This is a genomic window from Rhodocyclus gracilis, from assembly GCF_009617575.1.
GTDB classification, from domain to species: Bacteria; Pseudomonadota; Gammaproteobacteria; order Burkholderiales; family Rhodocyclaceae; genus Rhodocyclus; species Rhodocyclus gracilis.
The window spans coordinates 57,672-171,815 of sequence record NZ_WIXJ01000004.1; the positions used below are offsets into that span (position 1 = coordinate 57,672).

The 114,144-nt window shown below is 64.0% G+C and carries 107 protein-coding genes, 1 tRNA gene and 1 pseudogene (2 of these 109 running past the window's edge); 40 read left to right on the plus strand and 69 right to left on the minus strand.

The genetic code is table 11. The features are described 5' to 3' along the window. The 10 genes in view from flgJ to GHK24_RS07490 are tightly spaced (at most 40 nt apart) and all read right to left on the minus strand, a layout consistent with a single transcriptional unit that may run on beyond the window. Positions 1 to 892, minus strand: the 5' portion of a protein-coding gene (flgJ, locus tag GHK24_RS07445) for a flagellar assembly peptidoglycan hydrolase FlgJ (protein WP_153471458.1). 62 nt of this gene lie to the left of the window's left edge; the window shows 892 of its 954 coding nt (coding positions 1-892); its start codon is at positions 890 to 892; the stop codon falls past the left edge of the window. Positions 893 to 932: 40 nt separating this feature from the next. Continuing rightward, a complete protein-coding gene (locus tag GHK24_RS07450) occupies positions 933 to 2,066 on the minus strand; it encodes a flagellar basal body P-ring protein FlgI (protein WP_153471461.1) in 1,134 nt (377 codons plus the stop codon). A 24-nt stretch (positions 2,067 to 2,090) separates the two neighbouring features. Beyond that, complete coding sequence (locus GHK24_RS07455; RefSeq protein ID WP_153471464.1) at positions 2,091 to 2,753, minus strand: flagellar basal body L-ring protein FlgH; 663 nt, start codon at positions 2,751 to 2,753, stop codon at positions 2,091 to 2,093. A 10-nt stretch (positions 2,754 to 2,763) separates the two neighbouring features. Continuing rightward, on the minus strand, positions 2,764 to 3,546 hold the full coding sequence (flgG, locus tag GHK24_RS07460; RefSeq protein ID WP_153471467.1) for a flagellar basal-body rod protein FlgG: 783 nt from the start codon (positions 3,544 to 3,546) through the stop codon (positions 2,764 to 2,766). A 20-nt stretch (positions 3,547 to 3,566) separates the two neighbouring features. Then, on the minus strand, positions 3,567 to 4,310 hold the full coding sequence (flgF, locus tag GHK24_RS07465; protein WP_153471470.1) for a flagellar basal-body rod protein FlgF: 744 nt from the start codon (positions 4,308 to 4,310) through the stop codon (positions 3,567 to 3,569). Positions 4,311 to 4,347: 37 nt separating this feature from the next. Next, positions 4,348 to 5,607: a flagellar hook protein FlgE gene (flgE, locus tag GHK24_RS07470; RefSeq protein ID WP_153471473.1), complete on the minus strand. Its 1,260-nt coding sequence runs from the start codon at positions 5,605 to 5,607 to the stop codon at positions 4,348 to 4,350. Positions 5,608 to 5,621: 14 nt separating this feature from the next. Further along, the gene (flgD, locus tag GHK24_RS07475) at positions 5,622 to 6,302 is read right to left on the minus strand and encodes a flagellar hook assembly protein FlgD (protein ID WP_153471476.1); all 681 of its coding nucleotides are present in this window, start codon (positions 6,300 to 6,302) and stop codon (positions 5,622 to 5,624) included. 23 nt (positions 6,303 to 6,325) lie between these two features. After that, positions 6,326 to 6,730: a flagellar basal body rod protein FlgC gene (gene flgC, locus GHK24_RS07480; protein WP_153471479.1), complete on the minus strand. Its 405-nt coding sequence runs from the start codon at positions 6,728 to 6,730 to the stop codon at positions 6,326 to 6,328. Between the two features lie 3 nt (positions 6,731 to 6,733). After that, positions 6,734 to 7,138, minus strand: coding sequence for a flagellar basal body rod protein FlgB (gene flgB, locus GHK24_RS07485; protein WP_153471482.1), 405 nt, complete (start codon positions 7,136 to 7,138; stop codon positions 6,734 to 6,736). Continuing rightward, the gene (locus GHK24_RS07490; RefSeq protein ID WP_153471485.1) at positions 7,135 to 7,347 is read right to left on the minus strand and encodes a hypothetical protein; all 213 of its coding nucleotides are present in this window, start codon (positions 7,345 to 7,347) and stop codon (positions 7,135 to 7,137) included. The genes flgB and GHK24_RS07490 overlap by 4 nt, the downstream gene beginning before the upstream one ends. 452 nt (positions 7,348 to 7,799) lie before the next feature. Here GHK24_RS07490 and flgA point away from each other — a divergent pair, with 452 nt between their 5' ends. The 3 genes from flgA to GHK24_RS07505 all read left to right on the plus strand — a co-directional run bounded on the left by flgA (position 7,800) and on the right by GHK24_RS07505 (position 9,404). Then, positions 7,800 to 8,501 carry a flagellar basal body P-ring formation chaperone FlgA gene (flgA, locus tag GHK24_RS07495; RefSeq protein ID WP_153471488.1) on the plus strand — a complete coding sequence of 234 codons (702 nt, stop codon included), beginning with the start codon at positions 7,800 to 7,802 and terminating at the stop codon, positions 8,499 to 8,501. 112 nt (positions 8,502 to 8,613) lie between these two features. Next, positions 8,614 to 8,916: a flagellar biosynthesis anti-sigma factor FlgM gene (gene flgM / locus GHK24_RS07500; RefSeq protein ID WP_167681559.1), complete on the plus strand. Its 303-nt coding sequence runs from the start codon at positions 8,614 to 8,616 to the stop codon at positions 8,914 to 8,916. Positions 8,917 to 8,930: 14 nt separating this feature from the next. Further along, positions 8,931 to 9,404 (plus strand): flagella synthesis protein FlgN, encoded by a 474-nt coding sequence (locus GHK24_RS07505; protein WP_153471494.1) that lies wholly within the window; start codon positions 8,931 to 8,933, stop codon positions 9,402 to 9,404. A gap of 124 nt (positions 9,405 to 9,528) precedes the next feature. Here GHK24_RS07505 and motD read toward each other — a convergent pair whose 3' ends face one another. The 19 genes from motD to GHK24_RS07600 all read right to left on the minus strand — a co-directional run bounded on the left by motD (position 9,529) and on the right by GHK24_RS07600 (position 30,659). After that, the gene (gene motD, locus GHK24_RS07510) at positions 9,529 to 10,398 is read right to left on the minus strand and encodes a flagellar motor protein MotD (protein WP_153471497.1); all 870 of its coding nucleotides are present in this window, start codon (positions 10,396 to 10,398) and stop codon (positions 9,529 to 9,531) included. Positions 10,399 to 10,400: 2 nt separating this feature from the next. Beyond that, on the minus strand, positions 10,401 to 11,141 hold the full coding sequence (locus GHK24_RS07515; RefSeq protein WP_167681555.1) for a flagellar motor protein: 741 nt from the start codon (positions 11,139 to 11,141) through the stop codon (positions 10,401 to 10,403). Further along, entirely contained in the window at positions 11,134 to 11,889 is a 756-nt protein-coding gene (locus tag GHK24_RS07520; RefSeq protein ID WP_153471500.1) for an RNA polymerase sigma factor FliA, read from the minus strand. The genes GHK24_RS07515 and GHK24_RS07520 overlap by 8 nt, the downstream gene beginning before the upstream one ends. Before the next feature lie 16 nt (positions 11,890 to 11,905). Continuing rightward, positions 11,906 to 12,793 carry a nucleotide-binding protein gene (locus GHK24_RS07525; RefSeq protein WP_167681554.1) on the minus strand — a complete coding sequence of 296 codons (888 nt, stop codon included), beginning with the start codon at positions 12,791 to 12,793 and terminating at the stop codon, positions 11,906 to 11,908. Next, positions 12,786 to 14,138: a flagellar biosynthesis GTPase FlhF gene (gene flhF / locus GHK24_RS07530; RefSeq protein WP_153471506.1), complete on the minus strand. Its 1,353-nt coding sequence runs from the start codon at positions 14,136 to 14,138 to the stop codon at positions 12,786 to 12,788. The genes GHK24_RS07525 and flhF overlap by 8 nt, the downstream gene beginning before the upstream one ends. Next, positions 14,135 to 16,219 (minus strand): flagellar biosynthesis protein FlhA, encoded by a 2,085-nt coding sequence (gene flhA, locus GHK24_RS07535; RefSeq protein ID WP_153471509.1) that lies wholly within the window; start codon positions 16,217 to 16,219, stop codon positions 14,135 to 14,137. Before flhA ends, flhF begins: the two co-directional genes overlap by 4 nt. Next, on the minus strand, positions 16,212 to 17,351 hold the full coding sequence (gene flhB, locus GHK24_RS07540) for a flagellar biosynthesis protein FlhB (RefSeq protein WP_153471512.1): 1,140 nt from the start codon (positions 17,349 to 17,351) through the stop codon (positions 16,212 to 16,214). Before flhB ends, flhA begins: the two co-directional genes overlap by 8 nt. A gap of 182 nt (positions 17,352 to 17,533) precedes the next feature. After that, a complete protein-coding gene (locus tag GHK24_RS07545) occupies positions 17,534 to 19,447 on the minus strand; it encodes a chemotaxis protein CheA (RefSeq protein WP_194286398.1) in 1,914 nt (637 codons plus the stop codon). Positions 19,448 to 19,460: 13 nt separating this feature from the next. Beyond that, the gene (gene cheZ / locus GHK24_RS07550) at positions 19,461 to 20,405 is read right to left on the minus strand and encodes a protein phosphatase CheZ (RefSeq protein ID WP_153471515.1); all 945 of its coding nucleotides are present in this window, start codon (positions 20,403 to 20,405) and stop codon (positions 19,461 to 19,463) included. A gap of 1 nt (position 20,406) precedes the next feature. Continuing rightward, the gene (cheY, locus tag GHK24_RS07555; protein ID WP_153471518.1) at positions 20,407 to 20,796 is read right to left on the minus strand and encodes a chemotaxis response regulator CheY; all 390 of its coding nucleotides are present in this window, start codon (positions 20,794 to 20,796) and stop codon (positions 20,407 to 20,409) included. Positions 20,797 to 20,876: 80 nt separating this feature from the next. Then, positions 20,877 to 21,815, minus strand: a complete 939-nt coding sequence (locus GHK24_RS07560) for a chemotaxis protein (protein ID WP_153471522.1) — start codon at positions 21,813 to 21,815, stop codon at positions 20,877 to 20,879. 23 nt (positions 21,816 to 21,838) lie between these two features. Next, complete coding sequence (locus tag GHK24_RS07565; protein WP_153471525.1) at positions 21,839 to 22,807, minus strand: chemotaxis protein; 969 nt, start codon at positions 22,805 to 22,807, stop codon at positions 21,839 to 21,841. Between the two features lie 116 nt (positions 22,808 to 22,923). After that, positions 22,924 to 24,621, minus strand: a complete 1,698-nt coding sequence (locus GHK24_RS07570) for a methyl-accepting chemotaxis protein (RefSeq protein ID WP_153471528.1) — start codon at positions 24,619 to 24,621, stop codon at positions 22,924 to 22,926. Between the two features lie 131 nt (positions 24,622 to 24,752). Then, positions 24,753 to 25,058 carry an STAS domain-containing protein gene (locus GHK24_RS07575; RefSeq protein WP_153471531.1) on the minus strand — a complete coding sequence of 102 codons (306 nt, stop codon included), beginning with the start codon at positions 25,056 to 25,058 and terminating at the stop codon, positions 24,753 to 24,755. Positions 25,059 to 25,091: 33 nt separating this feature from the next. After that, on the minus strand, positions 25,092 to 25,733 hold the full coding sequence (locus tag GHK24_RS07580; protein WP_340642735.1) for a chemotaxis protein CheB: 642 nt from the start codon (positions 25,731 to 25,733) through the stop codon (positions 25,092 to 25,094). Positions 25,734 to 25,760: 27 nt separating this feature from the next. Further along, positions 25,761 to 26,624, minus strand: coding sequence for a CheR family methyltransferase (locus GHK24_RS07585; RefSeq protein WP_209022598.1), 864 nt, complete (start codon positions 26,622 to 26,624; stop codon positions 25,761 to 25,763). Positions 26,625 to 26,764: 140 nt separating this feature from the next. Further along, a complete protein-coding gene (gene motB / locus GHK24_RS07590) occupies positions 26,765 to 27,724 on the minus strand; it encodes a flagellar motor protein MotB (protein WP_153471537.1) in 960 nt (319 codons plus the stop codon). Between the two features lie 28 nt (positions 27,725 to 27,752). Then, positions 27,753 to 28,610: a flagellar motor stator protein MotA gene (gene motA, locus GHK24_RS07595; RefSeq protein WP_153471540.1), complete on the minus strand. Its 858-nt coding sequence runs from the start codon at positions 28,608 to 28,610 to the stop codon at positions 27,753 to 27,755. A 117-nt stretch (positions 28,611 to 28,727) separates the two neighbouring features. Then, entirely contained in the window at positions 28,728 to 30,659 is a 1,932-nt protein-coding gene (locus GHK24_RS07600; RefSeq protein ID WP_167681546.1) for a sensor domain-containing diguanylate cyclase, read from the minus strand. A gap of 114 nt (positions 30,660 to 30,773) precedes the next feature. Between GHK24_RS07600 and GHK24_RS07605 the strand changes: the two genes are divergently transcribed. Further along, positions 30,774 to 31,316 (plus strand): NUDIX hydrolase, encoded by a 543-nt coding sequence (locus GHK24_RS07605; RefSeq protein WP_153471546.1) that lies wholly within the window; start codon positions 30,774 to 30,776, stop codon positions 31,314 to 31,316. On the opposite strand, the gene GHK24_RS07610 is transcribed toward GHK24_RS07605, so the two are convergent. After that, positions 31,313 to 32,095 carry a TonB family protein gene (locus GHK24_RS07610; RefSeq protein ID WP_153471549.1) on the minus strand — a complete coding sequence of 261 codons (783 nt, stop codon included), beginning with the start codon at positions 32,093 to 32,095 and terminating at the stop codon, positions 31,313 to 31,315. The genes GHK24_RS07605 and GHK24_RS07610 overlap by 4 nt on opposite strands. 227 nt (positions 32,096 to 32,322) lie before the next feature. Between GHK24_RS07610 and GHK24_RS07615 the strand changes: the two genes are divergently transcribed. Further along, positions 32,323 to 32,922, plus strand: a complete 600-nt coding sequence (locus GHK24_RS07615; protein ID WP_153471552.1) for an HNH endonuclease — start codon at positions 32,323 to 32,325, stop codon at positions 32,920 to 32,922. A 94-nt stretch (positions 32,923 to 33,016) separates the two neighbouring features. On the opposite strand, the gene GHK24_RS07620 is transcribed toward GHK24_RS07615, so the two are convergent. The 9 genes from GHK24_RS07620 to GHK24_RS07660 form a co-directional block, all read right to left on the minus strand. Next, positions 33,017 to 33,616 (minus strand): FixH family protein, encoded by a 600-nt coding sequence (locus tag GHK24_RS07620; RefSeq protein WP_153471555.1) that lies wholly within the window; start codon positions 33,614 to 33,616, stop codon positions 33,017 to 33,019. Next, entirely contained in the window at positions 33,613 to 35,064 is a 1,452-nt protein-coding gene (ccoG, locus tag GHK24_RS07625; RefSeq protein WP_153471558.1) for a cytochrome c oxidase accessory protein CcoG, read from the minus strand. The genes GHK24_RS07620 and ccoG overlap by 4 nt, the downstream gene beginning before the upstream one ends. Continuing rightward, entirely contained in the window at positions 35,064 to 35,972 is a 909-nt protein-coding gene (gene ccoP, locus GHK24_RS07630) for a cytochrome-c oxidase, cbb3-type subunit III (protein WP_153471561.1), read from the minus strand. Before ccoP ends, ccoG begins: the two co-directional genes overlap by 1 nt. Further along, positions 35,969 to 36,181 (minus strand): cbb3-type cytochrome oxidase subunit 3, encoded by a 213-nt coding sequence (locus GHK24_RS07635; RefSeq protein ID WP_153471564.1) that lies wholly within the window; start codon positions 36,179 to 36,181, stop codon positions 35,969 to 35,971. The genes ccoP and GHK24_RS07635 overlap by 4 nt, the downstream gene beginning before the upstream one ends. Before the next feature lie 4 nt (positions 36,182 to 36,185). Further along, the gene (gene ccoO, locus GHK24_RS07640; protein ID WP_153471567.1) at positions 36,186 to 36,800 is read right to left on the minus strand and encodes a cytochrome-c oxidase, cbb3-type subunit II; all 615 of its coding nucleotides are present in this window, start codon (positions 36,798 to 36,800) and stop codon (positions 36,186 to 36,188) included. A 13-nt stretch (positions 36,801 to 36,813) separates the two neighbouring features. After that, positions 36,814 to 38,241 (minus strand): cytochrome-c oxidase, cbb3-type subunit I, encoded by a 1,428-nt coding sequence (gene ccoN, locus GHK24_RS07645; RefSeq protein ID WP_153471570.1) that lies wholly within the window; start codon positions 38,239 to 38,241, stop codon positions 36,814 to 36,816. A 189-nt stretch (positions 38,242 to 38,430) separates the two neighbouring features. Continuing rightward, positions 38,431 to 38,673: a cbb3-type cytochrome oxidase assembly protein CcoS gene (gene ccoS, locus GHK24_RS07650; protein WP_153471573.1), complete on the minus strand. Its 243-nt coding sequence runs from the start codon at positions 38,671 to 38,673 to the stop codon at positions 38,431 to 38,433. Between the two features lie 48 nt (positions 38,674 to 38,721). Then, a complete protein-coding gene (locus GHK24_RS07655; protein ID WP_340666138.1) occupies positions 38,722 to 41,346 on the minus strand; it encodes a heavy metal translocating P-type ATPase in 2,625 nt (874 codons plus the stop codon). Between the two features lie 20 nt (positions 41,347 to 41,366). Next, positions 41,367 to 42,134: a 3-hydroxyacyl-CoA dehydrogenase gene (locus tag GHK24_RS07660; RefSeq protein WP_153471577.1), complete on the minus strand. Its 768-nt coding sequence runs from the start codon at positions 42,132 to 42,134 to the stop codon at positions 41,367 to 41,369. Positions 42,135 to 42,295: 161 nt separating this feature from the next. On the opposite strand from GHK24_RS07660, the gene GHK24_RS07665 reads away from it, so the two are divergent. The 10 genes from GHK24_RS07665 (at position 42,296) to GHK24_RS07710 (ending at position 54,163) form a co-directional block, all read left to right on the plus strand. After that, complete coding sequence (locus GHK24_RS07665) at positions 42,296 to 43,279, plus strand: bifunctional riboflavin kinase/FAD synthetase (RefSeq protein ID WP_153471580.1); 984 nt, start codon at positions 42,296 to 42,298, stop codon at positions 43,277 to 43,279. A gap of 37 nt (positions 43,280 to 43,316) precedes the next feature. Further along, the gene (gene ileS, locus GHK24_RS07670) at positions 43,317 to 46,136 is read left to right on the plus strand and encodes an isoleucine--tRNA ligase (protein WP_153471583.1); all 2,820 of its coding nucleotides are present in this window, start codon (positions 43,317 to 43,319) and stop codon (positions 46,134 to 46,136) included. Then, positions 46,129 to 46,617 carry a signal peptidase II gene (lspA, locus tag GHK24_RS07675; RefSeq protein ID WP_153471586.1) on the plus strand — a complete coding sequence of 163 codons (489 nt, stop codon included), beginning with the start codon at positions 46,129 to 46,131 and terminating at the stop codon, positions 46,615 to 46,617. The genes ileS and lspA overlap by 8 nt, the downstream gene beginning before the upstream one ends. Then, entirely contained in the window at positions 46,614 to 47,045 is a 432-nt protein-coding gene (locus GHK24_RS07680; protein ID WP_153471589.1) for an FKBP-type peptidyl-prolyl cis-trans isomerase, read from the plus strand. The genes lspA and GHK24_RS07680 overlap by 4 nt, the downstream gene beginning before the upstream one ends. Positions 47,046 to 47,100: 55 nt before the next feature. Beyond that, positions 47,101 to 48,030, plus strand: coding sequence for a 4-hydroxy-3-methylbut-2-enyl diphosphate reductase (gene ispH / locus GHK24_RS07685; protein WP_153471592.1), 930 nt, complete (start codon positions 47,101 to 47,103; stop codon positions 48,028 to 48,030). A 106-nt stretch (positions 48,031 to 48,136) separates the two neighbouring features. Beyond that, a tRNA-Thr gene (locus GHK24_RS07690) sits at positions 48,137 to 48,212 on the plus strand. 523 nt (positions 48,213 to 48,735) lie between these two features. Next, positions 48,736 to 50,040: a dicarboxylate/amino acid:cation symporter gene (locus GHK24_RS07695; protein WP_153471595.1), complete on the plus strand. Its 1,305-nt coding sequence runs from the start codon at positions 48,736 to 48,738 to the stop codon at positions 50,038 to 50,040. Positions 50,041 to 50,169: 129 nt separating this feature from the next. Continuing rightward, entirely contained in the window at positions 50,170 to 50,925 is a 756-nt protein-coding gene (locus GHK24_RS07700; protein WP_153471598.1) for a sulfite exporter TauE/SafE family protein, read from the plus strand. 42 nt (positions 50,926 to 50,967) lie between these two features. Then, positions 50,968 to 52,821 carry a sensor histidine kinase gene (locus GHK24_RS07705; protein WP_153471601.1) on the plus strand — a complete coding sequence of 618 codons (1,854 nt, stop codon included), beginning with the start codon at positions 50,968 to 50,970 and terminating at the stop codon, positions 52,819 to 52,821. Further along, positions 52,814 to 54,163: a sigma-54-dependent transcriptional regulator gene (locus tag GHK24_RS07710; RefSeq protein WP_153471604.1), complete on the plus strand. Its 1,350-nt coding sequence runs from the start codon at positions 52,814 to 52,816 to the stop codon at positions 54,161 to 54,163. The genes GHK24_RS07705 and GHK24_RS07710 overlap by 8 nt, the downstream gene beginning before the upstream one ends. 201 nt (positions 54,164 to 54,364) lie before the next feature. Here the strand turns inward: GHK24_RS07710 and GHK24_RS07715 are convergent, their stop codons facing one another. Further along, positions 54,365 to 55,465, minus strand: a complete 1,101-nt coding sequence (locus GHK24_RS07715; RefSeq protein ID WP_153471607.1) for a TIR domain-containing protein — start codon at positions 55,463 to 55,465, stop codon at positions 54,365 to 54,367. Positions 55,466 to 56,067: 602 nt separating this feature from the next. Next, positions 56,068 to 57,510: a catalase KatE2 gene (gene katE2, locus GHK24_RS07720; protein ID WP_153471610.1), complete on the minus strand. Its 1,443-nt coding sequence runs from the start codon at positions 57,508 to 57,510 to the stop codon at positions 56,068 to 56,070. 331 nt (positions 57,511 to 57,841) lie between these two features. Between katE2 and GHK24_RS07725 the strand changes: the two genes are divergently transcribed. Further along, positions 57,842 to 59,473: a methyl-accepting chemotaxis protein gene (locus GHK24_RS07725; RefSeq protein ID WP_153471613.1), complete on the plus strand. Its 1,632-nt coding sequence runs from the start codon at positions 57,842 to 57,844 to the stop codon at positions 59,471 to 59,473. 136 nt (positions 59,474 to 59,609) lie between these two features. On the opposite strand, the gene GHK24_RS07730 is transcribed toward GHK24_RS07725, so the two are convergent. The 4 genes from GHK24_RS07730 to tsaE form a co-directional block, all read right to left on the minus strand. Beyond that, the gene (locus GHK24_RS07730) at positions 59,610 to 61,235 is read right to left on the minus strand and encodes a methyl-accepting chemotaxis protein (protein ID WP_153471616.1); all 1,626 of its coding nucleotides are present in this window, start codon (positions 61,233 to 61,235) and stop codon (positions 59,610 to 59,612) included. 203 nt (positions 61,236 to 61,438) lie between these two features. Next, entirely contained in the window at positions 61,439 to 61,564 is a 126-nt protein-coding gene (locus GHK24_RS13800; RefSeq protein WP_277986412.1) for a hypothetical protein, read from the minus strand. A gap of 213 nt (positions 61,565 to 61,777) precedes the next feature. Then, on the minus strand, positions 61,778 to 63,121 hold the full coding sequence (locus GHK24_RS07735; RefSeq protein WP_153471620.1) for an N-acetylmuramoyl-L-alanine amidase: 1,344 nt from the start codon (positions 63,119 to 63,121) through the stop codon (positions 61,778 to 61,780). After that, positions 63,076 to 63,579: a tRNA (adenosine(37)-N6)-threonylcarbamoyltransferase complex ATPase subunit type 1 TsaE gene (tsaE, locus tag GHK24_RS07740; protein WP_340666139.1), complete on the minus strand. Its 504-nt coding sequence runs from the start codon at positions 63,577 to 63,579 to the stop codon at positions 63,076 to 63,078. The genes GHK24_RS07735 and tsaE overlap by 46 nt, the downstream gene beginning before the upstream one ends. A 21-nt stretch (positions 63,580 to 63,600) precedes the next feature. Between tsaE and queG the strand changes: the two genes are divergently transcribed. Further along, entirely contained in the window at positions 63,601 to 64,773 is a 1,173-nt protein-coding gene (queG, locus tag GHK24_RS07745; RefSeq protein ID WP_228384602.1) for a tRNA epoxyqueuosine(34) reductase QueG, read from the plus strand. 94 nt (positions 64,774 to 64,867) lie between these two features. Continuing rightward, a complete protein-coding gene (locus GHK24_RS07750) occupies positions 64,868 to 66,925 on the plus strand; it encodes an NADPH-dependent 2,4-dienoyl-CoA reductase (RefSeq protein ID WP_153471626.1) in 2,058 nt (685 codons plus the stop codon). Between the two features lie 138 nt (positions 66,926 to 67,063). Here GHK24_RS07750 and GHK24_RS07755 read toward each other — a convergent pair whose 3' ends face one another. The 3 genes from GHK24_RS07755 to GHK24_RS07765 are packed head-to-tail and all read right to left on the minus strand — an operon-like array spanning position 67,064 to position 69,651. Continuing rightward, complete coding sequence (locus GHK24_RS07755) at positions 67,064 to 67,987, minus strand: sulfurtransferase (RefSeq protein ID WP_153471629.1); 924 nt, start codon at positions 67,985 to 67,987, stop codon at positions 67,064 to 67,066. An 8-nt stretch (positions 67,988 to 67,995) separates the two neighbouring features. Continuing rightward, positions 67,996 to 68,352 (minus strand): SpoIIAA family protein, encoded by a 357-nt coding sequence (locus tag GHK24_RS07760; protein ID WP_153471632.1) that lies wholly within the window; start codon positions 68,350 to 68,352, stop codon positions 67,996 to 67,998. Positions 68,353 to 68,409: 57 nt separating this feature from the next. Continuing rightward, complete coding sequence (locus GHK24_RS07765) at positions 68,410 to 69,651, minus strand: aromatic ring-hydroxylating oxygenase subunit alpha (RefSeq protein ID WP_153471635.1); 1,242 nt, start codon at positions 69,649 to 69,651, stop codon at positions 68,410 to 68,412. A 319-nt stretch (positions 69,652 to 69,970) separates the two neighbouring features. Between GHK24_RS07765 and GHK24_RS07770 the strand changes: the two genes are divergently transcribed. From GHK24_RS07770 to folE2, 4 genes are all read left to right on the plus strand, one after another. After that, positions 69,971 to 70,249, plus strand: coding sequence for an exodeoxyribonuclease VII small subunit (locus GHK24_RS07770; protein WP_153471637.1), 279 nt, complete (start codon positions 69,971 to 69,973; stop codon positions 70,247 to 70,249). A gap of 74 nt (positions 70,250 to 70,323) precedes the next feature. Continuing rightward, positions 70,324 to 71,211, plus strand: a complete 888-nt coding sequence (locus GHK24_RS07775) for a polyprenyl synthetase family protein (RefSeq protein WP_153471915.1) — start codon at positions 70,324 to 70,326, stop codon at positions 71,209 to 71,211. 30 nt (positions 71,212 to 71,241) lie between these two features. Further along, positions 71,242 to 73,131: a 1-deoxy-D-xylulose-5-phosphate synthase gene (gene dxs, locus GHK24_RS07780; RefSeq protein ID WP_153471639.1), complete on the plus strand. Its 1,890-nt coding sequence runs from the start codon at positions 71,242 to 71,244 to the stop codon at positions 73,129 to 73,131. A gap of 26 nt (positions 73,132 to 73,157) precedes the next feature. After that, positions 73,158 to 73,964 carry a GTP cyclohydrolase FolE2 gene (gene folE2, locus GHK24_RS07785; protein ID WP_153471641.1) on the plus strand — a complete coding sequence of 269 codons (807 nt, stop codon included), beginning with the start codon at positions 73,158 to 73,160 and terminating at the stop codon, positions 73,962 to 73,964. Positions 73,965 to 74,087: 123 nt separating this feature from the next. Here the strand turns inward: folE2 and rplS are convergent, their stop codons facing one another. From rplS to GHK24_RS07810, 5 genes are all read right to left on the minus strand, one after another. Beyond that, complete coding sequence (gene rplS / locus GHK24_RS07790) at positions 74,088 to 74,453, minus strand: 50S ribosomal protein L19 (protein WP_153471643.1); 366 nt, start codon at positions 74,451 to 74,453, stop codon at positions 74,088 to 74,090. A gap of 83 nt (positions 74,454 to 74,536) precedes the next feature. Further along, positions 74,537 to 75,343: a tRNA (guanosine(37)-N1)-methyltransferase TrmD gene (trmD, locus tag GHK24_RS07795; protein ID WP_228384603.1), complete on the minus strand. Its 807-nt coding sequence runs from the start codon at positions 75,341 to 75,343 to the stop codon at positions 74,537 to 74,539. Between the two features lie 20 nt (positions 75,344 to 75,363). Continuing rightward, a complete protein-coding gene (gene rimM, locus GHK24_RS07800) occupies positions 75,364 to 75,957 on the minus strand; it encodes a ribosome maturation factor RimM (protein WP_228384604.1) in 594 nt (197 codons plus the stop codon). A gap of 10 nt (positions 75,958 to 75,967) precedes the next feature. Continuing rightward, positions 75,968 to 76,222, minus strand: a complete 255-nt coding sequence (rpsP, locus tag GHK24_RS07805) for a 30S ribosomal protein S16 (protein ID WP_153471645.1) — start codon at positions 76,220 to 76,222, stop codon at positions 75,968 to 75,970. A gap of 165 nt (positions 76,223 to 76,387) precedes the next feature. Continuing rightward, complete coding sequence (locus GHK24_RS07810) at positions 76,388 to 77,233, minus strand: YihY family inner membrane protein (protein WP_153471647.1); 846 nt, start codon at positions 77,231 to 77,233, stop codon at positions 76,388 to 76,390. 321 nt (positions 77,234 to 77,554) lie between these two features. Between GHK24_RS07810 and wrbA the strand changes: the two genes are divergently transcribed. Then, on the plus strand, positions 77,555 to 78,151 hold the full coding sequence (gene wrbA, locus GHK24_RS07815) for an NAD(P)H:quinone oxidoreductase (protein WP_153471650.1): 597 nt from the start codon (positions 77,555 to 77,557) through the stop codon (positions 78,149 to 78,151). A 104-nt stretch (positions 78,152 to 78,255) separates the two neighbouring features. Beyond that, a complete protein-coding gene (locus GHK24_RS07820; protein WP_153471653.1) occupies positions 78,256 to 78,630 on the plus strand; it encodes a DUF2069 domain-containing protein in 375 nt (124 codons plus the stop codon). A 37-nt stretch (positions 78,631 to 78,667) separates the two neighbouring features. Here the strand turns inward: GHK24_RS07820 and GHK24_RS07825 are convergent, their stop codons facing one another. From GHK24_RS07825 to GHK24_RS07840, 4 genes are read right to left on the minus strand one after another with little or no spacing between them, the layout of a single operon-like run. Beyond that, positions 78,668 to 80,209, minus strand: a complete 1,542-nt coding sequence (locus GHK24_RS07825) for a 2-isopropylmalate synthase (protein ID WP_153471656.1) — start codon at positions 80,207 to 80,209, stop codon at positions 78,668 to 78,670. A 27-nt stretch (positions 80,210 to 80,236) separates the two neighbouring features. After that, entirely contained in the window at positions 80,237 to 83,332 is a 3,096-nt protein-coding gene (locus GHK24_RS07830) for an efflux RND transporter permease subunit (RefSeq protein WP_153471659.1), read from the minus strand. 1 nt (position 83,333) lies between these two features. Beyond that, on the minus strand, positions 83,334 to 84,476 hold the full coding sequence (locus GHK24_RS07835; RefSeq protein ID WP_153471662.1) for an efflux RND transporter periplasmic adaptor subunit: 1,143 nt from the start codon (positions 84,474 to 84,476) through the stop codon (positions 83,334 to 83,336). A gap of 21 nt (positions 84,477 to 84,497) precedes the next feature. Continuing rightward, positions 84,498 to 85,820 (minus strand): TolC family protein, encoded by a 1,323-nt coding sequence (locus GHK24_RS07840; protein WP_228384605.1) that lies wholly within the window; start codon positions 85,818 to 85,820, stop codon positions 84,498 to 84,500. Positions 85,821 to 85,922: 102 nt separating this feature from the next. Here GHK24_RS07840 and GHK24_RS07845 point away from each other — a divergent pair, with 102 nt between their 5' ends. After that, complete coding sequence (locus GHK24_RS07845; protein ID WP_153471665.1) at positions 85,923 to 86,603, plus strand: response regulator; 681 nt, start codon at positions 85,923 to 85,925, stop codon at positions 86,601 to 86,603. Further along, entirely contained in the window at positions 86,587 to 87,951 is a 1,365-nt protein-coding gene (locus GHK24_RS07850; protein ID WP_153471668.1) for a sensor histidine kinase, read from the plus strand. The genes GHK24_RS07845 and GHK24_RS07850 overlap by 17 nt, the downstream gene beginning before the upstream one ends. 32 nt (positions 87,952 to 87,983) lie before the next feature. Here GHK24_RS07850 and pssA read toward each other — a convergent pair whose 3' ends face one another. From pssA to GHK24_RS07875, 5 genes and pseudogenes are all read right to left on the minus strand, one after another. Further along, positions 87,984 to 88,748, minus strand: a complete 765-nt coding sequence (gene pssA / locus GHK24_RS07855) for a CDP-diacylglycerol--serine O-phosphatidyltransferase (protein WP_153471671.1) — start codon at positions 88,746 to 88,748, stop codon at positions 87,984 to 87,986. 3 nt (positions 88,749 to 88,751) lie between these two features. Further along, positions 88,752 to 89,393, minus strand: a complete 642-nt coding sequence (locus GHK24_RS07860; protein ID WP_153471674.1) for a phosphatidylserine decarboxylase — start codon at positions 89,391 to 89,393, stop codon at positions 88,752 to 88,754. Between the two features lie 214 nt (positions 89,394 to 89,607). Beyond that, positions 89,608 to 90,624 (minus strand): ketol-acid reductoisomerase, encoded by a 1,017-nt coding sequence (gene ilvC, locus GHK24_RS07865; protein WP_153471677.1) that lies wholly within the window; start codon positions 90,622 to 90,624, stop codon positions 89,608 to 89,610. 81 nt (positions 90,625 to 90,705) lie between these two features. Further along, positions 90,706 to 91,197, minus strand: coding sequence for an acetolactate synthase small subunit (gene ilvN / locus GHK24_RS07870; RefSeq protein WP_153471680.1), 492 nt, complete (start codon positions 91,195 to 91,197; stop codon positions 90,706 to 90,708). An 11-nt stretch (positions 91,198 to 91,208) separates the two neighbouring features. Then, positions 91,209 to 92,921: pseudogene (locus GHK24_RS07875) on the minus strand (acetolactate synthase 3 catalytic subunit); the annotation flags it as partial. A gap of 134 nt (positions 92,922 to 93,055) precedes the next feature. Here GHK24_RS07875 and GHK24_RS07880 point away from each other — a divergent pair. The 4 genes from GHK24_RS07880 to GHK24_RS07895 are packed head-to-tail and all read left to right on the plus strand — an operon-like array spanning position 93,056 to position 95,047. After that, positions 93,056 to 93,619: an RNA polymerase sigma factor gene (locus GHK24_RS07880; RefSeq protein WP_153471685.1), complete on the plus strand. Its 564-nt coding sequence runs from the start codon at positions 93,056 to 93,058 to the stop codon at positions 93,617 to 93,619. Continuing rightward, positions 93,616 to 94,005: a DUF3619 family protein gene (locus GHK24_RS07885; RefSeq protein WP_153471688.1), complete on the plus strand. Its 390-nt coding sequence runs from the start codon at positions 93,616 to 93,618 to the stop codon at positions 94,003 to 94,005. The genes GHK24_RS07880 and GHK24_RS07885 overlap by 4 nt, the downstream gene beginning before the upstream one ends. Next, complete coding sequence (locus GHK24_RS07890; RefSeq protein WP_153471691.1) at positions 93,975 to 94,607, plus strand: DUF3106 domain-containing protein; 633 nt, start codon at positions 93,975 to 93,977, stop codon at positions 94,605 to 94,607. Before GHK24_RS07885 ends, GHK24_RS07890 begins: the two co-directional genes overlap by 31 nt. Beyond that, a complete protein-coding gene (locus GHK24_RS07895; RefSeq protein WP_153471694.1) occupies positions 94,607 to 95,047 on the plus strand; it encodes an RDD family protein in 441 nt (146 codons plus the stop codon). The genes GHK24_RS07890 and GHK24_RS07895 overlap by 1 nt, the downstream gene beginning before the upstream one ends. 26 nt (positions 95,048 to 95,073) lie before the next feature. On the opposite strand, the gene lptG is transcribed toward GHK24_RS07895, so the two are convergent. Both lptG and lptF read right to left on the minus strand, forming a co-directional pair. Then, positions 95,074 to 96,147 carry an LPS export ABC transporter permease LptG gene (gene lptG / locus GHK24_RS07900; protein WP_153471697.1) on the minus strand — a complete coding sequence of 358 codons (1,074 nt, stop codon included), beginning with the start codon at positions 96,145 to 96,147 and terminating at the stop codon, positions 95,074 to 95,076. Further along, positions 96,144 to 97,223 (minus strand): LPS export ABC transporter permease LptF, encoded by a 1,080-nt coding sequence (lptF, locus tag GHK24_RS07905; protein ID WP_153471700.1) that lies wholly within the window; start codon positions 97,221 to 97,223, stop codon positions 96,144 to 96,146. Before lptF ends, lptG begins: the two co-directional genes overlap by 4 nt. Positions 97,224 to 97,297: 74 nt before the next feature. Between lptF and GHK24_RS07910 the strand changes: the two genes are divergently transcribed. The 4 genes from GHK24_RS07910 to GHK24_RS07925 all read left to right on the plus strand — a co-directional run bounded on the left by GHK24_RS07910 (position 97,298) and on the right by GHK24_RS07925 (position 102,872). Continuing rightward, positions 97,298 to 98,794: a leucyl aminopeptidase gene (locus GHK24_RS07910; protein ID WP_340666140.1), complete on the plus strand. Its 1,497-nt coding sequence runs from the start codon at positions 97,298 to 97,300 to the stop codon at positions 98,792 to 98,794. Beyond that, positions 98,791 to 99,219, plus strand: a complete 429-nt coding sequence (locus tag GHK24_RS07915) for a DNA polymerase III subunit chi (RefSeq protein ID WP_153471703.1) — start codon at positions 98,791 to 98,793, stop codon at positions 99,217 to 99,219. Before GHK24_RS07910 ends, GHK24_RS07915 begins: the two co-directional genes overlap by 4 nt. Beyond that, the gene (locus tag GHK24_RS07920; RefSeq protein ID WP_153471706.1) at positions 99,216 to 99,845 is read left to right on the plus strand and encodes a hypothetical protein; all 630 of its coding nucleotides are present in this window, start codon (positions 99,216 to 99,218) and stop codon (positions 99,843 to 99,845) included. Before GHK24_RS07915 ends, GHK24_RS07920 begins: the two co-directional genes overlap by 4 nt. 219 nt (positions 99,846 to 100,064) lie before the next feature. Further along, positions 100,065 to 102,872 (plus strand): valine--tRNA ligase, encoded by a 2,808-nt coding sequence (locus tag GHK24_RS07925; RefSeq protein ID WP_153471711.1) that lies wholly within the window; start codon positions 100,065 to 100,067, stop codon positions 102,870 to 102,872. Positions 102,873 to 103,028: 156 nt separating this feature from the next. Here GHK24_RS07925 and GHK24_RS07930 read toward each other — a convergent pair whose 3' ends face one another. The 4 genes from GHK24_RS07930 to GHK24_RS07945 all read right to left on the minus strand — a co-directional run bounded on the left by GHK24_RS07930 (position 103,029) and on the right by GHK24_RS07945 (position 107,372). Next, positions 103,029 to 105,122 carry a chorismate-binding protein gene (locus GHK24_RS07930; RefSeq protein WP_153471714.1) on the minus strand — a complete coding sequence of 698 codons (2,094 nt, stop codon included), beginning with the start codon at positions 105,120 to 105,122 and terminating at the stop codon, positions 103,029 to 103,031. Between the two features lie 54 nt (positions 105,123 to 105,176). Continuing rightward, entirely contained in the window at positions 105,177 to 105,404 is a 228-nt protein-coding gene (locus tag GHK24_RS07935; RefSeq protein WP_153471717.1) for a sulfurtransferase TusA family protein, read from the minus strand. A gap of 37 nt (positions 105,405 to 105,441) precedes the next feature. Beyond that, entirely contained in the window at positions 105,442 to 106,947 is a 1,506-nt protein-coding gene (locus GHK24_RS07940) for a M48 family metalloprotease (protein ID WP_228384606.1), read from the minus strand. A gap of 221 nt (positions 106,948 to 107,168) precedes the next feature. Then, positions 107,169 to 107,372 (minus strand): cold-shock protein, encoded by a 204-nt coding sequence (locus GHK24_RS07945; RefSeq protein ID WP_153115297.1) that lies wholly within the window; start codon positions 107,370 to 107,372, stop codon positions 107,169 to 107,171. 292 nt (positions 107,373 to 107,664) lie between these two features. Between GHK24_RS07945 and clpS the strand changes: the two genes are divergently transcribed. The 4 genes from clpS to aceA all read left to right on the plus strand — a co-directional run bounded on the left by clpS (position 107,665) and on the right by aceA (position 112,456). Continuing rightward, positions 107,665 to 107,973 carry an ATP-dependent Clp protease adapter ClpS gene (clpS, locus tag GHK24_RS07950; RefSeq protein WP_153471720.1) on the plus strand — a complete coding sequence of 103 codons (309 nt, stop codon included), beginning with the start codon at positions 107,665 to 107,667 and terminating at the stop codon, positions 107,971 to 107,973. Continuing rightward, positions 107,974 to 110,232, plus strand: a complete 2,259-nt coding sequence (gene clpA, locus GHK24_RS07955) for an ATP-dependent Clp protease ATP-binding subunit ClpA (protein ID WP_153471723.1) — start codon at positions 107,974 to 107,976, stop codon at positions 110,230 to 110,232. It abuts the gene before it with no gap. A 7-nt stretch (positions 110,233 to 110,239) separates the two neighbouring features. Further along, positions 110,240 to 110,734, plus strand: a complete 495-nt coding sequence (gene rraA / locus GHK24_RS07960) for a ribonuclease E activity regulator RraA (protein WP_153471727.1) — start codon at positions 110,240 to 110,242, stop codon at positions 110,732 to 110,734. A 423-nt stretch (positions 110,735 to 111,157) separates the two neighbouring features. Then, on the plus strand, positions 111,158 to 112,456 hold the full coding sequence (gene aceA, locus GHK24_RS07965; protein WP_153471730.1) for an isocitrate lyase: 1,299 nt from the start codon (positions 111,158 to 111,160) through the stop codon (positions 112,454 to 112,456). A gap of 108 nt (positions 112,457 to 112,564) precedes the next feature. On the opposite strand, the gene GHK24_RS07970 is transcribed toward aceA, so the two are convergent. Next, positions 112,565 to 113,473, minus strand: coding sequence for a LysR family transcriptional regulator (locus tag GHK24_RS07970; RefSeq protein WP_153471733.1), 909 nt, complete (start codon positions 113,471 to 113,473; stop codon positions 112,565 to 112,567). A gap of 55 nt (positions 113,474 to 113,528) precedes the next feature. On the opposite strand from GHK24_RS07970, the gene GHK24_RS07975 reads away from it, so the two are divergent. Both GHK24_RS07975 and GHK24_RS07980 read left to right on the plus strand, forming a co-directional pair. Continuing rightward, positions 113,529 to 113,753: a hypothetical protein gene (locus tag GHK24_RS07975; protein ID WP_153471736.1), complete on the plus strand. Its 225-nt coding sequence runs from the start codon at positions 113,529 to 113,531 to the stop codon at positions 113,751 to 113,753. A 1-nt stretch (position 113,754) separates the two neighbouring features. Then, positions 113,755 to 114,144, plus strand: the start of a protein-coding gene (locus GHK24_RS07980; protein ID WP_153471739.1) for a sulfite exporter TauE/SafE family protein. Its footprint extends 390 nt past the window's final position; the window shows 390 of its 780 coding nt (coding positions 1-390); it begins with the start codon at positions 113,755 to 113,757; its stop codon lies beyond the right edge, outside the window.

Here is a 114,144-nt window from a genome sequence, read left to right on the forward strand (position 1 = left end):
ACTGCGGATCGGTGGCGTAGCCGGACGCCTGCAAGGCCGAGGCAAAGCGCGCCCCGTCCTGCTGCCCGAGCACACCGGCAAAGCGGGCGCTGCCGCGCAAGAGATTGGCGTAGTCCTGGAAGGCCTCGGCGTAGGAGCCATAGACGCGGAATTTCTCGCGCGTCGTTTCGGCGACGCCGTTGACGTACTCGGTCGTCGGCACATCGGCCGTGGCGCCCTGCCAGCTACGGCCGGCCTTGACGCCAAAGAGGTTGTAGCTGGGCGAACCGTCGGCAGCGCGGATCTCGCTCTTGCCCCAGGCGCTTTCGAGCGCCGCGTGGGCGACGACGAACTGCGCCGGCACGCCCACGGCATCGGCGGCGGCCTTGGCGTACGGCCAGACGCGGCGCGCGAATTCGCGGCTGTCGTTGCTGCCGCCGGCAGCACTGGCGGCGCCATCCGTACCGAGCGCCGCACCGGCGACAGTGGCAGCACTGGCCGCGGCCTTCGCCGCCTGGCGCGACAGCAGCGCCTGCTGCAAGGATTCCAGCGAAGAGTCGAGCGAGGCGGCGCCGGGCGTCTCGCTCGTCGGCAACGTCGCCGCATTCATGCCGCGCCCCAACTGCTGTTCGATGAGGCGCGCAAAGCCGAGCTTGCCGTTGGCGGAAAGGTTTTGCGCCAGCTGCTGGTCGAGGATCGACGTGTAAAAGCGCGACTGGTCGCTATCGAAGAGTCCGTCCTGCGGCGTCGCGTCGCGCATGCTCTTGAGCATCATCTGCAGGAGCATGCCCTCGAACTGCTGCGCCGCTTCCTTGAGGCCCGCCTGTGGATTCTGCTTGAGCTTGGCGCGCAGGTCCGCCGCCGCCTGCACGTCGAGGACGAAGCGCTGCGAGTCGAGATCGCCGGATTTCATGATCGCGGCGCCTCGGTGGCGAGCAGCGGGCGGCGGGCCATCAGATGACCTCCAGCTCGGCACGCAGGGCGCCGGCGGCCTTCATCGCCTGCAAAATCGCGAGGAGATCCTGCGGGTTGGCGCCGAGCGCGTTCAGCGCCTTGACGATGTCGGCGAGATTGACGCCCGCCTTGACGTTCATCAGGGCGCCGCCATCCTGCTTGATCTGGATATCGGCCTGATTGGTCGTCGTCGTCTGACCTTGCGAGAGCGCATTCGGCTGGCTGACCGACTGCTCGTTGTTGACCACCACCGAGAGGTTGCCGTGCGCGACGGCGCAGGCATCGATGGTGACCGTCTGATTCATCACCACCGAGCCGGTACGCGGATTGACGATGACGCGGGCGGCGAGCTTCATCGGCTTGACGTCGAGGTTTTCAATGCGGCCCATGAAGGCGACGCGTGCCGCCGGGCTTTCCGGCGCCAGCACGCGCACGACACGGCCATCGATCGCCTGCGCCGTGCCCGGTCCCATTTCGCGATTGATCGCCTCGACCACGCGCTGCGCCGTGCCAAAGTCGGTATCGCTCATTTCGTAGTGCACATACGGACCCTGCCCAAGCGGCGTCGGCACCGCGCGTTCGACGGTCGCGCCACCGGCAATGCGTCCGGCCGACAGGTGATTCACCGTCACTTTGCTGGCCCCGGACGAGGCGCCCGCGCCACCGACGAGAATATTGCCCTGCGCCATGGCGTAGATCTGGCCGTCGGCGCCTTTCAGTGGCGTCATCAGGAGCGTGCCGCCGCGCAGGCTTTTGGCGTTACCGAGGGATGAGACAGTGACGTCGATCTGCTGGCCCGGTTTGGCGAAGGCCGGCAAGCTCGCCGTCACCATGGCGGCGGCGACGTTCTTGAGCTGCAGGGCCTGCCCCGCCGGCATGGTGATGCCAAGCTGGGCGAGCATGTTGACGATGCTCTGCGTGGTAAAGGGGGTCTGCGTCGTCTGGTCGCCGCTACCATCGAGACCGGCAACGAGACCGTAGCCGATCAGCTGGTTGCTGCGTACGCCCTCGACCGAGGCGAGGTCCTTGATACGCTCGGCGAACACCGGCGCGCTTGCCACAGGCAAGGCGAGGATGGCAATTATTGCCGCCCGACCCCAGAATTTTCCGCTACGAACCGCCAGACCAGCCATTTTGAGCACCCGTTCATTGCCAGATCAGAACGGTAGAACATTAAGGAAGAATCGTGCCAGCCAGCCCATCACCTGCGCCTCGCTGATCACGCCGCGCTGTTTGTACTCGATGCGGGCGTCGGCGACCTGCGACGAGCTTATGTCGTTGGCAGCGCTCAGGAAGAGCGGATTGATGACGCCGGAGAGGCGGATGTACTCCTGCCCTTCGCCGATGGACACCTGCTTTTCGCCGGAGACGAGCAGATTTCCGTTCGGCAGGACTTCGATCACCGTCACCGTGATGGCGCCGGAGAAGACGTTCGTCGCCGCCGCGTCGCCCTTGCCCGCCAAGGTGTTGCTGTCGCTGGCCGTGACCTGCAGGCCCTGGAAGCTCTTGCCGGGAACGCCGACAATCGGCCCGGCCGAGGCCGCGAGGTTGGTCGCACGCGAGGCGTTGGTGTTCGACTTGGTCGACGCCGCCGTGTTTTCGACGATGTTGATCGTCAGGGTGTCGCCGACGTAGCGCGCGTGCCGATCTTCGAACAGCGGACGCACGGCACTCGCCTGGAAGATGCCGCCATTGGCCGTATAGATTTCGCCGCGCGAAACCGGGCGCGCCGTCATCGGCTGATGGATGTTGGTCGGCGGCACCGTCGTGCACGCGGCAAGCGTCAGTGTCGCCAGCAGGAGTCCCGTCCGCTTGATCATGCTCGCTCCTTTACAGTTGCGTCAGCCGCGCCAGCATCGCGTCGGAGGTCGACACCACTTTTGAGTTGAGTTCGTAGGCGCGCTGCGTCTGGATCATCGTCACCAGCTCTTCGGCGACGTTTACGTTCGACGCCTCGACGTAGCGCTGATTGAGTACGCCCGCACCGTTGGTTCCGGGGGTATTCGGCGCCGGCGTGCCGCTCGAAGCCGTTTCCAGAAAGAGGTTTTCGCCGACGCTTTGCAGGCCGCCGACGTTGATGAAGGTCGCCAGTTGCAGCGAACCGACCTGTACCGCCGCCGACGAGCCGGGCTGCGTGATGGTGACGACGCCGTCCTTGCCGATGGTGACACTCAGGGCGTTCGACGGAATCGTGATGGTGGGCTGCACCGGATAGCCGTTGGCCGTCACCATCTGCCCCTGGTTATCGCGCTGGAACGAGCCGTCGCGCGTATAGCCGGTGGTGCCGTCGGGTAGCAGGATCTGGAAGAAACCGGCGCCGTCGATGGCGACGTCAAGGTCATTACCGGTCTGCTGCGGCGCGCCCTGCGTGTGAATCCGCGCCGTCGACACGGGCCGCACACCGGTACCCAGTTGCAGCCCGGAAGGAATCTGTGTCTGCTGCGACGATTGCGCGCCAGGCTGACGGATCGTCTGATAAAGCAGGTCTTCGAAGACGCCGCGCGCACGCTTGAAACCGTTGGTGCTGACGTTCGCCAGGTTGTTGGCGATAACGTCCATCTGCGTCTGTTGCGCGTCGAGCCCGGTACGGGCGATCCAGAGCGAACGGATCATGGTTGGATCGTCCTCAAATACTAGCGGTTGATGGTGAGAAGCTGGGTCGCGGCGCGTGCATCGGAGTCGGCCGTTTGCAGCATCTTGATCTGCATCTCGAACTGTCGGGCGAGGCTGATCATGTTGACCATGGCGTCGACCGGATTGACGTTGCTGCCCTCGAGCGTGCCCGGCGCCAGCTTGACGTTGGCGTCGGGGTCGGCGGGCTGCCCATTCTTTTGCCGAAAGAGGCCGTCGTCGCCGCGCACCAGCTGCGATTCGGGCGGATTGACGAGCTTGATGCGACCGACCGCCGTGACATTGTTGGGCACGCCGAAGACCGGCACGGCGGAGACCGTACCGTCGGGCGAGATCGTCACGCGATTGTCCGGCGGCAGGGTAATGGGGCCGGAATCGCCGAGCACGTTGAGACCCGATGCCGTTTGCAGTTGGCCGTTGGCGTTCACCTGCAGGTTGCCGGCGCGGGTGTAGGCCTCGCCGCCGTTCGCTGTTTCGACGGCGATCCAGCCCGGTCCTTGCACGGCAACGTCGAGCGGACGGCCCGTCGCCATCAGCGGCCCTTGCGTGAAGTCGTCGGCCACCGAGGCATCGACGACAAAGGCGCGCGTCGGCATGCCCTCGCCCAACACCGGAACGGCGCGGAAGGTGTGCTCCATGGAGCGATAACCGACCGTCGACACGTTGGCGAGGTTGTGCGCGACGCCTGCCTGTTGCAGGAAGGCGTGCTTGGCGCCGGTCATGGCGGTGTATATCAGGCGATCCATGGGACTCCCGCGTGCTTAGCCGTGCTCGAGTGAAGAATCAACGCAGATTGACCAGCGTTTGCATGATCTGGTCCTGCGTCTTGATCGATTGCGCGTTCGCCTGGTAATTGCGCTGCTGCGTGATCATGTTCACCAGCTCTTTGGTCAGATCGACGTTGGACTCTTCGATCTGCGTCGATTGCAGCAAACCGCTGTTGCCGGCGCCCGGCGCCTGTATGTTGGCCTGGCCGGACACGGCTTCGACCGCCTGCCACTGGTTATTGCCCATCGACAGCAAACCATTCGGGTTCTGGAAGGTGGCCAGGGCAACGCGGCCGATCCCCTTTGTCTGGCTGTTGCTGTAGTTGCCTTGCACGGTGCCGTCGGCAGCGACCGAAACGCCGGTCAGCGAACCGGTGGTATAGCCGCCCTGCGTGACGCGATCGCGGCTGAAGGTCGAACCGAACTGCGTCGTGCCGGCGAAGTCCATCTTCCCCGGTGACCAGGGCGATACGGCGCCCGTCGACAACGTCCAGCTCGGCATGGTCAGCGTCGTCGGCGTCGTCGTCAGCACGCCGGAGGAGTTGAAGGTCAAGGTTCCCACCGCCGTAGGCGGTGTGGTTGCGCTGACGCCGTCGAGGGTCGCGTACACATTCCACGGCCCCCCCGCCGACGCCCGCGCGAAATACATGGTCATCGCGTGCGAGTTACCCAGCGTGTCGTACACCGTAAGCGGCGTCGAATAGTTGTAGCTCTGCGGATTGCTCGGATCGAAGGTCGCCACCGTCGGCACGCCCTGACGCGAATCGAGGTTGAGCACGGCCGTCATGTTGCCGGAGAGGGCGGCATCGGTGGAGCGCGGCGCCATGGTGCCGGGCGGGATGTTCAGCGCCGTCAGCGTGCCGGCGACCGGCACCGTGCCATCGGCAAGGGCAGCAAAGCCCATCAGCTGCTGCTTCTGGTCGTTGATGATGTAGCCCATCTTGTCGACGTGAAACTGGCCGTTTCGCGTATAGCTCGGCAAAGCGCTGTTGGCGGTCGACATGCAAAAGAAACCGTTGCCGTTGATGGCGATGTCGAGCGGATTGCTGGTCGAGGTGAGATTGCCCTGCGTGAATTGCTGCTGCACGGCGGCGATGGACGTCCCGATACCGACCTGCGTCGCGCCAGAGCCGCCGAGCGAATTCGCATAGACGTCGGCAAAGTGTGCGTTCGCTGCCTTGAAGCCGACCGTGCTCGAGTTGGCGACGTTGTTGCCGATCACGTCGAGCGCCATGGACGAGGCATTGAGCCCACTGAGTCCTTGTTGGAATGCCATCTTTCGCTCCGCTCTTAGAAAATTTGCTGCACTTTGGAGAAGTCCACCTTGCCCAGCGTGCCGAGATCGAGCTGGAAGCCGCCGGAGGTGCGCGTCACGGACGACACCGTGCCGATCTGCATGGGGGTCGCCGTGACGGCGGTGCCGCCATTGCTCGCCGTCACTGCCAATTTGTACGTACCGGCGGGTTGTGCCGTGCCGTCGGCGCTCTTGCCGTCCCAGCCGAAGGTGACGGTGCCCGCCGCCTGCGCGCCGAGATCCTGGGTCTGCACGACGGTGCCGTTGGCGTCGGTGATGGTCACCGTCACCTTGTCGGCCGCCGAAGCGAGCGACACGCAGCCAACCGCCTGCGAGCCTGTCGCCAGCGTCATCTGCGAGCCGGGAACCAGCACCTTGCTACCGATCATGCCGGCGGCCTGCATCGCCTGGCCGTCGTTGTAGGTCGACATCAGGGAGGTCAGCGTCGAGTTAAGCTTTTCGATGCCGCTGACGGTGTTGATCTGCGCCAGTTGCGTCGTCACCTGCGCGTTATCCAGCGGATTGAGCGGGTCCTGATTCTTCAACTGGGTGACCAGCAGGGTCAGGAAGCGGTCCTGCGCGTCCTGCGTCGTGGAGGTCGTCTTGGTCGAACTGCTCCCCAGCGCGTTGATCGCGGCATACGGATCAGTCTCAGTACTCGATTGCACGGTAGCCATGTGTCTCTCCTCGCAAATTCAGCTTATTGACCAATCGCCAGGGTGCGCAGCAGTAGCTGCTTGGCGGTATTCATCACTTCAACGTTGTTCTGGTACGAGCGCGACGCGGAGATCATGTTGACCATCTCGTCGACGACACTGACGTTCGGCATGGCCACATAGCCTTGCGCATCGGCCGCCGGGTGGCGCGGGTCGTACACAAGGCGCGGCGGGCTGGCATCCTCGACCACCTGCTTGACGCGCACGCCCTGCGACGCCTCGCCCTGAATCGGGGTTGCCTCGAAGACGACCTGCTTGGCGCGGTAGGGTTTGCCGTCCGAGCTGACCGCGCTGTCGGCGTTGGCGAGGTTGCTGGCGACGGTATTGAGGCGCATCGACTGCGCCGTCAGGGCACTGCCGGCAATGTGAAAGACGCTGAAGACGCTCATCGCTTATTGCCCCTGAATCGCCGAAATCATCGACTTGACGCGGCCGGTAATGAAGGTGAGCCCGGCTTCGTAATACGTCGAATTCTCGGAAAACTTGCCGCGCTCGACGTCCATGTCCACCGTGTTGCCATCGACGCTCGATTGCGTTTCCTTGCGGTACATCAGCGACACCGGTTCGGCATTACCACTCGCCGGGATGTGGCGATCCGAGGTCAGCGTCAGCGACAGCGGTTGCCCTTGCCGGCCGGCAATCGCGTCCTTGAGGGCGCTGCCAAAATCGAAGTCGCGGGCTTTGAACTGCGGCGTATCGGCATTGGCAATGTTCGCCGCCAGCACTTGCTGGCGGTAGGCGCGAAGGTCGAGCGCCTTTTGTTGAAACGAAAATGCCTGGTCGAGTTTGCTGGTCATGGCGAGTGTCCGGTCAGCGGATCGCGGTAGTTGTGCGTCTCCTTGTGCAAGACGTGTGCCATGTACCACGGCGCCGGATCAATCATGGGGCGACGGGCGGCGCGCCGGGGTATCCTCCCCGACTCGACGGCAAGGCAGTCGTCGGCATTGGTCTCTTCGACGACCGGGTGCAACAGGCGCCGTCGCAGGCGGCGCGGGCACCTGCGCATTGGCGCTCCGGCATTGATTCGGCAGGCTTTGCGCGCATGCTCCACACCGCGACACCGCAGCGAAATGCGCCGGCAATGGCGCGCAAGACGCCCAAACATCGGCGCCCCCTGCGCTGCCATCAGCACGCAGCGACGAGCCTCCAAATGGTCGACGTATTGGACGCAGCCCCCCCGAACACGCCTGCCCGGCATCGGCAAGGTCGGCAATAATTGCCGCCGCCTTCGCCTCGCCGCGACCGTCCGCATCGCGCGAAAGGCACAGCAAGGAAGGCCTCACGGCGCTTCGACTTGCGTGACGATTGGGGCACAATGACGCCATGCCATCGTCTGCCACGCCCCCCCTCGAGACGCTCCCGCCCCGCATCGATGCCAGGGGGGAATCCTCCCGGCGGCCGCACGCCGAGAGAGGCGCCGGGTTGCCTGCCGCCCCCCACCTGGCGCACTGGCGGCACATGCTGCTAACCCTGCTGGCGACCTTTGCCACGACGCTCGCGCACGCGCAGACGACGCCACAGACGGCGCCTAACTCCCAATCGACGCAGCCCGCCCTGACAAGCGCCATCGACGATTACCTGCGCGCGCAGACGCGCGGCTTGCCGGGCAAGGTCAGTTACCGCATCGGCAGCCTCGACCCCCGCATCCAGCTCGCCGCGTGTAGCGCCTTCGAGCCGTTCCTGCCCGCTGGCGGACGGCTGTGGGGCAAAGCCACCGTCGGCGTGCGCTGTCTGGGGCCGGCCAGTTGGGTCGTTTACGTGCCGGTGGACGTGAACATCAGTGGCAGCTACTTCGTCAGTGCCCGCCCCCTGGCCGCCGGCCAGCCGCTCTCCGCCAGCGACATCGTCGAGCGGCAAGGCGATCTGGGAGGCATGCCGGCGACGGTGGTCACCGACGCCGCGCAAGCCATCGGCAAGACACCGCGCTCCGGCCTCGGCGCCGGGCAACCTTTGCGGAGCGATCTCCTGCTCGCTCCGTGGGCCGTCCAGCAGGGGCAGAACGTCAAGCTGATTTCGCGGGGCGCGGGCTTCAGCGCCAGCAGCGACGGGCGAGCGCTGAACAATGCAGCCGACGGTCAGGTCGTACAGGTGCGTGGCGCCTCAGGACAGACGATCACCGGCATCGCACGCACGGGCGGCATTGTCGAGGTAAACTACTGACAGGCTAGAAAAATAATCGGCGCACATGCGCAACTTTTGTGCAATCTGCACTAAAGTTGCTGCACCGAGCGCCGATATAACAGACAGACGAAGTAACGCAGAGAGGTCCACCGTGAAAATTGAACGCCCCGTCACACCTTCGACTGGTTTCAACACCAGCGAAACCCGTGTGCGCACGACGCCGGCTGCTGGCTCCGCCCCCACTCCTGCCAGCGCCGAAGCGACGGCGGTGCGCCTCAGCGGCTTCGCGGCACAGATCAAGTCGTCCCAAGGCGAAGCGCCGGTCGATACGGCCAAGGTCGCCCAAATCCGACAAGCCATTTCTGAAGGACGCTTCTCCATCAACGCCGACGCCATCGCCGGTCGCTTGGTCGACAGCGCGCGCGAACTCGTGCAAGCCGGTCGGCGCAATTAAACGGCGCCTGCTTCATGAACGGCTGGCGCGAACTGTCGGAAGCCATCGAAGCGGAAAGCTCGGCGATTGTTGAATTCATCGACATTTTGCGCCGGGAGCAAGACGCGCTGACCGAGGCCAAAGCCGACGAACTGGCGCCACTCATCGCCGAGAAGATCACGGCGGCCAATGCCGTCGCGCAGCGCGCGCAGACACGCAACACCCTCCTCGCCAGCCGACAACTCCCCGCCGACCGAGACGGAATCGCCGCCTGGCTGGAAACCCATCCAGGCGATTTGGCCGCGCAACGTGGCTGGAACCACCTGCTGGAACTGGCAACGGAAGCGCGCGAATTAACGCGCGTCAATGGCGACCTCGTACGCCTGCATCTCCAGCACAACGCGCAAGCTCTCGAAGCCCTGCTCGGCTCGACACGGCCTCTTCCGCTGTACGGCCCTGATGGCCAGCACTCGCCGTTTGGCAGTGGCAATCTGCGCGGCGCCGTCTGATCCACTTCTGAACGTCGGGACGCGCCACCGCTGCGCCCCTGTGCCGATCCCTGTGCACCTAGGCGCGCTGTACCGCCCCCACCGCTACGGACGCTGTGCCGCTACACCCTTCGAGCGTGATTGCTTAGCGGGCACCACCGGGCGCCGTTTGCGCCCCCCCCTTGCCGCTACCAGAGGAAGCACCACTCGCCGTATTCGGCCCGTCGCTCAGCACTTTGCCCTCAAGATTGAGTTCGGTGCCTTTTTCGGGAATGGCCGACTCGATGAGGATGGAGACGCGGCGATTTCGTGCCCGCCCATCCGCCAACAGGTTCGGCTCGACCGGACGGGTGTCGCCGTAGCCGATAGCCGTCAGCCGATCCGGCGTGACGCCGACATCGGTAAACAGGCGCAGCACCGTCGTCGCACGCACCGCCGAGAGTTCCCAGTTGGAAGGAAACTGTTGCGTGCTGATCGGCACGTTGTCGGTGTGCCCTTCGATGATGATCGGAAATTCGGTATCGACCAGCACATCGGCAATGGCGCGCATGGCTTTTACCGAAGCCTGTTGCAACTGAGCCTGTCCGGGCGAAAACAGGATGCTGTCGTTGATCTCGATGGTCACGCCGCGGCTGGTCTCGAGGACGCGAACCTTGCCCTGCTGAATCAGCGGCTCCATGACCTTGAGGATGTCGTGTGCGACGTTGCGCATTTTGTCGCGCTGCTTCTCCCGCTGCTTTTCGCGCACCTCGTCCGGCGGCGGCCGCTGCGTCGAGGGCGAGGGCGTCGTCTCCGGCGCCGGCACGATGACCATCGTCTGCCCGCTCGGCGTCACGGCAATGTTGCGGAAGGCGTTAACGATGGAGTCGCTCAATACGCGGTACTTCGCCTCGTTGACCGACGAAATCGCGTACATGACGACGAAAAAGGCGAACAGCAGGGTGATGAAGTCGGCGTAGGAGACCAACCAGCGCTCGTGGTTGTCCGGTTCTTCCTCGATCTTGCGCCGTGCCATGATCAGGTGAAGTAACCGCGCAAACGACTCTCGATGATGCGCGGATTGTCGCCGTTGGCGATCCCGACCAGACCATCGACGATCATCTCGCGCTGCGCGACCAGCCGGCCGATATGCGCCTTGAGCTTCGCCGCCACCGGCAGATACACCAGATTGGCGAGGCCGACGCCGTAGATCGTCGCGACAAAGGCGACGGCAATCCCCGCCCCCAGCTTCGAGGGATCGGAGAGGTTTTCCATGACGTGAATGAGGCCCATGACAGCACCGAGAATGCCGATGGTCGGCGAGTAGCCGCCGGCGGCGTCCCAGACGCGCGCCCCCTGACGCAACTCGTCTTCGTAGGTGTTGATCTCGACTTCCATGACCTCACGCAGGCGCGAGGGCTCCGCGCCATCGACCAACAGTTGCAGTCCTTTGCGCGTGAAGGGGTCTTTCACCTGTCCGGTCGAATTCTCCAACGCCAGCAGCCCTTCGCGACGCGCCACCTGACTCCAGTTACCGATCTGGCGGATGAGTTGGGCGTGGTCGATGACCGGCGGCACCCAGACCCACTTGAGCATGATCAGCCCGCGCTTGAAGACAACGAAGCGGCTTTGCAGCATGACGGCGCCCAGCGTGCCGCCGAGGACGATGAGCAGCGCCGTCGGCTGCGCGAGCGAACCGACGTTGCCACCTTCAAGCAGTTGTCCGCCGAAGATGGCGACGATGCCAACGATGATGCCGAGAAAACTGATCTTATCCACGGCGCGGCTCCTTGCGCGCGCCCTTGCCAGCCGCCGACTTCTCGCCGAACAGGCGCGAGCGCAGGCGGGCAACGGCCTGGGTATGCAGCTGGCAGACCCGCGATTCGGTCACTCCCATGACTTCTCCGATTTCCCGCAGATTGAGATCCTGCTCGTAGTAGAGCGCCATCATCAGCTTTTCACGCTCAGGCAAGGCTTCGATGCCCTTCACCAGCGACTCGCGCAATTTGCGATCTTCAAGCTGGTTCAAGGGGTCGGCGGAATCATCGGTGAAATGCCGCTCGAGAAAGTCCTCGCCCGCCTCGTCGGTCATGTCCTCAAAATAGATGATCTGGTGGCCGCGGGCCTCCTGCAACATCTTTTGATAATCGGCCAGCGACATGTCGAGCGCGGCAGCAAGCTCCTGCTCGCTCGGGGCGCGTCCGTTTTCCTGTTCCAGCCGGGCAATCGTCGCTTCAACACGGCGAAAGTCGCGGCGCAGGCTGCGCGGCAGCCAGTCGTTTTCGCGCAGCCCGTCAAGCATGGCGCCGCGAATACGTTGCGCCGCGTAGGTTTCAAACTGCGCGCCCAAGCCGCTCTCAAAGCGGCTGATGGCGTCGAGAAGACCCAGCATGCCGTTCTGCACCAGATCGTCGACCTGGACGCTGGCGGGAAGGCGGGACATCAGGTGGTAAGCGATCCGCTTCACAAGCGGCGTAAATCGCTGTACCAGCTGATCGGTATCGGGTTGACCGGCGGCAGTGTACATTCTTGAGCGGAGGACGCTATCGGGTGTGAATGACGCAGCGGTCTATGCGTTGGCTCAAGTGTATCAGTTGCTGCACGAAATGTTCGAAGCCCCCGGTATCGCCGGCGGGGGCCGGCCAATGCAGGAGTTCGCCCGCCAATTGCCGGAAGGCAATCGCCGACGGCGCATCGGGAAAGAGCGTCGGCACCGGCTGACAGCGTCGTTCTGCTTGGCAAAGATGCTCGTCAAGCGGCACGTAACCGGCGTAATCCGTTTGCGCGACGCCTCGGCTGAACGTGACATGCGCGATATTGGCGTGAATCGCCTCGGCCTCGTCGATACCCCGAGCCTTGTTGATCAGCAGGCGGAAACGTCGATGCGCGAAGCCCATGCTGACCTTCTTGATCAGCGAATAGGTGCCGGTAATCGCGCTCGACGTCGGCGCAACCACCATCACCGTCTCGTCCGCCGCCAGCGCCAACGGCGAAAAACCCAGCGGATGTGCCGACGAGGCGTCGACGAGGATGACGTCGGCCGGCCGATCCATGGCGGCGATGTCATCGAGCAGGGCGTCACGCTTGGCAGCGCCGAGTTTCGCCAGCCCCTGCACGGCACGCGCTGCGGGCAGGAGACGAACCCCCGTCGCCAGAGGCATCAGCACATCGCCAAGACGCAGCTTGCGGTCGATGACTTCTGCCAGATCGTGACGGGCGACGCAGCCGAACAGGGCAGCGATGCGCGCATCGGCATTCTCGTCGATGATCAGAACGTCTTTGCCCTGACGAGCAAGCGCTGCCGCCAGATTGGCGACGACGACGCTACGCCCGACGCCAGCACTGGCCGCCGTGAACGTGACGATGCGCACCCGCTCCTGGCCGAACAAGCGGCGCAAGCCGGACGCCTGATCGCCCAGCAGATCAGCCACGCTGTCCCCCTGCGACAGCCGCGTTAGCCATCACCAGACGCGGCTCGACGCCGTCGAAGCGGTGCGGCGATGCCTCCGGCGCTTCCTTGAAGGCACGATGCAGCAGATAGGTGCGGTTCGGCAGATGAAGGTCCTCCGGCACGCGCTGGCCATTGGAGATGTAATGCAGGCTCAGACGCTGCCGCATGATGACGTCGAGCGAAGGCGCAAGACTGGCGGCCTCATCGACCTTGGTGACGATGCAACCGGCCATATCCGGACCGTTATAAGCACGGACCACGTCGTCGAGCGTGTCTCCGCGGCCGGTTGCCGGCAGCAGCAACAGGCGCTTGACGCCACTTTCGCCGAACATCGCTACCTGCTCGCTGACCAGCCGATCACGCTGACTCATTCCCATGGTGTCGATCAGCACCATGTGCTTGTGCTGGAGTTCGCCGAGCGTCTGCCGCAGATCGGCGGCGTCCTTCACGAGATGGACCGGCACGCCAAGAATGCGGCCATAGATGCGCAGTTGTTCGTGGGCGCCAATCCGGTAGCCGTCGGTCGTCACCAGGGCCACTTTGGCTGCGCCGTGGCGCAGGACGCAACGTGCGGCCAGCTTGGCGGTCGTCGTCGTCTTGCCAACACCCGTCGGGCCCACCAGCGCGTAGACGCCTCCGCGATCAACGATGTCGCTACCGCCATCCGTCGTCAGCAGGCTGCGATCGGCGGCAGCACGCACCCAGGCCAAGGCTTGCGCGACCGTGAAGTCATGCGGCAAACCGGCCAGCAGATCACGCGCCAGTTGCGGCGAAAAGCCGGCGTCGAGCAATTGGCGCAACACCTCGGTCTTCACCGGCTCGGAGCGGGCGGACTCGCCCCAGGCGAAACCGGCCAGATGCTGTTCAACGATACGGCGCAGGGCGCGGATTTCGTCCATGACGACCGCCGGGACGACCTCGGCGCTTTGCTCCGCCACGACTGGGCGCGGATCGAGCTTCGGCGGTACGGGGGGAGCCAGTGAGGGCGCCTCGCTGCGGGCGGTGACAGGGCGCGCCGGTGCAACCGCCGGAGGGGCGGCCGGGGCAACCGCCGGTGCGCTCCGCACCGCCGCCGCTGGACGGCTGAGCGGCGGCTGAGCGCCCGCCGGTGAGAGGCGCACGGTGTAATCGTCAGCCGACGCGGCGTTGTCACGCCCGCTGCCGGCGGGCGCCAGCATCGAGATGTCGCGGGCGGCGACGGCCATGATCTCGACACCGCCGGCAACGCTGCGGTTCGAGAGAATGATGGCATCCGGGCCCAGGGTTTCTTTGACCTTGCGCAGTGCGTCGCGCGCGTTGGGAGCGATATATTTTCTGACGTTCATACTCGGCCTCCAATAATAGAGGTGACCTTGATTGTTCTGCTTTCAGGCACTTCGCTGTGCGCAAGTACCTTGAGCTGAGTGACGGCACGCCGCAAAAACCGCGAGAGCAGCGTGCGTAAATTGGAAGGAACGAGGAGTACCGGCGGCAAGCCGAGCTCCTCCTGACGACGTACCGCAGCCATGGTTTCCCGCACGAGGGTATCGGCCAGCCCCGGCTCGATGCTGCCGTTTTCGCCGTTACCGGCAACCGCTTGAACGAGTAGCCGTTCAAGCTGTGGATCGAGCGACATCACCTGCATTTCGTTACCATCGGGATAGAGCTGCTGAACGATGGCGCGACCAAGGGTGACGCGAACAAGACTGGTGAGCTGCTCGGCATCGGTCGTGCGCGCGGCGTTCTCGGCCAGCGCTTCGACGATGGTGCGCATGTCGCGGATGTGCACGCCTTCGTCGAGCAGGTTCTGCAAGACCTTCTGCAAGGTGCCGAGCGGCATCGCTTTCGGCACCAGATCCTCGACCAGCTTCGGCATGTCTTTCGCCAGATGGTCGAGCAGCGCCTGCGTCTCCTGCCGCCCGAGCAACTCGGAAGCGTGCGAGAGAATCAGGTGATTGAGGTGGGTCGCGACGACCGTACTGGCGTCGACGACCGTGTAGCCGTACGCCTGCGCCTGGTCGCGCAGATTCATTTCGATCCAGATCGCCGGCAAGCCGAAGGCGGGGTCGCGCGTTGCGACGCCGGCCAGCGTCCCGGCAACACGACCGGGATTGATCGCCAGCAGATTGCCGGGGAAGGCCTCGCCCTGACCGATATCGACGCCTTTCAGCAAGATCCGGTAAGCGTTGGGCTTGAGTTCGAGGTTGTCGCGAATGTGCACCGGCGACACGAGATAGCCGACTTCCTGCGCGAATTTCTTGCGAATGCCGCGAATGCGGCGCAGCAGTTCGCCGTCCTGGGCTTTGTCGACCAGCGGAATGAGGCGATAGCCGACTTCGAGGCCGAGCACGTCGACCGGCGCCACGTCGGCCCAACTGGCCTCCTGCGTCTCGGGCAGCGGTGCCGGCGCGACGGCAACCACCTCCGCCGACTTGGCCTCGCGGCGCTTGTTCAGTTGCCAGGCCAGCGTGCCGAGCGCCGACGCCAGCAACAGGAAGGCGAGGTTGGGCATGCCGGGAATCAGGCCAAGGAGGCCGACGATGCCGCCAGCCATACCGATCACCAGCGGTTTGGCGAAGAGTTGCGAGATGAACTGTTGCGACAGGTCCTCGTCTTCGCCAACGCGCGTCACCACCATACCGGCGGCGATCGAAACAATGAGCGCCGGAATCTGGGCAACCAGTCCGTCACCGATGGTCAGCAGCGTGTAATTGCGCGCGGCCGTGCCGATGTCGAGGTTGTGTTGCAGAACACCGACGACGAGACCGCCGATGACGTTGATCAGCATGATCATGATGCCGGCGACCGCGTCGCCGCGCACGAACTTCGAGGCGCCGTCCATGGCGCCATAGAAGTCGGCTTCCTGCGAGATTTCCGAGCGGCGGCGACGCGCCTCGTCTTCACCAATCAGGCCCGCGTTGAGATCGGCGTCAATCGCCATCTGCTTGCCAGGCATCGCATCGAGGGTGAAGCGCGCACCGACTTCCGCGACACGGCCAGCACCCTTGGTGATGACGACGAAGTTGATGACGACGAGGATCAGGAAGACGACGATACCGACCGCGTAGTTACCGCCGATCAGGAAGCTGCCGAAGGCCTCGATCACCTTGCCGGCCGCGTCCGGGCCGGTGTGGCCTTCGAGCAGGACGACGCGCGTGGACGCGACGTTGAGCGACAGGCGCAGCAAGGTCGTGACCAGCAACACTGTCGGAAAGATCGAGAAATCGAGCGGCCGCGTCACGCTCAACGCGACCAGCATGACGATGATCGAAATGGCGATATTGAAGGTGAACAGCACGTCCAGCGCGAAGGGCGGCAGCGGCAGCACCAGCATCGCCAGAATTAGCAGGATCAGTACCGGCCCCGCCATCTGGCGCAGGCCGATGCGACCAAAGAGGCTCTGCAGGCGAACGGCGGTCTCAGCCATTCTGTACCTCCGGCACCAACTCGGCCGGCACCGCTATTTCACGCGGTGGCGCCGGATACTGGCCGCCGGAACGACGCCATTGCGAGAGCTGATGCACGTAAGCGAGCACCTCGGCGACGGCGGCGTAGAGCGCTACCGCGATTTCCTGATCGAGTTCGACGTGCTTGTAGAGCGCGCGCGCCAGCGGCGGCGCTTCGAGCATCGGGACACCGTTGGCCGCACCGATTTCGCGAATCTTCAGCGCGACTTCGCCACGCCCCTTGGCGATGACCTTCGGCGCCTTCATCCCGGCGCTGTAGGCGAGCGCGACGGCGAAGTGCGTCGGGTTGGTGACGATCACGTCGGCGTTCGGCACCGCTCCCATCATGCGGCGCCGCGCCGCCTCGCGCTGCATGCTGCGAATGCGTCCCTTGACCTTCGGGTCGCCTTCCATCTGTTTGAATTCGTCGCGCACTTCCTGGCGCGTCATCTTCAGCTTGTCGTAGTACTGCCAGAGCTGGAACGGCACATCGACAGCGACGATCAGCAGCATCGCGGCAACCACCGCGAAGAAGCTGAACACCAGAAGATTGCCGGCACCGGCCATGCCGGTTTGCAGCGACTGGTCGTACAAGGAAAAAATCTGGCCACGTTCGCTCCAGATCACCCACGCTGCGATGCCGGCGATCAGGCCAGCCTTGGCCACTGCCTTGAGCAACTCGACGAGCCCGGACCAGGAAATGAGGCGAGCCAGTCCTTTGATCGGATCAAGACGCGTCAGATCAGGCACCAGCGCTTGCGTCGAGAACACCCACGAGCCGAGGAAGAAGGGAGAAATCAGAGCGGCCAGAATGAGTGCCAACAAAATCGGGGAAAAAACCAGCAGGGCGTCATACGACACGTCGGTCAGACGCACCAGCATTTGTTGCGGCTCGTGCAGCAAGGGCGACTCAAGAATCAGGCCGTGCCGCAAGAGTGCCATGGAGCGCTGCACCACCCACGGACCAAGCGCCCACAAGGTCGCCGCACCAACGATGAGAACGAGAAAAGCACCGACCTCGCGTGAGCGGGGAACCTGACCCTGTTCACGCGCCTGATCCAGCCGTCGACCTGACGCTGGTTCTGTTCTTTCAAGGTCGCTATCTTCGGCCATCGAAGGGTTCCGGTGAATTCGGAGCCATTATAGGAAAAATCAATAAAAATTAAAGGGGTATGCGACATTTTTTAGATCATTTCTCGAATAGTAGCAGTAACGCAACAGCTGTCGCAAACGCACAAAAGGGACGGGGAGCCGAAGCTCCCCGTCCCTTTTGCCGTCCTGCTGAGTGATTTATTTCAAACGGCTAATTCCAGCGCCCTCCCGATTCCCGCGCGCACATCGGAATCGATGTGCGAACCGAGGTCAGACAGCAACTCCTTCATGTCGAGAATCAGCACAATCTGCCCGTTGGAGAGCGTCGTCACGCCAGCCACCCCACGCGGCCTGAAGTCGTCGAGTGACTTGATCACTGCGTCATCGCGCCCGGCAAAACTGTCGACCGAGAGGATGAAGCTGCGCTCGGAAGTCTGCATGAGCACGCCGAACTCGGGCGGCTCGTCCTGCGGCCAGCCCAAGAGGTGCGACAGAGCCACCACCGGCAGGATTTCGCCACGGAGAACAAGCGTATGTTTGCCGCCAACCTCCTGCATCTTGTCGCGCTCGATCGGCAGGATCTCGCGCACCATCGACAAGGGCAGCGCGAACGGCTGATCGCCCAGCAAGACCAGCAGCACCGGCAGAATAGCCAGCGTCAGCGGCAGCGAGATGACGAAGACCGACCCCTTGCCCTGCTCGGAGCGAATCTCGATTGAGCCGTTGAGCTTCTGGATGTTCGTCTTGACGACGTCCATACCGACGCCCCGGCCCGACACATCGGAGACTTGGGTTTTCGTCGAGAAGCCCGGCAGGAAAATCAGGTTGAGACTTTGCCGCTCGTCGAGCGTGCTGGCCTCCTCTTCGGTGAGCAGGCGCTTTTCCACGGCCTTGGCGCGGATGCGCTCGGCGCTCATCCCTCGGCCATCGTCGGCAACGATGAGGACGATGTGATCGCCTTCCTGCCGCGCTTCGAGGCGGACGACACTCTTGGCTGGCTTGCCCGCTGCCTGACGTTCCAGCGGCGATTCGACGCCGTGGTCGACCGCGTTTCGGATCAAGTGGATGAGCGGATCGGCGAGATCCTCGACCATGGTCTTATCGACTTCGGTTTCTTCACCCGACAGCACCAGTTCGACATCCTTGCCCAACTGCCGGGCCAGATCGCGGGCGATGCGCGGATATTTCTGGAAGAGGCGGCCAATCGGCTGCATCCGCGTCTTCATCACCGAATTTTGCAGATCGGAGACTAGGAGATCGAGTTGGCTCACCGCCTGATCGAGCGCATGCAAGGTATCCGCGTCGGTCTTGCCGGCGAGGATGTCGGCACGCAGACTGGTCAGGCGATTCTTCGTCAGGCCGATTTCACCTGACAGGTTCAATACCTGATCAAGCCGCGCGGTATCGACGCGGATCGTGTTTTCACGCGTCGCAGCACGTTCTTCGGTGCGCCGCCCACCCGCCGCCCCGGTAACAGCCGCCGCCCCCGGCTTGTCGGTCGCGCGACGCCCTTCCGGCGGAAAATGCGGCGCCATCTGATTCGCCACCTCGGCGGCCGTAATCACATCCTCGGCCGGCGCCGCCGCATTGCCGGTGACGGCATTGAGCAGCTGCTGCCAGGGCGGCTCGCCCGATGCCGCGGCAGCGCCTGGCGCTGCGACAGGGGCAGCCACGGCGGCAGGCGCCGCCGCCGGCGCAGCGGCCTGAGCAGGTGCCGGGGCGTGCCCGGTCTCCAGCGCCGTACGCAAGCCTTCGATGACCTCCGGCGCGGCGGGGTGCGGCTGCACGCCTTGACCCAGCTCACCGAACATGTCGCGTACGCCCTTGGTCGCCGCCATGATGATGTCCATCAGATCGAAAGTCAGCGTCATTTCGCCGTTACGCAGTCGATCGAACAGATTCTCGGTCAGGTGACACAAGGTCACCAATTCGGTGGCGCTGAGAAAGCCGGCGCCGCCCTTGATGGTATGAAAACCGCGGAAGATGTCGTTGAGCAAGCGCCGATCATCCGGCGTTCGCTCCAGATCGACCAGTTTGTTGTCGACATCGGACAGCAGGTCGTGCGCCTCTTGCAGGAAATCCTGCAAGAGATCTTCCATTCCGGCGAAATCACTCATTCCGGCCTCCTGCCTAGAAACCCAAACTATCGAGCAGGTCGTCGACCTGCTGCTGACTACCGACGACATCGGTACGGCCACTGGCGTTGATCACCGGGCCGTTCATCAGTCCTGTCGGCGACTCCTTGCGCCGCGCCTCCGGCATTGTTTCGATCAGCACGTTCATCAGCTGCGCCTCGAGATCCTGCGCCAGCGCGATGATCTTCTTGATCACCTGCCCGGTGAGATCCTGGAAGTCCTGCGCCATCATGATCTCGAGCAACTGTGCGCGCGTCGCACCGGTGCGCTGGGGAACGCCACGATTGAGGAATTCCCGTGTTTCAATCGCCAGGGCGCGAAAATCTTCCACGCTGACCTGATTGGCGAACACTGCGTCCCAACGCTTGCCAAGTGCCTGCGAGGACGACTCCAGCTCCTCCTGAATCGGGTTGGCCACGTCGGTCGCGTTGAGCACGCGGCACGCCGCCTGTTCGGTCAGGTTCGCAATGTAAGCGAGGCGATCCTTGGCGTCCGGCAACACATTGACTGTTTTTTCGAGCAGTTTGTCGTAGCCAAGTTCCACGAGGGAGTCATGCAACTGGCGCGCCATCTGCCCGACGCGGTTGAAAACCTTCTCCTGTGCCGTCCATTCAGCGGACTCGGCGTTCTCGGACGCCGCAGCAGGTGCCGTCTCCTGTCCCGCCTCCTGCCCCTGCCGTTGACTGGCGACGGAATCGAAGAGTGCCTGGAGTTCATCAGAGTCGTCACCGCCACCTTCGCGCACCTGCTGCAGGACGGAAGCTGCAGGAGCTTTTGCCGGCGCGGGTGTCGGAGCGGCGGCAGCCGCTACGGGGGCTGCCGGCGACGGAACAGGAGCAGGAGCGGCCGCGGGATTCGGCGTCGATACGCCACCGAACGCGATACTGTCGAAGAGCGCCTCTAGATCGTTCGAATCACCAGACATCTTCGGGTCGCTCATTTCAGCCACCCATCCTTTCAAAGATCTTTTGCAGCTTCTCTGCCAACGTGGCGGCGGTGAACGGTTTGACGATGTAGCCGTTGGCCCCGGCCTGCGCCGCCGCGATGATGTTTTCCTTTTTGGCCTCGGCGGTGATCATCAGCACCGGCAGATGCTTGAGCGTCGGCGTCGCGCGGATTTTCTGCAGCATCGTCAGACCGTCCATGTTCGGCATGTTCCAGTCCGTGACGACAAATTCATAACCGCCGTTGAGGAGCTTTTGCAGCGCGATAGCGCCGTCTTCGGCCTCATCAACATTGGTATAACCGAGCTCTTTCAACAGGTTGCGGACGATTCGACGCATCGTCGAGAAGTCGTCGACCACCAGAAATCTCGTTTTCGGATCAGACATTCTTTACCCCAATTGTTACCTACAGATTCCAAAGCCCGGCGCAGATCCGCCGGCGTCGGGCATACCCCCCCAAACCTCGCCTACCGCTCCAACATCGGGCGCAAGGTATCGGCAAGCACCTCGGCATCGAACTTGGCGACGTAGGCATCGACGCCTACCGCCTTACCCATCGCGCGATTGGCTTCCGACGACAGCGAGGAATGCATCACCACCGGCACCCCCTCGAAGCGCGAATCGCCCTTGATGTTCTTGGTCAGCACATAGCCGTCCATTTCCGGCATTTCGGCATCGACGAGGATCAGTCGGATTTCATCGCGCAGGGCGATTCCCGCCTGCTGCGTGTGTGCCGCAATCGCCTGCAGACGCGCCCAAGCTTCCGCGCCGTTATTGGCATGCTTGTGCTTGACGCCCAGACGGTCGAGCACCTCGGCAATTTTGCGCCGGGCAACCACCGAGTCATCGACGAAGAAAATGCTGGTCTCCTCGGCGATGCGCGCCGGCGCGATATCGATGATCACGGCCTCGCCAAACGCATTGGCGAGCACCTGCTCGACGTCGAGGATCGACACCAGCCGCCCCCCTTCGAGCTCAATCACGGCCGTGATGAGCCCTTGGTTCGCCGACAGCAGCGCTTCGGGCGCACGCACCTTCTCCCAATCGACGCGGATGATCCGGTCAACTTCGTGGACGAGGAAGCCAAGCGTGCGCTTCGAGTACTCGGCCACCATCATCGTGTTGCCCAAGCCCGAGGGCACGCCGTCGAGTTCGAGGAAAGACGCCAGCGAGAGCACCGGGATGACGTTACCGCGCAGCGAGATAAGTCCCTCAACGCCGCGCGGCATGTTCGGGGTGCGCGTGATGCGCGGCGTGCGCCCCACCTCGCGCACCTTGAAAACGTTGATACCGAAGGTCTCGCGCGTACCCAGCGAGAACAGCAGAATCTCCATTTTGTTGGAGCCTGCCAGCCCGGTGCGCGCATCGACGCTTTCGAGCAGGTTTTTCTTTTCAGCCATATCCATCATTGACTCCGCAGGTATCCCGCTCAATCGGCTTTAGCGACGACGCCGGCCGCCACAAGACGACGAGCCAAGGTCTCGGAAAGACGCTGTGGCTCGAACTTGGCGACGTATTCGTCGACACCCACCGATTTGCCAAGTTGCTGATTCGACATGCCCGACAAGGACGAGTGCATGATCACCGGGATGCCGGCAAAACGCGGATCGCTCTTGATTTTCTTGGTCAGCATGTAGCCGTCCATTTCCGGCATTTCGATATCGGTGAGGACGAGCGTTACAAGATCGGAAGCCTTGCGCCCGGAGGCGGCGGCCAGTGCCGCAAGCTTCTGCATTTCTTCCCAGGCCTGACGGCCGTTGATTGCCGCCACCGAGGGCACCCCCATCGCCTGCAAGGTGCGTTCGATCTGTTTGCGCGCAACCACCGAATCGTCGGCGAAGACGACCATGACGTCCGGCTTGTTGAGCGGCGCAATCGTCCGATAAACGAAGTCGTCGTCGTAGCTCGTCGTCTCGGAAAGAACCTTTTCGACGTCCATCATCATGACCAGACGCCCATCCGGCAATTCGGTCACGGCGGTGACGAGACCGCCCATTTCGGCAATCAGCATTTCGGGCGGCACACGCATCTGGCTCCAGTCGAGACGCAGAATGGTATCGACCCCCTCGACCAGAAAACCCTGGGTGTGGCCCGCGTATTCAGTAACGATCATGATGTCGCGCGGGGTTTCGGTCTGCACGCGCGCATAGCGGGCGAGGTCGACCACCGGCACCAGCGAGCCGCGCAGACTGACCATTCCCTCGACAGCATTCGGCATTTCGGGCGCCGCCGTAATCGCCGGCGTCCGCATGACCTCGCGCACCTTGAACACATTGATACCGAACGTCTCTCGACGCCCGGTTCGCGCATCCACACCGAGCGAGAAAAGCAGAATCTCAAGCTTGTTGGTACCCGCAAGCTTGGTTCTGGCATCGATATTCTTGAGCAACTCCGACATTCCTGACTTCTCCCTCGGAACACAGTCCGGCGCAAATGAAACCCTGCGTCAGTATATTAAGCCATCACCCCTGCACGCGCCACGCCCTACCCCGGCGGCAGGCCCGACCGGACGAATCAGAAGCCTGTTCGGTAACCAATACGGAAACCACCCCACTGCTTGCCTTTGACGTAAATGGGAGCGGAAATATCATGCATGATTTCCCCGGTGTCGCGCCGATACGTCTGCAGCAAAAACGGTAATGCATGCGCGCCGCAGCGGCGACCTACCGGATCGTCAAACCGGCGCTTGGTACGGTTATTCACAAAATCGACTTTTTCGTCGCCCGTAAGGGGCTGCGAAAAACGGCGGTTATGGGTCGGGACATATCCCCGCACATCGCAACAAATGGCATAAACCACCCACGCAGCATCTTCGACCACCTTTTCTTGCAAAGGTGTCACCGCCTGATCCGTAAAGTCATCGAAACGCGTTTTGAATTTCGGCGGACGCGTATTGGCGATGGGTTGATAGTGGTCATCAAAGAGCGCATCGAGAGTGATCTTGCCGCTATCGACGGCCTGATCGAAGAGACGGCCAACCTCTTTGGCCGCCGCCTGCACGATCGCCGGCATGCGCGCGTGCGTTGCCACGGCCTCGTCGCCCGCCGGGCCGAGGCAAAAGACGTCGCCGATTTCCTTCAGGTTGGCGGCCAGCGACTCCAGTTGTGCTGCCTCGCCGAGCGTCTTGCTGGCCGCGGACTGGTTGTCTTCCGCCATGCGCATGATGTCGCGCACGTGCTCGGAAATGCCCTCGCCGGCGCGACTCTGCTCCTCGACCGCCACGGCAATTGCGCTGACTTTCTCCATGGTTTCGCGCGCCCCGTCATTGATACGCTCAAGGGCCGCTGCGGCCTGCTGCGCCAGTTCAGCCCCCGTCGCCGCCTGTCCGCTGCCTTCGCTGATACTGGCGATGGCGCTATCGGTCTCGCCGCGTATCGAGGCGATCATCTCGCTGATTTCGCTCGTCGCGCGCGCGGTGCGTTCGGCGAGTTTGCGCACCTCGTCGGCAACGACGGCAAAGCCACGTCCCGACTCGCCGGCACGCGCGGCCTCAATGGCCGCGTTGAGCGCCAACAGATTGGTCTGGTCGGCAATCTCGCGGATCGTCTGTACGATTCCGCCAATCGCCTTCGAGCGCTCGCCGAGTACGCCAACGACGTTCGCCGACGCTGTCACCGAGCCGGCGATCTTGTCCATCTCGGCTGCCGCCTCGTGCACAACCCGCATGCCGTCGTTCGACAGGGCGCTGGAAGACTCGGCAATAGAAGCTGTCTCGGAGGTGTTCTCGGCCACCTGATGCAGCGCGCCGGTCAGCTCGCCGACGGCCTCGGCCGTCGACTGCGCCGCCGTGTACTGCTGCAACGACCCACTGGCAACACGATTGGCCTCGCCGATCAGCTCGTGCGCCGCACGGGCAAACTCCAGCGAGTTGAAAAACACCTTGCCGATAATCGTCTGGAACGACTCGATCAGGGCGTTGAATTCGCGCGCCGTAACGGCGAACTCGTCCTTGCCGCTGACCGGCACTCGCTGCGTCAGATCACCCGACAGGCGCATGTGTCCGATAACGGTGCCAAGCGCCCGCAAACGCGTGGCGACAACACGATCGAGCACGAGGGAAAAAACCACGACGCCAACGAGAGCGGAACCCGCCAACGCCGCCCACGCCCACGGCGAATCTCCGGCAAAGCGCCACGCCCCCCAGACCGCAAGACCGACCAGCAGGGCCTGCGCGGCAAGCGCCGCCCGGATCATCCACGCAACACTTCCCATACCTACTCCTCTCCCCCTGGCGGCGCACCGTTAGTCGACGCGTCACTCGGAGTGGTGACTGTTATCTTGTTTTCCCGAACCAGCCGCCGGTGCACGACGCACCGGCCACTACAACGGCGCCCTCTGTGGGGCTAAACGAATGCAAACAGCTTACGAAAATTGGCGATATCGAGGACTTGTTTGACGCTACCGCGCGCATTGGCAATCGCCACGGTCTTGCCGGTCAGACCGGCCTTGTCGCGCAACATCAGCAGCATGCCAAGCGCCGAACTGTCGAGGTAATCGACACCGCCCAGATCGACGATCACCGATTGCACCTGCGCATCTTCCATGAGCGTGTCGTACGCGGCACGAAAGTCGCGGTGCGAATTGAAGTCGAAGCGACCGGCCAGTTTGACCACTCCCTGACCATTATCGACACTTGTTTGGGTCTGCATGGTTTCTCTCTGTCCCGTAAGGCCTGACGCCACTCAGACAAGCACCCGGCCGAAAACCCCCAAGACGCGGCGTGCCATCTCATCAAGACGCACCACCTCGTCGACGCCACCAATCAAGGCCGCTTCGCGCGGCATACCATACACGACACAACTGGCCTCATCCTGCCCGAAGGTATAGCCACCGGCCTGGCGCATGCGCAACATGCCCTGCGCTCCGTCCTTGCCCATGCCGGTAAGGATGACGCCCACCGCATGCTTTCCCACCACCTGCGCCGCCGAATCGAAGAGCACATCGACCGACGGCCTATGGCGATTGACCGGCGGCGACTGCAACAGTTCGGTCTGCAGCACGCCGCCCGAGCGGCGGATCTGCAGATGCGAGTGTCCCGGCGCAATATAGATCGTCCCGGCCTCGACACGTTCGCCGCCCTGCGCCTCGAGCACCCTCGCCTTGCAGAGGCCGTCGAGGCGGCGCGCGAAGGACGCCGTGAAACTCTCCGGCATGTGTTGCACCACCAGAGTCGGCGGGCACTCGGCCGGGAATCCCTGCAAAAAGAGCTTGATCGCCTCGGTTCCTCCGGTCGACGCCCCGACAAAAAGAATGCGCTGCACGCCTGCGGCCGGCACCACGGCAAGCGATTCCCCGGGCGCGACACGACTGGTTTTTACTACCACCACAGCCTCCTGCCCGAACCAGTCGCGCTAGCGCGGGCGGCGGATCGGGGCATACAGGGTTTTCCCCAAAGATTGAAAGAGATCGGCCGCATGCAGGAAGCTCTCCGAGTGGCCGGCGAACAGCAAACCGCCATCTTTCAACAAGGGGGCAAAGCGCGACAAAATCCGATATTGCGTCGGCTTATCAAAATAAATCATGACGTTGCGACAAAAAATCGCATCCAGCGGCGCCCGCACCGGCCAATTGGGGTCAAGGAGATTGATGCGCTGAAAGCTGATCAGCCGGCGCAACTCAGGTCGCACGCAGAAGCAGCCTTCATCGCTGCCGGTGCCTTTGACGAAAAATCGCTTGATGCGCTCAGGCGACATCCGATCGACACGGTCGGCCGGATAAACGCCCTTTTCCGCCGTCGCCAGCACGTTGGTATCGAGGTCAGACGCAAGGATCGTCACCGGCACGTTGAAGCTGCCGAAGGTCTCGACTACCGTCATGGCCATGCTGTACGGCTCTTCTCCCGTTGACGAGGCTGAGCACCACAGGCGCTGCGGCGCACTGCCGGCCTTCTGCAGATGTTCGGCCAGCAAAGGAAAGTGGTGCGGTTCGCGAAAGAACGAGGTGAGATTGGTCGTCAGCGAATTGACGAATTTCTCCCACTCGGCGCGATCCCCCTTTTCCAGCAGGGCGAGATAATCCGCGAAGGTTTTCAGACCGGTGGCACGCAGGCGCCGCGCCAGGCGGCTGTACACCATGTCCTGCTTGGCGGGCGACAGAGAAATCCCGGCATGCTGATAGATCAGCTTGCGCACGCGCTCAAAGTCGCCCGAGGTAAAGGAAAATTCGCGCTGCCCCAGTGGCGCCGGCGAATCAAACGGCGGGAAGCGTTCGCTCATGCTTCCCCCTGTGTGGTATGAAACCATGTAGTCATGGCGTTTCCTTGGTCATCAAGACGACGAGAGCCCCCTTGATCGGCGCCCCATGTTGGCACGAAAGGCGCGGGCATGACTCGGGCGCCGAATCCCCGCACCAGCAATCAGTTGCGTCGTCCAGGCGCAGACGAAGATAGCGCTTCCAGACCATTGCCGTTAGTACCGACTTCGACTGAGCTTGACGGGCCGTCTTCCTGCAACAGACTGTCTTCCGTGCGCTTGTTGAGGACAACGATGGCGATGCGGCGATTGACGGCATTGAGCGGGTCATTGCGGTCGAACAATGCCGTCGACGCCAAGCCCACCACGCGCAAAATCTTGAAATCTTCGATGCCGCCGGCAATCAGCTCGCGGCGCGACGCGTTCGCCCGGTTGGAAGACAGCTCCCAGTTGGAGAACCCCTTATCGCCACCCGCGTACTGCGACGCGTCGGTGTGTCCGGAGAGACTCAGCTTGTTCGGTACCTCATTCAGCGCACGACCGATCTCGCGCAAAATCACGCGCGTGTAAGGCTTCAGTTCGGCGCTCCCCGAATCGAACATCGGCCGGTTCTTCTCGTCGACGATCTGGATGCGCAAGCCTTCGCTGGTGATGTCGAGCAACAACTGGTTCTTGAACTGACGCAGCGTCGGGTTGCTTTCGATCATCTTCTCGATCTTCTGCTTGAGCTCCTCAAGCCGTGTCCGCTCGCGCTCCTCGAATTCCCGGCGCAGCTTTTCGCTGCTGGTGTCCTTCAGATTATCGGCTTTCTCTTTGCGCTCGACCTCGCCCTGCTTGAGCTGACCGGAGGTCTTGGTCAAATCGCGGCCGCCGCCATTGAGCACGCTCGTCGCGTTACCCGAGCCACTCCCACCGTTCAGGGCGATTTTCGTCGGATTGCGGAAGTAGTCGGCAATACCTTTCAGATCGCCAGTGGCAATGGTGCCCAGCAGCCACATGAGGAGGAAGAACGCCATCATTGCCGTGACGAAGTCGGCATAAGCGATCTTCCACGCGCCACCGTGGCCGCCTCCGACCACTTTCTTGACACGCTTGATGACTATCGGACGGACGTCGTCGCTCATTCAGATTCCCTGGCAATCGGCGCGCGGCCTACTTGCCCTTGCGTGCCTTGAGTTCTTCTTCAAGCTCGCGGAAGCTGGGGCGATCCGTCGAGAACAAGACCTTGCGACCGAATTCGACGGCCACCTGCGGCGCGTAGCCCGACATCGACGCCAGCAGGACGACCTTGATGCACTGATAAATCTTGGTGCCCTCTTCGGCCTTTTGCGCCAGCTGGCTGGCAATCGGCGCCAGAAAACCGTACGAAACGAGAATCCCGAGGAAGGTACCGACCAGCGCGCCGCCGATCATCTTGCCCAGCACCGCCGGCGGTTCGCCGACCGAGCCCATCACGTTCACGACGCCCATGACGGCAACGACGATACCGAAAGCCGGCAGGCCGTCAGACATCTTGCTCATGACGTGCGCCGGCTCTTCCGCCTCATGGTGGTGCGTCTCGATTTCGATATCCATCAGGTTTTCGATTTCGAGCGCATTGAGATTGCCGCCGACCATCATGCGCAGATAGTCGGTAATGAATTCCATCAAATGGTGGTCGCTGGCCAGCGAGGGGTATTTCGAAAAAACGGGACTTTGCTCGGGGTTTTCGACGTCGCCTTCAATCGACATCAAGCCTTCCTTACGCACCTTGGCGAGTATTTCAAACAGCAAGGCCAGCAAATCGACGTAGACCGCCTTCGAATACTTGGCGCCTTTAAGGACGCTCGGCAGAGCCTTTACCGTCGCCTTGACGACTTTCATGCTGTTGCCGGCGACGAAGCCGCCAATCGCCAGACCGACAATGGCGATATATTCGAACGGCATCCAGAGCGCCGCCAAACTCCCGTGCACCGCATACGTCCCAACCGCTGATGCGAGGATGACGATATACCCAACAATCAACAGCATCCCGATCCCCCGTAATGCGGCGGTGCCAGCACCGCGTCGCTCGGTTTAATTACCGCTGCGTATTGTAGCGGGATGCCGGTAGGCACGGCAAAAAATGCGTGAATCGTATTTTCGCAATCATGCATACGGCAAATCAGCGGGACGACGACCACCGGGTTTAGCTCGATACATGTCATCGTCCGCCGCTTTCACCAAAGCGGCGGTATCGCTCATCGTCTCGCCGCGCGTCGCGACGCCAATGCTCACGGAGCAGGGAACGATGCCGCGCCCCGAATCAATCTTGAGCGCCGCGACGGCCACCATGAGACGACGGGCGCAGGCAGCAATGGCCGTCGCGTCGCTGTCCGGACTGATGACGAGAAACTCGTCACCGCCGACCCGGCAAATCGTATCGTTCGAGCGCAAGGCATTGCGCAAAACCCCGGCAATCGCCACCAGCGCTTTGTCGCCAATCGCATGACCAAAGCGGTCGTTGATTCCTTTGAAATCATCGAGATCGATCATCATGCACGAGAGGGGGCGCGCGCTGCGGGTGCTCGCCGCCCAATCGCTTTCGAGGCGCTCCATGGCATAACGACGGTTATGAAAGCCGGTCAGCGCATCGGTCACGGAGGCCTCGTGCAATCGCCGGTTGCTGACGGCGAGTTCGGCGGCGAAATGCTGCAATTCTTCGTGATCGCGCCGCACTTCCTCATGCAGGCCAACGACGCGCGCACCGGCACGCAGACGAGCGAGGAAGGCGCGCTCGTTGATCGGATGCACGAGGTAATCGTCGGCACCGGCGTCGAAGACCTCGACGAAACGCTCTTCCTCAACCGGCGCGGTGACGATCAGGACATACATGCCGCGACCGAGCCGGGTATTGCGCAGGATGCGCGTCAGGCGCAAGCCGTCGATCACGGGCAACTGCCAGTCGGCGATCAAGACCTGCGGCTGAACGTCCAGAGCGCGTTCGAGTGCCGCCTCGCCATCGCCGACGACAAAGACCTGTTCGCCACTCTCGATGAGGAGCCGCTCCAGACTGGCGCGCAGCGTCGCATCAGCGGCCGCGACGAGAACACGCAGGGGCGCCTGCGCGGCGGAGGCTTCCGCCGCCGGTGGCTCGCTCACCACGTCCTTCTCCGCCAACATGGCGCCGAAGGAAGGCAAGACCGGCGGACTATCGAGCGAGAGCATCGGCGCCCAGTCGTGCCAGTCGCGAACGATGGCGTCGACCATGCCCTCCAGCATGTCGAGATCGATGCGCAGAGCGATGCTACGCCCCGTCAGACGCGCCATCGCCGGCGCACGGTCGGACGGTGCTGCGAGGCACAGCCCCGCGATCCCGTCGGCCAGACGCAAGGCCGCCAGCAAATGCTCCGACCGTGAGTCTGCGGCAAACGAGGCGCTTTCAGGCCGATGGCGAAAACGAATGGGCTCGATCAGCGTCTGCGGAAAGCCCCAGTCAGCCAGCATCGCCACGGTGAGTTCATCGTGGTTAAGCGCAAAACGTTCGGCCTCGCGCGCAAGGATCATCCGCTCGGCATCGTCGCCAGCGGTTGGCGGCAGATCGAGCGACTCCAGCAACCGGGAGTATTCCGTCGCGTGTACAGTCGCGAAGGCGAGCCGGCCGATGTCAGCCAGCAGGCCGCAGCAAAACGCTTCGTCTGGGCTCGCCTGCCGCGTCTGCCGCAAAATCGCCTGCATGGCGAGCGCCGTCACAATCGCCCGCGACCAGAAGGCGCCGTAGTCGAAATTGGGACAGGCACCGACACGGTAGCCAGAGACCAGCGAAAATCCCAGGGCGAGATTGCGCACGACGGTGATGCCCAGCACCTTGATCGCATCGGGCACGGAAACGACCGGGCGACCGCGCTCGCGAGCCGCAATATTGGCCGTCTTGAGCAAGCGGCCAACGAAAGCCGGATCGGACTTGATCGCCCGCTCGATATCGATGAAGCCAACGTCGTCGCGCGAGGTGAGGCGCATGATGGTCAGGGCAACGCCGCGCGGGGAAGGCAGATCCCCGGAAGCCTTTATTTTTTCGAATTTTTCCAGTTCGGAGTTCATAGGTCTGACCAGTGGCGTTGCCCAATTATGGGCGTGCCGGCGGGGGCTGACAATCATCGAAAAGCCATGTAAATCACTGGCACGCCGATGGCTTATACCGTTATGCTTGAGACCATGAAATTCTGTAGCCAATGCGGCGGTTTGCTGACGATCCAGGTGCCTGCAGGCGATTCGCGGCCGCGCCATGTCTGTGCGCATTGCGGCGAGATTCATTACCGCAATCCGAAGCTCGTGGTCGGCTGCGTGGCCACGTGGGAAGAACGGATCCTGCTGTGCCGGCGCGCCATCGAGCCGCGTCACGGTTTCTGGACGCTCCCCGCCGGGTTTATGGAAAACGGCGAATCCACCGCCGAGGCCGCCACGCGCGAAACGCTTGAAGAAGCCTGCGCACGCATCGAGATCGAGGCGCTGTCGTCCTTGATCAGTGTGCCGCATTACGATCAGGTCCATCTGTTTTATCGCGCCCGCCTGCTTGACCCGCACATTGGCGCCGGGCCGGAAAGCCTAGAAAGCGTCCTGATCCGCGAAGAAGACATTCCCTGGTCGGAGATCGCCTTCCAGAGCGTCAGCTTCGCCCTGCGCGCCTTCCTCGCCGATCGCGCGGCCGGAAGCTTCAGGCTGCACGAACATTCGCTGCCGCCGCCGGCGACGACCTAGTCGCTGTCGAGGCTGAAGCGCACCGGCACGACGAGGCGAAATTCCCGACCGCGCAAGGCATCGGGGAGGGGCGTCGCCTGAGCAGCGCGCCCCAGCATGTCCAGCGCCTGCTCATCCAGCACACGATAGCCGCTCGAACGCGCCAGACTGACGAGCGGCACGCCCGCCAGTCCGCCCGCGACGGCGATTTCCGCCACGCCCTCCCAGACGCGTTCACGCGCCAGCGCCGGATAGCGTTTGAAACGACGGGCCTGTATCGCCAGGGCGAGACGATATTCACGCATCGCGTCGGCAGAAACGCCCTCGCGCGCGGCGGACGGCGCACTGGCCGGCGCTGCGTCGGCAACAGCCGCTTCGCTGGCGGTGGCGCGTGCCGCCGTTGGCGGCGTACTGGCTGGCGCTACCTCTACCACGCGCTGACTGGCGTGCGGGTCACCGGCCATGGCCAGAATGGTTGGTGCATCATGCGGCGTTTTCGCTTCGCGCATATGAGATGGCGGCAGCGGCGGCACGGCCGGATGCAATGGAGGGGCGGCGGGGTTTGCTGATGTTTCCGGAACGGAGGCAGGAGCGACATGCGGCGACGCATTCCCCGGCATGACGACCACGCGCAGTGCGGCGCTCGGCACATGCACCGGCGTCGGCAGGCTGAAGAAGCCGCCGAGAAGTACGAGGCCATGCAACACAAGCGAGGCTGCCAGCGCCTGCAACAAAGGGCGGAAAGCGCGGTCAAACCCAAGTGTCTGCTGGCGGGCGCCTGAGAGCGATGGAGCTAGCAAAAGTTTCCACACCCTGAAAAAGGAAAACGGAAGCCATGCGTCAGCCCAGTCGCTGACCGTGTAAGTGAAGCATACCGCAGACGCTCTTCACGCTCTGCGGCGCGTTGCCGGCAATTGGCAAGCGAGCGGCCCGTCGCACATGTAAGATGCTGTCGTCTTAGCCGATTCATGACCCACACGAAGGACTGCCGAAGCGCAGGCCCGAACCGAGGTTCAAGGATGCGCCAATGAACATGACCGATCTTGGCAAGGCCACCACCGAGCGACCACTGATCCTTGCGGTCGACGTGACCGGCGCCCCGCGTGGCTGGATTTCCTGGCAGCACGCACTGGGATGCCAGGTCGCCGGACGCGTTGACCGCGATCTTGGCGACAACGCCTTCACCTTCTACGGCGGGCTGTCGCGCCTGACCGGCGAGCGTTCCCGCATCACCATCAGCAGCATCGTCGCCTTGCGCGGGCGCAATCCGCGCGGCTGGCAGCCCTCACCGCCGAGTCTCGACAACAGCCTCCTCTTCTTGCGCGACCGCCACGTCTGCTGCTACTGCGGCACCCGCAAATCGCCTTCAGCCATGACGCGCGATCACATCAAGCCTCTCTCTCGCGGCGGCAACGATCACTGGACCAACGTCGTCACGGCCTGCCGTTCCTGCAACCAGCGCAAGGACGCCCGGACGCCGGAAGAAGCCGGCATGCTGATGCTCTACGTTCCCTACGTGCCGTCGCGCTACGAGGGCATGATCCTGCGTAATCGGCGCATTCTCGCCGACCAGATGGAGTTCCTCGTCAGCCTCTTGCCGGAAGACTCGCGGCTGCTGACGGACTGAGCTTCGCCGGGGTGCGTGGGGGGCGTGGTGCGCGAGGCGGCAAGACGCCCTATGTACATGCCAAAGGAAACCGCTGTGACGCGACCCTTGCCGGCTACTTGCCGTGGTAGGTGATCGGCTGCCGTGCCTCTTCCGGTGGCGGCGGCAGGCTGACCGAGTTGTGCGTGTCGAGGCGCCACTCGCCGACCAGACGCCAATCCTGGGACGCGTTTTCGAGAGCGACGTGCCAACGCCCGCTGATCGGTGCCGTCAGGCGGCCACCGTAAAGACCGTTACCGAGGGAACGCAGTGCGACGCTCTGATCGATGCCGCTACGCGTCGGGTGCGTTACGCGCAAAGTGAGTGTATCCGGGAAGACGAAGCCGGGGCGTCCGCGCATGTAGGCCCGTACTTCCGGCGCCACGCCACCGTTCGCAGGTTGCAGGAATACGTCGGCGGCGAGCGATAACTCCTGCGCGCGCTGATCACGGGCGACACGCTGATTAACGGCGAGCCCCTGCTTGTAGTAATCGTCATCGACCAGCCCGTCGTTGCTGCGCACGGCAAGCCACGCGGTCGTCAGACCGGCCACGACGACAATCGCCGGGCCGGCCATCAGGAACCAAGGCCAGCGCTCGCGATACCAAGGCTGCGCGCTGGGCGCCCCCGGGGTGGCGGGGGAGGCACTCCCGGCAGAACTCGTCGGAGAACTCATGGCAGGTAGAAGCTCGCTTTTTCGCGCACGGCGATGTCAGGCTGATTCTGCGCGCTGAGGGTGAAGTAAATCGTCTGTCCGCCCTGACGTCCCGGCGGCGCTTCGACGCGCACGACGACTGGCACGGTCTGCGACGAGGCAGCGGGTACATTGACCACGTGTTCGCCGACGACATCGATACCGTCGATGCCCTCGACGCCGAGCGCGTAGGTGTGCGGCGCCTCGTCGGTGTTCATGATCTGCAACGTGTAGACGTTCTCGATACGCCCGTCTTCGGATTCGCGCGCGAGACTTGAACGGTCACGCAGCACGTCGACCTTGAGCGGGATGCGCGTCGCCAGACTCCAGACGGTGACACCCAGAATGGCCAGCAGAATCACGCTGTAGAGCAGCGTGCGCGGACGCAGCAGGTGAGCGAGGATCTGCTTTGGCCCGTAATGCTGCGCCAGCGCATTCTCGGTCGAGTAGCGGATCAGCCCGCGCGGCGAACCGATCTTGTCCATCACCTCGTCACAGGCGTCGATGCACTTGGCGCAGGCGATGCACTCGTACTGCAGGCCGTTGCGGATATCGATGCCGGTCGGACAGACCTGCACACACAAGCCGCAGTCAATACAGTCACCGGTCGTCTTCGCCGCAAGCTCGACGTTTTTGCGCCGCGGACCGCGCGGCTCGCCGCGTTCCGGGTCGTAGCCGATGATCAGGGTATCGGGATCGAACATCACCCCCTGAAAACGGGCGTACGGGCACATGTACTTGCACACCTGCTCGCGCATGAAACCGGCTTGCAGATAGAAGAAGCCGGCGTAGAACAAGGTCCAGAACCACTCCCACGGTCCCAGCTCGAGATGCGCGACGCCGTGGGCAAGCTCCTTGATCGGCGTGAAATAGCCGACGAAGGTAAAGCCCGTCCACGCCGCCAGCAGCAACCAGAGGAAGTGCTTGCTGGCGCGCAGCCGCAGCTTGTGTGCATTCATCGGCTGCGCATCGAGCTTGAGACGCGCACTGCGGTCGCCTTCGATGCGCCGCTCGATCCACATGAAGATTTCTGTATAGACCGTCTGCGGGCAGGCGTAACCGCAAAAGAGTCGCCCACCGAAAGCCGTCGCCAGAAAGAGTCCGTAAGCCGACAAGACGAGCAGGACGGCGAGGTAGATCACATCCTGCGGCCACAGCGAGAGACCGAAGATGTAGAACTTGCGTTCAACGAGATGGAACAGCACCGCCTGCCGGCCGTTCCAGTCCACCCAGCAAAGGCCGTAAAAAATCGCCTGGGTCAGGAAGAAGATCGCCCATCGCCAGCGATTGAAACGACCGCGCACTTCGCGCACCTGAATTTTCTGTTGCTTCTGATACAGCGCTCCGGTGTCAATCGGCACCGCGGCAATGGTCGCCGCACGCGCCGGCACGTCGTGGCCGGCCGTGGCGTCTTGCGACAGGGGTTTCATCAGTGTGTGCTCGGCGGGTTACTCAGGCTATAGACGTAGGCGGCCAACAGGTGGACCTTGCCTTCGCCAAGAAAATCCTTCCATGCCGGCATCTGGTTGTTGCGCCCCTTGGTGATCGTCTCGATCACCGTCGCTTCGGAGCCGCCATGCAGCCAGACCTTGTCCGTCAGGTTCGGCGCACCCAGTGCCGGGTTGCCCTTGGCCTCAGGGCCATGGCAGGCGACGCAGTCCGACGCCTTGTAGGTTTCGCGTCCCTTGGCAATACGCACCGGGTCGCCGGGAAGGCCCGACAGCGAGCGCACATAGTTGGCCAGATTGCGGATGGTGTCTTCGCCCATGTAGGCGTGCGCAGGCATGACGCCGTAACGGCCGCCAAGAATGGTTTCCTTGATCCGCTCCGGCTCGCCGCCCCACAACCAGTCCTTGTCGGTCAGGTTGGGGAAGCCCTTGGCGCCGTGCGCGTCAGCGCCGTGGCACTGCATGCAGTAGGTCAGGTACAGGCGCTTGCCCATTTCGTGCGCTTCCGGGTCCGCGGCGACATCGCGCAGATCCATCTTCAGGTACTTGTCGAAGAGCGGCTTGACCTGCGCGTCGACCTTGGCAACCTCGGCTTCGTACTGGCCAACCGCCGTCCAGCCCAGGACGCCACGGAAGCTGCCAAGACCGGGGTAAAGCACCAGATAGACGAGGGCAAACACCACCGTCAGGTAGAACATCCACATCCACCAGCGCGGCAGCGGATTGTTGTACTCCTGCAAGGTCTCGTCCCAGACGTGGCCGGTCGGCTGCACGGCCCCGGCAGGACGATGCAGGCTTTGCGACCAGAGAAACACGGCGCAACCGATAACGCTGACCAGCACCACGGCAATGATCAGCCAGCTCCAGAATTCGCTAACAAAGTCGCTCATGGCGCCTTTCCTTCCTTTGCGCGTGCCGCGTCAGCGAGGCCACTCAGGCCAAGCTCGGCGCGGTCTGCCGCCTCATCCGAAAATGGCAGTTGCGCTGCCTCGTCAAAGCGTGCCTTGTTGGCTTTGACGCCGAACGCCCACCAGATAATGCCGAGGAAGGTCACAAACGACACGACCGTCATCAGCGCACGCAGATCGTTGATGTCCATGGCCTTATTGCGTGTCCTTGAGTTGCACGCCGAGCCCTTGCAGGTAGGCAATCAGCGTGTCGAGTTCGGTCTTGCCGGCCAGCTGTTCGCGGGCGCCGGCAATATCCTCGTCGGTATAGGGCACGCCAACGCGGCGCAGGGCGCGCATCTTGGCTTCGATGTCCGTCGCGTCCGCCGGCGTCTTGGCGAGGAAGGCAAAGGCCGGCATGTTCGATTCGGGAACGAGGTCGCGCGGATTGTTCAAGTGCGCGCGGTGCCATTCGTCCGAATAACGGCCGCCGACGCGCGCCAGATCAGGACCGGTGCGCTTGGAGCCCCACTGGAAGGGGTGGTCATAGACGAACTCGCCGGCCACCGAATACCGACCATAACGCTCGGTTTCGGCGCGGAAGGGACGAATCATCTGCGAATGGCAGTTGTAGCAGCCCTCGCGCAGGTAGATATCGCGACCGGTAAGACGAACAGCGTCGTACGGCTTGAGCCCGGCGACCGGCGTCGTCGTGGAGTTCTGGAAGAAGAGCGGGACGATTTCGAGCAGGCCGCCGACACAGAGCACCAACAATGTCAGCACAAACAGCAGCCCGACGTTCCGTTCAATGGCGTCGTGCGTGAATTTCATTTTCAATCCCCTTTCAGGCGTGCTGGGCGGCCGGCAACAGCACCGGCGCATCGACGCGCTGACCGCCGCGGATCGTGCGCACCATGTTGTAGGCCATGATCAACATGCCGCTGAGGAAGAGCACACCACCGAGGAAGCGGATCGCCCAGAAGGGATACGATCCTTTGACGGCCTCTACGAAGCTGTAGGTCAGCGTGCCATCCGGATTGACCGCGCGCCACATCAGCCCCTGCATCACGCCGGCAATCCACATCGAGGCGATATAGAGCACGACACCGATGGTGGCCACCCAGAAATGCACGGTGATGAGCTTGACGCTGTACATCTCCGGCTTGCCGAAGAGGCGAGGCAGCATGTAATAGAGCGAGCCGATCGACACCATCGCCACCCAGCCCAGCGCACCGGAGTGCACGTGACCGACCGTCCAGTCGGTGTAGTGCGAAAGCGCGTTGACCGTCTTGATCGCCATCATCGGCCCTTCGAAGGTCGACATGCCGTAGAAGGAGAGCGAGGTAATCAGGAACTTGAGGATCGGGTCGTCACGCAGCTTGTGCCAGGCACCGGAGAGGGTCATGACGCCGTTGATCATGCCGCCCCAGGACGGTGCCAGGAGGATCAGCGAGAAGACCATGCCGATCGACTGCGTCCACTCCGGCAGCGCCGTGTAATGCAGGTGATGCGGACCCGCCCACATGTAGGTGAAGATCAGCGCCCAGAAGTGCACCACCGACAGCCGGTAGGAATACACCGGCCTCCCGGCCTGTTTCGGCACGAAGTAGTACATCATCCCGAGGAAGCCAGCCGTGAGGAAGAAGCCCACCGCGTTGTGGCCGTACCACCACTGCACCATCGCATCCTGAACGCCGGCGTAAGCGGAATACGACTTGAAGAGCGTCACCGGTACAGCGGCACTATTGAAGATATGCAGCAGGGCAACGGCGATGATGAAGGCGCCGTAGAACCAGTTGGCGACGTAGATGTGGCTGACCGTTCGCTTGGCGATGGTGCCGAAGAAAACGACGGCGTACGCGATCCAGACGATGGCGATCAGGATGTCGATCGGCCATTCCAGCTCGGCGTATTCCTTGCCTTGGGTCATCCCCATCGGCAGGGTAATCGCCGCCAGCACGATCACCAGTTGCCAACCCCAGAAGGTGAAGGCGGCGAGCGGCCCGGCGAAGAGCCGGGCGTGACAGGTGCGCTGCACGACGTAGTAGGACGTCGCGAAAAGCGCACTGCCGCCAAAGGCAAAGATGACGGCATTGGTGTGTAAAGGTCGCAATCGACCAAAGGTGAAATACGGAGAGAAGTTCAGCTCCGGCCATACCAGCTGGGCGGCAATCACCACCCCCACCAGCATGCCGACGATCCCCCAGACTACCGCCATCACGGAAAACTGCCTGATCACCGTGTAGTTGTAAGTCGCTTGCATTTCCGGCATCACACACCTCATTTCCCGGGCGAGACACTGACTGAGGATTCTCTATCAGTGCTTTTCGCCTGTCATTCTTTGTCTCATCGTTAGCGGAATAAGTTTACCAGAAGCTTACAAAATTTGACATCGATCAAGTTTACTATTGCACACATCAAGTTTCAAAAGATACACAAAAAAGGAACGCGGCCAACACAATCAGTGCGATTTTTTATCAGGCTCAGCCTCCCCGCCCAGCACGCCCGCAGCCTCAGTGGGTTCAGCCGGCACAACGGAAGTCGGTGACGGTTTCTGTTGCGGCGTGTCGTCGTCCATCAACACGCGGTACGCCGGGCCTTCGAGATCATCGAACTGCCCCCCGCGCAGCGACCACCAGAAGGCGATGCCGATCAGGAAGACCAGCACCACCGACACCGGAATCAACAGATAGAGCGTTTCCATCAGACAGAACCTATCAACAAGTGCGGGCAACGGCCCACGAAATCAGCATCAGCGCGGCGAAGGCGTCTGCAAGCGTAGCGAATTGAGCGCCACCAGTAACGAACTGGCCGACATGCCGATGCCCGCCAGCCAGGGTGAAATCAGCCCCGCCATCGCCAAAGGCAGGGCCAGGGCGTTGTAGAGCACGGCCCACGCGAGGTTCTGGCGGATCACCCGCCAGGTCCGCCCGGCCAGCACGACCCCGCGACGCAAGGGGTCAAGCGAAGCCGCCAGGAGGAGAACGTCCGCCTGCGCCCGCGCCAGCGGCGCCCCTTCACCCATGGCGACCGACACCTGGGCCTGCGCGAGCACCGGTGCGTCATTGACGCCATCGCCAAGCATCGCCACCACCTCGCCCCGCGCCTGCAAGGCCCGCACGAAATCGCGCTTGTCCGACGGCGACATCGCCGCCTGCACATCGTCGATGCCAACCGCCGCCGCCACGGTGCGCGCCGCCGGCCACGCATCCCCCGTCGCCAGCGTCACGCGCTTGCCTGCCGCACGCAGAGCCGCGACCAGCGCCGCCGCCTCCGGGCGCAAGGCATCGCCAATGCGAAAGAGCGCCAGCCAGCCCTGCGCGTCGCCCAGCGCAATGAGCGTATCGACGCGCGCCGACGAGGCATCGTCCGAGGCGTCGGACACCGCGCTCTCATTCGCCGTCGGCCGCGATGCCGCGACGCTCTCCGGCAAGGCCAGTCCGTGCAACTGCGCAACAAACTCCGGCCGACCGAGACGAATCGCGCCCGTCGTCGTCTGCGCCTCGATCCCGCTACCGGGCGTATTGCGCACATCAAAAAACTCCGGCACGCCAGCGGCGCGGCGCGGCGCGGCGCCCTCGCCGGCCGGGGGCGGAGCCCCCTCTGTCGCCCCGGTCCCTACCACTTTCTCGGCTGCCGCCCCCGCCACCTTCGCCGCGTCGCGCAAGGCGGCGCCCAGCGGATGCTCGGAATCGCGTTCGAGGGCCGCCGCCCAAGCGAGCGCCGTAGACGCATCGAGGCGCCCCATGGGCTCAACCTCCCGCACACGCATGCGGCCGAAGGTCAGCGTGCCGGTTTTATCGAAGACAAAATGGGTCGCCTGTGCCAGCGTTTCGATGGCATGCGCCCGCGTCACCAACAGGCCATCGCGCGCCAGCGCGCCACTCGCCGCCGTCAGCGCCAGCGGCGTCGCCAGCGATAGCGCACACGGGCAGGTCACCACCAGCATCGACACCGTTACCCAGAGGGCGCGGTCGGAGTCGATGATCGTCCACGCAATCGCCGTCGCCACTGCCAGCAGCAACACCACGCCGATAAAGCGCGAGGCAACGCGATCAGCGAGTTCGACAAGACGCGGTTTCTCCGCCGCCGCGCGTTCCATCAGGCGCACGATGGCCGACAGACGCGTCGCCTCGCCGACCGCCTCGACGCACATGACGAGCGGACTATCGACGTTCTGTGCGCCGCCCATCAGCGCGCTGCCGGGCGACTTGTGCGCCGGCGTGCTTTCGCCCGTCAGCAAGGATTCATTGACGGAACTCACGCCATCGAGCACCCGCCCGTCGGCCGGAATCGTCTCGCCGGCACGAACGAGCACAGCGTCGCCAGCGACGAGGTCACCAACCAGCACACGCTCGCTGTCGCGCCCGCCGGGGAATCCCGACAGCCGCTCGGCAAACGACGGCAAAAGCCGCGCCAGGGCTTCGGCAACGCCGACCGCCTTCTGGCGCGCACTCATTTCGAGGAAACGCCCGCCCAGCAGGAAGAAGACGAACATCGTCACCGAGTCGAAGTACACCTGCCCCGAAGCCGTCAGCGTGGCCCAGACGCTGGCCGCGAACGCCGCGCCGACGCCAATGGCCACCGGCGTATCCATGCCGGCTCGCCCCAGCCGCAGATCGCGCCAGGCGCCGCGAAAGAAAGGAGCCGCCGAATAAAAGACCACCGGCAGCGTCAGCACCAGGCTGGCCCAGCGCATCAACTGCTCGATCTCGGGCGACATATCGCCTTCGCCAGCGAAATACACCGGCACGGCGTACATCATCACCTGCATCATGCCGAAGCCGGCGACGAACACCCGCCACAGGGCGGCCCGCCGCTCTTCGCGTGCCAGCGTCTCGCTGCGCGCCGGATCGTAGGGATAGGCGCGATAACCGATGGCCGCGACAGCGGCGAGAATCTCCGAAAGATGGATGCGCCGCTCATCCCAGCGCACGCGAGCGCGGCGTGTCGCGTAATTGATCTCGGCCGCCAGCACACCCGGCTGCCGCGCCAGATGCTGCTCGTTCAGCCAGATGCAGGCGCTACAGGTGATCCCTTCGAGCAGCAGCGACGCCTCGCGCTCGTCGGGGCCCAGCGCGCGGACAAAACTCTTCTGGAAATCGGCGTGATCGAAAAGCCCCAGATCGGCGAGCGCCGAAGGCAAAGCCTCGCGCCCACCGCTGGCCGGCGATTGCGGCAGGGCATCGCGGTTACGGTAGTAATCCGCCAGCCCGTTGCCAACAATCGCCTGCGCCACGGCCTGACAGCCGGCGCAGCACATCGTCCGCGGCTCACCATCGATATCCACCGCAAAATCCGTCTGCGGCGGCACCGGCAAGCCACAGTGGTAACACGCCTGCGGCGTCACCGCCCTATCTTCAAGACCCGCCGCCACGCCGGAACCTCCTCACACAGTCAACGCGGCGCCATCCGTATGGCGCCATCCAGACGGATGACCTCGCCGTTGAGCATGGCGTTCTCGACAATGTGCTGAACGAGCGCGGCGTATTCGTCCGGTTTGCCCAGACGCGAGGGGAAGGGAACCATGTTGCCAAGCGCCTGCTGTACCTCTTCCGGCATGCCGAGCAACATCGGCGTCTCGAAAATCCCCGGCGCAATCGTCATGACGCGAATCCCCGAGCGCGCCAGCTCGCGGGCCGCCGGCAGCGTCAACGCGACGATGCCGCCCTTCGACGCGGCATAGGCGGCTTGGCCGATCTGCCCGTCGTAGGCGGCGACCGAAGCCGTATTGATGATGACGCCGCGCTCACCGCCGGCATTCGGCTGATTGCGCCCCATCGCCACGGCGGCGAGACGCAGCATGTTGAAAGAGCCGACGAGGTTGACGTTGATCACCCGTGCGAAGCTCTCCAAGCGATGCGCGCCCTCGCGGCCGACGATCTTTTCCGCGGGCGCGATGCCGGCGCAATTGACCAACCCATCGAGACGACCGAAGCGCGAACACGCCGCATCGACAGCCGCCGCCGCGCTCGCCTCATCGGCAACGTTGGCGTGCACGAACGCGGCGTTCGCTCCCAGTTCCTCCGCCAGGGCCGTGCCGGCCTCGCTATTCACATCGGCCAACAGCACGCGGGCGCCACCGGCCACCAAACGTCGCGCCGTCGCCGCACCCAGACCGGAACCGCCGCCGGTCACCAGAAACACCGAATCTTCGATACGCATGCACGCTTCTCCATCGGGTTGATTGTTGCGCCAGATGGTACCGCGAAACCCGCGAGCGAACCGTCGCCGAGCGGGGGCGGCGTCAAAGGGAAATGGGCGCCACGGCGGGGGCGGCGTCAAAACGCTATAATCTGGCGTTTTGTCGAGGCGACACTCGCCCAATGCTCGTCCAACGCGGTTTTTCGCGCCCGGCGCCCGCCGACACGGCGCTGACCATCGGCAACTTCGACGGCGTCCATCTCGGCCACCGTGCGCTGCTCAGCCGCCTCGGCGAGGTGGCGCAGGGGCGCGGACTGCTGCCGGCCGCGCTCACCTTCGAGCCGCATCCGCGCGAGTTTTTCACGCCCGAAGCAACCCCGGCGCGCCTGTCGACGCTGCGCGAGAAGCTCGAATTACTCGACGCCGACGGTGTACGTCACTGCTGCGTCGGCCGCTTCAACGCCCGGTTCGCCGCGCTGTCCGCCGAGCAATTCATCGACGACGTGCTGGTCAGATGCCTGCGCGTGCGCCATCTGATCATCGGCGACGACTTCCACTTTGGCGCCGGCCGCACGGGCGACTTTGCGCAACTGCGCGCCGCTGGCGAACGCCACGGCTTTGCAGTCGAGTCGATGCGCAGCGTCCTGCTCGACGGCGAACGCATTTCCAGCTCCGCCGTCCGCGACGCGCTTGCCAAGGGCCAGCTGCAACACGCCGAACGCCTGCTCGGCCGCCCGTACGCCATCGACGGTCGCATCGTCCGTGGGCAGCAACTCGGCCGCCGCCTCGGCTTCGCCACGGCCAACATCCGCATCCGGCACGACCGGCCGCCGCTCAGCGGCGTCTTTGCCGTCGAAGTCAGCGGTCTCAGTGGTCTCAATGGCCTCGACAGTCGCCGCGATGCGCCGCCGCTCGCTGGCATCGCCAACCTCGGCGTGCGTCCGAGCATCGACGCCAATGCGCGCCCACTGCTCGAAGTTCACCTGTTCGACTTTGATCGCGACATCTACGGCGCCCACCTGTCGGTGCGTTTCCTGTCCAAACTGCGCGATGAAATGAGTTTTCCCAACCTTGACGCCTTGCGCGCGCAGATTGCCCGCGATGCCGCCATCGCCCACGAATTTTTCGCGCAACGGGCGGCAGCAACGCCGACGCCCGCCTCCTGACCTCCCCATTTCGTCCGCACCCTTTCTGAAGATCGCCATGGCCGACTACAAGAAAACCCTCAATCTGCCCGATACGCCCTTCCCGATGCGTGGCGACCTCGCCAAGCGCGAACCGCACTGGGTCGCCGCCTGGCAGGAGCAGAAGCTCTACGAGAAGATCCGCGCCGTCTCGGCCGGGCGCCCGCGCTTCGTGCTGCACGACGGCCCGCCCTACGCCAACGGCGACATCCACATCGGCCACGCGGTCAACAAGATCCTCAAGGACATCATCGTCCGCTCGAAGACGCTCGCCGGTTTCGACGCGCCCTACGTGCCGGGTTGGGACTGCCACGGCCTGCCGATCGAACACCAGATCGAGAAGCTGCACGGCAAGCACATCCCCGCCGACCGCGTGCGCGAACTCTGCCGCACCTACGCCGGCGAACAGGTGGCGCGGCAGAAGCAAGACTTCATCCGCCTCGGCATCCTTGGTGCGTGGGATAAGCCTTACCTGACGATGAACTTCAGCAACGAAGCCGACGAAATCCGCGCACTCGGCAAGATTCTCGAGAAGGGCTACCTCTATCAGGGTCTGAAGCCGGTGAACTGGTGCCTGGACTGCGGCTCGGCGCTCGCCGAAGCCGAGGTGGAATACGAAGACAAGACCTCGCCAGCCATCGACGTTGCCTTCGAACTCGCGCCCGAAGCAGCGGCAAAGGCCGCACAGGCGTTTGGTCTGACGCGCCTCGACGGCCCGACCTTCGCCGTCATCTGGACGACGACGCCGTGGACGCTGCCGGCCAACGAAGCGGTGAGCGTGCATCCCGAATTCGACTACGAGCTGATCGCCACCGAGAAGGGCTCGCTGATCCTCGTGCGCGAACTCGCTGAAGCCTGTCTGGCGCGCTACGAACTGACCGGCACCCGCGTCGCCAGCGCCAAGGGTGCGGCGCTCGAACACCTGCTGCTGCGCCATCCTTTCCAGACGCGCGAGGTCGAGATCATCTGCGGCACGCACGTTACCGTCGATTCGGGTACCGGCCTCGTGCACACTGCACCGGCACACGGCATGGATGACTACGTGGTCGGCAAGGTCTACGGCCTGCCGGTGAACAACCCGGTCGGTGACGACGGCCGCTTCCTGCCGGCAACACCCGCCCTGTCGACCGGCGAACTCGCCGGCAAAACGGTCTGGGAAGCCAATCCGCTGGTGATCGAAGAACTCACCGCGCGCCAACGCCTGCTCAAGCTCGACAAGTTGCGCCACAGCTATCCGCACTGCTGGCGGCACAAGAGCCCGATCATCTTCCGCGCGACGACGCAGTGGTTCATCGGCATGGACCAACGCGCCCAGGCCGAAGGACACACGACCGCCGAAGAGACGCCGACGCTGCGCCAGATCGCCGCGCAGGCTGTCGATGCCACCCAGTTCTTCCCGTCCTGGGGCCGCGCCCGTCTGGAGGCGATGATGAAGACGCGCCCCGACTGGTGCGTCTCGCGCCAGCGCAACTGGGGCGTGCCTATCCCCTTCTTCCTGCACCGCGAGACGGCGCAGCCGCACCCGCGCACGCCCGAACTGATCGAGGAAGTCGCCAAACGCGTCGAGAAGGCCGGCATTGAAGCGTGGTTCGCGCTCGATGCGCGCGAACTACTCGGCGACGAGGCCGAGCACTACCGCAAGATGAGCGACACGCTCGACGTCTGGTTCGACTCCGGCAGCACACATTGGAGCGTGCTGCGCGGCTCACACGCCGACACGCTCTCGTACCCGGCCGACCTCTACCTCGAAGGCTCCGACCAGCACCGCGGCTGGTTCCAGAGTTCGCTGCTCACCGGCTGCGCCATCGACGGCCGCGCGCCCTACGACGCGCTCCTGACGCACGGCTTCGTCGTCGACGGCAAGGGGCTGAAGATGTCGAAGTCGAAAGGCAACGTCGTCGCGCCGCAGAAGGTCTCCGACACGCTCGGCGCCGACATCCTGCGCCTGTGGGTCGCCGCCACCGACTATTCGGGCGAACTGTCGATCTCCGACGAAATCCTGAAACGTGTCGTCGAATCCTACCGCCGCCTGCGCAACACCTTGCGCTTCCTGCTCGCCAACGTCGCCGACTTCGACGCCGCCCACGACATGCCGGCGCTCGACGAATGGCTGGAAATCGACCGCTACGCGCTGGCCATGACGCGCGAACTCGCCGAACGCTGCGAAGCCGACTTCGCACGTTACGAATTCCACCGCGTCGTCCAGTCGCTGCAAACCTTCTGCTCGGAAGACCTCGGCGGCTTCTACCTCGACATCCTCAAGGACCGCCTGTACACCACCGGCGCCAAGTCGCTGGCACGGCGTTCGGCGCAAGGCGCGCTGTGGCACATCGCCAACACGCTCATCCGCCTGCTCTCGCCGATTCTCTGCTTCACGGGCGAAGAAGCCTGGCGCGTCCTCTCCGGCCAGGACGACGACTCGGTCATGCTGCATACGTGGCATCGTCCGCCGGTCGCCGCCGACGAAGGCGCGCTCCTCGACAAGTGGAGCAAGATCCGCGTCTGGCGCAGCGAAGTGACGAAGGCACTCGAAGACCGCCGCATTGCCGGTGAAATCGGCTCCTCGCTGCAAGCGTCCGTCACCATCCATGCCGACGGCGAAAAATACGCACTGCTCGCCTCGCTCGGTGACGACCTGCGCTTCGTCTTCATCTGCTCGCAGGTCGATCTGCACCGCTCGGCCGACGAGCGCCTGCACGTCGCGCCGCTGGCGCACGCCAAATGCGAACGCTGCTGGCACGTGCGCGCCGACGTCGGCGCCGACCCGAGCCACCCGGAACTCTGCGGCCGCTGCGTCGCCAGCCTGAATGGCCGCGAAGAGGCGCATCAGCATGTCTAGGCTGCGCTCCGGTCACTGGCTGGCCCTGGCCACCGCGCTGATCGCCCTCGATCAGGTGACCAAGTGGGTAGTGCTCTCGCATATCCAGCTCGGTGAGACCATCGTCGTCGCGCCCTTCTGGAACTGGGTCTTGGCCTTCAACACCGGCGCCGCCTTCAGCTTCCTGTCCGATGCCGGCGGCTGGCAGCGCTGGTTCTTCACCGGGCTCGCCTTCGCCATTGCCGGCTGGATCGTCGTCATGCTGCGGCGCCATGCCAGCGACCTGCATCTCTCGCTGGCGCTATCGCTGATCCTCGCCGGTGCGCTCGGCAATGTCATCGACCGCATCCGCTTCGGCGCCGTCGTCGACTTCATCCAGTGGCACGTCGCCGGTTACTACTGGCCGGCTTTCAACGTCGCCGATTCGGCCATCGTCGGCGGCGCCATCCTGCTCGCCCTCACCCAGCTACGCCCACGCCCCGCGTCCGGAGATCACGCATGAGCGCCACGGTATTGCCCGACAGCTTTCTCACCCTGCACTACCGGCTCGCCTCCGCCGACGGCGAAGAATTCGTCAGCACCTTCGGCCTGTCGCCGGCGACGCTGCAAATGGGCAGCGGCCAGCTTGCCGCACCGCTCGAAGCCCGCCTGCTCGGCCTGGCGGAGGGCACCCGCACCTGCTTCGAACTGGCACCGGCAGACGCCTTCGGCGAACGCAATCCGCTGCTCGTCGAACGCATCGCCCGCAGCGCACTGCCGGCGGAAATCGAACTCGTCCCCAATACGCTCGTCGAATTCGGCACGCCGGACGGCGGCAACTTCGCCGGTTTCCTGCGCGAACTCGACGCCGAAACGGCGCTGTTCGACTTCAACCATCCGCTCGCCGGACGCGCCATCCAGTTTGAAGTGCAGCTGATCGGCATTCTCTGAGCGCTGCCGGGCACCGCGCCAAGCTCCCTGATCCACGATTCACAGGACGACCACCATGAACATCATCCTCGCCAACCCTCGCGGCTTCTGCGCCGGCGTCGAACGCGCCATCGCCATCGTCGAACGCGCGCTGGAAAAATTCGGCGCGCCGATCTACGTCCGCCACGAGGTCGTGCACAACAAATTCGTCTGCGACAGCCTGCGCGAAAAAGGCGCCGTCTTCATCGACGAACTGGCCGACGTGCCCGCCAACGCGACGGTGATCTTCAGCGCCCACGGCGTCTCGCAGACGGTGCGCGAGGAAGCGCAGGCGCGCGGCCTGCGCATTTTTGACGCGACCTGCCCGCTCGTCACCAAGGTGCATATGGAAGTCGCGCGCATGCGGCGCGAAGGGCGCGAGATCGTCATGATCGGCCACCGCGGCCACCCGGAAGTCGAAGGCACCATGGGGCAGGCCACCGAAGGCATGTACCTCGTGGAAAACGCCGCTGACGTGGCGACGCTCGCCGTCAGCCAGCCCGAGGCACTCGCTTACGTCACGCAGACGACGCTGTCGGTCGACGATGCGGAAGTCGTCGTCGGCGCCCTGAAGCAACGCTTCCCGACGATCATCGGCCCGAAAAAGGACGACATCTGCTACGCCACGCAAAACCGGCAGGACGCCGTGCGCGCGCTGGCCGAAGGCTGCGATCTCGTGCTCGTCGTCGGTTCGCCGAGCAGCTCCAACTCCAACCGGCTGCGCGAAGTCGCCGCCGGGCGCGGCGTGCGAGCCCACCTTGTCGACCGTGCCGACGACATCCGCCCCGAATGGCTCGAAGGCGTGCGCCAGATCGGCGTCACCGCCGGCGCTTCCGCCCCCGAGAAGCTGGTGCGGGAAGTCGTCGAACACCTCAGCGCGCTGGGCGCCGGCTCGGTCAAGGACATTCCGGGCATCATCGAAGGCGTGAATTTTCCGCTGCCGCGCGACCTCGTCGAAGCCACCTGAAGCAAGGTTTGGCGCAGCAAACGGCCGCCGTCGCCCCGCTCGCGCCATTTTCCCTGCCGTTACGCTTGTTTCCGGCGCAGATTTCAGCCTATAATCCGCGCCCTGCGCTGCTGTAGCTCAGTCGGTAGAGCAACTGATTCGTAATCAGTAGGTCACCAGTTCGATTCCGGTCAGCAGCACCAAACATAAGGGCTTACCTTCGGGTAGGCCCTTTCTCTTTTGTGCTCCGGGCAGCACAGGGGCCGCCGGCGGCGCAGCGTGCGCCACCCATCAATCCGCCGCCACGCTCAGCGCGTCGCCGCTGGAGGCTCCCTGCCCCACTCCCTGCTCCACTCTCTGCTCCACTCCCCGTCCCGCCCTGCGTTCGGTTTCCCGAACGCCAACCGCCGCCCGCGTCCGGATTTCCGACCAGTGCCCGGCGGCGCGGGCAAAAACCCCTTTGAAACCATGGCTTAAGAAGCGGCGTTGCTGGCACGGCCTGTGCAAACAACAAGCAAGCGACCGCGATCCGGCGCCCCCTCCCGCATCACCAGGAGACAGGCAGAGCACGCATTCCCCGTCCGTCACCCGGACGAAACCGCCGACCCGAGCACATTCGACGTCGGCGCCTGCCATGGCATCTGCCGGCGGAGCCGACACGCTCCGCCTACGCGTGCCACCTGACTCGGCCCCTCGCACCATCCGCTCAGTTCAAAGGAAATTCCCATGAAAATGAATCGGCTGACCTCCTGGATCGGCATCGCCATGGTCCTCGGCATCGTCGTCGGCTATATCTGCAACACGCAGGCCGGCAGCCCCGACGCCGCGAAGGAAATTGCCAGCTATTTCAGCATCCTGACCGACATCTTCCTGCGTCTCATCAAGATGATCATCGCGCCGCTGATTCTGGCGACGCTGGTCTCCGGCCTCGCCGGCATGGGTGACTCGAAGACGGTCGGCCGCATCGGCGCGCGTGCGCTCGGCTGGTTTGTATGTGCCTCCTTCTGTTCGCTGCTGCTCGGTCTGATTTTCGCCAACCTGCTGCAACCGGGCGCCGCGCTGAGCGTGCCGCTGCCGGATTCGGGCGCGGCGCTGAATCTGAAAACCAGCGCGCTCAACCTGAAGGACTTCATCACCCACGTCTTCCCGAAGAACATCGTCGAGGCGATGGCGGCCAACGAAATCCTGCAGATTCTCGTCTTCTCCGTCTTCTTCGGTCTGGCGCTCGGCCATCTGCATAATCAGGCGGCGCGCAGCCTGGTGAACACGATGGAAGAAATCGTGCACGTGATGCTCAAGGTCACCGACTACGTGATGCGCTTCGCGCCGGTCGGCGTCTTCGGCGCAGTGGCGAGCGTCATCACCACGCAGGGCGTCGGCATGCTGGTCGTCTTCGGCAAGCTGCTGTTCGGCTTCTGTGTCGCGCTCGGCGCCCTGTGGCTGGTGCTCATCGCCGCCGGCTACTTCGTCCTCGGCAAGGAAGTCTTCCGCCTGCTGAAGATGGTGCGCGGCCCGATGCTGGTCGGCTTTTCGACGGCGAGCAGCGAGTCGGCGTATCCGAAGCTGATGGAGCAGCTCGAAAAATTCGGTGTCAGCAGCCGCGTCACCGGCTTTGTGCTGCCGCTCGGCTACTCGTTCAACCTCGACGGCTCGATGATCTACACGACCTTCGCGGCGCTCTTCATCGCGCAGGCCTACGGCATCGAAATGAGCCTGACGACGCAGTTCACCATGCTGCTGGTGCTGATGGTGTCGTCCAAGGGGATTGCCGGTGTGCCGCGTGCCTCGCTGGTCGTCGTCGCTGCCGTGCTGCCGATGTTCGGCATCCCGGAAGCCGGCCTCGTGCTGGTGCTCGGTATCGAACACTTCCTCGACATGGGCCGCACCGTCACCAACGTGCTCGGCAACGCCATCGCCACTGCCGTCGTCGCCAAGTGGGAAGGCGCCATCGCGCCGGTTGATCCGGCGCTGGCCGACGCCGACGACGCGTTGGTGCCAGAATCGGAACTGGCACCCGCGCAGGCGGCCTGATCGATTTGACAACGCATGCAACTCCCGCAGGCGTGGATCTCGCAGGCCACGCCCGCTTTCTGGCCCGGTGCAGTGCACCGGGCTTTTTTTCCTGCACGAATGAGCGAATGAGCGAATTGGCAATAACGCATGATTGACTGGCCCATCCTGGCAGCGGCGGCCTTCTTTGCCGGCATGGTCGACGCCGTCGTCGGTGGCGGCGGACTGATCCAGATTCCGGTGCTGCTGGCGCAGTTTCCGCAAACGGCGATCCCGACGCTGTTCGGCACCAACAAGGTCTCAAGCATCGCCGGCACCGGCGCCGCACTGTGGCGCTACTCGCGCAGCGTGCGCATTCCATGGGCGGTGGTGCTGCCGGCGACGCTGGCGGCGCTGGTCGGCGCCTGGGGCGGCGCCGCGCTGGTTGCCTGGCTGCCGCGCGAGACGATGCGGCCGCTGGTCGTCGTGCTGATGATCGTGGTCGCGCTCTATACCTTCCTGCGCAAGGACCTCGGCCAGCAGGCAACGCGCGAGCTGAACGCCGCCGACCGCTGGAAGGGCGCGCTCTTCGGCGGCGTCATCGGCCTCTACGACGGCTTCTTCGGGCCGGGCACCGGCAGCTTCCTGATCTTCGGCTGCGTGCGCCTGTTCGGCATGGACTTCGTGCAAGGCTCGGCCAGCGCCAAGATGATCAACTTCGCCACCAACCTCTCGGCGATTGCCTTCTTTGCCGGCCACGGCCCGATCCTGTGGCAGATCGGCCTGATCATGGCGGTGTGCAACCTCGCCGGCTCCTACCTCGGCACGCGGCTGGCGCTCAAGCACGGCGCCGGTTTCATCCGCAAGGCTTTCCTCGGCGTGGTGGTGGTACTCATCGCCAAGCAGATCGCCGACCTTGTCGCCTAGCGCGGCTGCTACCATAAGCCCACCCTCCGCGATCCGCCGCCGATGCCCCGAATCCGCTCCCTGCCCCTGCTGCTGCTCTGCTTGCTGCTGATTGGGCTGAGCGGCGTCTCGGCGTACCGTATCGCGCAGCGCATCGGTATCGCCGAGCTACAGGCCACCGGCCTGCACCGGCTGGATATCTACGCCGGCAGTCTGGAGCGCGAGATCAGCAAGTACGCCTTCCTGCCCGGCACCCTGAGCCTCGAACAGGACGTGCTCGACGTCCTCGGCGGCCACGCCGACGAGCGCACCCGGCAGCGCGTAAACAACTATCTGGAAAAGCTCAACGACCGCGCCGGCACGCTTTCGATCTACGTCATGGACACGCAAGGCCGCGTACTCGCCACCAGCAATTGGCGGCGGCCGGACAGTTTCCTCGGCGAAGACCTCTCCTTCCGCCCCTATTTCAAGGACGCGCTCGCCAGCGGCAGCGGGCGTTTCTTCGGCATCGGCACGACGCGCAGCGAACCGGGCTACTACCTCGCCTCGGCGCTCACCGGTGAGAAGGGAACGCTCGGCGTGGCGGTGACCAAAGTCAGCCTCGAACAGCTGGAAAAATCCTGGGCGACGGTCGAAGCGCCCGTACTCGTCGCCGACGAGAACGGCGTCGTCATCCTCTCCGCCGTCCCCAGCTGGAAGTTCACCACGCTGCGCGGACTCGACGACAACACGCGCGCCACCTTCGAACTGACCCAGCAATACAACCGGCGTCCGCTGCCGACGCTCGGCATCCACGAGATCGACGCCTTCGAGCACGGCACGCGTCTCGTGCGCATCGCCGCCACGCACCCCGAGACGGTCTCGGTCTACCCCGTCGCTGGCCGCTTCTTAGAACAATCGCGGGCGCTGCCGGGAACGCCGTGGACGCTCACCGTGCTCTCGCATCTCGAGCAGGTCGACGACCTCGCGCAAAGCCGCGCCGCGCTCGCCGCCATTGCCGCCGCCTGCCTGTGCATGCTCGGCATCATCGTCAATGAGCGCCGCCGCCACCTGCGCGACCGGCTGGCGGCGCGCGAGGAACTGCAGCGCGCGCACGACCAGCTCGAACGCAAGGTCGAGGAGCGCACCGCCGACCTGTCGACGGCCAACCAGCAGCTGCAGGACGAGATCGGCGAGCGCATCCGCGCCGAACGCACGCTGCGCGCGGCGCAGGACGAGCTGGTGCAGGCCGGCAAGCTGGCGGTGATCGGCCAGCTCTCCGCCGGCATCGCGCACGAACTCAACCAGCCGCTGGCGGCGCTGCGCACGCTCTCGGCCAACGCCGGCAAGTTCCTCGAACGCGGCGACGTCGACACCACACGCACCAACCTCGGCCGCATCGCCGAGATGGTCGACCGCATGGGGCGCATCAGCGGCCAGCTGCGCACCTTCGCGCGCAAATCGAGCGGGCAGAGCGCCGCCGTGCCGCTCTGCCGCGCGCTCGACAACGCGCTGGCGCTGCTCGAATCGCGGCTGCGCCGCGCCGGCGCCGTGGTCGAACGCAGCTGCCCGAGCGAAGACCCGGTGGCCCTGTGCGACGCCAACCGGCTCGAACAGGTGCTGGTCAACCTGATCGGCAACGCGCTCGACGCCATGGCCGGCCAGCCGCAGCCGCGCCTCGAAGTGGGCTGGGAGTGCAGCGAAACACAGGTGCGCCTGCATGTGCGCGACCACGGGCCGGGCCTTTCCGACGAGGCGGCGGCGCACCTCTTCGAGCCCTTCTTCACCACCAAAGCCGCCGGCGACGGACTCGGCCTCGGGCTGGCGATTTCCGCCGGCATCGTGCGCGATTTCGGCGGCCACCTGCACGGCGCCAACCATCCCGACGGCGGCGCCGTGTTCACCCTCGAACTTCCTCTCGCGGCGCGCCATGACTGACCACCCGACCCCGCTGCTCACGCTGATCATCGAAGACGCCCCCGACGTCGCGCTCGGCTGCGCGCAGGCGCTGCAGCTCGAAGGCCTCGCCGCCGAATGCGTCGGCAGCGCCGAGCTGGCGCGGCGGCGGCTTTCCGCCGACTTTCGCGGCATCGTCGTCAGCGACGTCCGCCTGCCCGGGCAGGACGGCATGAGCCTTCTGCGCGAGCTGCAGTCGCTCGACGCCGAGCTGCCGGTGGTGCTGATCACCGGCCACGGCGACGTGACGATGGCGGTGCAGGCGATGAAGGACGGCGCCTACGACTTCCTGCAGAAGCCCTTCGCGCCCGAACAGCTGGTCGACGTGGTGCGCCGCGCCATCGAGAAGCGCCGCCTCGTGCTCGAAGTGCGCGATCTGCGCCGGCAGCTGGAGCAGCGCGAGCATCTGGCAGCGCGGCTGATCGGCGATTCGAGCGGCATGGCGCGCGTGCGCGAGCTGATCGGCGCGCTCGCCAGCAGCGCCGCCGACGTGCTGATCCACGGCGAAACCGGCACCGGCAAGGAACTCGTCGCGCGCTGCCTGCACGACGCCAGCCCGCGCCGGCGCGGCAACTTCGTCGCCATCAACTGCGGCGGCCTGCCGGAAACGCTGTTCGAGAGCGAAATCTTCGGCCACGAAGCCGGCGCCTACACCGGTGCCGGCAAGCGGCGCATCGGCAAGATCGAGCACGCCAACGGCGGCACGCTCTTCCTCGACGAAATCGAGAGCATGCCGCTGGCGATGCAGATCAAGCTCCTGCGCGTGCTGCAGGAGCGCACGCTCGAGCGCCTCGGCTCGAACACGCCGATCGCCATCGACTGCCGCGTGATCGCCGCGACCAAGGAAGACCTGCTGGCGCTCGCCGGCCAGGGGCGCTTTCGCGCCGACCTCTATTACCGGCTGTCGGTAGCGACGCTGCCGCTGCCGCCGCTGCGCGAACGGCGCGAAGACATTCCGCTGCTCTTCGAGCATTTCATGCTGCAGGCCGCGGCGCGCCACCAGCGCCCGCTGACGCCGCCGCAGTCCGGCCGCATCCGCCGACTGATGGGCTACCCGTGGCCGGGCAACGTGCGCGAACTGCGCAACGTCGCCGACCGCTGCGTGCTCGGCATCGAGGGCGGCTCACCGCCCTTCGGCGAAGCCACCGGCGACACGGCCGGCAACACCGCGCGCCCGCTGGCCGAGACGGTGGAAGCCTTCGAGCGCGCGCTGATCGCCGACGCGCTGCGCCGGCATGGATCGCTGGCGCGCACCGCCGAAGCGCTGGCCATCGCCAAGACGACGCTGCACGACAAGGTGAGGAAGTACGGGCTGGGGGAGTGAGCGGCGGCTCAAATCGGCCATCCTGGCCGATGGAACGGCACTTTGGGATTGGCGGCTTTCGACCCAATGCAGAAGCAGGCGGCTTGGAGAAGCGGACGTTCAACGTTTGAAGCGAGGGGCCGCCGCAGCGGCGACGCCGCGAAAGGAACCCACAAGCGTAGTTTGTGGGCGATCCCTCGCGACGGGATAGTTAGATATCAACTATCGGAACTCGTTAAAGGTTTTAAGTAGCTTCATTGTCGCAGCGTAGTCAAGTTGATCGCCCTCGTACTCGCAACGATAAAGCCCTTGCAAATTGGATGGTAGTTTTACGCCCGTCTCAACTAGAAGGATAAATCTCTTTCTGTAAAGAGCAATAGCCGCACCGATTTCAATCAGTACGTTCTCGTTAAGGCGAGTATGAGTGTTTCCATCGGCATCGAGAAACTCCCCTTCTTTGTCGACATGAATTACCGCCGCATAACAAAGCCGCATGTCTTCAAATACTTTTTCTGGGACGGGTATTGACGCAGCATCTTTCTCAACAGAAACAATTGGCGTGAACTTCCCGAAGGTAAGAAGCTCCTTTAATTGGTCAACTATTTTTCTGTTTTTTCCATGACTGATGAAGACATTAGTGTTTTTCTCTTCTAGGGCCGCCTGGGTTTTTGTCTCGACCACTCCAGAAACTTTCTTTGCGAATTCTTCAAGCTCGAATGCATCAGGTTGCACGGAGGGTACGTCTTCTTCGTCGGACGAAGATTCTTTTGTTTGGACGTGTGGCGAGGGTGACCCAAGCGCAACGAATAGACCGGTCTTCGTGTCTCTGAGTACACCAGAAAATAATCCATTCTCCCGAACCAAACCAACCGCCTCTGCAGCCCTTTCTTTTGGAACACCAAGCGACACGAGTACGTTTTCAGCAATATTTTCCTTCGGAAACTTTGCCTTATCGTACTTCTTATAGAACTCCCCCATTACTCTTGGTTTTAGAATCGCCTGTACCTTAGCTGCAATATCTTCACCTTCGGAAGTTGGTGCAACAATGGCTCGCCCGAGAGCAGTAAGTTCAATGGTATTCGCGTTATACCCCCCCTCTGTTAGCCCGTATGCAATGGAAGTCCCACAGAGATTCCTCCAGTGCCCGCTTGTAGGGCTTAAGTCAAGAGCTAAAGCAACATCGTGAGGCGCTGCTCCTTTGCCTGCGAAGTTCTCCCAGATTGCTTCGGCAATTGATAATGCCTTGGCGAGACTCTCTCTTGGTATTTCCGTTTGACTGACCTTTATTCTTTTCTCAACCGAGACTTGAGGCTTCGCAATCACGGAATTCTCCTTGGATATCGAACAGTGTTTTGACAGACACTCGGGTACGCATACAAAAATGATGCTGATGACGCTAAAGATGAGGCTTTAACTTCATACCATTCACTCATCTGGAGTTCGTGCTATCAGGATAAAAACTACAATATGCCAGACAGCTCCCATGTTCGTGCGAGAAATATTATGATGAGCGACTGCTTTCAGGGGGCGTGACCGACAGGCCGCTTCTAGCCGGCACCGGTCATTCTAGCCTGCTGGCATCACTAGCCGCAAAGGCCGGACACGAGCCAATCACCTCACTTCAGCAAGGCTTCCTTCCCCGTCCGAGTAGCCCCATTCAAACCCCGCCTCAACGACAGCACATACACAAACAAATACCAGACCGCAAACACCCTTTCTGTGGCGCCGTATGCCAAGGCGGAGTCCGATACAACGACACAAGCGCCGCCTTCTTTTTCTGCCTCGGGCAATCCTTGCACGGCGGATTGCGTTTGCAGCATTTCTTCGCCATCTCTCTTTCCCCGCTGAAAAAAGGCCCGGGTCGCCCCGGGCCTTGATTCGCAAGCAAGCGTAGCCACCAGGCTCGCTTACACCGCCTGCCTCGCCTACGCTTCGATTCCCAGTGCCTTCGCCACGCCGGCGCCGTAGGCCGGGTCGGCCTTGCTGCAGTTGGCGATGTGGCGGCGCTTGATCGCCTCGGGCGCGTCGCCCATGGCACGGGCGGTGTTGTCGAAGAGCACCTGCTGCTGCGCCGGGCTCATCAGGCGGAAGAGCGCGCCGGGCTGCGAGTAGTAGTCCTCGTCCTCGCGGTGGTTCCAGTGGTCGGCGGCGCCTTCGATGGAGAGCGGCGGTTCGCGGTAGTCGGGCTGTTCCTGCCACTGGCCGTAGCTGTTTGGCTCGTAGCCGAGGCGGCTGCCAAAGTTGCCATCGACCCGCATGGCGCCGTCGCGGTGGTAGCTATGCACCGGGCAGCGCGGCGCGTTCACCGGAATCTGATGGTGATTGACACCAAGCCGGTAGCGCTGCGCGTCGCCATAGGAGAAGAGCCGCGCCTGCAACATCTTGTCGGGCGAGAAGCCGATGCCGGGGACGACCGCCGCCGGGTTGAAGGCCGATTGCTCGACTTCGGCGAAGAAGTTCTCCGGGTTGCGGTTGAGCTCGAACTCGCCGACCTCGATCAGCGGATAGTCCTTGTGCGGCCAGACCTTGGTGAGGTCGAATGGGTTGTACGGCACCTGCGCGGCCTCCTTCTCGGGCATCACCTGCACGTAGAGCGTCCACTTCGGGAAGTCGCCGCGTTCGATGGCATCAAAAAGGTCGCGCTGGTGACTTTCGCGGTCGCGGCCAATGATTGCCTCGGCCTCGGCGTCAGTGAGGTTGCGGATGCCCTGCTGGCATTTGAAGTGGAACTTCACCCAGTGGCGCTCGTTTTGCGCGTTGATGAAGCTGTAGGTGTGCGAGCCGAAGCCGTGCATGTGCCGGTAGCTCGCCGGGATGCCGCGCTCGGACATGACGATGGTCACCTGATGCAGCGCCTCGGGCAGCGAGGTCCAGAAGTCCCAGTTGTTCGTCGCCGAGCGCAGGTTGGTGCGCGGGTCGCGTTTGACGGCGTGGTTGAGATCGGGGAATTTCAGCGGGTCGCGCAAGAAGAACACCGGCGTGTTGTTGCCGACCATGTCCCAGTTGCCTTCCTCGGTATAGAACTTGAGCGCGAAGCCGCGAATGTCGCGTTCGGCATCGGCTGCGCCGCGCTCGCCGGCGACGGTGGTGAAGCGCGCGAAAAGCTCGGTCTTCTTGCCGATCTGGCTGAAGAGCTTAGCGCGTGTGTAGCGCGTGATGTCGTGCGTGACGGTAAAGCTGCCGTAGGCGCCGGAACCCTTGGCGTGCATGCGCCGCTCGGGGATCACCTCGCGGTCGAAGTGGGCGAGCTTCTCCAGCAGCCACACGTCTTGCAACAACACCGGGCCGCGCGGGCCAGCGGTCAGGGTGTTCTGGTTATCGACCACCGGGCAACCGGCGGCGGTGGTGAGTTTCTTCTCTTCGCTCATGGCGTTTCTCCTCGTGTTGAAAATTAGCTCTGAAAATCAATGGCCCAGTGCCATATCGGCCAGCAGGCCGATCAGTACATGTGCGTCGAAAAACGGGCGGCTCATCGCGTTCTCCTTCGTTTTCTGTGGCGTGAATGCAGTCTAGGAAAACGAGAATCATTCTTCCAATCAATTGATTGAAAAGCAGCGATAGCGCAGAGCTATATTCAGGGAAAGGCCTAGCTGGCGGCGAAGGCTCCATGACGATGAACTTCCGATCCGCCTAGTCATCCAATCCGGCGCGAGAACAAAAACACTAATAAATCAAAAGCTTTAACCAAAGGAGCCGCTCGTGCTTAATGGACTGAAGATTCAGGAAAAGCTGGCCTTGGGGTTTGGATTTGTTCTACTGCTGATGCTCGCCATGATGGCGGTCAGCCTCTTCGAAGCCGAGCGGGTGAAAGCGAACATCGAAGACATGATCGATGACCGCTATCCCAAGATCGTCCTCAGCAATGAGATCATCAAACGCACGCTCGACAACGGCCGCGTGATTCGTAACGCGATCCTCGTGCGCGACCGCGCGGCGGCGGAAAAAGCCATCGCGCAATCCGAGCAAAACCGCAAGGCAAACAGCGAGTCGCTGGCGAAGATGGAGAAGTTGCTCTCGACGCCCAGAGGCCGCGAGCTGTTTGCGACCATCATGGAGCGGCGCAGCAAGGTGTCGGCCAATTACGAGAAGATGTATGCCCTCATCCGCGCCGACAACATCAACGACAGCACGGCCTTCCTCCTGGAAGAATTCGCGCCGGCCAACAACGCGCTGATTGCTGCGCTGGAAGAGATGGCGAGCTTCCAGTCCGGGCTGATGGACAAATCCCGCCAGAAGGCGCTCGACACCTTCGACGAACTGCACTGGGCGATGATCGCCAGCGTGATCGTCGGCCTGATTCTCGGCTCCCTCGTCGCGCTGACGCTCTCGCGCTCGCTGGCGCGGCAGATCGAGTCGGTCGTCCGGCAAAGCGAGAAGATCGCCAAAGGCGATTTCAGCCCGTCCAGCGAAGGGGCGCCGCCGCCCCGGCGCACGGAAATCGGTCGTCTGCTAGCCGCGCAAGAGAGCATGCGCACCGGGCTGATTCAGGTCCTGGAAGAAGTGCGCACCAACGCCACGCAGGTGAACGACTCGGCGCGGGAGCTGTCGAGCTTCTCCGAGCAGGTCGCCATCAGTGTGCAGCGGCAGGCTGACTCGACCTCATCGGCCTCGGCCACACTGGAAGAGCTGTCGGTGAGTATCGACCACGTCTCCGACAACGCCAGCGATGCGTCGACCCAGGCCTCGCAGGCCGGCACGCTCGCCGAGGAAGGCGCCGCCAGCGTGCGTGATGCGGCGCAGCGCATTCAGGGGGTCAGCGAATCGGCGCGCTCGACGTATCAGGAGATGGACAAGCTCAAGCACGATGTCGTCGCCATCGGCGAGATCGTCACAGTCATCCGCGAGGTGGCCGACCAGACCAACCTGCTGGCGCTCAATGCCGCTATCGAGGCGGCGCGCGCCGGCGAGCAGGGGCGCGGCTTCGCGGTGGTCGCCGACGAGGTGCGCAAGCTCGCCGAGCGCACGACCAGCTCGGCACAGGAAATCACCGGCATGATCGATTCGGTGCAGAGTGGCGCCGAACGTGTGGTGGAGAGCATGACGAAAAACCAGGAGGGCGTCGCCAGCATGACCGAGAGCGCCGAGAAGACGAGCTCCACCATTCACAGCGTGCAGCAAAGCGCCGGCCAGGTACTGGCCTCCATCGGCAACATCAACATGGCGCTTGGTGAACAGCGTGTCGCCAGTCAGGAACTCGCCAAGACCATGGAAACCGTCGCCCGCATGGCCGAAGAAAACAGCGCCACCGCCGAAGAACTGGCGACCACCTCGCAAGTGCTGATGAACCTCTCCGGCGATCTGCGCCAGGTGGTGAGCCGCTTCCACTGGTAGGGCGAGACGACGGCGCCGTGGCCGCCGTTGCTACGGGAAGTCACCTCGCCGCCGCCGCGGACGCCGCCCGCCCACCGGGCGGAGGATGAAGGCGAAAGGCGGCGCAACGAGAGGTGGCGAAAAGCGGAATCGCCCCTCAGGTCTTGAAGCGGGAGACGGTCTGCATCAAGGAGCGGCCGAGTTCGTTGAGGTTTTGCGAGGACTCGGCGGTCGCGGTGATGGCAGCGCTGTTCTCCTCGGTGGCCTGGGCGATCCGCTCGACCTGCTTGGCAATGTCGGTACTGGCCTGACTTTGCTCGCTCAACGCCTCGGCGATCTCGCTGACGGCCGCGAGCACTTCGCCTTCCTTGTGCTTGATCTGCGAGATTGCCGACCCCGAGGCCTCGGAGAGCGACACCCCGGTAGCGACCTGTTCGACGCTCTGCCCCATGCTGCGCACCGAGACGCTCGCCGCCGCGAGAATCTCGTCGATGACGGTGCGGATTTCCTGTGTCGACTGCGTCGTACGCTCGGCGAGCTTGCGCACCTCGTCGGCGACGACGGCAAAGCCGCGCCCCTGTTCGCCCGCCCGCGCCGCCTCGATAGCGGCATTGAGCGCCAGCAGATTGGTCTGCTCGGCAATGTCGTTGATCACGCCGACGGTGCCGGCCACCTGATCGATCTTCTTGCTCAGGGCGTCGATCTGTGTCGAGGCCTGATTCACGGAGCTGGCGATGGTGCGCACGCCCTCGGTCGTCTTCTCGGTCGTCCGCATGCCGCTCTCGGAGAGATCGCCGACCTGCTGCGTCAGATCGCGGGTATCGGTCGTACGCGCGCTGATGTGGTTGATGCTGACCGTCATTTCCTCCACCGACGCCGCAATCGCCGACGACGCTTCGCTCTGCATGCCTGAGGCTTTCGCGACCTCGCTCGACGAGTCGGCGAGGCGATCGGCGGTTTCGGCGAGCTGGTTGGCATCGCGCTTGATGGCGCCGACGACGTCTTTGAGCGCCACCTGCATCTCGCTCATGGCCTTGAGCAGCTGGCCGAGTTCAGCCTTGGCGCCGGTCGGCACCGGTTGACTCAGATCGCCCTGCGCGATCAGATGCGCCGATTTCAGCGCCTCGCCGAGCGGCACGGTGATCGAGCGGATGATCGACCACGCCAGCCCGATGCCCAGCAGCAAACCGACGACGATCAGGGAAATCGATATCGTCTGCGCACGCGTGTAGTCGGCGATCCCCGCCTCGTATTCCGACTTGGCGACGTCCGCCTGATACTTCATCAGCTCATCGAGCTTCTCGCGCGAGTCGTTGAATATCTTCCGGAAATTCGACGCTGCCATGGCGTCTTGCGCTTTCGCGCGATCACCCTTAGCCGCGATCACGGCGAGTGGCTCGATGGCGGCAAGATACTGCTTGTAGTTCTTTTCAAAGTCGGCGGCAATAACCTTTTCTTCCGGCGTCAGATACGTCGCCAGATAATCGGCCCACTCCTTGTTGGCCGTGGCGAGAAATCCGCTAATACCGTCGGTCTCCTTCGCCGCCTTGGCCGGATCATCCTCCAGCGCGGCGGACCAGATGCGCCCGCGCGAGCGATGCAGGTTATCGAGCAAGATGGAGAGCTGCACGAGAGCGACGGTTCGATCCTCGTAGACGGTCTTGAGCCGATCCTTGACCTTTTCCGTACTTAACAAGCCCACGCCGCCAACGACGATCATGATGACCGATAGCAGGGCCACCAAAAAGGCCAGGCGCGTCTTTACCGAGAATTTATACAGCATAATCGTTCCTCAGCGCATCAAGAAAATAATCACGGCGGCGATTGTACACGGATTACAAACGAATACCCCGTACGGATAACTTATAACCATTGAACATCACTTCACCACCGCACCATAAACCCGGAAACCTTTACCCGAAACGGGTAAAAAAAACCCAATTGCGAAAATTGGGTTTTTGTTTCGAGCATCATGCCGAGATTGCGTCAGTGGGATATGAGCGGCGGCGTGTCCAGCGCGTGTTTCCTGGCCTGCTTGGCGGCTTTCTTTTCCTTCGGACTCAATAGCGGCTGCTTTTTGTCCTCTTTTTTGCTTTGTCGTTCCTTGCTCATGGTCATCACTCCTCGTGAGCACCGGCGAGCGCCGATGACGATTCAGTATAGGCGCCTCGCGGCAAAGAAACAGGAAGGAATCGGTAAAGAAAGGAAACAGCGGCGACGAAGCGCCATACCGCTGCTAAAACAGCGCGTTGAATTGCGCGCATCGACAGGGGGGCGCCGCTCAACACCGTGCCGTGCCGGCAGCGCGACACTGCCTGCCAGCGATCAGGCCTGTTTCGACTTGGCGAGCGGCGGATTGCGCGAGAAGTACTTGCGCACGCCGGAGACAATCGCGTCGGCGAGCTTGTCCTGATAGGTGTCGTCGTTGAGGCGCTTCTCTTCTTCCGGATTGGAGATGAAGGCGGTTTCGACAAGGATGGACGGGATGTCCGGCGCCTTGAGTACGGCAAAACCCGCCTGTTCGACGCTGTCCTTGTGCAGACGGTTGATCGTTCCAAGTTCGCCAAGCACGGCGCGACCGAGCTTGAGGCTGTCGTTGATCGTCGCGGTCTGCGACAGATCGAGGAGCGTGCGCGCCAGCACCGGGTCTTTGACGTCGATATTCACTCCACCGATGAGGTCGGCCTCGTTTTCCTTCTGCGCCAAATAGCGGGCGGCGGAACTCGTCGCGCCGCTCTCCGAAAGGACGAAAACCGACGAGCCGCGCGCATCCGGCTTGATGAAGCCATCGGCGTGGATCGAGACGAAGAGGTCGGACTGTATGCGCCGCGCTTTCTGCACACGCATGTGCAGCGGCACGAAGAAATCCGAATCGCGGGTGAGCACGGCCCGCATGTTCGGCTCGGCGTCGATCCGCGCTTTCAGGCGCTGCGCTACGGCGAGCGCAACATGCTTCTCGTAGCTGCCGCCCCGGCCGATGGCACCGGGGTCTTCGCCGCCGTGCCCAGGATCGAGGGTGATCGTCACCAGGCGGTCGACCACCGGCTTGCCGCCGCGCTTGCGCGTTTCGGCCGGCGTCTCGGGACGCATCTCGATACGGTTGTCGACGCGCAACTCGGGCGGCGCGTCCTGCGCGCTGTCGTTGCGCGCGACACGCCGGTCGCCCGCCGGGGCGTTGCCATCCTTGCCATCGAGCAAGGAGAGCAGGGGATCGGGCGGATTCAGCGGGTAGACATCGATCACCAGCCGATGCCCGTAGCCGCCGACCGGCGGCAGGACGAACACCTGCGGCTTGACCTCATTCTTCAGATCCATCACCAGACGTACGACGCCCGGCTTGTAACGGCCGGCGCGCAGCAGGCGGATATTGGGATCGTCGGCGGAAATCTTGCTGGCCAGCCCATCGAGAACGCCGTTGAACTCGACGCCTTCGAGGTCGACGACAAGGCGATCCGGGTTCTTGACGAGGAACTGCGTGTATTTGAGCGGCGCGTCGTACTCGATGGCCACGCGCGTGTAGTCAGGCGCCGGCCAGACACGAACGGCCAGCACGCTCGGCAGGCGCACCGCCGCACGCAAGGTCGGCGTTGCCAGCAGCAGGAGCGTGGCACCGGCCGCCTGGATCAGGCGGCGGCGGCTGGCAAGCGGGCGCTCACCGTGTTCAGACATTGCAATCCCGCCACGCTGGCGGCCTCCAGTTCGAGCGCACGGCCCGCCCCCTCATTGCGCAGACGAACGACAAGATCAGCGGGCGGCAGAAAGCCGGCCGCTTTGTCAGGCCATTCGATGAGGCACACCGCTGTTTCGGTGAAGTATTCGTCCAATCCGGCATCGACGAATTCCTCCGGGTGGTTGAGCCGATAAAAATCAAAGTGATACAAGTATAAGCTCGAAACTTTATAAAGTTCAACCAAGGCGTAGGTCGGACTCTTCACCGGCCCGGTGTGGCCGAGGACGCGCAACATCGCCCGCGCCAGCGTCGTCTTGCCGGCGCCCAGATCGCCTTCCAGCCAGATGACAAGACCGGGCTGCACGCCGTTCGCCAGCGCCGCGCCAAAGCGCTCGGTCGCCGCTTCGTCGGGCAAGTGCACGCGCCGGGTGGACTGGTTATGATCCGTGCCATGCACGATGAAGACTCTCCTACGGAAATGCCCTCCGACGCACATGCGCCGCAGCAGCAACGGAACTGGGCCGAACTCGCACGCAAGATCAAGGCGTGGGGTCAGGAACTGGGCTTTGCCGACGTCGGCATCGCCGGCCTCGACGTGTCGGCGGCAACGCCGGGCTTCCTGCGCTGGCTGGAGCTTGGGCGCCACGGCGGCATGGATTATATGGCGAGAAACGTCGACCTGCGCTGTCGCCCGGAGTTGCTGCTCACGGGCGTGCGCTCGGTCATCTCGGTGAGTCTTCCCTACTGGCAGCAGGAGCGCGAGGCCGAGCGGGCACTCACCGACCGCGAGACCACGGCGCTGCCCACCCCCGGCAGCGTCGCCACGATTTCGCGTTACGCGCGGGGTCGTGATTATCACAAGAGCCTGCGCCGCCGCCTGCAAAAGCTCGCCGAGTGTCTGCTCGCCGAGATCGAGCAGGACGCCAGCGGCAGCGACGCCGAGGTAATTCGTCGCACGTTCGCGGCACGCGCCTTCGCCGACTCGGCACCCGTGCTCGAAGTCGAGTTTTCGCGCCTTGCCGGTATCGGCTGGCGCGGTAAGCACACGCTCTCGCTGACCAGGCAGGGGTCCTGGCGCTTTCTGGGCGAGTTGTACACCACCTTGCCGCTGCCACAGGACGCGCCCGTCGCCGAGCATTGCGGCCGCTGCCAACGTTGCCTCGACGGCTGCCCGACCGGCGCCATCGTCGCCCCCTACGAGGTCGATGCCCGGCGCTGCATTTCCTATCTCACCATCGAACTGCACGGGCCGATTCCGCCCGAATTCCGACCGCTCGTCGGCTCGCGCATCTACGGCTGCGACGACTGTCAGGCGGTCTGTCCGTGGAACCGCTTTGCGCGTATTGGCGACGCCGATTTCGCCGTCCGCCACGACCTCGACGCGGCGCCGCTGAGCGCGCTGTTTGCGTGGAGCGCCGATGATTTCGAGACGCGACTGGCCGGCAGCCCGATCCGGCGCATCGGCCACGAGCGCTGGCTGCGCAATATCGCCGTCGCGCTCGGCAACGCTGAAAGCACACCAGACATCCTCGCCGCACTCGCCAGCCGCGCCAACGACGACTCCGCGCTGGTGCGAGAACACGTCGCCTGGGCGCAGGCGCAGCACGCTGCCCGACGGGCGCCTTGCCGCCTATCGGGCGAGCAGCAATAATCCGGACGCATGCGACGAGGCACCGTCTGCGACAATGACCACCGACGCCCGCCCGCAAAAACCCAAATAAAATCAATACCCGGAGACATGACTCATGAGCTGTGCCACCCCGCTGCACGCTGCGACCGACACTCCCTACCCGCACCTCTTCGCCCCGCTTGATCTGGGATTCACCACCCTGAAAAACCGGGCCTTGATGGGTTCCATGCACACCGGCCTCGAAGAAGCACCCGGCGGATTCACGCGACTGGCGGCGTTTTACGCCGAACGCGCACGCGGCGGCGTCGGCCTGATCGTCACCGGCGGCATCGCGCCGAATCAGGAAGGCGTCGTCATGCCGGGCGCGGCCGCGCTCGAAACAGAGGCACACGCCGAGAAACACCGCCGCGTCACCGACGCCGTGCACGCCGAAGGCGGCAAGATCGCGCTGCAGATCCTGCACGTCGGCCGCTACGCCTTCCACAAGGGCGCCGTCGCCCCGTCGGCGCTGCAGGCGCCGATTTCGCCGGTACGTCCGCGCGCCATGAGCGAAGACGACATCGAACGTACGCTTGGCGACTACGCCCGCTGTGCCTCGCTGGCACGGCTCGCCGGCTACGACGGCGTCGAAGTGATGGGCTCCGAAGGCTACCTGATCAACCAGTTCATCGCGCCGCAGACCAACCAGCGCGACGACCGCTGGGGCGGCGTCTTCGAGAACCGCATCCGTTTCGCCGTCGAAGCGGTGCGCCGCGTGCGCGCCGCCGCCGGCGACGACTTCATCATCATCTTCCGCCTGTCGATGCTCGATCTGGTCGAAGGCGGCAGCAGTTGGGACGAGATCGTCGCGCTGGCGCAGGCGATCGAAGCCGCCGGCGCAACGATCATCAACACCGGCATCGGCTGGCACGAAGCGCGCATCCCGACCATCGCGACGATGGTGCCGCGCGCCGCCTTCGCCTGGGTGACGCAGCGCCTGAAGGGCCGGGTAAAAATTCCGCTGGTCGCCACCAACCGCATCAACACGCCCGAAACGGCGGAGCAGGTGCTCGCTTCCGGCGCCGCCGACATGGTGTCGATGGCGCGCCCCTTCCTCGCCGACCCCGAGTTCATGGCCAAGGCCGCCGCCGCGCGGGCCGACGAGATCAACACCTGCATCGCCTGCAATCAGGCCTGCCTCGACCAGATCTTTGCCGGGCAGTTGTGCTCCTGCCTCGTCAATCCGCGCGCCTGTCACGAAACCGAGCTGCGCATCGCGGCGACGAGCACGCCGCGACGCATTGCCGTCGTCGGCGCCGGCCCGGCCGGCATGGCCTGCGCCGCCACGGCCGCAGAGCGCGGCCATCAGGTCACGCTCTTCGACGCCGCCCCCTGCCTCGGCGGGCAGTTCAATCTGGCGCGCAAGATCCCCGGCAAGGAAGAGTTCGCCGAAACCCTGCGCTACTTCGACCGTCGTCTGGCGCGGGCAGGCGTGACGCGGCGCCTCGGCACGCGCGTCGACGTCGCCACGTTGCAAGGCGCGGGCTTCGATCACGTCGTCCTCGCTACCGGCATCGTGCCGCGCACGCCCGACATCCCCGGCATCGACCACAACTCCGTCGTGCGCTACATCGATCTCATCGAAGGCCGCCGCGAGGCAGGTGCGCGCGTCGCCATCATCGGCGCCGGCGGCATCGGCTTTGATATTGCCGAATGGCTGACGCACTCGGCCACCGCCAGCGCGCACGGCGGCATTGCCGGCTTTCAGGCGGAATGGGGCATCGATCCCACGTTCGCTGGCCGTGGCGGCCTCACCGCCCCGAGCGGCGCGACGCCGAGCCGTGAAGTGTGGCTGCTGCAACGCAAGATCGCCAAAGTCGGCGATGGTCTGGCAAAAACCACGGGCTGGATTCGCCGCACGCTGCTCAAGAACCGTGGTGTGCATATGTTTGCCGGCGTCAGCTATCTGCGCATCGACGACGCCGGTCTGCACATCCACCGCGACGGCCGCGACGAATGCCTGCCGGTCGACACCATTGTCGTCTGCGCCGGCCAAGACCCATGCCGCGATCTGGAAGCCGGCTTGCGGGACGCGGGCGTTGAACTGTCGCTGATCGGCGGCGCCGACCTCGCCAGCGAACTCGACGCCAAGCGCGCCATCGATCAGGGAACGCGCCTCGCCGTCAGTCTCTAGCCGCGAACTGAACCGGGGCCGAGGGGCGCCGGGGCGTCGTTGCCGGACATCGGGCGCCCCGGCCTTTCTCTATTCACCCGGTGCGGTGCAAAGGGCGAAAGCCAGCTACCGGCGGCAGCCGTCGAAATCAGTCACCCTTCAGCGGGCGATGGGCCGTCGCGGCAAGCCGTCGTCGCCGGGCGTACACCATTCGCTCCACGAGCCCGGATAGAGCCGGGCGCCGGCGAGGCCGGCGATTTCCAGCGCGAGCAGGTTGTGGCAGGCGGAAACGCCCGATCCGCAGTAACACACCACCTGCGACGGCGGGACGCCGTCGAGCACGTCCAGCCACTCGCGGCGCAGCTCGTCCGCCGGACGGAACGTCCCCTCAGGCGTGAGGTTGCCGCCGAAGAAGCGATTCCGTGCCCCAGGAATATGGCCGCCAACCGGATCGATCGTCTCGTTCTCGCCACGAAAGCGATCGGCGCCACGCGCGTCGATCAGGCAGTGTTGATCGCTGCCGAGCGCCGCGACAATCGTTGGCGCATCGACCACTGCCGCCTGCAAATCCTGCGCCGACGGTAGCGGCAAGAGCGCGCGTGCGCTGGCGCCGGGCAATTCGCTGGTCAGCGGCAACCCCGCCCGCAACCAGGCGGCGACGCCGCCATCAAGCACCGCCACCCGACGGTGCCCCAGCCAGCGCAACAACCACCACAGGCGCCCGGCCATCATGCCGCCTGCGTCGTCATAGGCGATAACCTGCGTCGATTCGCCGACACCGGCAGCGGCCAGACGCTCCGCCAGCACGGCGGGATCGGGGAGTGGGTGGCGGCCATTGCGGCCAGTCTTGACTGACGAGAGATCGCGGTCGAGATGCAGGAAATGCGCGCCAGGCAGATGCCCTTCGGCGTACGCCCGCTCGCCGTACGAGGTGTCCGCGAGCTGGTGACGGCAATCAAAAATCCGCCAGTCAGCATCGCCCGCGTGCGCCGCCAGAGTCGCCGCGTCGATCAGGGTGGAAAAACCGTTCCCCCTGCCGAAACCCGCGCCTACCTGAACATCTGCCTGCACATTTGCAACCATCGTCTGCCTCACGCCGCCAGCCACGCCTGCGCGTGCTGCGCATCGGCAAAGACCCGGAACTCAGCGGCGGCCGACAGCTTGGTCAGCCAGACCGCCCAAGCCTCCCAGCGGTGTTCCGCCACGACGGCGATGCGACGCAAATCCTTGCCGTGCGCCCGCGAGAACACCACTTCTTCCCACGCCACATCGACCGTCACGCCAGCCATTTCCCGCACGTCGAAGTAGAGGTCGAGCGGCTGATCCTGTGCCGCCGACGCCTTCAGTGCGGCATCGAACACGCCTTCGAATTCCTTGAAATCAGCGAGCGTGAATTCGCCCAGCACCGTGATTTCAACGCGTTGAGAACTGCGGTCAGTCAGGATCATGGCAACCTCCGGTGAATATGGGAGGAGTCTAGCATCGGCCAACGCCCGCCAGCGCGACTAGACCTCGGGGTCAGGCGAAGAACGATGGAGAGACGACGCACCGGCCCCCGCCGCAGCCGACGGAGCGGTCAGCAGGGCGGCTCCCGCAGGCGACGAGGCAATAACCCGACGGTAGTACTCGTGAAAGTGGCGCATGCCGTCTTCCAGCGGCGACTGGTAGGGCCCGACCTCGCTGCGTCCCTGACGCACCAGCGCCTGCCGGCCACGATCCATGCGCTCGCCGATCTCGTCGTCCTCGACCGCCGTTTCGAGGTACGCCGCCTGCTGCGCCTCGACGAATTCGCGGTTTTCCGCCACGACTGCGGCCGGATAGTAAAACTCGACGACATTGCGCGTGCGCCCCGGCGACAACGGGATGAGCGACGACACCACCAGCGTGTTCGGGTACCACTCCAGCATCACGTTCGGATACAGGGTCAGCCAGACCGCGCCCTGCGGCGGCGCTTCGGGGAAGGCGTCGCGGACAGCCTGCTGCCAGCGCGCATAGGCGGGCGAACCGCTGCGCTCGAAGCGCGTCAGGCCGACACGCTGTACAGAGAACTGCGCACCGAATTGCCAGTGAAGATCGTCGCAGGTGACGAAATTGCCCAAACCGGGATGAAACGGCGCGACGTGGTAGTCCTCGAGATACACCTCGATGAAGGTCTTCCAGTTGTAGTCGCAGTCGTGCAAAACGACGCGGTCCAGACGGTAGCCCGAAAAATCGAAGGGCGCCCCCTGCAGCGCAGCCAGATCATCCGCAACCGGGCGCGGGCCGGCAAACAGCAGGCCTTGCCAGGACTGCACCGCCTGCCGCCGCAAGGACAGGCACGGCTTTTCCTTGAAACGCGGCGCGCCAACGAGATCGCCGTCGGTATCGTAGGCCCAGCGGTGCAGCGGACACACGATACGCTTCGCCTTGCCCTGCCCCTGCAACATGATCGCCTGACGATGCCGGCAAATGTTCGACAGCAAACGCACGCCATCATCGCCACGCACGAGCAGTTGCGCATGATCGAACCACTCAAGGGAGCGGTAGTCCCCGACCTCGGGCACCATCAGTTCGTGGCCGACATACCCCGGCCCGGCGGCAAAAAACACCTCCTGCTCCAACGCAAACAAGGCTTCGTCAGAGTAACAGTGCGCCGGCAGGGCGATGTCGGCGGCGCAATCAGACGCACGCTCGGAGGCACACCCGGGCACGCAATCGGATTCGCAATCAGGCGGCACAAGGGCGTCCGCGACGGGAGACAGGGACATACGAAACACTCCAGAAACACCGGCAAATACACACTGTGCGCAGCATCGCCGCCAGACCGCCGGCCACGAAACGCCGCGCCCGATCACCGGCCCCGTAAAACCGCGGATCAGCCACCCGGACGGAAGCACCGCCGCCCCCGCGCCGCCGCCGGTGCGAAAAGCCCGCAAGCCCTCGTGTGACGCGGTGTTGCGGGCGCCTGCAAAAGGCCGCGAAACGGCGGCGCGGACAGGCAAGAAAGGGAGCGATTCTAGCCGCCTTCGTATTTGACCAGAAGCCCCCTTTCCGCTATTTTGTCGCGTTTCCTCCGGTTGTTATCCCATGTCGCAAAGCACAACCGAAACGGGCGGCGACGGCACCTCCGACCGCCCCGCAGAAGATGGCCCAAGCTTCGAATCGGCACTCGCCGAACTTGAAGCCATCGTCGAAAAAATGGAAAGTGGCGATCTGCCGCTGGAAGAGTCCCTGAACGCGTACCGGCGCGGCGCCGAACTTTTGCAACGCTGCCAACGGCAGATCGCCGACGCCGAACAGCGCGTGCGCATTCTCGACAACGGCGCCCTGCGCGACTTTGGCGCCGCTGCGGGAGAATCCCGATGAGTGAATCCCCGATGACGTCTGCCGTCACCCCTACTGCCCCTCTCACGCACGCCGTGCCCGAATCCCCGAGCCAGATGGCAGCCTTTGCCGACTGGATGCCTGCCGTTCAGGCGCATATCGAAGCGGCGCTTGGCCGCTTCCTGCCCTCGTCGGACGCCATTCCCGGACGTCTGCACGACGCCATGCGCTACGTCAGCCTCGGCGGCGGCAAGCGCGTCCGCCCGCTCTTGGCCTTTGCGGCCGGCGAATTGACCGGCGCACCGCTGGAGCGCCTCGAAGCCGCCGCCTGCGCGGTCGAACTGATCCATGTCTACTCGCTGGTCCACGACGATTTGCCGTGCATGGACGACGACGTACTGCGACGTGGCCGACCGACCTGTCACATCGAATTCGACGAGCCGATTGCCCTTCTCGTCGGCGACAGCCTGCAAACCTGTGCCTTCGAACTGCTGACGCACGACGTATTCGGCGATCCGGCGCGGCAGATCGAAATGATCCGCCTTCTGGCGCACGCCTCCGGCTCGCTCGGCATGGCCGGCGGTCAGGCCATCGACCTCGGCTCCGTCGGCAAGACGCTCGACCAGCCTGAACTCGAACTGATGCACGCCCTGAAGACCGGCGCCCTGATCCGTGCCGCAACGCTGCTCGGCGCGCTCTGTGGCGAAGCCATGAGCGCCGACGCGCGCAACGCGCTCGACCGCTACGCGCGGCGTGCCGGCCTGCTCTTCCAGGTCGTCGACGACATTCTCGACTGCACGGCCAACACCGCGACGCTCGGCAAAACGGCCGGCAAGGATGCCGCCGCCGACAAACCGACCTACGTCAGCCTGCTGGGCCTGAGTGGCGCGCGCCACTTTGCCGAAGAATTGCGCGCAGAATCGCTGGATGCGCTGCGTGTCTTTGGCGCACGTGCCGAACGCCTGATCGCGCTCACCGACTTCATCACCCATCGCAAGTTTTAGTCCGCAAGGGCGACGCGCCCGGGAATAGCCATGACCACCACGACGACTGCCTACCCGCTGCTCAGCAGCATCGACGATCCGTCCGCCCTGCGCGAACTCGACCGGAAACAACTGCCCCAACTCGCCGACGAGTTACGTGCTTTCCTCGTCGACACGGTCTCGAAGACCGGCGGCCACCTCTCGTCCAACCTCGGCACGGTCGAACTGACGATCGCCCTGCACTACGTTTTCGACACGCCATACGACCGTCTGGTCTGGGACGTCGGCCATCAGACCTACGCGCACAAGGCGCTCACCGGTCGCCGGCAGGGCATGAGCCGTCTGCGCATGCACGCCGGCATTTCGGGCTTCCCGAAGCGCTGCGAAAGCGAGTACGACACCTTTGGCGTCGGGCACTCCTCGACCTCGATCTCGGCCGCGCTCGGCATGGCCATTGCCGCGCATCTGAAGGGCGAAGACCGCAAGACGGTCGCCATCATCGGCGACGGCGCCATGTCGGCCGGTCAGGCGTTTGAAGCACTCAACAACGGCGGCGTCGCCGACGCCGACATGCTGGTCGTACTCAACGACAACGACATGTCGATCTCGCCGCCGGTCGGCGCGCTCAACCGCCACCTCGCCCGTCTGTTCTCCGGCAGCACCTTCAACGCCGCCCGTCGCGCCGGCGAGAAGATGCTCGGTGTTGCCCCGTCGCTGCTCGAATTCGCCCGCCGCGCCGAAGAGCACGTCAAAGGCATGCTGACGCCCGGAACGATGTTCGAAGAATTCGGTTTCAACTACATCGGCCCTATCGACGGCCATGACCTCGAATCGCTGATCCCGACCCTGCAAAACCTCAAGAACCTCAAGGGGCCGCAGTTCCTGCACGTGATCACCAAGAAGGGCCACGGCTACGAGCAGGCGGAAGCGAATCCGATCCTCTACCACGGCGTCTCCAAGTTCCAGCCGGAAATCGGCATCCTCGAAGGCAAGGGCGGCGGCAAGCCGACCTACACGCAGATCTTTGGCGACTGGCTGTGCGACATGGCGGCGGCCGATCCGTCCCTCGTGGCCATCACGCCGGCCATGGGCGAAGGCTCGGGGATGATCCGTTTTGCCCGCCGCTACCCGGAACGCTACTTCGACGTCGGCATTGCCGAGCAGCACTCGGCAACCTTCGCCGCCGGCCTTGCCTGTGAAGGCCTGAAGCCGGTGCTGGCGATCTACTCGACCTTCCTGCAACGCGCTTACGACCAGGTCGTGCACGACATCGCCCTGCAGAACCTGCCGGTGATGATGGCGCTCGACCGCGGCGGCATTGTCGGCGCCGACGGCCCGACGCACCACGGTGTCTTCGATCTCTCCTTCCTCACCTGCCTGCCGAACATGGTCATCATGACGCCGGCGGACGAAAACGAATGCCGCAAGATGCTGACGACGGCCTTCCGCCACCCCGGCCCGACCGCTGTGCGCTACCCACGCGGCACGGGTATGGGCGTCGCCATCGACCCGGAACTCAACGAGTTGCCGATTGGCTGTGGCGAAGTGCGCCGGCAAGGCCAGAAGGTCGCCCTGCTCGCCTTCGGCAGCATGCTCAAGCCCGCCCTCGAAGCGGCAGAAGAACTCGGCGCGACGGTCGCCAACATGCGCTTCGTCAAACCGATTGACCGGGAACTCATCCTCGAACTCGCTGCCGGACACACGCTGCTCGTCAGTATCGAAGAGAACGCTCTGGTCGGCGGCGCGGGCTCCGAAGTCGCCCGCGTTCTCGAAGAAGCGGGCTGCACGACGCCGCTGATTCGTCTCGGTCTGCCCGACCGTTTCATTGACCACGGTGACCAGACGCTACTGCTCGCCGAGATCGGCCTCGATCCGGCCGGCATCGTCCGCACCGTGCGCGAACGCCTCGGCGACGAACCCCTGCTGAGGACGGTGGCGTGAGTTCTGCCTCACCTTCCGGAGAAAACATGTCCGCACCGAAGCACCGCACCGACACGACGATGGCCGACGTTCAGAGCTCGGCCGACACGCGCCGGATTGCCATCAACAAAGTCGGGATCAAGGCCATCCGCCACCCGGTGAAGGTACTCGACAAGTCGGGCGGCATCCAGCACACCATCGCTGTCTTCAACATGTACGTGGGTCTGCCGCACAACTTCAAGGGCACCCACATGTCGCGCTTCGTCGAGATCCTCAACACCGAGGAGCGCGAAGTCTCGGTCGAGAGTTTCCCGGTGATGCTGCGCCACATGGTCGAGCGCCTCGAGGCCGAAACCGGCCACATCGAGATGAGCTTCCCGTTCTTCATCAACAAATCGGCCCCCGTCTCGGGCGTCGAAAGCCTGATGGATTACGACGTGACACTGATCGGCGACATCCGCGACGGCGAGATCGAGTCGAGCATTCGCGTCGTCGTCCCCGTCACCAGCCTCTGCCCGTGCTCGAAGAAGATCGCCGACCGTGGCGCGCACAACCAGCGCTCACACGTGACGGTGACGCTCTCGGCCGATGGCCGCGTCTGGATCGAGGAAATCGTCGCATTGGTCGAGAGCGAAGCCTCCTGCGAGCTCTTCGGCCTGCTCAAGCGGCCGGACGAAAAATACGTCACCGAGCGCGCCTACGATAATCCGAAGTTCGTCGAAGACATGGTGCGCGACGTCGCCGCCCGGCTCAATGCCGACCCGCGCGTGCGCGCCTACACCGTCGAGTCCGAGAACTTCGAATCGATCCACAACCACTCGGCGTACGCGCAGATCGAGAAATCGACGTCCTGAGGCAAGCCAAGCCCACGGCGACGGTCTAGGCCGTCGCCAATAAAAAAGGCAGCGTCCCGAAAGACGCTGCCTTTTTTGTCGCTGTCACCACGCCGCCAGAGGCGGCGTCGGCAACGCTGACGCTCAAGCCTGACGCGCGACCAGCTTTTCCTTGATGCGCGCAGACTTGCCCGAACGCTCGCGGAGGTAGTACAGCTTGGCACGACGCACGTCGCCACGACGCTTGACTTCAATCGCAGCCACCAGCGGCGAGTAGGTCTGGAACGTACGCTCGACGCCTTCGCCCGACGAAATCTTGCGCACGACGAAGTTGGAGTTCAGCCCACGGTTACGCTTGGCGATAACGACGCCTTCGTAAGCCTGCAGACGCTCACGCGTACCTTCCTTGACCTTCACCTGAACGACAACGGTGTCACCCGGCGCGAAGCTGGGGATGGTCTTGCCCAGACGGGCGATTTCTTCCTGTTCGAGTTGCTCAATCAGATTCATTAGTGATGCTCCTTTGTGCTTGTCTGACCGCATTGCTCCCCTGCGACCGGCGGGAGTTGCGCACTCTTGCGGAGAGACTACGACTACGCTTGCTGCGCCTGAAACTGCGCCAGAAGCCGCGCCTCTTCCTTCGACAGCACGCGCCCCGCCAACAACTCGGGACGACGCTGCCACGTCCGCCCCAGCGCCTGCTGCAGGCGCCAGCGACGAATGTCTTCGTGGTGACCGGAAAGTAACACCTCCGGCACCGACTGGCCGGCGTACGTCTCCGGCCGCGTGTAATGCGGGCAATCGAGCAGACCGTCGCAGAAAGAATCCTGCTGCGCCGACTCTGCGTCATGCAACACCCCCGGCAGCTGCCGCACGATGGCGTCGATCAACGCCATCGCCGGAATTTCGCCACCGGAAAGCACGAAATCACCGATCGAAATTTCCTCGTCAACGCAGCGCTCGATCAGTCGCTCGTCGATTCCTTCATAACGGCCGCACAGCATCACCAGACCGCTACCCTGCTGTACCTCGTCCGCCAGTTCGCAGACACGGCGATGGGTCAGCGGCTCGCCTTGCGGCGACAGGTAAATGACCCGACTGCCGCGCGCCCCAGCCTGACGCTGGCGCTCTCGTGCCGCCGTAATCGCCGCTTCGAGAGGTGCCGCCAGCATGACCATGCCAGGGCCGCCACCGTAAGGACGCTCATCGACCGTACGCCGCTCATCCGCCGTGAAATCGCGCGGATTGATCAGCCCCAACTGCCAGACGCCGTTCTCGTACGCCCGCCGCGACACCCCCGACTGGGTCAGCGCGGCAAACATCTCCGGAAATAGCGTCACGGCATCCAGCAGCACCGTCGCCGGCACGGCAGAGACATCCGACCCGACAGACTCTGACAACGTCGCAGGCGTTTCAGCTGTCACCAGTCGGCTTCCCAGTCGACGCGCACCCGACCTGCCGGCACATCGACCTCGAGAACGACCGCGGCCACGAACGGCAACAACTTCTCCGCCACCAGGTCGGTCACCCCCGGCTGCCCGACACGCAACACGTCGTTCGCCCCGGTCTCGATCAAACCCAGCACACGCCCGAGAACTTCGTCGCGCGTGTTCACGACTTCCAAGCCGATCAGATCGGCCCAGTAGAACTCGTCGTCCGCCGTCGGCGGAAGGCCTGCGCGCGGCACGCCGACAAGGGCGCCATGCAGGGCTTCCGCTGCCGAACGCCCAACCACGCCTTCAAGATCGGCCACCACGACACCGCTGTGCAGGCGCGCGCGCAGGACGCGCACTTCGCGCCAGTTCTCTGGCGCTTCGCCTTCACGACCGATACGCCACACCGGCAGCTTCGCCCACGCCGCCGGATCATCCGCAAACGGATGAACCCGCAGCGCACCACGAATTCCGTACGCGTCAACAACCTTGCCGAGAACGACCATGTCGCCGGACGCAGAATCACCCGGCGCGGCGGCTGTCAGCGCCACCTCGGCAGATTCGCGTGGCGGCAAAGACAAGCGAGAAAACTCAGGCAGCGGCTTTGGCGCCAGCTTGCTTGACCAGACGGGCTACCGTCGGCGACAGCTGGGCACCTTGTTGCTGCCAGTAGTTCAGACGATCCGCAGCGATGCGCAGACCTTCTTCGGCAGCCGAAGCCACGGGATTGTAGAAGCCGATGCGCTCGATGAAACGGCCATCGCGGCGAGTACGGGAATCTGCAACCACCAGATTATAAAAGGGGCGCTTTTTCGCACCACCGCGAGCCAGACGAATGACAACCATGTCGCTCTCTTCCGAAATCAGAAAAAGGGCAGGATTATAACAACAAAGCACCGAGAAACAAGCAGATATTCCACTATCGCGCCAACAGCCTCGCCGCGGGGGCTGACGTGCGCCGTGCACAACAGGAAAAGATCGCATCAGCCGGCACCGCGAGGCGAACCAAACTCACCCGTCAGTCGCCGAATCGTCGGTGCGAAACTCCGGCAATGTCGCCGCCAGCAACGCCCCCAGCAGCACCACCGCCCACGATAGATACAGCCAGATCAGGAAGATCGGCACCGTCGAAAAGGCGCCATAGATCGTCTGGTACGAGGGGAATTGCTGCAGGTATACCTCGAACGCCTTCTGCATCAGCACGAAAGCGAGCGCGGCGATGAAGCCCGCCCAGGCCGCGTCACGCACACGCACGCGCACATTCGGCACGACGTAATACAGTCCGCCAAAGAACAGGGTCGGCAAGAGCACGCCAAGCGCCTTGAACAGCAGACGTCGCAACCAGGGCGATTCATCGACCAAGCCGAGGGAGACGGTGACCGCATAGGACACCGCTGCGGCAACCGCGCCCAAGGCCAGCGGCCAGAGCACGATCAGCCCGGAGTAAAGACGCAGACGCTGCCACCAGCGACGCCGCTCCGTCACCCCCCAGACGTTATTGAAGGCGCGCTCAATCGTCAGCAACAACAGGAAGGCGGTTGCCGCGAGCAACAGCAAGCCGACGACGGTCACCCGAGCCGCCTTGTGCGAAAACTCCAGGATATAGCGGGCGATCAACCCCGCCGAGCCTTCCGGCAGCAAGTTGCGCACCAAATAGCGATCCAGCTGATCGGCCAGCGACGGGAACGCGGGCAGCAGCGTCGCCAGACTCAGACTCAGCGCCACCAGCGGCACGAGGGAAAGCAGGGTCGTAAAGGCCAGACTGGCGCTCACCTCATCCAGATTCTCCTCCGAGAAGCGTTGCGCGACGCGCCGCACAAAGGCGCGCCCACGCCCGCCCCGCGCCAGACCGATCATCGCGCACTCCGCACGACATCATCCCCCATCGCCGACGCCAGACGCACGCAGCCACGTGGCGCCTCAGGGCGCTCATCGCGAAAAACCCGCCTTACGAAAACAGACATGCGCACATCCACGCAAGAGAAGAAATCAGCCACAACGAAAGCCCCGCAACCGCTGACAAACACGCCACGGCGTGCAACAGGAGCAGCAAACGCCGGCGACACGAGCCACGCCAGCGTTCAAACAATTGCCTAAGGCGACGCGTCTGCGCTGCATCGCCGGGCCGTGCGGAGCACTGGGCACAGAGCCGTGACACACCGCCGCTATAATAGCCGGATGCTGGAAATCCTCGTCCTCTACTACAGCCACCGCGGATCGGTACGCGCCCTGGCGCAACAGATTGCGCGCGGCATTGAGTCGCAGCCCGGTTGCGGCGCGCGTTTGCGCACCGTTCCGCGCGTTGCCAGCGTGTGCACCACGATCGAACCGCCCGTCCCCGTCGCTGGCGCGCCGTTTGTCGAAGCGAGCGATCTCGAGGAATGCGCCGGCCTCGCCCTCGGCAGCCCGACGCGCTTCGGTGCCATGGCGGCGCCGATGAAGTACTTCTGGGACGGCACGATCACGCAATGGGCCAATGGCACTCTCGCCGGCAAGCCGGCCTGCGTCTTCACGTCGTCCGGCAGCATGCACGGCGGCCAAGAGACGACGCTGGTGTCGATGATGTTGCCGCTGCTGCATCACGGCATGCTGCTCGTCGGCATCCCCTTCACTGAAAGCGCGCTGAGCGCCACGCAGCGCGGCGGCACGCCGTACGGTGCCAGCCACGTCGCGGGCACTGACGGCGACCCGCTGTTGTCGGATGACGAACGCGCGCTGGCCTTTGCCCAAGGGCGCCGCCTCGCCGACATTGCCCGCCGGCTGCGTGAAGGCTGACGGAGCGACGACGCAACAGCGATTGCTACGCCCACCACGCCTCCCGCCGCGTTCTCTCAGCCGCGCCAGCCCGCGCCCTATCCCCCTACCGTGACCCTACCCCCATGATCCGACTCGCCCTGCGCGCTTCCGCCGCCAGCCTGATCGCGCTGATCTTCCTCTGCCTCGCCTGGGAATTACGCTTGGCCCCGGTGCAAGCCGGCGGCTCCTGGCTGGCGCTGAAATGCGTACCCTTGCTGATACCGCTGCGCGGCATTCTCACCGGCCGCCGTTATACCTACCAGTGGGCATCAATGCTGATTCTGGCCTACTTCACCGAGGGCATCGTGCGGGCGATGAGCGACCACGGGCTTTCGCAGGTGCTGGCCGGCATTGAAACGGCGCTCTGCCTGATCTTTTTTGTCGGCAGCGTCGCCTTCGCCTACTACTCGCGCCCATCGGCGCAAGCCGCCGCCGAGCCGCCGGCGGCGGACGCCTGAGCCTGAATCCTGCACGCGAGGGGCGTCAGCCCCCGCCTCATACGTCGCCCTGCGGATTCACGCGCTCGAATGAGGAGTGCAGCTTGTTCAGGGCGTTCAGATAGGCCTTGGCCGAAGCGATAACGATGTCGGTATCGGCGCCCGCGCCATTGACCACCCGCCCGTTTTTCGCCAGACGTACCGTGACTTCGCCCTGCGCGTCGGTTCCGGTAGTGATCGCGTTCACCGAATAAAGCAGCAGTTCCGCGCCGCTGGCGGCGACGCTCTCGATGGCGCGGAAGCTCGCGTCGACCGGTCCGCTACCCGTCGACATCGCACGCTCCTCGACCCCGGCAACGAGGAAGGTGAGTTCGGCCACCGGCGGCTCGCCCGTTTCCGAGTGGACGCGCGAATAGACGAGCTTGTAGTGTTCCTGCCCGGCCAGCACTTGTTCGTCGCTGGCCAGCGCCTGCAAGTCTTCGTCGAAGATTTCGTGTTTCTTGTCAGCAAGCTCTTTGAAGCGGGAGAAGGCGGCGTTCACCGCTTCGTCGCCAGCGAGTTCGATGCCCAGTTCGGCGAGCCGCGTCTTGAACGCGTTGCGCCCGGAGTGCTTGCCGAGCACCAGCTTGTTCTGCGCCCAGCCAACGTCCTGCGCGCGCATGATTTCGTAGGTTTCACGGTGCTTCAAGACGCCGTCCTGGTGGATTCCCGACTCGTGCGCGAAGGCGTTGGCGCCGACGATGGCCTTGTTCGGCTGTACCGGGTAGCCGGTGATCTGCGAGATCAGCTTCGACGCCGGAACGATCTGCGTGGTGTCGATGCGCGTCTCGACCGGGAACAGGTCGGAGCGCGTCTTCACCGCCATCACCACTTCTTCGAGCGAGGCGTTGCCGGCACGCTCGCCGAGGCCGTTGATCGTGCATTCGACCTGACGCGCGCCGGCGAGCACCGCCGCCAGCGAGTTGGCAACGGCCATGCCGAGGTCGTTATGACAGTGCGTCGACCAGACCACCTTGTCGGCGCCCGGCACGCGCTCGATCAGCGAGCGCATGCGCTCGCCCCAGACTTCGGGAATCGAATAGCCGACGGTATCGGGAACGTTGATCGTCGTCGCGCCGGCCTGGATCACCGCGTCGAAGATACGCACCAGGAAATCGAAATCGGAGCGCACCGCGTCCTCGGCCGAGAATTCGACATCGCCGGTGTATTCGCGCGCCAGCTTGACCGCGCGCACCGCTGCCTCGACGACTTGGTCGGGGCTCATGCGCAGCTTCTTCTCCATGTGGATCGGGCTGGTGGCGATGAAAGTGTGGATTCGTCCCGACGCCGCCGGGCGGATCGCCTCGCCGGCACGACGAATGTCGTTCTCGTTGGCACGCGCCAGCGAACAGACCGTCGAGTCCTTGATCGTCTCGGCGATGGCGTGGATGGCGTCGAAGTCACCGGGCGACGCGGCGGCGAAGCCGGCCTCGATCACGTCGACGCGCATGCGTTCGAGCTGGCGCGCGACGCGCAGCTTTTCCTCGCGCGTCATCGACGCGCCGGGGCTTTGTTCGCCGTCACGCAGGGTGGTGTCGAAAATGACGAGGCGTTGGCTCATGCGCAGACTCCCGAAAAGATAAGCGACTTACTGCTCCTGTTCCACTGGCTTTTCCTTCGGCCGGCAAACCAGCGGGAAGAGCATCGGCAACAGCAGCAGCGTGAAGATGGTTGCCGAAATGATGCCACCAACGATGACGACGGCGAAGGGGCGTTGCGTTTCCGAGCCGATGCCGTGCGACAAGGCGGCCGGCAAGAGGCCCAGGCCGGCCATGAGCGCCGTCATCAGAATCGGCCGCAAACGGGTTACCGCGCCTTCGCGCACGGCGACGGCCAGCGGTCGGCCTTCGCGGACGCCATCCAGGAACTGCTCGACCATGATGACGCCGTTCTGCACCGAGATCCCGGCGACGGCGATGAAGCCGACGGCCGCCGACACCGACAGATGCAAGCCGGCGAGCGACAGGCCAACGATGCCGCCAATCCAGGTAAACGGCGCCATGAAGAGGACGAGCAAGGCAAAGCGCATCGAGCGGAACGCCCAGAATAGCAGGACGAAGATGCCAAGTCCGGAAAGCGGCACGATGACCATCAGGCGCTTCAACGCACGCTGCTGGTTCTCGAACTGGCCGCCCCAGGTCATGCGATAGCCGGTTGGTAGGCGAACCTGTGCCTTCACCTTGGCCATGGCCTCGGCGACGAAGCTCCCTTGGTCGCGCCCGAGCAGGTTGGCCTTCACCGCCACGTAGCGTCCGCCGGCCTCGCGACCGATGCGCGCCGGCCCCTGCTTGACTTCGATGGTCGCGATTTCGGCAAGCGGAATACTGCCGCCAGCCGGCAAGGTCACCGGCAATTCGCCGACGTCGTCGACGGCATCGCGAAACGGCTTTTGCAGGCGAACGGTAATGTCGAAGCTGCGGTCGCCCTCGGTGAAGGTGCTGACCGCCGCGCCGGCGAGCGCGGTCTGTACTGTCGCGTTAACGTCAGCCGCGCGGATGCCGTAGCGCGCCATGCGCTGCGGGTCGAGCGTGATGTCCAGCTCGGTCTGACCGCTGACGCGGATGGCGGCAACGTCGGCGGAGCCCTGAATGCCGCGCAGGATGCTCGCCACTTGCTCCGCCTTGTCTTCGAGGATTTCGAGGTCGGAGCCAAAAATCTTGATGGCGATCTCCCCCTTGACGCCGGAGATCGACTCTTCGACGTTGTCGGCGATGACTTGCGAGAAGTTGGTCGGCACGCCGGGAATGACGCGGATGCGTTGCGTCATGTCTTCGATCAGCGCCTCCTTGTCGGCAAAGCGCCATTCGCTGTGCGGCTTGAGGTCGGCCAGAATCTCCATGTTGTTCGGCCCTTTCGGGTCGGTACCGTCATCGGGGCGACCAACGTGCGTGACGAGCTTGTTCACCTCGGGGTAGGTCAGCATGATGCGACGAATCTCGCGCTCGACCTCCTTGGTCTTGTCGAGATTGGTCGACGGCGGCAGCGTGATCGTCAGCCAGATGTTGCCTTCGTCGAGCTTCGGCAGGAATTCGCTACCCAGCGTTGTCGCCAGCCCCAGCGACAGGCCAAGCACGAGCAGCGATCCCGCCAGCAGACGGCGGCGGCGGGTTTCCGCCCAGTCAAGCGCGTGCCGGTAACGGTCTTGCAGCCGCTGCATCCACGGGCTGTGCTTTTCGGCCAGATTGCCGTTCTTGATGTAATACGAGATCAGCGCGGGAATCAGCGTCAGCGTCAGCAGAATGGCGCCGAGGATGGCGAACGACAGCGTGTAGGCCATCGGCGTGAAGATCTTCCCTTCGACGCGCTCGAACGTGAAGATCGGCAGGAAGGCGAGAATGATGATCGCCTTCGAGAAAAGGATCGGATGCCCCATGTCGATGGCGGTGCGCTTCAAGGTCAGCATCCGCCATTGCAGGCTCTGGTGCTGTTCGCTCGCCTGCCCGAGCGCCAGCTTGACCATCAGCGCCTCGACCAGCACGACGGCGCCGTCGACGATGATGCCGAAGTCCACCGCGCCCAGCGAGATGAGGTTAGCCGCCACCCCGCGGCTGTGCATCATCACGAAGGCCGTCAGCAAGGCCAGCGGAATCACGGCCGCCACCGCCACCGCTGCGAACCAGGAGCGCAGGAAGATGAGGAGGATGGCGACCACCAGCACCGCACCGACGATCAGATTCTCGGCCACCGTATGAACCGTGTGCGACACCAGCTCGGTGCGGTCGTAAATCGGCATCAGGCGCACGCCCGGCGGCAGACGCGTGCCGACCGACTCGATCTCGCGCTTGAGATCGGCAACGACCTTCGAGGCGTTCTGCCCCTTGGTCATCTGCACGATGCCGACCACCACGTCGTCCCGCTCGTTGAAGGCGACGATCCCTGAGCGCGTACGCCCGCCCACCGACACCTGCGCAACATCGCTCACCAGCACCGGCTTGCCGTCGGTCACCGCGACCGTTACCCGGTTGATGGCTTCCAGACTCGACAGGAGACCGATCGAGCGCACCACCAGACCTTCGTCACCGCGCCGGATGAGACCACCGCCGGCATTGGCGTTGTTGTTGGTCAGCGCTTGCGCCACCTGATCGATGGAGACGCCAAACTTACGCAGGCGATACGGATCGACGCGAACCTGATATTCCTTCACCGCGCCGCCGAAGCTGACGACATCGGCGACCCCCGACACGCGACGCAAGGCCGGCCGGATCACCCAGTCCTGCAAGGCGCGCACCTCGTAGGCGGGCATGTCGGCGGGCGCATCGAGGGCGTAGCGATAGACTTCGCCGACCGCCGTCGACAAAGGCGCCAGCGAAGGCTGGACGCCCGTCGGCAACACCACATTGCCGAGCTTTTCCAGCGTCTGCTGGCGGGCGAAGTAGTCGTCGGTGTTGTCGGCAAAGGTCAGCGTGACAATCGACAGGCCGGTCATCGACACCGAGCGCAGCTGCGTCATGCGCGGCACGCCGCTCATCTCACGCTCGATAGGCAAGCTGATGCTGCGCTCCACCTCGGCCGGCGCGAGCCCCGGCGCCTGCGTGACGACGTTGACCTGCACGTCCTGCACATCGGGGAAGGCCTCGATCGGCAGGTTATCGACGGCGTACCAGCCGGCCGCGATCAGCGCACAAACGGCGGCGAGAATGAATACCCGCTGTTGCAGGGCAAAGGTAACGAGGCGCTCGATCATCTCAGGCGCCGCCCAGTTCGGCGTTAAGCAGCAGGGCACCGGCCGTGATGACGCGCTCACCGGCGCTCAGCCCGTCGCGCACGAAACTCGCCTCATGGCCGCGAAACGCCAGCTTGACCGGACGCTTCTCGATGACGCCCGGCGTTTTTTCGACGAACACGAAGTCATTGACGCCTTCGGTAACGACGGCGCTATTCGGCACACGCGGCAAATGCACGCCCTCGGTTTCCGGCGTGACACGCGCGAACATCTCCGGCTTGAGCAGGCGCTCGCCATTGTCGACCGAGCAACGCACCGGCACGCGTCGCGACTGGGAGTCGACGACATCGCCCACGGCCAGCACACGACCACCAAAACGCCGCTGCGGATAGGCGTCCACCTCCACGCCCACCGGCTGACCGACGCGCACGCGCGCCAAATCCTTTTCCGCCACCTCGGCGATCACCCACAAATGCGCCGGGTCACTGACGACGAAAAGCGGCCGGTCCTGATCGGGCCGCACTTCCATGCCCGGATTCGCCTGCCGTTCGGTGACGATGCCGGCCAGGGGAGTACGCAGAGCAAAACCGGATTGGCCGGAAATGGGGCGCAAGTTGCGCAGACGAGCGTGCGCGCGGGCCGATTCCGCCTCGGCGCCGGCGAGGTCGTTCTCCGCGGCTTCCAGATCCTTGCGCGCCAGCGCTTCGTTCTCGAAGAGCAGCTTGGCGCGATCGTAAGCCGACTGGCGCATGCGGCGATCGGCGTCCGCCTTTTGCAGATCGGCGTAGTCGGGAATGTCGAGCACGGCGAGCGAAGCACCGGCAGCGACGCGGTCGCCCGCCTGCACCGGTAACGCCAGAATGCGCCCCGATACCGGCGCGAAAATGCGCGCCGTCGCGTTATCGTCGTAGGCAACGCGCCCGTTGAGCGGCTCGATCAGCGGTGCCGGTAGCGACTGCACCGCCTCGATACGCAGATACGACAATTGCGGCGCACCCGCCGGAAAACGCAGGAGTCGCCCGCCCTCGATCTGCGCCCCGCTCGTCGGCGCGGCCACCGGCTGAAGCGCCGGCGCCGACGGACGACTCAGCCAGTAGTAGCCGGCAGCGGCGACCAGCAGAACGGCGCCGGCAGCGGCGAGAGTTTTGGTGTTCGGAGTATTCATCGGATCCTTGGCTTTCGTGACTTACTCAGCCGTCGCCGCACGCCAGGCAGCGAGCGCCTTGGCATGGTCGGCACGGGCATTGGCCGCTTCCAGTTGCACCTGACGCCAAGTGCGGCGGGCGTCAAGCAGTTCCAGCAGACTGGTCGCCCCGCGTGCGTAGGCGAACTCGGCGGCGCGCGCGACACGGGCCGCGTCGTCGAGCAGACCGCCTTCGAGACGCAGGCGACGTTCGCGGCTGGCCGCCAGATCGGCGGCGGCCTGATCGATCTCGCCTTGTGCCTGCGCCAGCGTCTGCTCCGCCATCTCGCGGGCGGCCTGCAGATCCGCCTCGGCGCGCGCGATCTCGCCCTCGTATTCGTGGAAGGCAAAGAGCGGGGCGCTGACGCCGACGCCGAAGCTGTTGTTGGGCGTATTGGTCAGGTTGTGCTCGAGCTGCACACCGACGGTGATGTCGCGCGTTTTCAAGGCCCGCGCCAGATCGCGTGCTTTTTCAGCAGCGGCGAGACGCGCCATGTCGGCACGCACATCCGGACGCCGCGACGGATCGCTGCCGGCCGCCGCATCGCCGCCTTGCGTCGCCGCCGGCCAGTCGTCAGCCGCGACCAGCGACGATGCTTTTTTTTCCTGTCCGATGAGGTAGGCCAGCGCCACCCGCGCCCGCGCGGCATCCGCCACGGCCTGCCGTGCATCGTTCTCGGCACGCAGTTGTTCGACGCGCTGACGCGACAGATCGGCGGCGGAAATGTCACCACCGCGATAGCGCACCTCACTCGTCGCCTGACTCTTGCGGTACAGCGCCGCCGTTTCGACCGTCAGACGCTCGCGCTCCTGCATGAGCAAAAGGTCGTAGTAGGCTGCATAGAGTGCGCGCCGTTGCTGGCGGCCAACATCGTCGCGATCGTTGCGCGCTGCGTTGAGCAGGGCGTCGGCAGCCTGCATGCGCAGATCGCGCTTGCCGCCGCGTTCGATCAGCTGCTCCAGACGGGCAACACTGTCCATGCGCTTCTGGCGCACCGATCCGGCGCCGAAACCATCCTGCGGACTGATCGACGCCATGTTGAGCGAGGCTTGCGGATTGGGTACCTGCGCGGCCGCACGGGCATCGCCCTCGGCGCCGGCAATGGCGACCTCGGCCAGTCGCAATTCGCGGTTGTGCTGAGTCCACAGACGCTCGGCCTCGGCCAGCGTCAACGACAGCCGTTCCGGCGGACGACTGGCGGACGCGGCGAAGACTACGCTGGGCGAAGCCTCCGGCACGACGTCGAGCGTTCGCACCGACTCTGCCGCCAACGCCGCGCCCGTCACCAAGAGACACATTGCCGCCACACCGCGCACCACCACCATTGCAGTCCTTCCCCTAAGCATTGCCCGCGCCACACAGCGCACGGGCTCCGGTTTCGACTGGTATTCTAAGGAACCTCGCTGACGAACCCCTGACACCTACCGATGCGTATTCTGCTTGCTGAAGATGACGCCTTGCTTGCCGATGGTTTGGCGCGCGCCTTACGCCAGTTTTCCTACATCGTCGATCAGGTCGGCGATGGTGCGAGCGCTGATGCCTGGCTGGAAAGCCAGGACTACGATCTTGTCATTCTAGACTTGGGACTGCCCCGCCTAGAAGGTAGCGATGTGTTGCGGCGCCTGCGCGGCCGCCGGCAGACGCTGCCGGTGCTGATTCTCTCGGCGCGCGATGCGCTGGAAGAGCGCGTACGCCTGCTCAATCTCGGCGCCGACGATTATCTGGTCAAGCCCGTTGCCCTGAGCGAACTCGAGGCGCGTGTCCGTGCGCTGATCCGCCGTGGCCGCGCCCTGCCCGACCCGGTCTTGCAGCTCGGCGCGCTGCGCCTCGACACCGGTGGCAAACGCGCCTTTCTCGCCGACACCCCGCTCGAACTCACCGCACGCGAGTGGATGGCCCTCGAATTCCTGGCGACGCGTGCCAATCGCATCATCAGCAAGGAGCAGATCATCGACGCGCTGTACGGCTGGAACGAAGACATTTCGCCGAACGCGCTGGAGAAGCTTCTCTCGCGGCTACGCGCCAAGCTCGAGCCGGGCGGCGTTCTCATCCGTGCCGTGCGCGGACTGGGTTACTACCTCGAATGCACTGATGCGACAAACACCTAGCCTGCGCCGGCAGCTGGCGCTGCGGCTCCTGCCCGCCGTCCTGCTGCTGATCCTCGCCGGCGCCTACACCGCCTACAACGTCGCCCGCGACAGCGCGCTCCTCGCCTACGACCGCGCACTGCTCGACACGACGCTGGCGATCTCCGGCCAGATCCATGTCGAACGCGGTGAGGTGCACCTGACGCTGCCACGCGGCGCGGAAGAAATCCTCTTCGTCGACAAATACGACAAGATCAGTTTTCGCGTCCTCACCACCGACGGACAGCAGATCGCCGGCACACCGCATCTGCCGCCGCCATCGGCGCCGCCGGAGGAAGAAAACCGCGTGTACTACGACGCGACGCTCGATGGGCAGCCCGTTCGCGTCGCCGCACTCTTCATCGAGCGCGAAGGAATTCCGCTGACCGTGCTGGTCGCCGAAACGCTGGTCAAGCGCAACAACCTCACCTGGGAGGTCGTTCTTGGCATGCTGCTTCCCGAGCTTGGCCTCGTTTTCGCGACACTCGCGCTGGTCTGGCTGGGCATCGGCTCCGGCTTGCGCCCGCTCGATGACTTGCGCAAGCAGCTCGCCCGCCGCTCGCCCAGCGATTTGCGGCCGCTCGATACGGGTCGCTCCTCCGAGGAAATCGCCGCCGTCGTCGCCGAGCTCAATCACCTGCTGCTGCGCCTCGATCAGTCGCTCACTGCACAACGCCACTTCGTCTCAGATGCTGCCCACCAGTTGCGTACGCCGATCGCCGCCTTGCAGGCACAGATGGAACTCGCCCTGCGCAGCGATGCCGCGACCCTGGCAGCGCCGCTGCAAGGCACGGTGAGCGCCGTGCAACGACTGGCGCACCTCGTGCAGCAGCTACTGGCGCTGGCGCGGGCCGAGCCCGCGGGTCAGGCGAACGAAGAAATCGTCGATCTGGCAGCAGCCGTGCACCGCGTTGCCGAAACGATGCTGCCCACCGCCTTTGCCGCCGACATCGATCTGGGGTTCTCGCTGCAAGCCGCACGCGTCAAGGGATCGCCCCTGCTGATCGAGGAAGCCATCGCCAATCTGATTGATAACGCGCTGCGCTACACACCGCGCCATGGCACCGTGAACGTCAGCCTCATCGCCGACGACAACGGAACGGCGTTGCGCGTCGAAGACAGCGGGCCGGGCATCCCGGCGAACGCCCGTGAGCAGGTCTTCGAGCGCTTCTTCCGTCTGCCGGAAAGCGGCGGTGACGGCTGCGGACTGGGATTGGCCATCGTGCGGCGCATCGCCGGCCAACACGGCGCGACGGTGCGCATCGACGATTCTGCGGAGCTGGGGGGAGCCTTGATCGAGCTGCGTTTTCCCGCCGCCTGCCAGGGCTGAGGCCGACCGCCCGACAGCGACGGCCGCGCGAATCAGGAAATCGTCGTCGGCTTTTTGCGGCGGAAGAGGCGGATCAGGGCCTGGATATAGCCCGAGAACGCGTAGCCGACGAAGAGCAGGAACAAGGCGGCCGGCGTATCGTACGAGATGACGGCGAAGCCCAGCGCCATGGCGACGATGAAGATAAAGGGCACGCTGCGCCGCAGATTGATGTCCTTGAAGCTGTAGAAGCGGACATTCGTCACCATCGAGATGCCGGCAAACATCACCAGCGCGCAGGCGATCCAGCGCACATCGAACGCCGCGATGTCGTTATCGAGCGCCACCCAGACGAAACCGGCCACCAGCGCGGCCGCCGCCGGACTCGGCAGCCCCTGGAAGTAGCGCTTGTCGACGACTTCCAGCGTGGTGTTGAAGCGCGCCAGACGCAGCGCCGCACCGACACAGTAGATGAAGGCGGCGATCCAGCCGAGCCGGCCCATGTCCTTCAGTGCCCAGACATAGGCAACGAGGGCCGGCGCGACGCCGAAGGAAACCATGTCGGAGAGCGAATCGTATTCGGCGCCGAAGGCGCTCTGCGTGCGCGTCAGACGCGCCACGCGACCGTCGAGGCCGTCGAGCACCATGGCGACGAAGATGGCGACTGCCGCCAGCTCGAACGCCCCCTTCATTGCCTGGACGACGGCAAAGAAGCCGCAAAACAGGGCAGCCGTCGTAAACAGATTGGGAAGAACGTAAATCCCGCGACGACGCAACTCGGGATTGAACAGGGTCTTGCGGGGCTTTATTTCCGGCATGCTTCAGGCAAGTTCGGCCAAAACGGTGGTCGAAGCATACACCTTTTCGCCGATCGTCACCTTGACGCGGGCGTCGAGCGGCAGGTACACGTCGAGGCGCGAACCGAAGCGGATGAAGCCGTAGCGCTCGCCGCGAACCAGCTGCTTGCCGGCATCGACGTAGCAGAGGATGCGGCGGGCGACGAGGCCGGCGACCTGCACCGAGGTCACATCCTGGCCGTCGGCGGTGCGCAGCCACAGCGCGTTGCGCTCGTTCTCGGTCGACGCCTTGTCGAGCGCGGCATTGACGAACTTGCCAGGGTTGTACCAGCGCTGCTTGACCTCGCCGTCGACCGGGCTGCGCTGCGAATGCACGTTGAACACGTTCATGAACACGCTGACCTTGATCGCCTGGCGGTCGAGGTAAGGATCGCGCACTTCCTCGACGACGACGATGCGGCCATCAGCCGGCGCGACGACACTCTTCGCGTCACCCGAAATGACACGCGGCGGATCGCGGAAAAATTGCAGGACGAAGATCGCGATGATCCACAGGGGGAAGGCCGGCATGGCGCCCAGCGAAAGGTGGACGGCAAGCGCGGCGGCGATGGCGATGCCGAGGAACGGCCAGCCCTCGCGGGCAATAATGGGATGCGGATAGTTCATCAGGCGGAGATCGTCCAGAAAATGGCGGCGAAGCGCCGGATAAGCCGCGAGTGCAACAGCGTGGAATCACCGCGTCACGCAATAACGCATTCGCAGAAACAACAACCCGCCCAGACCAGCCATCGGCCACACCGACGACGCAGGTCCACGCGGGAACAGCGACAGCAAAAACGGGCGCGACCCGCAGGCCGCGCCCGTCGTCATACGGCGAAGCTTAGTTCTTCGACTGGTCGACCAGCTTGTTCTTGCGGATCCACGGCATCATTTCGCGCAGCTTGCCGCCGACCACTTCGATCGGATGCTCGGCGTTGAGACGACGACGCGCCGTCATCGACGGGTAGTTGGTCTTGCCTTCGAGGATGAACTGCTTGGCATACTCGCCGTTCTGGATGCGCTTCAGGGCATTGCGCATGGCGTAGCGCGATTCCTCGTTGATCACTTCCGGGCCGGTCACGTACTCGCCGTATTCGGCGTTGTTCGAGATCGAGTAGTTCATGTTGGCGATGCCGCCTTCGTACATCAGGTCGACGATCAGCTTCAGTTCGTGCAGACACTCGAAGTAGGCCATTTCCGGCGCGTAACCGGCTTCGGTCAGCGTTTCGAAGCCCATCTTGACGAGTTCGACGGCGCCGCCGCAGAGCACGGCCTGTTCGCCGAAGAGGTCGGTCTCGGTTTCTTCGCGGAAGCTGGTTTCGATGACGCCACCCTTGGTGCCGCCGTTGGCTGCCGCGTACGACAGTGCAACATCCTTGGCCTTGCCGGAGACGTCCTGATGCACGGCGATCAGCGAGGGAACGCCGCCACCCTTGAGGTATTCGGAACGCACGGTGTGGCCCGGCCCCTTCGGCGCAACCATGATCACGTCGAGGTCGGCACGCGGCACGACCTGGTTGTAGTGCACGTTGAAGCCGTGCGCGAAAGCCAGCGCAGCGCCTTTCTTGATGTTCGGTTCGACTTCGTTGTAGTAGACGGCGGGGATATTTTCGTCCGGCAGCAGGATCATGACGACGTCGGCGCCTTCAACGGCCTTGCCGACTTCCTTAACCTTAAGGCCGGCCGCTTCCGCTTTCGCCCAGGACGCACCGTTCTTGCGCAGGCCGATGGTGACCTTGACGCCGGAATCGTTGAGATTGAGGGCGTGGGCATGGCCTTGCGAGCCGTAACCAACGATGGTGACCTTCTTGCCCTTGATCAGCGAGAGGTCGGCGTCTTTGTCGTAATACACTTTCATGGGATTCCTTTCGGGAATGTAAGTCCTGCTCGCAAAGCGCGCGGCAGACGGAGCCGGGACGCTCCATCCGCGCGACGCGCCTTACACCTTGAGGATACGGTCGCCGCGGCCGATGCCGCCAACGCCGGTACGCACGGTTTCGAGGATGAGACCGCGATCGATCGCCTGGATGAAGGCGTCGAGCTTGGCCCCCGGGCCGGTGAGTTCGATCACGTAGGTCGACTCGGTCACATCGATGATGCGTCCGCGGAAGATCTCCGCCATACGCTTCATCTCCTCGCGGTCTTTGCCGGCGGCGCGGACCTTGATCAACATCAACTCGCGCTCGATATGCGCGGCTTCGGACAAATCGACGACCTTGATGACGTCGACGAGTTTGTTGAGCTGTTTGGTGATCTGTTCAAGAATCTCTTCGGAGCCGGAGGTGACGATCGTCATCCGCGACAGCGAAGCGTCTTCCGTCGGCGCGACGGTGAGTGATTCGATGTTGTAACCACGCGCCGAGAAGAGGCCGGCCACGCGCGACAGGGCGCCGGCTTCGTTTTCCAGCAGAATCGAAATGATGTGTCGCATGTCGTCGCCCCTCAGATATCTTCAGCCAGAATCATTTCCGACAAGCCCCTGCCCGCGGCCACCATCGGGAAGACATTGGCCGTCGGATCCGTGCGGAAATCGAGGAAGACCAACTCGTTCTTGTGCTCGATGAATGCCTTCCGAAGCGCCGGCTCGACATCCTCGGGCTTCTCGACGCGGATGCCGACGTGGCCGTACGCCTCGGCGAGTTTGACGAAATCGGGCAGCGAATCCATGTAGGACTCGGAATAGCGGCTGCCGTAGAACATCTCCTGCCACTGCCGCACCATGCCGAGGTAACGGTTGTTGAGGCTGATGATCTTGATCGGCAGGCGGAATTGCTTGGCCGTCGACAACTCCTGGATGCACATCTGGATGGAGCCCTCGCCCGTCACGCAGGCAACCGGACGGTCCGGATTGGCAAGCGCCGCGCCCATGGCGTACGGCAAGCCGACGCCCATGGTGCCGAGGCCACCGGAGTTGAGCCAGCGCCGCGGCTGCTCGAACTTATAGTATTGCGCTGCCCACATCTGGTGCTGGCCAACGTCGGAAGCGATGATCGCGTCGCCGCCGGTGATCTCGTGCAACTTCTCGATCACGTACTGCGGCATGATGACGTCGCTCTTGCGGGTGTAATGCATACACTTCTTGGCGCGCCAGGCTTCGATCTGTTCCCACCAGTCCGCCAGCGCACCCGTGTCGGCACGCGGCTTGTCGGAGTCGAGCAAACGCAGCATTTCTTCGAGCACTTCCGCCACACCGCCGACGATCGGCACATCGACCTTGACCCGCTTGGAGATCGACGACGGGTCGATATCGATGTGGATGATCTTGCGCGATTCGCTGCAGAAGTGATCGACGTTACCGATGACGCGGTCGTCAAAACGCGCGCCGATGGCGATCAGCACGTCGCTGTGCTGCATCGCCATATTGGCTTCGACCGTGCCGTGCATGCCGGGCATGCCGAGGTACTGGCGGTCGCTCGCCGGATACGCCCCCAAGCCCATCAGCGTGTTGCAAACCGGCACGCCAAGACGTCGCACCAAACGCGTCAGCGGGTCAGCAGCGTTCGAGAGGATGACGCCGCCGCCGGCATAAACCATTGGCCGCTTGGCATCCTGCAGGAGTTGCACGGCCTTGCGGATCTGGCCGAGATGTCCCTTGACGACCGTGTTGTACGAGCGCATCTGGATCGTCTTGGGGTACTCGAACTCACACTTGTCGGCCGTAACGTCTTTCGGAATATCGACGACCACCGGCCCGGGGCGCCCCGTGCTAGCGATGTAGAACGCCTTCTTGAGCGTCAGCGCCAGGTCGCGCACGTCCTTGACGAGGAAATTGTGCTTCACGCACGGCCGCGTAATGCCGACCGTATCGCATTCCTGGAACGCATCCTGACCGATATAGGCCGTCGGCACCTGACCGGTGATCACCACCAGCGGAATCGAATCCATATAGGCCGTGGCGATGCCGGTTACCGCGTTGGTCGCACCGGGGCCGGACGTTACCAGCGCTACACCCACCTTGTGCGAAGAGCGCGCCAGCCCGTCGGCAGCGTGCACTGCGGCCTGTTCGTGACGGACAAGAACGTGTTTGACCTTGTCCTGCTTGAAAAGCTCGTCGTAAATGTGCAAAACCGAGCCACCGGGATAGCCGAAAACATACTCGACCTTTTCTTCCTGGAGGCACCTGATTACAATCTCCGCACCGGTCATCATCATCGCAGTCGCCTTACCAAGCTGAGTGCTCGAAAAAACCGGTTACGTTAATGCTTGGACTCCGATTGGTCAAGGCTCCTCCATGAGACATCGCGGGGGGCAACGCCGATGCTCCGGGTTTCAAAAAAAGGAATCCTCCTCTGGCCAGCCAACGAGAACTGTCCGACTTTCTCGCCGCCGTTGAACGCCGCGCCTTCAAGCAGGCGATGTTTGCCGTGCGCAACGAAGAAGCTGCGCTCGACATCGTGCAGGATTCGATGATGAAACTTGCAGAAAAATACAGCACCCGGCCGCCCGAAGAGTTGCCGATGCTGTTTCAGCGCATTCTGCAAAACACCATCCGCGACTATTATCGACGCAGCAAGGTACGCTCGCTGTGGACGACGCTCTTTTCCTCACTCACGACCAGCGACAACGAGGATCAGGATCCGCTCGACACCCTTCAGACGGAAGACGGCGACGATTCCCCCGACACGCCGCACCGCCAGTTTGAGCAGGCACAAACGCTGAAACTGATCGAAAAAGAGATCATGGCGCTCCCCGCACGTCAACGGGAAGCCTTCATGATGCGTTACTGGGAAGATATGGACGTCGCCGAAACTGCCCAAGCCATGGGCTGTTCGGAGGGTAGCGTCAAGACACATTGCTCGCGCGCCACGCACACACTGGCGGCTGCGCTCGCAGCAAAAGGAGTTAGCTTATGAACGAAGCCGAAGAACTACAGTTTGCACGCCAGCTTCGCCTACGCTTGAACCGTGGCCTGCATGAACTGCCTGCCGAAACGACCGCACGACTGCAGGCGGCGCGCCAACTCGCCCTGTCGCGGCAACGCGTAGCCGCCTCCAGCTCGGTACTCGCCACGGTCGGTGAATACGTTCACTCACGCGTCGAGCGCGTCCGCATCGATCAACTGCTGGCCGCCTTGGCGTTGGCGCTGTGTATCGCCTTCACCGCCTACTGGCACGCCGATCAAAGCATTTCCGACCTGGAAGAAATTGACAGTGCCCTGCTCGCCGACGACTTGCCGGTGGCCGCCCTTACCGACAAAGGCTTCGATGCATGGTTGAAAAGCTCCTCAGCATCGCAGTAGCGCTGAGCTGTTTGTTGAGTTCCGGTAGTTGGGCGGCGACGACCAACATCGGCCCGTCGACGATCATCGCGACGCCACCGCAGCCGACCTGGAATGAGCTTGCCTTCCAGCAGCAGAGTGTCCTTGCGCCCTTGGCCAGCGACTGGGACAAGATGGAGAACTATCGTCGCAAGAAATGGCTGGGCATCGCCCAGCGCTTTGCGACGATGACACCGGCGGAGCAGCAACGGGTGCAGGCGCAGATGTACGAATGGACGAAGCTGACACCGCAGCAACGTCAGGCGGCGCGCCTGAAATACCAGACAGTCAATCAGCTGCCTCCCGAAAAGAAACAGGAACTTAAGCAACAATGGGAGGCGTACTCAAGCCTGCCCGAAGACGAAAAGCGCCGCCTGCAGGAACAGGCGGCGGCTGCAGCCGCCGCCGCGACGCCGAAACCCGGACGCCACGCCGCGCCCGCTGGCGTTGTGCCTGGCGCCACCGCCCCTGTCGCTCCTGCGCCCGCAAAGCTCCTGAAGCCAGCTGACGCGACCGTTCCGCCCCCGGCACCGGCGCCCCTGCCGAGCGCCCCCATTGCCGCCGAACCGGCCACACATCCCTAATGAGCGATTCTTTCAACGCCCGCCCCGGAATCCCCCGGCGGCTGGCGAGCATGGCCTACGAAATATTGCTGCTGGCCGCAGCACTTCTCATTCTGATGGTGTTGCCGCACGTACTGATTGGTGCCTTCACGCATCGTCTGGCGACGCCACTTGTCCTGCAGGCACACTTCTTCCTCGCCCTGCTGCTCTATTTCGGCTGGTTCTGGACGCATGGCGGGCAAACGCTGGCCATGAAAACCTGGCGACTAAAGCTGCATGATGCCGCAGGCGGGCCGATTCGCCCGGCGCAGGCGCTGATCCGCTACCTGCTTAGCTATCCGAGCCTGCTTCTTGGGGGCGTCGGCATTTTCTGGGCTTTTTTTGACCGCGATGGGCAGTTTCTGCATGACCGTCTGGCCGGCACGCGCATCGCATTGCTGCCGCCTGCCCCAAAAGCCTGACGGCAAGGCGCCGTCCCTCTGCGTCGTCAGCGGCGCTCGACCCAGGCGATCATCGCCACCGCCGCCAGCAGAAAGAGCGCCGAAGGCGCCACTGCACTCAGCAACGGCGGCCAGTTGTTGATCGTACCCAGGCTCGAGAATAGCCCGTTGAGCATGTGGAAAAAGATGCCGATCATGACGCCCGAGAATATCTTCAGGCTGACGCTACCGACCCGGTCGTGCGCGTAGCCAAAGGGCAAGGCGAGCGCCACCATGACAAACGCCGCCAGCGGGTAAATCATCTTCTTCCACAACGCGATTTCGTAGCGCCGCGTCTTCTGGTGATTTTCGGACAGGTGGTGGATATAGGTACTCAAGTGCGCCAGCGACATGCGCTCGGGAACCACCATCAACACCGAAAGGATGTCGGGGTTGAGCGCCGACTGCCAACGGATTTCCGGCACCTTTTCGACACGGGCGCGCTCGCCGTCGAGCACGGTGCGCACAACACCCGTCAAACGCCAACCATCGGGAGCCGCGAATTCGCCCTCCTCGGCATCGCTGACCGAACGCAGCCGCGCCGCATCGTCAAATTCGTAAATCCGCACGCCACGCAGGCGCGCATCTGGCAGGACTACGCGCACGTTGACGAAGGTCCGCTCGTCCTTCACCCATAGCCCGGTGCGAAACTCCTGCGCGACGACGTTACCCATCGCCTTCATGCGTTGCTGGTTGGCCGCGCGCTCCGCCGGCGGCGCCACGAACTCGCCAATGACGAACGTCGTCACCGCTGCCAGCGCCGCAACGAGGAACAAGCTGCCGAGCAAGCCCTGCGTCGACAAGCCGGAAGCGCGCAAGACCGTGATTTCCGAATGCCGCGCCAGCGTCGACAAGGCGTAGAGCGTGCCGATCAGCACCGCCACCGGCATCAGTTCATACACGCGCCCCGGCAGGCACAGCAGCACGTAGGCAACCGCGTGATGCAACTGATACCCACCGTGTCCGACATCCTTCAGCTCAGCGATCAGGTCGAAGAAACCGAACAACGCCAGAAACGCGACCAGGACCAGCAGGATCGCCGCGACAGTCTCGCGCAACAAGTAACGCTGATAAATCTTCATCGGCGCCACGCCAGGAAGGAAGAGACGGCGATGCGTCGGTAGAACAGGATTGGCAACAAGGCGAGCATCAGCACATGCACCAGCAGCGTCCCGACGGCAAACGACACCTTGCCCTGCGCCACCCATGCCTGACTGACCGACAGCAGGTTGCTGTAAATCATGTAAATGAAGAGCGCCAGCAGCATGTTGGCCGAACGCCCGGCGCGCGGATTAACGAAGGAAAGCGGAATGGCCAGCAAGGCCAAGACCACCGCCGACAGCGGGATGCCGATACGCCAGAGCAATTCCGCCTGATAGTCCGGCAGATTCTCCCGCCACAACTCGCTCGTCGGCAGATCGCGCGGCGTCCGCTGGATGCCTTGCGCCTCCTTGGTTTCGATCCGCACCGCGTAGCGCGCGAATTCAAGAATGCGGAAATCCGGCAGACCCGGCTCGACCTCGTAGCGCCGCCCTTTGTCGAGCACGAGGAAACGATCGCCGTTGTCGGCCGTCTCCGGGTGCCCCGTCGCGGCCATGGTCACGCCCAGGCGTCCGTTTTGCACGGAGCTGACAAAGACGTTTTTCACATAGCTGGCATCGTCCGCCACCGCCTCGACAAAAACCACGCGTTCCGTGCTCGAGGCTTCCTGAAAGGCGCCCGGAGACACCTGCGCCGCGTCGTTACGCGTACTGAGCTTCTCGCGAAACTCCGAACTCTGCGACAGAGCCCAAGGGGAGAGCAGGAAAGACAGTAGGGCAATCGCCAGCACCAGCGGCAAGGCGAAGGTCATCACCGGACGCACCCATGCCGTCAATGACAACCCGGATGAAAACCAGACAACCATCTCCGAATCGCGATAGCTGCGCGAAAGCGTCAGCAAAATCGCGATAAACATCGACAAGGAGAGCAGGATCGGCAGGTAATTCAGAGCCGCAAATCCGAGCAGCGCCGCGACAGCTTCGGGCGCCACTTTACCCGCTGCCGCCTCGGTCAGGAGGCGTATCAGCTGGGTCGTGGCCATGATGGCGAAAAGTGCGACAAATACGCCGGCTGCCGCATGCGTCAGCTCACGCCGCACGGCGCGATGAAAGATCATCTTTTGACTTTAGCGAAATACAGCTGTGATAATTGATTCTTTTGCAAGCAACTTCACTGACGGAGATCCGGGGCGTGGAATTTAGCATAAAAAGCGGAAGTCCGGAGAAGCAGCGCAGCGCCTGTGTCGTCGTCGGCGTCTTTGAACCGCGCAAGCTCACCCTACCAGCCGAATTGCTCGACAATGCCGCCCGCAATTACCTGTCCGACGTCATCCGTCGCGGCGACATGGAAGGGAAAACGGGCTCAACCCTGCTGCTGCACAACGTCCCCGGCGCACTCTGCGACCGCGTCCTGCTGGTCGGACTCGGCAAGGAGAAAGAGTTCCGCGAAAAAGAATACCTGCAGGCGATCCGTACCGCCGTCCGCACCCTCAACGAAACTGGCTCTTTCGACGGAGTCGTCTTTCTCACCGAAGTCGCCGTCAGGAAGCGCAGTGTCGCGTGGCGCGTGCGGCAGGCGACCATCGTCGCCCAAGAGGCGGTCTATCGCTTCGACCGCTTCAAGAGCAAGAAAGAAGAAGTCCGCCGTCCGCTACGCAAGCTCACCTTCGCGGTCGAGCGCCGCAACGAACTGGCGGCGGCCGAAGCGGCGCTGGCGCAAGGTCAGGCCATCGCCGACGGCGTTGCGCTGACGAAAAATCTCGGCAACCTGCCGGGCAACGTCTGCACGCCCGGCCATCTCGCCGAAACCGCGCAGGCACTGGCGCAGGAATATGGCCTCGACTGCCAGATCCTCGAACGCGCCGACATGGAAGAGCTAGGCATGAATGCGCTGCTGTCGGTGGCCCGCGGTTCGCGGCAAGCGCCAAAACTGATCGTCCTGCATTACCGGGGAAGCGATGCGCACACCGCGCCTGTCGCACTCGTCGGCAAAGGCATCACCTTCGACAGCGGCGGCATTTCGCTCAAGCCGGGCGCCGACATGGACGAAATGAAGTACGACATGTGCGGCGCCGCGACGGTGCTCGGCACGCTCAAGGCCTGCGCCGCCATGCAACTGCCGATCAACCTTGTCGCCATCGTCCCTGCCGCCGAGAACATGCCGGGTGGCGACGCCAGCCGGCCGGGCGACATCGTCACGTCGATGTCGGGGCAGACCATTGAAATCCTCAACACCGACGCCGAAGGACGCCTGATCCTCTGCGACGCCCTCACCTACGCCGAGCGCTTCTCTCCGCAGACGGTCATTGACGTCGCGACGCTCACCGGCGCCTGCGTCGTCGCGCTGGGGCACGTGGCCAGCGGCCTCTTCGCCAACGACGAAGGTCTCGCCCGCGACCTCATCGCTGCCAGCGACGAAGCCCACGACCGCGCCTGGCAACTGCCGCTCTGGGATGATTACCAGGAGTTGCTGAAGAGTCCCTTCGCCGACATGGCCAACATTGGTGGCCGCTGGGGCGGCAGCATTACCGCGGCCTGCTTCCTCTCGCGCTTCACGCGCAAGTACGAATGGGCGCACCTCGACATCGCCGGCACCGCCTGGAAAAGCGGCGCCGACAAGGGCGCCACGGGACGGCCGGTGCATCTGCTGACGCACTACCTGCTCAAGCGCTCCGGAATACTGAATTGACGCACGTCTTCTTCTACCACGACGCGACGGATCGCGTCGTCGCAGCGGCCCGGCTGATCGGCAAGGCCTGCATGCAGCAGAAGGCTCTTCTCGTTTTTGCTCCCGACGACGGTGTGGCCGACGCGCTCGATCGGCAGCTCTGGCTGCATCCGGTCGGCGGTTTCATCCCGCACGTGCGGGCCGGATCGCCGCTGGCGGCACAGACACCCGTCGTCATTGCGCGCACGCTCGCCGCTCCCGACCGTTGCGAGCGGCTCGTCAATCTCGGCGACGACATCCCGCCCGACGCCGAGCGCTTCGGCGCCATCATCGAAGTCGTCGGCGACACGCCGGAAATGCGGCAGGCGGGGCGCGAACGTGTGCGCCGCTATCGCGAGTACAATTTCTCGGTCAAATTCTTCGACCTTTCTGGACACGGCGAATGAGCGACGCCACCGACACCCCGGAAACACTTCGACTGGTTCCCCGTCGCAGCGCGGGTGACGAGAGCGACTTCCATGACGCCGACTTTCGGCACGGCGCCCCCCGCAGCGACCTCCAGGATGTCGTTCTGCGCACCGACTCGTTTATCCAGCGGCGGCGCAGCTTCGTCGCCGCACCGCGCCCGGCCCCCGTACCACCGCCCGAGGCCAGGGCCACCGCCCCTGTACCGGCAACGTCTACGTCTTTCCCACCCGCGCTCGCGACGACAGCCGATACGCTTGCGTCCTCGGCCGACACACCTAGCGAGCCTAAAGCCCCCTTAGCCGCGCACGACGCGGACGACGAAGACCTGCCCGTCCTCACCGAAGTCGTCCCGCCGGAAGCGAGCGTCGGCGGCATGACAGCGGCCGCTCTCGAAGATCGCCTTGCCCATCAGCTGGCCAGCGAACTCGGGCAAACCTTCAGCGCCTATCTGGAACGCGAACTGCCCGCGCTCATTGAGGCCGCCTGCCAAAACCTCGCGGACACCGTGCGACGCGATGTGCGCGCCATTGGCGAAAACGCGCTCAAGGAATTTCTGGCGCACCGCGGCTCACGCCCCCCCCCGCCCGACACCGCGTCCGACTAGGCCACTGCGCAACTCGACGTCCAGCGACCGCCGCAGCCGCCTCGCGCAACGCCGCCAAGGCGCCACTACTGCGCTGACGCGCTGCCAAACCCCGCCCGACGCCAGACAGCCGCACCGGTCAGGACGACGCGATCCGCTATAATCGGCGGCTTTCGCCGCGCCTGTGCGCCTGACACGCACAGCACGAGCGCCGCCTCCACTTTCCAGACCTCCGCCACCATGCCTCTCGCCAAAAGTTTCGAACCCGCCGACATCGAACGCCGCTGGTATCCCGTCTGGGAAACCGCCGGCCACTTCAAGGCCGGCCTCGACACCACCAAGACCGACGCCTTCTGCATTCTGCTGCCGCCGCCGAACGTCACCGGCACGCTGCACATGGGCCACGGCTTCAATCAGGCGATCATGGACGCGCTGACGCGCTACCACCGCATGCGCGGCGACAACACGCTGTGGCAACCGGGCACCGACCACGCCGGCATCGCCACGCAGATCGTCGTCGAACGCCAGCTCGACGCGCAGGGCGTTTCGCGCCACGACCTCGGCCGCGAGAAATTCGTCGAAAAAGTGTGGGAGTGGAAAGAATACTCGGGCGGCGCCATCACCCGGCAGATGCGCCGCCTTGGCACCTCGCCCGACTGGTCGCGCGAGCGCTTCACCATGGACGCCGGCCTCTCCAAGATCGTCACCGAGACCTTCGTCCGCCTCTACAACGAAGGCCTGATCTACCGCGGCAAGCGGCTGGTGAACTGGGACCCGGTGCTGCATACCGCCGTTTCCGACCTGGAAGTGGTGAGCGAGGAGGAAGACGGCTTCCTCTGGCACATCCGCTACCCGCTCGCCGACGGCAGCGGAGCGCTGACGGTGGCGACGACGCGGCCGGAAACGATGCTCGGCGACACCGCGGTGATGGTGCATCCGGAAGATCCGCGCTACCGCGAGCTGATCGGCAAGACGGTCAAGCTGCCGCTCACCGGGCGCGAAATCCCGATCATCGCCGACGCCTACGTGGACATGGAATTCGGTACCGGCTGCGTCAAGGTGACGCCGGCGCACGACTTCAACGACTACGCGGTTGGCCTGCGCCACCAGCTGCCGATGATCTGCATCCTGACGCTCGACGCCAAGATCAACGACAACGCGCCCGAGAAGTATCGCGGCCTCGACCGCTTCGACGCGCGTAAGGCGGTGATCGCCGACCTCGAAGCGCTCGGCGTGCTGGAGAAGACCGACAAGCACAAGCTCAAGGTGCCGCGCGGCGACCGCACCGGCGTCGTCATCGAGCCGATGCTCACCGACCAGTGGTTCGTCGCCATGAGCAAGCCAGGCGCCGATGGAAAATCGATCACCGAGAAGGCGCTCGACGTCGTTGCCTCGGGCGAAATCCGCTTCGTTCCGGAAAACTGGGTCAATACCTACAACCAGTGGCTGAACAACATCCAGGACTGGTGCATCTCGCGCCAGCTGTGGTGGGGTCACCAGATTCCGGCCTGGCACGGCAAGGACGGTTCGGTCTTTGTCGCGCACGACGCCGCCGAGGCGCAGGCGCTCGCCGCCAGGGCCGGCTACACCGGCGCGCTGACGCGCGACCCGGACGTGCTCGACACCTGGTATTCGTCGGCGCTGTGGCCGTTCTCGACGCTCGACTGGACGCCGGAGTGGCCGGCAAAGTCGAACCCGGCGCTCGACCTCTACCTGCCGTCGTCGGTGCTGGTCACAGGCTTCGACATCATTTTCTTCTGGGTGGCGCGCATGGTCATGATGACCAAGCACATCACCGGCAAAATCCCCTTCCGCGACGTCTATGTGCACGGCCTGATCCGCGACGCCGAAGGCCAGAAGATGAGCAAGTCGAAGGGCAACGTGCTCGACCCGATCGACCTGATCGACGGCATCGGCGTCGAGGATCTGGTGAAGAAGCGCACCACCGGCCTGATGAACCCGAAGCAGGCGGCGCAGATCGAGCAGCGCACGCGCAAGGAATTCCCGCAGGGCATTCCGGCCTTCGGCGTCGACGCGCTGCGCTTCACCTTCCTCTCGCTCGCCAGCCCCGGCCGCGACATCAAGTTCGATCTGGCGCGCTGCGAGGGCTATCGCAACTTCTGCAACAAGCTGTGGAACGCGACGCGTTTCGCGCTGATGCACTGCGAGGGACAGGACCTCGGCTTCACCGGTGACGCGCCCTTCACGCTGAGCGCCGCCGACCGCTGGATCGAGAGCCGCCTGCAACGCTGTGCCGCCGCGGTCGAACGCCATTACGCCGATTACCGTTTCGATCTGCTCGCGCGCGAAATCTACGAATTCGTCTGGGACGAGTTCTGCGACTGGTACGTCGAACTGGCCAAGGTGTCGATCCAGAGCGGCGACGAAGCCGCCGCCCGCGGCGCCCGCCGCACGCTGATCGGCATTCTCGAAGCGACGCTGCGTCTGGCGCACCCGCTGGTCCCGTTCATCACCGAAGAACTGTGGCAGACGGTGGCGCCGATCGCCACCGGCAAGGCGCTCGCCGACAACGCGTCGGTGATGCTCGCGCCCTTCCCGCGCGCCGACGCCGCGCGCATCGATGCCGCCGCCGAAGCCGACATCGCCGAACTGAAGGCGCTGGTCTATGCCTGCCGCAACCTGCGCGGCGAAATGAACATCTCGCCGGCGCAGAAAACGCCGCTGATCGCCAGCGGCAACGCTGCGCGCCTCGAAGCTTTTGCGCCGTGGATGCTGGCACTCGGCAAGCTCTCCGAAATAAGCATCGTCGACACGCTGCCGGAAGACGCGGCGGCGCCCGTCGCCGTTGCCGGCGAAACGCGGCTGATGCTCAAGGTGGAGATCGACGTCGCCGCCGAGCGCGAACGCCTGCAGAAGGAAATCACCCGTCTCGAAGGCGAGATCGTCAAGGCCGGCAACAAGCTCGCCGACGAACGGTTCGTCTCACGCGCACCGGCCAAGGTCGTCGATCAGGAGCGGCAACGCCTCGCTGACTTTTCGGCGACGCTCGACAAGCTACGGCCCCAACTGGCGCGGCTAACGGCCTGAGAGGCAGGCTTGGGAAGCGGGCCTAAGAAACAGGGCTGAGGACTGAGCACTGAGGAGCAGGCCGGCGAAGCAAAGGCCCGACAAGAGCCAGCAGAGCACAAAAAGGCTAGCGAAGGGCCAAGGCGCCGCAAGAAGGCGCCTGCCCTGACGCGGCGGCTAGCGGTCGGCAATGCGCACGCGTAGCAGGCCACGCAAAGCGTTGCCGAGATAGACGGGCGCTTCGCCGAGCAGGTCCGCGCAGTGCAGCACCGCCTCGACCGCCCGCCCTTGCGCCAGCAATTCCGCGCGCAACACGCCCGGCAGCAAGCCGCAGCGCAGCGGCGGCGTCAGCAGTAGGCCACCGCGCTCGACGAAGACGTTGCTGCGCGCGCCCTCGCTGACTTCGCCTCGCTCGTTGAGGAGAATCGCGTCGAAGTATGGCTCGCGCGGCGGTACGGTATCGGGCGCTGCATCGCCGGCACTAGCGGCGCCGGTAGCATTCGCCACCACGCCGTCACCACACTCCGCCAGGGCCCGCTCGTAACGCGCCCGAACGCTGGTCTTATGGCGCACGAGGTAATCGCCGGCAGGCTGCGTCTCGCGGGCGATACGCGCCAGCAGCGGCGTCGCCGACGCCACCTCTTCGAGCGGCGAATGGCTCAAGGAAAAGCTGCCGTCACTCGTCAGGAGCAAGCGCACGCGCCACACCGGCGCACGCGCCAGTGAAGGCTCGTGCAGCAATAGCGCCAACTCCGCTTCCACCGCCTGCGCATCGAAGCGAAAACCGAGCGCCCGCGCCGATGCGCCGATGCGCTGCAAATGCCGCGGCCACAAGGGCACCTCATACCGCTCGGCCGTCCCGCACGCGGCCAGCGACTCCGCACAGGCCAGATCGCGCTCCGGCCAGACGCCGGGCAGCGGCGCGCCGACACGCTGTAAACGCATCGTCTCGATCAACTCGAAGCCCGGATCGTGGCGCGTGAGAAAGCGGGCCTTGAGCAGACATTCAGCGTATTCGCGCGCCGGATCGGCATCGATGACGATGCCGCTGCCGACGCCAAAGTGCACGACAGGAGTCGCGGCTTCCTTGGCGGGATGAGCCCCGGCGGGCGGCGAGTGCGTCGAGGAGGCAGAGGCGGCAAAAGCCTCCGCGTCGCCGGATACGGCATGCGGAATGGCAAACGTGCGGATGGCGACGTTCAGACGGCAATCGCCGCCCGGCGAAAGCCAGCCGAACGCGCCGGTGTAAGCACCGCGCGGCGTGCTTTCCAGCGCGTCGATGATCTGCATGGCGCGGCGCTTCGGTGCGCCGGTAATCGAGCCACACGGAAACAGCGCGGCAAACAACTCGCCGAGAGAGGCGTCGGGCACCTCCGCCGACACCGTCGAAACCATCTGCCACACCGTCGGGTAGCGTTCGGCGGTGCACAGAGCATCGACACGAACGCTACCGGTGCGGGCGACGCGCCCGAGATCGTTGCGCATCAGATCAACGATCATGATGTTCTCGGCACGCTCTTTGGGAGACGCCAGAAGACGTTCGCGCTGCGCCTCATCCTCGTCCGTACGGCCGCCGCGTGCCGCCGTGCCTTTCATCGGACGCACGGTGACCCGCTCACCACGCCGCTCGAAAAAGAGTTCGGGCGAAAACGACAAGACCGACAAGGACGGCAGCGAGAGGAACCCCCCGTAGCGAACCGGCTGCCGCCGCCGCAAGGCCACGTACAAGGCGAGGGGATCGCCGTACGGCACCAGCCGCAGCGGGAAGGTGAAATTGACCTGATAGCAGTCACCCGCCGTAATTGCCTGCCGGATGTGCTCGACGCTGCGGGCGTAGGCCGCTTGGTCAAGCAGGGGAGCGATTTCGGCAACGCCCGCTACGCGCGACTCCTCCGGCAGATGCGCCAATTTCTCGGCGAAAAAAGCCTCCAGCGCTACCGCATCAAGCCGCGCACAGCGCGCGAAGCGATACGCCCGCAGTGGAGACGGTGCAGAAGAGAAGGCCGACGGCGCGTCGCTTGGCCCATTTGCCAACGTCTGCGGCAAGACTACCGCGTCAGGCGCAAGCGCAGGCGATGCCTCGACACAGGCACGCCCCAGTTCGTAGTCGGCAAGGAGAACGACCCAATCCTCGACGGCTGCCGCTTCGATGCTCGCGAAGGCCGCGGCGAGGCTGTCAGCCGCGCTGAGCGGCAGTTCCCCGCGAAAGCCTTCGAGCAGGCAGGCGCCGCCATGCTCGTCATCAAAGAGGGCGAACGCCGACTCACTCATACCGATAAGGCCCGCCATGCGAGGGCGCGCCCACCAAGGGGGCGCGCCAAAAACTCATTTGCGGCGAAAGAGAAAAACAAACACACCGTTTTCTTCCGTGCTGCTTTCCAGATGATTGCCGGTTTGCCGGGCAAAGGCCTCGAAATCGCGCGGTGCGCCGTGATCGGTCGCCAGCACGCGCAGCACTTGCCCGGAATCCATCTCGGCCAAGGCTTTCTTGGTGCGCAAGATGGGCAGCGGGCAGTTGAGGCCGGTGACGTCGAGTTCGCGGTTGAAATCCATGGATGCTCCCTGCGGAGATAAGGACGGTGGCGGCCGTCTAGTTGCGGCGCTTTTTCTCGTCGTCCTGCTGACGACGCAGTTCGCGCAAACGCGCGTCCACCACCGACTGTTCGTAGAAATTGCCATCGCCGGCGCGCTGGGCGATCAGCAGTTGCTCAATGGCCTGCCCGAGTTGGCCTTGCAAGGCGTAAAACTCAGCGAGGGAACGATGCTGTTGCAAGCGCTTGTCCTGGCCGGCGTAATTCTTGGCTTGCAGCTCATACAGCTTGAAATCCGAGGGGTAGCGTTGCAGCTCCTGATCGATAAAACGCAAAGCGGCGTCGTACTGGCGTAGGAGGAACTGCGTTTCCGCACACGCGTAGATCAGCGAATGCGCCGCCGGATAACGCTGCAGCCCGTCACGATACGCCGCCAACGCCCCCGGCAGATCGCTCGCCGCGGCGCGAATTTCGCCGGCCAGCCCGTAGATCAGCGGCGAACTGGTCGTCGGAATCTTGCTCAGCGCTTTCACCGCATCAAGTTCGCGCTGCGCGCCCGCCAGATCCTTCGCCCGCAGGTAGGCGCGCGCCAGTCCATAGTGCGCGGCAAGCGCCGAAGAGTACTTGCGCTCCGCAATCTGCGTCTCGAACTCGGTGATGGCGTCTCGCTGCGTACCCTGCTGCGCCCGCAGTTTGGCGCGCACCAGCTGGAAGTCGACGCTATCGACGACCTGCCGGTAGGGCGCGTTCTGCGCACGGTTCTGCATGTCGGAAATGCGCTCGACGGTCAGCGGGTGCGAGCGCAGATAGATCGGCGCGCTGTTCTCATAGACACGACCCGCCATCTGCAAACGCTGGAAAAACGCCGCCATGCCGCGCACATCGAAGCCGGCCTTCTCCAGTGCCAGATAGCCGAATCGGTCAGCCTCGCGCTCGAAATCCCGCGAGTACGCCAGCTGCGCCTGCACGGCCCCCGCCTGCGCCGAGGCGATGGCCGCGCCCGCCACCTGCGAATTGGAGCGAGCCGCCAAGATACCGACCGCCATCGAAATCATGCTGGCGACGGAATTCTGCTTTTCCTTCGAAATCTGCCGCGCCAGGTGATTCTGGGTGACGTGCGAGATTTCGTGGGCCAGCACGCCGGCCAGCTCGGACTCGGTTTGCGCCGTCAGAATCGTTCCGGTATTGACGCCAACGAAGCCACCGAACATGGCGAAAGCGTTGACCGACGAGTCGCGGATGGCAAAAAAGTAAAAGCTGCCGCCCGGATCGGGGCTCGCCGCGACGAGTCGCCCGCCGAGGTGGTTCAAGTAGTCGGATATCTCGGCATCGTCGACGTAGGTCGGCTCGTTGAGCCGAATGTCGTTCATGATGCTTTCGCCGACCTGACGCTCGATCTGGGGCGACAAATCAGCGCGCGCCGATTCGCCAAGATCCGGCAAATCCTCGGCAAACAGGACTGTTGGCGCCGTCACGGCCAACATCGCCGCCGCCACCGCGCTGATCACGCCGCGGTGGGCCGTAGCGATCCAGCGCAACGGACATTTCGAATTCGCGGAATTCATTCCGTCATGATACCGGAGCGGAGGTCATCCATCCTCCCAGCAACGCAGGAGGCTCGTTTCGAATCGTTTCGGAGTGTTCGGAAAATCAGCACGATTCAGCACGTATGACCGGCCGCAAGCTCACGCCACGCCAAAACGTGGACAAAAAAAACCGCCCGAAGGCGGGAGACTGCAGGGGAAGTTGTCCGGAGACAACCTCCTCTTAGCGAGTCCGAAAACGTTCAGGCGCGCTGAATGTTCGAAGCTTGCTTACCCTTGGGACCTTGGGTAACGTCAAAGGAAACCTTCTCGCCCTCTTTGAGGGTCTTGAATCCGGGCATGGTGATCGCGGAGAAGTGAGCGAACAGATCTTCGCTACCGTCGTCCGGCGTGATGAAACCAAAACCCTTGGCGTCGTTGAACCACTTAACAGTACCAGTTGCCATATTGCTACATCCTTGAAAAGAGACTAAATCCGGGCGCCGCCCGACTTGCATGCGTCGATTTGTACTGACGGTAACCCGGAATCCGGCAAGCGAAACACGGAGATCCGTTCAAAACCGATGCATGCGTTACTTGTACGCTACAAGCCACAAATGCGTCAAGCATTTTCTGAACATTTTTGCAGATTTAATCGAAATTCATGCATCGACCCGAAACTCGACGCACGGATCGCGCGCCAGGATCGAGGCAGGGCACGGCGGTTGCGCATTCGGGCGGACTGGTTAGAATTCGTCCATGACCAAGCGTTTACAGGAAAGCCTACTACTGGAAGCAGAGCAGACCCGAGTCGGGCCGCCCCCGATGTATCAGGTGCTGCTGCTGAACGACGATTTCACACCAATGGAATTCGTCGTACTGGTTCTGGAAAAATTTTTCGCCATGAGCCGAGAACGGGCGACGCAAATCATGCTCAAAGTTCACAACGAGGGTCGCGGCAAATGCGGCGTTTATCCCCGCGATGTCGCGGCAACGAAGGTCGAGCAGGTAGCGGCTTTCGCTCGCGATCACCAGCACCCGCTGGCGTGCGTCATGGAGGAAAACTGAATGATTGCGCAAGAACTTGAAGTCAGCCTGCACATGGCCTTCGTTGAAGCCAGGCAGAAGCGGCACGAATTCATTACCGTCGAACATCTGCTTCTGGCACTGCTCGACAACCCTTCGGCCGCCGAGGCGCTGCGTGCCTGCGGTGCGGTGCTCGAACAGTTGCGCAAGGACTTGGTGAAATTCATCACCGAGCATGCGCCGACGGTCTCCGGCGAGGGCGAGATTGACACGCAGCCGACGCTCGGCTTCCAACGCGTCATTCAGCGCGCGATCCTGCATGTGCAGTCATCCGGAAAGAAGGCAGTGAACGGCGCGAACGTGCTGGTCGCCATCTTCGGCGAGAAGGACTCGCACGCCGTCTACTATCTGCAAACGCAGGGCGTGACGCGTCTCGACGTAGTCAATTTCATCTCGCACGGCATCAGCAAGGTGCCGCAAAACGCCACTCGGCAGGAACGCGAAGCCGAGCCGGAAGCCGAAGCGGAAGCCACCTCGGGGCCGCTGGAAAGCTACACCATTGATCTCAACGCGCTCGCGCTGCAAGGGCGTATCGACCCGCTGATCGGTCGCGACCGGGAACTGGAGCGCGTCGTTCAGACGTTGTGCCGCCGGCGCAAGAACAACCCCTTGCTGGTCGGCGAGGCGGGTGTCGGCAAGACCGCCATCGCGGAGGGGCTGGCACGCCGCATAGTCGAGGGCGAAGTGCCGGAGGTGCTCGCCAAGGCGCGTGTCTTCGCTCTGGACATGGGCTCCTTGCTTGCCGGCACGAAATATCGGGGCGACTTCGAACAACGCCTGAAGGGCGTCGTCAAGCAACTGTCCGAGAACCCCAACTCGATTCTCTTCATCGACGAGATTCACACGCTGATCGGCGCCGGCTCGGCTTCGGGCGGCACGCTGGACGCGTCGAATCTCCTGAAGCCGGCGCTCTCGTCGGGGCAGCTGAAGTGCATTGGCGCGACGACCTATACCGAGTACCGGGGCGTTTTCGAGAAGGATCACGCGCTCTCGCGTCGCTTTCAGAAGATTGACGTCAATGAGCCGTCCATCGCCGAGACAGTCGAAATCCTCAAGGGCCTGAAGACCCGCTTCGAGTCTCACCACAGCATCAAGTACTCGGCGGCGGCTATCACCTCGGCCGTCGAACTGTCGGCGCGCTTCATCAGCGACCGTCATCTGCCGGACAAGGCCATCGACGTTATCGATGAGGCCGGCGCCGCGCAACGCATCTTGCCGAAATCGAAGCAGAAGAAGCTCATCGGCAAGCAGGACATCGAGGAAATCGTTGCCCGCATTGCCAGAATTCCGTCGACGCACATCTCTTCAGACGACCGGAGTGTCCTGAAGAATCTCGACCGCGACCTGAAGGCTGTCGTCTTCGGGCAGGACGCGGCCATCGACGCGCTCTCCAAAGCCATCAAGATGGCGCGCTCGGGGCTCGGCGTTCCGGGCAAGCCGATCGGCAGCTTCCTCTTCTCCGGCCCGACCGGCGTCGGCAAGACCGAGGTTGCGCGGCAACTAGCCTATGGCCTTGGCAACGAACTGATCCGCTTCGACATGTCGGAGTACATGGAACGGCACGCCGTCTCGCGACTCATCGGCTCGCCTCCCGGCTATGTCGGCTTCGATCAGGGCGGTTTGCTGACCGAGGCCGTTACCAAGAAACCCTACAGCGTGCTGCTGCTCGATGAAATCGAAAAAGCGCATCCGGACATCTTCAACATCCTGCTGCAGGTGATGGACCACGGTACGCTTACCGATAACAACGGTCGCAAGGCCGACTTCCGCAACGTAATCATCATCATGACCACCAACGCGGGACAGGAAGCGATCCAGAAGACGAGCATGGGATTCACCACCGCCAAGCAGGCGGGCGACGAGATGGTCGATATCAAGCGGCTCTTCTCGCCGGAGTTCCGTAACCGTCTCGACGCGATCATCTCGTTCCGGCCGCTCGATCACGAGATCATCCTGCGCGTTGTCGATAAATTCCTGATGCAACTCGAAGAACAACTCCACGAAAAGAAGGTGGAAGCGATCTTCACCGATGCCCTCAAGCAGTACCTCGCCGCCAAGGGCTTCGATCCCCTGATGGGCGCCCGACCGATGTCCCGGCTGATTCAGGACTCGATCCGCGCGGCACTGGCCGACGAACTTCTGTTCGGACGTCTTGCCGGTGGCGGTCAGGTGACGGTCGACATCGACGCTGACGACCAGGTGCGCTTGGTGTTCGAGGAAGAGGCCGAAACCGTCGCCTGACACGACCATGCCTTTTTGCACTGCTGATTTGCTCGATGCCAACGAAGCGCGACTCGCGGACGGAAGTCTGCGGGTCGCTACGCCCCTGTTCCGCAACTTCGGCGGACGAAACAAATTCATGGGGCGCATCACCACCCTGAGCACCTTCGAAGACAACTCCCGGGTCCGCGAGATTCTCGCGGAGAGCGGCGCCGGGCGCGTTCTCGTTATTGATGGCAAAGCCTCTCTGCGTCGCGCCCTGCTCGGCGATCAACTCGCCGATCTGGCGCGCTGCAATGCCTGGGAAGGCGTCGTCATCAACGGTTGCATCCGTGACTCCGCCGTCATCGCCCGCGTTGATCTCGGCGTACGCGCCTTGGCGACGCATCCGCGCAAGACGGAGAAGAACGGCCTCGGCGAGCGCGATCTGCCGCTTAACTTCGCCGATGTAGAGTTTATTCCCGGCGAATGGCTCTACGCTGACGAAGACGGCATCCTCGTCAGCGCCGCTGCGCTGACCTGAGCCACCTCCGGCGCCCCTGCGGGACGCCCCTCCTGACGAATCTCTCTGCGTGCCTGCCTAGAGGCGGCGCATGTTCCATTGCGTCCGATGCTAAGGCGTCGGCTCATCCCGCGATGAGCGTACCCGCACGCGCACCACAGGACCGTCCACTCCGGTAACGATCCCGCTCCAATACCCACCTGTCGTTTCACAGGGATCACTACAATTTTGCATCGCAAAATACAGAACACAACCTATTGATTTAATTAATCATAAAAATATCTTCTGTCTTATATAAGACTATTGAGTCAGCCACCAAAGGCACTTATACTTTCTCCCAACGACAGGCAGCTTGTGCCGCCGCTGGCAGCGAAAAACGTCGCACCGTTGCTGGCAAGTCGTCCCCGTCGCAACAGACCATCGCCATTTTTCAAGAGGAAGAACATGAGTTCTCGCGAACAGCAAATCGCCGCACTGGAAAAAGACTGGGCCGAAAATCCGCGCTGGAAGGGCATCAAGCGTGGCTACTCGGCAGCCGAAGTGGTCCGCCTGCGCGGTTCTTTCCCGATTGAGTACACTATCGCCCGCCGCGGCGCCGAAAAGCTGTGGAATCTGGTCAACAACGAGCCGTACATCAACTGTCTCGGCGCGCTGACCGGCGGTCAGGCGATGCAGCAGGTGAAGGCCGGCGTCAAGGCGATCTACCTGTCCGGCTGGCAGGTTGCTGCCGACAACAACTCGTACGCGTCGATGTACCCCGACCAGTCGCTGTACCCGGTGGATTCCGTGCCGAAGGTCGTCGAGCGCATCAACAACTCGTTCCGCCGCGCCGATGAAATCCAGCACTCGAAGGGCATCTCGGCCGGTGACAAGGGCTACATCGACTACTTCGCGCCGATCGTTGCCGACGCCGAAGCCGGCTTTGGCGGCGTGCTCAACGCCTTCGAACTGATGAAGGCGATGATCCGCTCGGGCGCCGGCGGCGTGCACTTCGAAGACCAGCTCGCTTCGGTGAAGAAGTGCGGCCATATGGGCGGCAAGGTGCTGGTGCCGACGCAGGAAGCCGTGCAGAAGCTGATCGCCGCGCGCTTCGCCGCCGATGTCTGCGGCGTGCCGACGCTGGTCATCGCGCGTACCGACGCCGAAGCGGCCGACCTGCTCACCTCCGACTACGACGAGCGCGACAAGCCCTTCGTCACCGGCGAACGTACCGCCGAAGGCTTCTACAAGACGCGTAAGGGCCTCGACCAGGCGATCGCGCGCGCCGTCGCCTACGCTGAATACGCTGACCTCGTCTGGTGCGAAACCGGCACGCCGGATCTGGAATTCGCTCGCAAGTTCGCCGAAGCCGTGCATGCCAAGCACCCGGGCAAGCTCTTGGCCTACAACTGCTCGCCGTCGTTCAACTGGAAGAAGAACCTCGACGACGCGACCATCGCCAAGTTCCAGCGCGAGCTCGGCGCCATGGGCTACAAGTACCAGTTCATCACTTTGGCCGGCATCCATTCGATGTGGTACAACATGTTCGATCTGGCGCAGGACTACGTTGCCCGCGGCATGTCGGCCTACGTCGAGAAGGTGCAGGAGCCCGAGTTCGCCGCGCGCGACCGTGGCTACAGCTTCGTCTCGCACCAGCAGGAAGTCGGCACCGGCTACTTCGACGAAGTAACGACGGTCATTCAGGGCGGCACCTCGAGCGTCACCGCGCTGACCGGCTCGACCGAAGAAGAGCAGTTCCACTAAGCCGTCCAACGGCCTCCTGAGGAGCAGAAGGCGCCGGTGCCCCCACTGGCGCCTTTTTTCATGGACGCGAGCGCACATGCCGGAAACACCGGCGCCCCGCCCCGGCGCTCAGCCGCCGTTGATCGTCCAGTAGCTCGGCTCGCCGTAGCGTTCCTTGAGCAGGTCGATGAACAGGCGCACGCGCAGCGGCAGATGCCGGCGCTGCGGAAACACCGCGTAGATGCCCATCGGCGCCGCCTGCCAGGCGTCGAGCACTGAGGTCAGCCGGCCTTCCTGCAGATCGCGCCCGACCTCCCACAGCGAACGCCAGGCGAGCCCCTTGCCGGCGAGCGCCCACTCGTGCAGCACGGCGCCGTCGTTGCACTCGAAGCGGCCACCGACCTTGCGCGTTTCCACCGCCCCGGTATCGGGATCGCGGAACACCCAGCCACGCTGCTGACCGAGCGAGAGGCACTCGTGCTGCGCCAGATCGGCCGGCGTGCGCGGCACGCCATGCGCCACCAGATACGCCGGGCTGGCGACCACCATGCGCCGCATCTCGCCGAGGCGCACGCTGACCAGACTCGAATCCTGCAACTCACCGATGCGCACCGCGCAGTCGATGTTCTCGTTCATCAGATCGACGAGACGATCCGAGAGATCGAGATTGACCGTGACTTCCGGGTTGGCCTGCATGAAGGCGCCGACCAGCGGCGCGACATGGCGGCGGCCGAAACCCGCCGGTGCCGACACGCGCAGCTGACCGCTCGCCTTGACGCCCCCAAGCGATACCGCCGCCTCGGCATTGGCCAGATCGTTGAGCACACGCTGGCAGTCTTCGAGGAAAGCCTGTCCCTCGAAGGTGAGCGTCAGCTTGCGCGTCGTGCGCAGCAGCAGCTTGACGCCCAGCCGCGCCTCCAGCGCATCGAGGCGGCGGCCAACGATGGCCGGCGTGACGCCCTCCGCGCGCGCCGCGGCGGACAGGCTGCCGCGCGTGGCCACGCTGACAAAGGCGCCGATCTGCTTGAAGGTATCCATCACCTGTTACTTTAAGTAAAAGATCATTGTCCCGCAACGCGACTTATCTTTTGTTATGAGCAACAATACACTGCATGACATTGAACTCTGCGCGGGATTCCGCCGCCTGTTGCCAAACGACCGCCACGCCCCTCAATCGATGACCGCCAACTTCGCCAAGCACACCATCACCGCCGTCGCCGCCGTCGCCGCCCTCCCCGCGCACGCCGGCCGCTGTGCTCCGCGCCCCGCGCAGCCCGGCAAGGGTCGCATTCGCCAGACAGTGGAAGGGTCGTACTGAGATGGATCTCGCACTGATGCTGCTCGTCGCCGGCGGCGCCTTTCTCGCCGGCGGCATGAACGCGATGGCCGGTGGCGGCACCTTCTTTTCCTTCCCCGCCCTGCTCGTCGCCGGCGTGCCACCGGTGATGGCCAACGCCACCAACACCGTCGGCCTGTGTCCGGCCAGCCTTGTCAGCGCCTGGGCCTACCGGCGCGAGGCACTGCGCCACGGGCGCTGGGCGCTGCTGCTGATCGTCGTCTCGCTGATCGGCGGCATCGTCGGCGGCCTGTTGCTGCTGGCGACGTCGAACGCCGCCTTCTCCAAGCTGATTCCCTGGCTGCTGCTCATTGCCACCGCGCTGTTCGCCTTCAGCGGGCAGATCTCGAGAGGCCTCGCGCGGCTGCGCCAG

Bases quoted from the DNA above. Each gene is read 5' to 3' on its own strand.
- GHK24_RS07450 (WP_153471461.1), bottom strand. From the start codon at position 2,066: ATGGCTGGTCTGGCGGTTCGTAGCGGAAAATTCTGGGGTCGGGCGGCA.
- GHK24_RS07455 (WP_153471464.1), bottom strand. From the start codon at position 2,753: ATGATCAAGCGGACGGGACTCCTGCTGGCGACACTGACGCTTGCCGCG.
- flgG (WP_153471467.1), bottom strand. From the start codon at position 3,546: ATGATCCGTTCGCTCTGGATCGCCCGTACCGGGCTCGACGCGCAACAG.
- flgF (WP_153471470.1), bottom strand. From the start codon at position 4,310: ATGGATCGCCTGATATACACCGCCATGACCGGCGCCAAGCACGCCTTC.
- flgE (WP_153471473.1), bottom strand. From the start codon at position 5,607: ATGGCATTCCAACAAGGACTCAGTGGGCTCAATGCCTCGTCCATGGCG.
- flgD (WP_153471476.1), bottom strand. From the start codon at position 6,302: ATGGCTACCGTGCAATCGAGTACTGAGACTGATCCGTATGCCGCGATC.
- flgC (WP_153471479.1), bottom strand. From the start codon at position 6,730: ATGAGCGTCTTCAGCGTCTTTCACATTGCCGGCAGTGCCCTGACGGCG.
- flgB (WP_153471482.1), bottom strand. From the start codon at position 7,138: ATGACCAGCAAACTCGACCAGGCATTTTCGTTTCAACAAAAGGCGCTC.
- GHK24_RS07490 (WP_153471485.1), bottom strand. From the start codon at position 7,347: ATGCGCAGGTGCCCGCGCCGCCTGCGACGGCGCCTGTTGCACCCGGTC.
- flgA (WP_153471488.1), top strand. From the start codon at position 7,800: ATGCTGCTAACCCTGCTGGCGACCTTTGCCACGACGCTCGCGCACGCG.
- GHK24_RS07505 (WP_153471494.1), top strand. From the start codon at position 8,931: ATGAACGGCTGGCGCGAACTGTCGGAAGCCATCGAAGCGGAAAGCTCG.
- motD (WP_153471497.1), bottom strand. From the start codon at position 10,398: ATGGCACGGCGCAAGATCGAGGAAGAACCGGACAACCACGAGCGCTGG.
- GHK24_RS07520 (WP_153471500.1), bottom strand. From the start codon at position 11,889: ATGTACACTGCCGCCGGTCAACCCGATACCGATCAGCTGGTACAGCGA.
- flhF (WP_153471506.1), bottom strand. From the start codon at position 14,138: ATGAACGTCAGAAAATATATCGCTCCCAACGCGCGCGACGCACTGCGC.
- flhA (WP_153471509.1), bottom strand. From the start codon at position 16,219: ATGGCTGAGACCGCCGTTCGCCTGCAGAGCCTCTTTGGTCGCATCGGC.
- flhB (WP_153471512.1), bottom strand. From the start codon at position 17,351: ATGGCCGAAGATAGCGACCTTGAAAGAACAGAACCAGCGTCAGGTCGA.
- GHK24_RS07545 (WP_194286398.1), bottom strand. From the start codon at position 19,447: ATGAGTGATTTCGCCGGAATGGAAGATCTCTTGCAGGATTTCCTGCAA.
- cheZ (WP_153471515.1), bottom strand. From the start codon at position 20,405: ATGAGCGACCCGAAGATGTCTGGTGATTCGAACGATCTAGAGGCGCTC.
- cheY (WP_153471518.1), bottom strand. From the start codon at position 20,796: ATGTCTGATCCGAAAACGAGATTTCTGGTGGTCGACGACTTCTCGACG.
- GHK24_RS07560 (WP_153471522.1), bottom strand. From the start codon at position 21,815: ATGGATATGGCTGAAAAGAAAAACCTGCTCGAAAGCGTCGATGCGCGC.
- GHK24_RS07565 (WP_153471525.1), bottom strand. From the start codon at position 22,807: ATGTCGGAGTTGCTCAAGAATATCGATGCCAGAACCAAGCTTGCGGGT.
- GHK24_RS07570 (WP_153471528.1), bottom strand. From the start codon at position 24,621: ATGGGAAGTGTTGCGTGGATGATCCGGGCGGCGCTTGCCGCGCAGGCC.
- GHK24_RS07575 (WP_153471531.1), bottom strand. From the start codon at position 25,058: ATGCAGACCCAAACAAGTGTCGATAATGGTCAGGGAGTGGTCAAACTG.
- GHK24_RS07585 (WP_209022598.1), bottom strand. From the start codon at position 26,624: ATGAGCGAACGCTTCCCGCCGTTTGATTCGCCGGCGCCACTGGGGCAG.
- motB (WP_153471537.1), bottom strand. From the start codon at position 27,724: ATGAGCGACGACGTCCGTCCGATAGTCATCAAGCGTGTCAAGAAAGTG.
- motA (WP_153471540.1), bottom strand. From the start codon at position 28,610: ATGCTGTTGATTGTTGGGTATATCGTCATCCTCGCATCAGCGGTTGGG.
- GHK24_RS07600 (WP_167681546.1), bottom strand. From the start codon at position 30,659: ATGAACTCCGAACTGGAAAAATTCGAAAAAATAAAGGCTTCCGGGGAT.
- GHK24_RS07605 (WP_153471546.1), top strand. From the start codon at position 30,774: ATGAAATTCTGTAGCCAATGCGGCGGTTTGCTGACGATCCAGGTGCCT.
- GHK24_RS07615 (WP_153471552.1), top strand. From the start codon at position 32,323: ATGAACATGACCGATCTTGGCAAGGCCACCACCGAGCGACCACTGATC.
- GHK24_RS07620 (WP_153471555.1), bottom strand. From the start codon at position 33,616: ATGAGTTCTCCGACGAGTTCTGCCGGGAGTGCCTCCCCCGCCACCCCG.
- ccoG (WP_153471558.1), bottom strand. From the start codon at position 35,064: ATGAAACCCCTGTCGCAAGACGCCACGGCCGGCCACGACGTGCCGGCG.
- ccoP (WP_153471561.1), bottom strand. From the start codon at position 35,972: ATGAGCGACTTTGTTAGCGAATTCTGGAGCTGGCTGATCATTGCCGTG.
- GHK24_RS07635 (WP_153471564.1), bottom strand. From the start codon at position 36,181: ATGGACATCAACGATCTGCGTGCGCTGATGACGGTCGTGTCGTTTGTG.
- ccoO (WP_153471567.1), bottom strand. From the start codon at position 36,800: ATGAAATTCACGCACGACGCCATTGAACGGAACGTCGGGCTGCTGTTT.
- ccoN (WP_153471570.1), bottom strand. From the start codon at position 38,241: ATGCCGGAAATGCAAGCGACTTACAACTACACGGTGATCAGGCAGTTT.
- ccoS (WP_153471573.1), bottom strand. From the start codon at position 38,673: ATGGAAACGCTCTATCTGTTGATTCCGGTGTCGGTGGTGCTGGTCTTC.
- GHK24_RS07660 (WP_153471577.1), bottom strand. From the start codon at position 42,134: ATGCGTATCGAAGATTCGGTGTTTCTGGTGACCGGCGGCGGTTCCGGT.
- GHK24_RS07665 (WP_153471580.1), top strand. From the start codon at position 42,296: ATGCTCGTCCAACGCGGTTTTTCGCGCCCGGCGCCCGCCGACACGGCG.
- ileS (WP_153471583.1), top strand. From the start codon at position 43,317: ATGGCCGACTACAAGAAAACCCTCAATCTGCCCGATACGCCCTTCCCG.
- lspA (WP_153471586.1), top strand. From the start codon at position 46,129: ATGTCTAGGCTGCGCTCCGGTCACTGGCTGGCCCTGGCCACCGCGCTG.
- GHK24_RS07680 (WP_153471589.1), top strand. From the start codon at position 46,614: ATGAGCGCCACGGTATTGCCCGACAGCTTTCTCACCCTGCACTACCGG.
- ispH (WP_153471592.1), top strand. From the start codon at position 47,101: ATGAACATCATCCTCGCCAACCCTCGCGGCTTCTGCGCCGGCGTCGAA.
- GHK24_RS07695 (WP_153471595.1), top strand. From the start codon at position 48,736: ATGAAAATGAATCGGCTGACCTCCTGGATCGGCATCGCCATGGTCCTC.
- GHK24_RS07700 (WP_153471598.1), top strand. From the start codon at position 50,170: ATGATTGACTGGCCCATCCTGGCAGCGGCGGCCTTCTTTGCCGGCATG.
- GHK24_RS07705 (WP_153471601.1), top strand. From the start codon at position 50,968: ATGCCCCGAATCCGCTCCCTGCCCCTGCTGCTGCTCTGCTTGCTGCTG.
- GHK24_RS07710 (WP_153471604.1), top strand. From the start codon at position 52,814: ATGACTGACCACCCGACCCCGCTGCTCACGCTGATCATCGAAGACGCC.
- katE2 (WP_153471610.1), bottom strand. From the start codon at position 57,510: ATGAGCGAAGAGAAGAAACTCACCACCGCCGCCGGTTGCCCGGTGGTC.
- GHK24_RS07730 (WP_153471616.1), bottom strand. From the start codon at position 61,235: ATGCTGTATAAATTCTCGGTAAAGACGCGCCTGGCCTTTTTGGTGGCC.
- GHK24_RS13800 (WP_277986412.1), bottom strand. From the start codon at position 61,564: ATGAGCAAGGAACGACAAAGCAAAAAAGAGGACAAAAAGCAGCCGCTA.
- GHK24_RS07735 (WP_153471620.1), bottom strand. From the start codon at position 63,121: ATGTCTGAACACGGTGAGCGCCCGCTTGCCAGCCGCCGCCGCCTGATC.
- queG (WP_228384602.1), top strand. From the start codon at position 63,601: ATGCCCTCCGACGCACATGCGCCGCAGCAGCAACGGAACTGGGCCGAA.
- GHK24_RS07750 (WP_153471626.1), top strand. From the start codon at position 64,868: ATGAGCTGTGCCACCCCGCTGCACGCTGCGACCGACACTCCCTACCCG.
- GHK24_RS07755 (WP_153471629.1), bottom strand. From the start codon at position 67,987: ATGGTTGCAAATGTGCAGGCAGATGTTCAGGTAGGCGCGGGTTTCGGC.
- GHK24_RS07760 (WP_153471632.1), bottom strand. From the start codon at position 68,352: ATGATCCTGACTGACCGCAGTTCTCAACGCGTTGAAATCACGGTGCTG.
- GHK24_RS07765 (WP_153471635.1), bottom strand. From the start codon at position 69,651: ATGTCCCTGTCTCCCGTCGCGGACGCCCTTGTGCCGCCTGATTGCGAA.
- GHK24_RS07770 (WP_153471637.1), top strand. From the start codon at position 69,971: ATGTCGCAAAGCACAACCGAAACGGGCGGCGACGGCACCTCCGACCGC.
- GHK24_RS07775 (WP_153471915.1), top strand. From the start codon at position 70,324: ATGGCAGCCTTTGCCGACTGGATGCCTGCCGTTCAGGCGCATATCGAA.
- dxs (WP_153471639.1), top strand. From the start codon at position 71,242: ATGACCACCACGACGACTGCCTACCCGCTGCTCAGCAGCATCGACGAT.
- folE2 (WP_153471641.1), top strand. From the start codon at position 73,158: ATGTCCGCACCGAAGCACCGCACCGACACGACGATGGCCGACGTTCAG.
- rplS (WP_153471643.1), bottom strand. From the start codon at position 74,453: ATGAATCTGATTGAGCAACTCGAACAGGAAGAAATCGCCCGTCTGGGC.
- rpsP (WP_153471645.1), bottom strand. From the start codon at position 76,222: ATGGTTGTCATTCGTCTGGCTCGCGGTGGTGCGAAAAAGCGCCCCTTT.
- GHK24_RS07810 (WP_153471647.1), bottom strand. From the start codon at position 77,233: ATGATCGGTCTGGCGCGGGGCGGGCGTGGGCGCGCCTTTGTGCGGCGC.
- wrbA (WP_153471650.1), top strand. From the start codon at position 77,555: ATGCTGGAAATCCTCGTCCTCTACTACAGCCACCGCGGATCGGTACGC.
- GHK24_RS07820 (WP_153471653.1), top strand. From the start codon at position 78,256: ATGATCCGACTCGCCCTGCGCGCTTCCGCCGCCAGCCTGATCGCGCTG.
- GHK24_RS07825 (WP_153471656.1), bottom strand. From the start codon at position 80,209: ATGAGCCAACGCCTCGTCATTTTCGACACCACCCTGCGTGACGGCGAA.
- GHK24_RS07830 (WP_153471659.1), bottom strand. From the start codon at position 83,332: ATGATCGAGCGCCTCGTTACCTTTGCCCTGCAACAGCGGGTATTCATT.
- GHK24_RS07835 (WP_153471662.1), bottom strand. From the start codon at position 84,476: ATGAATACTCCGAACACCAAAACTCTCGCCGCTGCCGGCGCCGTTCTG.
- GHK24_RS07840 (WP_228384605.1), bottom strand. From the start codon at position 85,820: ATGGTGGTGGTGCGCGGTGTGGCGGCAATGTGTCTCTTGGTGACGGGC.
- GHK24_RS07845 (WP_153471665.1), top strand. From the start codon at position 85,923: ATGCGTATTCTGCTTGCTGAAGATGACGCCTTGCTTGCCGATGGTTTG.
- GHK24_RS07850 (WP_153471668.1), top strand. From the start codon at position 86,587: ATGCGACAAACACCTAGCCTGCGCCGGCAGCTGGCGCTGCGGCTCCTG.
- pssA (WP_153471671.1), bottom strand. From the start codon at position 88,748: ATGCCGGAAATAAAGCCCCGCAAGACCCTGTTCAATCCCGAGTTGCGT.
- GHK24_RS07860 (WP_153471674.1), bottom strand. From the start codon at position 89,393: ATGAACTATCCGCATCCCATTATTGCCCGCGAGGGCTGGCCGTTCCTC.
- ilvC (WP_153471677.1), bottom strand. From the start codon at position 90,624: ATGAAAGTGTATTACGACAAAGACGCCGACCTCTCGCTGATCAAGGGC.
- ilvN (WP_153471680.1), bottom strand. From the start codon at position 91,197: ATGCGACACATCATTTCGATTCTGCTGGAAAACGAAGCCGGCGCCCTG.
- GHK24_RS07885 (WP_153471688.1), top strand. From the start codon at position 93,616: ATGAACGAAGCCGAAGAACTACAGTTTGCACGCCAGCTTCGCCTACGC.
- GHK24_RS07890 (WP_153471691.1), top strand. From the start codon at position 93,975: ATGGTTGAAAAGCTCCTCAGCATCGCAGTAGCGCTGAGCTGTTTGTTG.
- GHK24_RS07895 (WP_153471694.1), top strand. From the start codon at position 94,607: ATGAGCGATTCTTTCAACGCCCGCCCCGGAATCCCCCGGCGGCTGGCG.
- lptG (WP_153471697.1), bottom strand. From the start codon at position 96,147: ATGAAGATTTATCAGCGTTACTTGTTGCGCGAGACTGTCGCGGCGATC.
- lptF (WP_153471700.1), bottom strand. From the start codon at position 97,223: ATGATCTTTCATCGCGCCGTGCGGCGTGAGCTGACGCATGCGGCAGCC.
- GHK24_RS07920 (WP_153471706.1), top strand. From the start codon at position 99,216: ATGAGCGACGCCACCGACACCCCGGAAACACTTCGACTGGTTCCCCGT.
- GHK24_RS07925 (WP_153471711.1), top strand. From the start codon at position 100,065: ATGCCTCTCGCCAAAAGTTTCGAACCCGCCGACATCGAACGCCGCTGG.
- GHK24_RS07930 (WP_153471714.1), bottom strand. From the start codon at position 105,122: ATGAGTGAGTCGGCGTTCGCCCTCTTTGATGACGAGCATGGCGGCGCC.
- GHK24_RS07935 (WP_153471717.1), bottom strand. From the start codon at position 105,404: ATGGATTTCAACCGCGAACTCGACGTCACCGGCCTCAACTGCCCGCTG.
- GHK24_RS07940 (WP_228384606.1), bottom strand. From the start codon at position 106,947: ATGAATTCCGCGAATTCGAAATGTCCGTTGCGCTGGATCGCTACGGCC.
- GHK24_RS07945 (WP_153115297.1), bottom strand. From the start codon at position 107,372: ATGGCAACTGGTACTGTTAAGTGGTTCAACGACGCCAAGGGTTTTGGT.
- clpS (WP_153471720.1), top strand. From the start codon at position 107,665: ATGACCAAGCGTTTACAGGAAAGCCTACTACTGGAAGCAGAGCAGACC.
- clpA (WP_153471723.1), top strand. From the start codon at position 107,974: ATGATTGCGCAAGAACTTGAAGTCAGCCTGCACATGGCCTTCGTTGAA.
- rraA (WP_153471727.1), top strand. From the start codon at position 110,240: ATGCCTTTTTGCACTGCTGATTTGCTCGATGCCAACGAAGCGCGACTC.
- aceA (WP_153471730.1), top strand. From the start codon at position 111,158: ATGAGTTCTCGCGAACAGCAAATCGCCGCACTGGAAAAAGACTGGGCC.
- GHK24_RS07970 (WP_153471733.1), bottom strand. From the start codon at position 113,473: ATGGATACCTTCAAGCAGATCGGCGCCTTTGTCAGCGTGGCCACGCGC.
- GHK24_RS07975 (WP_153471736.1), top strand. From the start codon at position 113,529: ATGAGCAACAATACACTGCATGACATTGAACTCTGCGCGGGATTCCGC.